This window comes from Arthrobacter sp. E44 (assembly GCF_041877125.1).
GTDB lineage: Bacteria > Actinomycetota > Actinomycetes > Actinomycetales > Micrococcaceae > Arthrobacter.
This window is the reverse complement of sequence record NZ_JBHDJA010000005.1, coordinates 1-114674: the sequence shown is the minus strand read 5'-3', so window position 1 is coordinate 114674 and position 114674 is coordinate 1. Positions and strand designations below refer to the sequence as shown.

Sequence of the window (114674 nt, the reverse complement as noted above, 5' to 3'; positions counted from 1 at the left end):
GGCTCTTGTCCTTGGTCTCGGGAACGTACTTCGCGGCGAAGGCAATGGCGGCGACGCCGAGGACTGCGAACACGAAGAACGTGTTGGAGATGCCGATCGCCGCCAGCAGCTGCGGGAAGCCGAACCCGATCAGGAAGTTCACGATCCACAACAGGAAGGCCGACGCCCCCACGCCCAGGCCACGGATCTTCAGCGGGAATATTTCCGAGAGCATCAGCCAGGTCACCGGTGAGATGGCGCCCTGCTGGAACGCCAGGAACGTGACGGTGAGCGCCAGGATGACGAAGCCGCGGGCTGTGCCTTCCGGCAGGATCAGGGAGAAGAGGCCAATCAGCAGCAGCGCCGTGGTGGTTCCCACCTGGCCCGTAATCAGCATCCTGCGCCGGCCCACCTTGCCCAGCAGCCAAATTCCCACGAACGTGGCAACCACTGAGATGACACCGTTGGCGATGTTGGCCGTCAGCGCCGCTTCACGGCCAAAACCGGACTGGGAGAGGATCTGGGTCCCGTAGTACATGATCGAGTTCACGCCGGTGATCTGCTGGATCACCGCCAGGCCAAGGCCCACGAAGAAAATCCGGCGAAGCCACGGGATGCCAAGGTCCTTCCAGGACCCCATCTTGGACTTGTAGTCCTCCACGGCCATGGCCTTGACTTCCTCGAACTCCCTCCGCGCCTCTGCCTGTGACCGGATGCGCTTCAGGACGCTGAGCGTCGCCTCGAAGCTGCCCATGGAAGCCAGCCAACGGGGGCTTTCGGGCATGTAATTCATCCCGATCCACAGCGCGACGGCCGGGAGGGTGGCGATGACCAGCATCCAGCGCCAGACGCCGTGGGACTCACCGAACGAGTTGCCGAGGTAGGCGTTGAAGATAAATGCCAGCAACTGCCCCGTAACGATCATGAGTTCGTTTTGGGTGACAATGCGTCCGCGCCGGTTGCTGGGCGATACCTCGGCCAGGTACACCGGAACAGTCACCGATGCCCCGCCCACGGCGAGCCCCAGGATGAACCGGGCGGCGATCATCACTTCCGTGCTGGGTGCAAAGGTGCAGCCCATAGTGCCCGCGAGGAAGATGAGAGCCAGCACCATGAGCATCCGACGGCGACCGTGACGGTCCGCCAGGCGGCCGCCGAACAGGGCGCCGAAGGCGGCACCAAACAACAGGGACGAGGTGACCAGGCCCTCGGTCAGTGGTGTCAGGCCCAGGTCCTCCTGCATATAAGGCAGCGCCCCGTTGATCACGCCGGTGTCGTAGCCGAAGAGCAGGCCGCCCAGGGTGGCGGTGACGGTGGCAGTCCGCAGTGCCCACTTGTGGTTCCCCGGCTCCCTTCCTGCCGTCCCACCGTGAAGCGAGGTCACGGGCGTCCTCATTGGACGCACCATTTTCCGGCCTCCGGCTGGTAGCGGAGGACCTTGGCTCTATTCTCGTTTTCGGCACAGACGCTGGACACCATCCCAGTATTCTGCCCGCCCGGGACGGCGATCTCGTTCCAGTTCCCAGGGAACGCGTCTGGAATCACATCCACGTCGCCGGGGACCGGGTGTCAGAGGATGGCCAACTCCTCCCCCTTTCCCGCAGCCTACTTATAGCGGCCTACTTGTAGAGGTCGGGCTTGGGGTTCAGCTTTACGGTGACCTTTTCGCCGTTCTTCTGCGCTTCGACGCCTGCTTCGCAGCACGCAGCGGTGGCGTACCCGTCCCAGGCGGAGGGGCCGCCGATGTCGCCCTTGACTGCCGCGTCCACCCATGCCTGGATTTCGACGTCGTACGCCGGGCCGAAACGTTCCTCGAAGCCCGGGGTGACGTTGCCGCCCCAACGGCCGGCGCTGCGGGTGTACGGGCCCTTGTCGCCGCCGATGCTCACGATGCCGTCCTCAAAGGAGGCCTGCGTGGCCACCTCGTAGCCAAACTTGGCGTTGACGTAGATTTCGACGTCGGCCAGGACACCCGACTCGGTTTCGATCAGCACGTGCTGGGGATCGTGCTGGCCGTTCGGGGCATTGCGGGTGGCCTTGCCCAGCCGGACCTGGACGCTGATGATTTCCTCGCCGGTGAAGTACCGGATCGCGTCAAACTCATGGACCACGGAGTCGTTAATGAGCATCTCGTTGGTAAAGCCCGGGGGCGTGTTGGGGTTGCGGTGCTGGTGGTGCAACATCAGCAACTCGCCCAGTTCATGGTTGCGGATGATCGAGCCTAACGTGGCGTATTCGGCGTCGAAACGGCGCATGAAGCCCACCTGGATGCGCTTGTGCCCCAGTGCCACCTCGGCTTCGACAATCTTCCAGGAGGATTCGGCGTCGGGCGTGAGGGGCTTTTCGCACAGGATCGGGATGTCCCTGGCTATTGCCTTCAACAGGATGTCCTGGTGCAGGAAGCCGGGGGTGGCAATCAGGACGGCATTGACGTCGCCATTGTCGAGGGCCTCTTCGGCGTCCGCCAGGGCCACTGCGCCCGGGATGCCTTCGACGGCGGCCTGGGCGCGGGCGAGGTCGACGTCGACGACGGCGGCAACTTCGGCTCCGTGGATGCGCTGGTTGAGGCGTTGGATGTGGTCTGCGCCCATACGGCCTGCGCCGATGACGGCAACGCGGAGGGTTTCAGTCATTGTTCTGGTCCTTTGGGTTCTGGGACGGTGCCGTGCTGGCTGTCAGTGCTGGTCCGTCAGCTGACGGTCGTGCGGGAGCCGCAGGACAGCAGGTAGTTGCGGGTGCGCTTGGCGATGGGCATGGGAACGTCGAAGGCCACGGGGTACATATCCTGCTCCACGATGCCGAAAATGGGCCGGTTCAGTGCTTCCACAGCTTCGATGACCGCGCGCAGGTCCGGCAGGCCGTTGGGCGGCTCGGTCATGACGCCGGCCAGGTTCGCGGCGGCCCACGTCATATTTTGCTCGTTGACTCGTCTGAGGATCTCCGGGTTGATCTGCTTCAGGTGCAGGTAGCCGATGCGGTCCGGGTAGTTCTTGATCAGGTCCAGGCTGGAGGCGCCGCAGTATTCGGCGTGTCCGGTGTCCAGGCAGAGGTTGAGGTACTGGGGGTCCGTGGCGCCCAGCAGCGTTTCGATGTCCTCCTGCGCGCCAACGTGGGAGTCGGCGTGGGAGTGGAACTGCTGCTTCAGGCCGAAGTCCTCCAGCAGGGTCTTGCCCAGGCGGTTGTGCCCGGCGAACAGGTCACTCCAGGCTTTGTCGGTCAGGGTCCCGCTCTCCACCGCTTCGCCGGTGACGTCGTCGCGCCACATGGCCGGAATGACAACCATGTGCTCGCCGCCCATGGCCGCGGTCAGTTCGGCCACCTTGCGGGCCGGCTCCCAGGCCTTTTCCCACTGGTCCAGGCCCCGGTGAAAGGCCGTGAACACGGTGCCGGCGGAGATCTGCAGGTCGCGCTGCTTAAGATCCTCGGCGAGGCGGGCTGGGTCCGTGGGAAGGTAGCCGTAGGGGCCCAGTTCGATCCACTTGTAGCCGGACTCGGCTACTTCATCCAGGAAGCGTTCCCACGGGGTCTGCTTTGGGTCGTCCGCGAACCAAACACCCCAGGAGTCCGGTGCCGTGCCGATGATCAGCTTGTTCTCAGTCATGACAGCGTTGTCTTTCTTCTGGGGATTAGTTGGAGGGGAAGTTGTAGGAGGCGCCGGAGGCGTGGTGGGTTTCGGGCCAGCGGGAGGTGACCACCTTGCCGCGGGTATAGAAGCTCACGCCTTCGGGGCCGTAGATGTGCTTGTCGCCGAAGAGGGAGGCCTTCCAGCCACCGAAGGAGTGGTAGGCCACCGGAACCGGGAGGGGCACGTTGATGCCGATCATGCCCACGGTGACGGAGCGCTGGAACTTGCGGGCGGCGGCGCCGGAGGAGGTGAAGATGGCGGTGCCGTTGCCGTAAGGGTTGGCGTTGATGAGCTCGATGCCGTCTTCGAGGGTATCGACGCGGACCACGACGAGGACGGGTCCGAAGATTTCCTCCTTGTAGGCGGTCATTTCGGTCTTGACGTGGTCGATCACGGTGGGGCCGACCCAGAAGCCGTTCTCGTGGCCCGGGACCACGAGGTCGCGGCCGTCCACGACCATGGCGGCGCCGGCGGTTTCGGCTTCGGTGACGATCCTGACGATGCGTTCCTTGGAGGCCGGGGTGATGACCGGGCCCATTTCGGCATCGGGCTCGGTGCCGTTGTTGACCTTGACAGCTTCGGCGCGTTCCTGGACTTTCGCGACCAGGGCGTCGGCGGCGTCGCCAACGGCCACGGCGACGGAGATGGCCATGCAGCGTTCGCCGGCGGAGCCGAACGCGGCGGCGGCGAGGTGGTCGGCGGCGTTGTCGAGGTCGGCGTCGGGCAGGATGATGGCGTGGTTTTTCGCCCCGCCCAGGGCCTGGACGCGCTTGCCGTGCCTGGTGGCGGTCTCGTGGACGTACTGGGCGATCGGGGTGGAGCCGACGAAGCTGATGCCGTCCACGTCGGGGTGGGTCAGCAGCCCGTCGACGGTTTCCTTGTCGCCGTGCAGGACTTGGAACACACCGTCCGGCAACCCGGCTTCCTTCCAGAGCTTGGCCAGCAGCAACGAGGCCGAGGGGTCACGCTCGGAGGGTTTGAGGATGAACGCGTTGCCGGTGGCGATGGCCATCGGGGCCATCCACAACGGCACCATGACGGGAAAGTTGAACGGCGTGATGCCGGCGACGACGCCGAGGGGCTCGCGGAAGGAGAAGACGTCGATGCCGGTGGAGACCTGGTCCGAGTAGTCACCCTTGAGCAGGGTGGGGATGCCGCAGGCGAACTCGACGACTTCCAGGCCTCGGCCGATCTCGCCCTTGGCGTCGGAGAGGACCTTGCCGTGCTCGGCGGTCACGAGCTGGGCGAGTTCGTCCACGTGCGCGGCGACGAGTTCACGGAATTTGAACAGTACCGCGGTGCGCTTGGCCAGGGCGATGTCGCCCCAGGTGTCGGCGGCCTTGCGGGCGGCGGCGACGGCGGTGTCCAGGTCGGCGCGGTTGGCCAGGCGCAGGGTGGCGGATACGGCACCGGTGGCCGGGTTGTACACGGGCGTGGTGCGGTCGCCTTCGCCGGCGGTTTCGGCGCCGTTGAGAAAGTGGTTGATGACGGTGGCCTGGGTGGTGGTGGCAGTCATGGGACTCTTCCTTGAGTAGTGAAAAGTGCGGTTAGCCGAGCAGTTTGCGCTGGCGTGACTTGTGGTCGGTGTAGGCCTGGAAGGCCTGCTTGGTGGATTCCAGTTCGGCCACCTGGGAGACGGGGACGTCCCACCAGGACTCGGAGGACGGCGCGTCCAGCAGCGGATCTGATTCGACGTGGATCAGGATGGGGCCCGAGCCTTCCGGGGCGGCCTTGGCGTCGCGGACGGCCTGTTCGAGTTCTGCGATGACCTTCTCGCCGGGTTCGATCCGGATGACCTTCACGCCCAGGGACTGGGCGTTCAGGGCCAGGTCCACGGGCAGGGTCTCGCCCTCATCAAAGCTGTGCGCCTCTTCGTTCAAGGCCCGGTACTTGGTTCCGAACCGCTGCGAGCCGATGGATTCGGAGAGCGAGCCGATGGAGGCGAAGCCGTGGTTCTGGATCAGGACCACGATCAGCTTGATGCGTTCTGCGACGGCGGTAACCAGTTCGGTATGCATCATCAGGTAGGAGCCGTCCCCCACCATGACGACGACGTCCCGCACCTGATCCCCTGACCCTCCGGCCGCCGTCGTACTTGCCGCTTCGGCGATCACGGCGCGCTTGACGCCCAGGCCGCCGGGGATCTCATAGCCCATGCAGGAATAGGCGTACTCAACGTGGTAACCGAACGGGTCCCGGACCCGCCACATCTTGTGCAGGTCACCGGGCAGGGAACCGGCGGCGGAGACCACCACGTCGCGGGCGTCCATGGCCCGGTTGGTAGCGCCGATGATTTCGTTCTGCGCCGGCAGCGGGGTGTAGCGGGTGTCGAAGGCCTCGTCCACGGTGGCGTTCCAGCGCTTCTTCTCGGCCTCGATCTTCTGCTCAAGGTCTGCGCCCACCCGGTACCCGCCAAGGGCTGCGTTGAGCTTGACCAGTGCCTTGCGGGCATCGGCGACGATCGGAAGCGTGGTGCCGTGCTTGTAGGCGTCGATGGGGGCGACGTTGATGTTCACGAACTTCACGTCCGGGTTCTGGAAGGCGGTCCGGGACGCCGTGGTGAAGTCCTCGTAGCGGGTGCCGATGCCGATGATCAGGTCCGCCCCGGCGGCGATGGCGTTCGCCGCCGTCGTGCCCGTGGACCCGATGGCGCCCAGGGAGTACTTGTGGTCCCAGGGCAGCACGCCGACGCCGGCCTGCGTGTTGCCCACCGGGATGCCGGTCAGCTCCACGAACTTCGCGAGCTCATCGTTTGCGTAGGCGTAGAGGACACCGCCGCCGGCAATGATCAGCGGGCGCTTGGCGGCCCGTATCGCCGCGGCGGCGCGGGCGATGTCGTCGTCCTCGGCGTCGGGGCGGCGGATCCGCCACTCCCGCTCGGCCAGGAACTCCTCGGGAACATCGAAGGCCTCGGCCTGGACGTCCTGCGGCAACGAAATCGTCACCGCTCCCGTCTCGGCCGGGTCGGTGAGGACACGCAGGCCGTGGTGGAACGCGGAGAACAACTGCTCCGGCCGGTTGACGCGGTCGAAGAACTTGGACAGCGGCCGGAACGCGTCATTGACCGTCAGGTCGTAAGCGTAGGGCTGTTCGAGCTGCTGCAGCACCGGGTCCGCGGCGCGGGTGGCAAAGGTGTCACTGGGCAGCAGCAGCACCGGCAGGCGGTTGGTGGTGGCCAGCGCGGCGCCGGTCAGCAGGTTGGAGGAGCCCGGGCCGATGGAGGTGCTGATCGCGTAGGTCTGGCGGCGGCGGGTGTGCCGGGCATACCCCACGGCCTGGTGGACCTGGGCCTGCTCGTTCCGGCCCTGGTAGTACGGCATGATGGCCGGATCCAGCTGCTGGTACTGCTTCAGCGCCTGGCCCACTCCGGCCACGTTGCCGTGCCCGAAAATCCCGAACGTCCCAGGAATGAGACGCTCACGGAACTCAACACCGCCCACCGAGTCAACGGTGTACTGCTTGGAAAGGTATTCGACGACGGCTTGCGCAACGGTCATCCTGCGCGTTCCTGCTGTGGATCCCATGGGAGTTACTCCGATGCTTCTGCGGTGTGGTGAAGGAGGGAAGCGGCCGTGGCGACGGCGCCCGCGACGTCCCCGTCGGCGGGGTAGAGCAGGGTCCGGCCAACCGTGAGGCCCTGCACGCCGGGCAGGGCAAGGGCTGCCTGCCAGGACGCAAAGACCTCGTCTTGGGACCCGTCCGGGTCTCCACCCAGCAGGACGGTGGGCATGGTGGTGGCGGCCATGACGCGTTCCATCTCAGCCACCACCGGAAGCTTCATCCAGGTATACGCGCTGGTGGAACCCAGGCCCTCTGCGATCGCGATGGACTTGATCACCGCATTGGTCGACAGGTCGTTGCGAACCCGGCCGTTCTCCCGGACGGACAGGAACGGTTCCACCATGGCAATCAGCTTCCGCTCGGCCAGGGAATCGATGGCCTTGGCGGTCGCCTCCAGGGTCACCACGGTGTCGGGGTCGCCCAGGCAGATGCGGGTGAGCATCTTCCCGCCGTCCGCGCCCAGGGCCTCAAGGGCGGCGGCGGTGTGCCCGGTGAACCGGTCATCGAACTCGTTGACCAGCCCGGCCAGGCCACCGCGGTTCATCGAACCGAACACCAGCTTGCCGTCCAGGGTACCCAGGAGCAGCAGGTCATCCATAATGTCCGGGGAGGCCAGGACACCATCGACGGCGGGGTTGGCCAGCGCCATCTGCAAACGGTCCAGCAACTGGCGGCGGTCAGCCATGGCCACCGGGTCGTTGCCGACCGCCAGGGCGCCGCGGGCAGGGTGGTCTGCGGCAACGATGAAGTTCTGCCGACCGGCCTTGAGGCCGGGGTGGCGGCGGCGGGACTTGGCAGCCCGGGCCACAGCATCCGGATCTTCCAGGCGGATGGTGCTTAGGTGCTCGTAGCGGCGCGGATCGTCGTTCAGGGCACTGTCAGGGGTTAGGGGCGTGAGCGTCACAGTGCTGCTCCTTCGGTGGCAAGCTGGGTAACAGTGCCCGGAGCAGTAGCAGGGACATCGCGGCCGCGTTCGGCCAGCAGCGAGGTGACTTCCTCCGGCGTCGGCATCGCATCAGCGCAGGACAACCGCGAGGCAACGATCGCCCCAGCGGCATTTGCGTAGTCCAGGACCTGGGCCAGCGGCCAGCCGGACAGCAGCCCGTGGACAAAGGCGCCGCCGAAGGAGTCGCCGGCACCCAGGCCGTTCAGCGTCTCCACCGGGACGGGGGCGGAGACCGCACGTTCGGTGCGGGTCTTGGCCATCACGCCTTCGGGGCCGAGCTTGACGACGGCGATCTCCACGCCGGCGGCCAGCAAACGGTCCGCCTGCTCATCAGGGGTTCCCTCACCCACGGCCACGGCGCATTCCTTGTCATTGCCGATGGCAACAGTCACGTGCGGCAGGACCTTAGCCACCTCGGCACGGGCCTCTTCCTCCGAGGCCCAGAACATCGGCCGGTAGTCCAGGTCCAGGATAGTGAACTGCCCCTCGGCCAGGCCGGTACGGGGACGGGCCTCATGGGCGGCAAGGTGCGCGCTGCGGCTGGGCTCCTGGCACAGACCCGTGACTGTGGACCAGAAAATCCCCGCCTGGCGGATGGCATCAAGGTCCAGCTCCTCGGCCCTGATCTGCAGGTCCGGAGCCGTGGGGAACCGGCCGTAGAAGTACAGCGGGAACTCGTCCGTTGCCGGTTTGATCGCGCAGAACGTCACGGCCGTGGGCCAGTCCTTGACGGGTGTGACAAAGGTGTCGTCGACGTTGAACTTGCGCAGCTCGCGGTGCAGGTATTCACCGAACGGGTCATCCCCGGTCCGGGTGATCACACCGGTCCGGCGGCCGTGGCGGGCGGCGGCAACAGCGACGTTCGACGGTGAACCGCCCAGGTACTTGCCGAAGGAATTGACATCCTCCAGGCCAACCCCGATGTCGTTCGGGTAGATATCAACGCTGATGCGCCCGATCGTAAGAAGCTCGTGGGTCACGGGAATCGTTGACCTTTCTGGTGTGGAACGTCGGCCCCTTGCGGGCGGGACTTCCGGGCTTGCCGGCGTGGTGTGGGCCACAGCCATTACTTTGCCCCAGATCTAATGTCCTGTCAAAAGTTTGTACTGACATACTTACGCGGCAGGCTCGCCAGGCTTTCCCCTCGACTCTTGCGCGGCTACTGCAGCGGACGTATCATTAATCAACCGATAGGTTGATAAACAATGAGGTTGATTACTCGAAAGGCTCGACATGATCTCCGACGACGTGGCTTTGGACACGGCTTTCCTGGCCCTGGCCGATCCCGTCCGGCGCAGCATCATTGCCCGGCTGAGCAGGGGTCCCGCCACCGTCAACGAACTGGCGGAACCGTTCGAGATTTCCAAACAGGCAGTCTCGAAGCACATCCAGGTACTCGAGCAGGCGCAGCTGGTGACCCGAAGCAGGGATGCCCAGCGCCGGCCCGTGCACCTGAACCCCGCGCGGCTTGAGGCGCTTACCGCGTGGATTGACCAGTACCGGTTGGTCCGCGAAGGGCAGTTCCGCAACCTCGACGCGGTGCTGAAAGAACACGCTGCGGCAAGCGGCGGCCAATCCTCCAAGGAGTCATGATGAGCAATTCCCTGAAACTCAGCGTTCCTGAGGGCGTCCCCTTCATCGATTACGAGCGCGAGTTCGATTTCCCGGTGGCGGATGTGTTCCGCGCGCACAAAGAGCCGGACCTGATTGTCCAGTGGCTGGGCCCGCGGGGCATGAAAATGGAGATCGACCATTACGATTTCCGCACCGGCGGGAGTTACCGATACATCCACACCGGCCCTGACGGGGTGCCCTACGAGTTCCGCGGCATCTTCCACACGGTCCGCGAAAACGAGTTTGCCCTGCAGACCTTCGAGTTCGGCGGGTACCCGGACGTGGTGAGCCTGGAGTTCATGACCTTCGAGGACCTGGGCAACGGACGCACGCGGTTGCGGGGGCACTCGGTGTACCCCAGCCAGGAGGCGCGCGACGGCATGGCCCAATCGGGCATGGAAGGCGGCCTCAGCGAGGGCTATGAGCGGCTTGAGGAATTACTGGCGGGGGCCCGGGTCTGAGCCGCGGCCTTAGTTGCGGGTCTTGGCAAGGGCGATGGCTTCGTCCAGGACGCGGCCCAGGTTGGCGGCGTCGTGGGCGAACCGGCCCAGGAAGAGTCCATCCGCGGCCGGCAGTTGGGGCAGCAGCCCGGGGCCGGCGCTGCCGCCGTAAATGAGGGGGCAGTCTGCGCCCAGCTCAGCACGGATCTGGGCCAGGACTGAGTTGACGTGCTGTGGCGGGGCAGGTTCCTGCGCGCCGATGGCCCACACCGGCTCGTAGGCCAGGACCAGTCGGCTGAGCAGCGCGGCATCTCCCGCGGTGGCGGAGCGGACCTGCGCCACGCAAAAGGCGGCGGCAGCCCCGGCGTCGAGCCTGTCCGGCTCACCGATGCAGAGCAGCGGGGTGAGGGAATGGCCGACGGCGGCACGCACCTTGCGTGCCACCACGGCGTCATCCTCGGCAAAGAGTTTGCGGCGTTCCGCGTGGCCAATTTCCACGAGCGAGACGCCGAGTTCGGCGAGCATCCCCGGGCTGACTTCCCCGGTCAACGGCCCGTCCCCCCAGGCGCAGTTCTGCGCCCCAAGCAGCACGGGCGAGCCGGCCAGGACCCGGCCTGCGGGTTCCAGGACCGGAAAGGACGGGATGACGAAGACCCGGACGGGCTGATTCCCAGCCAGTCCTGGTCTCTCGTCCACAATGGAGCGCACCTCCGACAGCCAGCGCAGGCTTGCCTGGTAGCCCAGGTACATTTTGGTGCTGACACCGATGTAGAGGGTGCCGCTGCCTGCGTTGCTGCCGGAGGTGCTCATGGATTCCTTGCGTGGATGGTGGGCCCGCTCAGTCGAGCAGGTCGTCGGCCTTGTTCTTGAAGCGCCGGGTGGCGAACATCATCGCCGCCGCGACGAATGGCAGGACACCCAGGGCATAGACGCCCATGGAGCCGGTGGGCGATTGGGTCGCCTCGTTGACGGCAGTCCGGAGGATCGGCGCCACGAAGCCGCCCAGGTTGCCCAGGGAGTTGATCAGGCCGATGCCGGCGGCAGCAGCTGAACCCGCGAGGAACGCGGTGGGATAGGACCAGACCACGGGACCCACGGCCAGGAAGCTGCAGACAGCCAGGGTTATGAAGATCATGCCCAGCACCGGCTGGTGGTTGGTCCCCGCCCAGGCCGACCCGAAGATGCACAGGCCGGTGGAGATGAAAAGGATGGTGCCGAACTTCCGGCGCTTGGCTACGGTATCCGCGGCCTTGCCGATGAAGTAGCAGGAGAAGATGCCGAAGAACCACGGAACGGCAATCAACAGGCCGACGGCGAGCCCCACCTTCTGCCCGGTGAGGGAAGACACCTGCTGGGGCAGGAAGAACGTCACGCCATACACGGCGACCTGCAGGCAGAAGTAGATCACGGTGAAGTACCAGACGCGGCCGTTGCGCATGGCAGCGAGGATGCCGCGCGGACCGTGCTCATCCTTGATGTTGTCCTCAAGGGCCATGACTTCCTTCAGCGCGTACTTCTCATCGCTGCTGAGGAACTTCGCCTTTTCCGGACCATTGATCAGGAAGAAGAAGGCTGCGATGCCTGCCAGGACGGCCAGCATGCCTTCAACGAAGAACATGACCTGCCAGCCGCGCAGGCCGGGCACCTGATCACCGATGTTGATCAGCCAGCCCGACAGCGGGTTGCCGATCATCTGCGAGAACGGCTGGGCCAGGTAGAAGATGGCGAACATCTGGACGCGCACCTTGTTGGGGAACCATTCGGCAAGGTACATGATCACGCCGGGGAACAGCCCGGCTTCGGTCACGCCCAGGAGGAAACGCAGGATCACGAAGGACGTCTCGCCCTGTACAAAGGCGAAGCAGGCCGAGACGATGCCCCAGGTGATGGCGATGCGGGCCAGCCAGATCTTGGCGCCGACCCTCTTGAGCAGCAGGTTGCTGGGAATCTCGAAGATCGCATAGCCAATGAAGAAGATGCCGGCGCCCAGGGCGAAGGCCGCGGCGGACACTCCCTTGTCAGCTCCCAGCGCCGCCTCGGCAAAGCCGACGTTGGTGCGGTCCAGGAACGAAACGACGTACAGGATGACCAGCATCGGCATGAGCCGGCGGGCCGCCTTGAAGATCGCGGACTTCAGGACCGGACGGGCCAGAAGCTCCTTGGATGTTGCGGTGGTTTCGGACACAACACTCTCCTTCGAGTGGTGATGTTGGTGGTACCAGGGGGCCGGCGGCCCGCTGGCTTAGTGGGTGGCGCCCGGCCTTTCAATTTGGCCGGGAAGGCGCGCCGTTAGTGCATGTAGAGTCCGCCGTCGACGTTCAGTGTCTGGCCGGAGATGTAGCCTGAGTCTTCGCCGATCAGGAAGGAGATGGCTGCCGCCACGTCGCGGGGGCTGCCCACCCGGTTCACCACCAGGTCCTTGACCAACTCATCCTTGCGTTCCTCACTGAGAGTGCCGCCCATGATGTCGGTGTCAATCGGGCCCGGTGAAATGGCGTTGACCGTGATGTCGTACTCCCCCAGTTCCCGGGCGGTGGCACGGGTCAGGCCGATGACGCCGGCCTTCGCCACCGAGTACGGGGTCTTGCTGAAGGTTCCGCCGCCGCGCTGGGCGGAGACCGAGGAGATGTTGACAATCCGTCCCAGCCGGTTCTTGACCATCGACTCGGCGGCCCGGCGGGTGGCGTAGTGGACACCGTTCAGGTTGATGTTGATGACGCGGTCCCACTCGGCGCCGTCGAGTTCGAGGTAGGGCACCGGGGAGCTGACGCCTGCGATGTTGGCCAGCGCCACCAGCTGCGGCAGTTCCGCTTCGATCTCGTCGATCGCGGCCCGGACCGATGCTTCGTCGGCAATGTTTGCGCCGGCGCCATGGGCTTTGACGCCGTGCTTTTCCGCCAGTTCCTTGGCCACCGCTTTGCAGGCCGCGTCATCGAGGTCGATCACGCCGATGTTCCAGCCGCGCTCGGCCAGGTAGTCGGCGGTGGCACGGCCGATGCCGCGCTCGGAGACGGCGCCGGTGACGATCACCGTGCGGTCTGCGGGAAATGCTGTCATGAAGTGTTCCTTCTAAAGGGGGTGGTTTTGGTCCCGGAAAGCGCTAGTCCGCAAAACTCAGGACAGCGGGGCCGGGCCCAGTTCCTCGATGAGCTTCTGCATGGCGACGTACGCCTTGTTCCGGTAGGCAACCAGGGCTGCGGTGCGGTCTGCGGGGACGTCAAGGAAGCCGGAGCCGGTCTTGGTGCCGAGCTGGCCGGCGTCGACCTTTTCCTGCAGGATCTTCGGGGTGGCGAACCGCTCCGGGAAGCCGGTCTGCAGCGACTTGTAGCAGAAGGCGTAGACATCCAGCCCTGCCATGTCGGCGATGGCGAAGGGGCCGAAGAAGGGCAGCCGGAAACCGAAGGTGGTACGAACCAGGGTGTCCACGTCCTCCGCGCTGGCGATGCCTTCCTCCACCACCTGCGCGGCCTCGTGGAAGAGGGCGTACTGGAGCCGGTTCAGCACGAAGCCGGTGACGTCCTTGACGGTGGCGGTTTCCTTGCCGGTCTCCCCCACGATGGTGCGCGCGGCCTGGACGGTGGCCTCGGAGGTTCCTTCGTGCGGGATGACTTCCACGCCGGGGATGAACGGTGCCGGGTTGGAGAAGTGGACGCCCAGGAACCGCTCCGGGTTTTCCACTACCTCGGCCAGTTTGGCGATGGAGATGGTGGAGGTGTTGGAACCGATGATCGCGTCGGGGCGCGCTGCGGCGCTGATCCGGCTCAGGGTGGCGTGCTTGATTTCGAGGACTTCGGGCACGGCCTCCTCGATGTACTCAGCGCCGGCCACTGCTTCCTCGATGTCCTTGGCGGCCCAGAGGTTTTCCTTGAGCAGGTCCGTGGCGTTGGCCGGGAAGAGGCCTGCGGCGACGAACTCGTCGGATTCCTTCAGCAGCCGCTCGTAGTTGCTCTGGGCGATCTCGGCGGAGACGTCGGCCAGCGCGACGCGGGCTCCTGCGAGTGCCAGGACCTGGGCGATACCGCCGCCCATGTAGCCTGAGCCAACGACGGCGATGTTACGGGTGCTCATTTGTCCTCAAGTCCTTCCGACGCGTCCTCGTAGGAGGAGATGGCGTCTACTTTTGCCGCGGATGCGGAGTTTTCGTCGAAGCGGTAGTCCAGCCACTCGCCCACAAGTTTCTTGGCGAGCTCCAAGCCGATGACGCGCTGGCCCATGGTCAGAACCTGGGCGTTGTTGGACAGTACGGAGCGTTCCACCGAGTAGCTGTCGTGGGCGGTGACCGCGCGGATGCCCGGTACTTTGTTGGCAGAAATAGCGACGCCCAGGCCGGTGCCGCAGATCAGGAGGGCGCGGTCCGCTTCGCCGGCGGCCACCTTGCGGGCGGCGGCGACGGCCAGGTGGGGGTACGCGGTGGCATCGTTGGATGCCACTCCCACATCCTCTACCGAGGCAACGCGGGGGTCCGCCTCCAGCAGTTCGCGCAGGGCGTTCTTGTATTCCACGCCGGCTTCGTCGTTGCCGACGACGATGCGCCAGCCTGGCTGGGTGTTCTCGGTCATGATGTTCTCCTTAGGAGCTTTCGATGGTGGCGGCGTAGTCGGCCACCCTGCGGGCGATGAGTCCGAAGGACACGGCTCCTGGGTCCGGGTGGCCCAGGCTCTTTTCCGCCAGCGGCCGGGCCCGGCCCTTTTTCGGGCTGAGCTCTGCAGTTGCGTCAGCGGCCTTTGCCGCCGCCTCCGCTGCTGTGCGAAGGCTGGCAGCCAGGCTGCCGCCGTCGTCAATTGCCTTGCTGAACGTTTCGGCGAACGGAAGCAGCGCGTCCACCATGGTCTTGTCCCCCGCTTCCGCCTTGCCCAGGGTGATGATGGCGTCGCGGAGGGCGTTGACGGCCGCCGCTGCGTCGGCGGCAGTGTAGGAGTCCTTGCTGCCAAGGGTCTTTCCGACGGCGGTGACGGCGGCGCCCCAGAGGGCCCCGGAGGTGCCTCCCGCGCGTTCTGCCCACTGCTCCCCCGCCGCCGCGAGGAGTTCCTCGAGCCCTGCGCCGGCAGCGTGGGACTTTTCGGCCGCGGCAACGGCGGCATCAACACCGCGGCGCATGCCAATGCCGTGGTCACCGTCCCCGGCGATGGCGTCCAGCTTGCCCAACGCCTCTTCGTGTTCGACGACGACGGCCTGGGCTTCCTTCAGCGCGTCCAGTGCCGTGGCGGCCAGGGCAGTTGACGCGGGGGTGGCAGCCAGCGTCGGCTCGGTTCCGGCCTCCTCAAGGGACTCCACGGACCGTGCACGCCGGGGAGCCAGGTTGCCCTTGCGGAAGGCGGGGGTGTCAGCCGGCGCGGACCAGAACTTTTCCAGTTCCCCGTCCAGCCAGAACAGCGTCAGGGACAGGCCGGACATGTCCAGGCTGGTCACCAGTTCACCGCATTCGGGCTCCACGATCTCCAGCCCGGCCTCGGTGAGCAGTGCCTCGATCTTGCCGAACAGCAGGAACAGTTCGTCGTACTTCACCGTGCCCAGGCCGTTGAGGATGGGCACCACACGGCGGCCCGCGGTTTCCGGCTTGTCCTTCAGCAGCCCGTCCACCAGCAGCTGCGCAAGCTCGCTGGCGCTGGGCAGGGGCTGCTCGGAGATCCCGGGTTCGCCGTGGATACCGAGCCCCACGGACATCATGCCCTCCGGCACCGTGAACAGGGGCTCACCTGCGCCGGGGAGGGTACAGCCAGCAAAGGCAACTCCCAGCGAACGGGTGTGGTGGTTGGCCTTGATGGCGAGCCGCTCCACCTCGTCCAGGTCCAGGCCGGCCTCCGCTGCCGCCCCGGCCACCTTGAAGACCGTGAGGTCGCCGGCGATGCCTCGGCGCTTGCCGATCTCTTCCAGCGGAGCGCTGGCGATATCATCGGTGACCAGGACGGTCCGGGTTTCGATGCCCTCGGCGTTCAGCTTGTCCTGCGCCTGCCCGAAGTGGAGCACATCGCCGGCGTAGTTGCCGTAGCTGAGCAGGACGCCGCCACCAGTCTGGGATGCCTTGGCAACGCGGTACACCTGCCCCGCTGAGGGGGAAGCGAACATGTTGCCGCAGGCACTCCCGGCAGCGAGCCCGGCGCCCACCAGACCGGCGAAGGCCGGGTAGTGGCCCGATCCGCCGCCGATGACCAGTGCCACCTGGCCATCGGGTGATTCGGTGGAGCGGACCACGCCGCCGTCAACGCGGGCCACGTACTGGCGGTTGGCGGCGACGAAACCGTCGAGGGCCTCGTCTGCGAACTGCGCTGGATCGTCAAATATCTTTGTCATGATTCCTCGTTGAACCGGTCGTCTCGGTTGGGATGCCTGCAGGCCTAGCGGGCAGGAACTGCCGCCGGGGTCTGGCGGCCCTGGGCCACCAGGCTGGTGCCCAGCTTGTAGCCCTCGCGCTTGGGCAGGACCTGGCGGCGCAGGTAGTCCTGGTTGGCCGCGGTGACGCTCAGGCCGTCGCCACCGTAGTGTTCGGTGCAAATGATGCCCTGGAAGCCGACGGAGATGGCGAACTGGAAGGCCTCGCGGTAGCTGATGAGGCCGGATTCCATGGGGGCAGGCATGGCCACGTACTGGTCCCGGGCCCGGTCCTCATCGCGGATGTAATTCTTGACGTGCCAGTAGTTGGAGTACGGCAGGGTCTTGTGCACCACTTCACGCCAGTCCTCGATGGGACGGTGAAGGCGGATCAGGTTGCCGAGGTCCGGGTTCAGGCCAACATTGGGCAGGTCGATGTCCTGAACCAACTGCACGGAGGAATCGGCCGTTCCCAGGTAGGTGTCCTCGTACATCTCCAGCGATACCAGGAGGCCGAGTTCTGCGGCGTGCTTGCCGACTTCGCGGATGCGGGTAACGGCGTTGTTCCACGTTTCCTTGTCCCCCACGGGGTCCTTGTGGCCTTCAACCGTCCAGAACCACAGCTGCTTCTGCTGTTCAGGGGTGATGGCCTGGTGCAGCCCGATCGAGACCACCTCGCAGCCGAGCTGCGCTGCGGCCTCCAGGGTGCGGTGGGTGTAGGCCAGGTTGTCTTCCCAGTTGGCCTCTTCGATCACGCTGCGGCGGATGGCGGAAATGGAAGGCAGTCCCAGGCCGGCTGCGGTGGCGGCGGACTTCAGCTCATCGAGGCGGGCGCTGGACAGGTCACCGGGGCGTACCCAGCTATCGGTGAGGTCGGCGTTGGTGAAGCCTGCGTCAGCGACTTCCTCGAAGACCTTCTGCCAGTCGCTGGCGGGCGCGTCCTGGACGGAGCTTCCATCGGGCTTGGTGCCCGGGAACTGCAGCAGGGCTGCGGCGATGGGCCAGTTTTCGGCGGTGTACGGCATTGTTCACTCCAGATTTAGAATCGCATTTCCTATAGGATCTACGTTACTTGTCCGCCCTGTCAAGGGGCGCTTTGTTATGCCTGCTCAAGCGCAGGTTTAGGGAAAAGGGGGCAGCGCAGCGGCTGGATACTGCTAGCTGCGCACTTCACTGTCATGCTGTGAGCGCTGTTTGACGCCCTCGATGTGTTCGATCATTTTCTGCCGCGCAAGTTCCGCGTCACCGGCCACAAAGGCTTTGAGGATCTCGGTGTGCTCCGCAATTGCGTAATCGGCGTCGGTCACGCCCAGGCCCCCGAAGAAGCGGAAACGCTGCACCTGACCACCCAATGCGTTATAGGCGGACAGCAGGAACTGGTTGTCAGCGAACTCGGCTATCAGGCGGTGGAAACGTTCGTCGGCTTCCCAGTAGGCCCGGAACTCGTTGAAGGACGGTCCCCGCGGGGCTGCCTTCAGGTCCTCGATGGCCTGTTCCAGCTGCTTGGTCAGTTGCGGATCCCCGTGCTTGCAGGCCATGAAGGCGTTCGCCGGCTCGATGACCAGCCGGGCGTCCATCAGGTCAGCCAGCTCTTCGGGGGAGAACAGCGGCGCCACGCGGTAACCGCGCAGGGCCATCCTCCGGACCATTCCCGTAGCTTCCAGGCGGGCCAGGGCTTCACGGACCGGCGTCGGGGAAACGTCCAGTTCCCTGGCCATCCCGTCAATGCTGACGGGAGTGCCAGCCTCCAGCCGCCCGTCCATCAGGGCAACGAGAAGCGCCTCATAAACGTGGTCGGCGAGGACCTGCCTGCTGACGCCGCCGGAGGCCTGGTTCTTGGTTGCCATGTAGAAATCCTATAGCCGCAGAACGCGCGGTAGCGCGAGTGTGAAGGGCGCTGCCGGACCCGCCATGGTGCCGTGCGGACGGTTGCCGCACGGCACCATGCTGGACAGAAGCGTGGTGTCAGGAAACCTGCAGGCCGCCGTTGATGTCGTAGGTGGCGGCCGTGATGTAGCCGGCGTCCTCGCCAAGCAGGAACGCGATAAGTGCGGCCACTTCCTCGCGTGTTCCCACACGGCCCATCATGATTCCCTCGGACATCTGGGCCTTGCGCTCGTCGGTCAGCGTGCCGCCCATGATGTCGGTGTCGATCGGACCCGGCGCGATGGCGTTCACGGTGATGTTGTGCTCGCCCATTTCACGGGCCAGTGCGCGGGTGAACCCGAGGATGCCGGCCTTGGAGGCGCTGTACGCCACCTTGGAGTAGGTGCCGCCGCCGCGCTGGGCGGAAATCGAGGAGATGCTGACGATCCTGCCCAGTTCCCGCTCGATCATGCCTTTGAGCACCCGCTGCGACACCACGAAGGTGCCGCGCATGTTGATGGCGAAGACCTTGTCCCATTCCGCCACCGTGGTTTCCATGAACGGAGTGGGTGAGCTGATGCCGGCGAGGTTGACCAGTCCAACGATCGGCGGAAGCGCCTGCTCAATCTCGGTGATGGCGCGGTCCACCGATGCTTCGTCCGAGACGTCCGCGCCCACGCCGATGGCCTTGACGGCCCGGTTGGCACCGATTTCCGCGGCGGCGGCCTGGGCGTCTTCGGCGTTGATGTCGAGGATGGCGATGGACCAGCCCTCGCTGGCCAGGCGGTCGGCGGTTGCACGGCCAATGCCGCGGGCGGATGCGGCGCCGGTGAGGACTGCGGTGCGTTCTGCGGGGAATGCGTGCTGAGTTGTCATTGGTATTTCCTAGTGGGTTTCGGCGGCAGGAAGGGTGGCACCGGGGGCGGAGACGCCTTCGGGCCGCTTGCGTGCGTAAAGGTAGGTGGCGGCTGCGGTTATGGCGAGGCAGGCGGCCAGGAAGACCAGGCCTGACTGGCTGTTCCCGGTGGCATCCTTGAGGATGCCCACAATGTAGGGCGCCACGAAGCCGCCCAGGTTGCCGAGCGAGTTGACCATGGCCAACCCTGCAGCAGCAGCGGCGCCGGTGAGGGCCGCGGACGGCATGGCCAGGAACGGGGCGATTGCCGAGTAGATGCCCATGGCCGCAAGGGTCAGGAACACCATGGCGAGCACCGCGTTGACCGGCAGCAGGAAGCCGGCACCCAGGAGGCCGACGGCGGCGAGCACCATGCTGATGCTGGCGTGCCAGACGCGGTTGCCGGTACGGTCCGAGCGCTTGCTCCAGAAGTAGACGAACACGGCTGCGATGGCATACGGGATGAAGACGATGAACCCGACCTGGGTTGAGTCGAAGGTTCCGAGGGCCTTGACGATAGTGGGCAGCCAGAGGCCCAGCCCGTAGATCCCGCAGACCAGACCGAAGTACAGCGCGGAGTAGGCGATGGTGCGGGGGTCTTTCAGGCCTGCAAGGAAGTTGTGGTTTCCTGCCTTCTGCTTGTGCGCCAGTTCCTCAGACATGGTGGTGGAAAGCCATTCGCGTTCCTCCGACTTGAGCCACTTGGCGTGTTCGGGCCGGTCCGTCATGACGAAGGGCGTGATGATGCCCAGGATGATGGCGGGGATGCCTTCAAGGATGTAGAGCCACTGCCAGCCGTGGAGTCCGGCGACGCCTTCAAGGTTCAGGAGCATGCCGGACACAGGAGCGCCCAGGGCGTTGGAGATGGGCTGGGCCAGGATGAAGATGCCCAGCACGGTGACGCGCTGTGCTGCCGGGAACCAGAGGGTCAGGTAGAAGAGGATGGCGGGGAAGAAGCCGGCTTCGGCGGCGCCAAGCAGGAAGCGGATGATGTAGAAGGTGGCTTCGCCGTTGACCAGGAACATGGCCGTGGCGAAGATGCCCCAGCTGATCAGGATGCGGGCAATCCATTTGCGGGCGCCGAAGCGGTACATGCCGCCGTTGCTCGGAATTTCCAGCAGGGCGTAGCCCAGGAAGAAGATGCCTGCACCCAGACCGTAGGCGGCCTCGGTCAAGCCGATGTCCCCTTGCATGCCGGGCTTGGCAAAGCCCACGTTGTTCCGGTCGAGGTAGGCAATGAAGTAGAGCAGGACGATCAGGGGCATGAGCCTCCGGCGAACCTTGCGGAGGGTGGTCTCGCCCAGTTCGCTGAGCGCGGGGGCGGCGGCACGGGAGGTCATCGCGTACCTCCCGCTTTTGTTTGGGGACCCTTGAAAAGGGAATGCGCGCGCATGAAGACTCCTTTGGCTGGCGGCATTTTGTGGGGGATGGTGATATCAGATGTCTGATGTCTGACTGAGATTGTAGTCACACGGGAACGCGACCGTCAACACAGGGTCTTTCCTGAGCGCCATCGGGCGGCTCATGCAACGCCGCTGCCCCTGGGCAGGTGCGGCCAGGGGGCTTTCAGCCGGCGGTGGCTCCAGTGCGGCTGGACATGGCAAGGAACTGCTCGTAGTCCTCGAAGGTCTGGGTGATGTGCGCGTCCATGGTGGAACGGGCAGTGGCAGGATCGCCGGCGGCAATGGCAGCCAGAACCATCTTGTGGTGGTGGATGGCGTGGCGCTGCACATCCGGGAAGGCCGAGGTCTCCCGCCGCATGGCATACAGCAGTGTGGACAACTGGCCCAGCAGGGCCGGCACGAAGGGGTTGCCGGAAGCGCGCAGGACTGTGTCGTGGAAGGCGATGTCCGCCACGGTGAGGGCATCCACGTCCCCAGTTTGGTGCGCCGCTTCCATCCGGTCCACGCTTTCCTGCAGGGCGGCGAGGTCGGCGGGCCTGTGCCGGGAGGCGGCCAGTTCAGCAGCTCCGGTCTCCACCATGCGGCGGACTTCCAGCAGCCGCAGTGCTACCTGGTCGGAGGCCACTCCCCTGGAGGCCGCCTGCATAATGGCGTCCATGCCGGTCCATCGTTCCGGAGGATTGACGAATGTGCCGAGCCCGCGTTTTACGTAGACCACGTTTTGGGCCTTCAGGACGTTCATGGCTTCACGCGCCGTCAGCCTGCTGACCCCGGAATCCTTGGCGATATCTGCCTCGGGCGGCAGGGCGTCTCCGGCCTTAATCTCTCCGCTGAGGATGTGCTCAAGGACTTTGTCCACGACGGCGTCGACCAGGGTGCGTCGCTTTTCTGCCATCGTCTTTCCCCTGCCTGGGCACGCACGGCGCCCCTGAATTTGCCTTCCTCAACATTACTCGACGCGCCCGTTCACCCGCCGCCCGCCGTCGTCGTTCCATGCGGACGCTTGTTAAACAGCAAACGCGGGGCCTCCCCGTGCCGGTCCCCGGGAGGGACCGGGCCTGGGATGGCCCCGCGCCGTGCGTACTGCTAGAGGGCTGAGTAGACCTCGCGGAGCAGCTTGGCGGTCTCGGAAGGCGTCTTGCCAACCTTCACGCCGGCAGCTTCGAGGGCTTCCTTCTTGGCCTGGGCGGTACCGGCCGAGCCGGAGACGATGGCGCCTGCGTGGCCCATGGTCTTGCCTTCCGGAGCGGTGAAGCCGGCCACATAGCCGACGACCGGCTTGGTGACGTTGGCCTTGATGAAGTCGGCCGCGCGCTCCTCAGCGTCGCCGCCGATCTCGCCGATCATGACGATGGCCTTGGTCTCGGGGTCAGCCTCGAACGCGGCCAGGGCGTCGATGTGGGTGGTGCCGATGATGGGGTCGCCGCCGATGCCGATGGCGGTGGAGAAGCCCAGGTCGCGCAGTTCGTACATCATCTGGTAGGTCAGGGTGCCGGACTTGGAGACCAGGCCGATGGGGCCCTTGCCGGTGATGTTGGCGGGGGTGATGCCAACCAGCGCTTCGCCGGGAGTGATGATGCCGGGGCAGTTCGGGCCGATGATGCGGGTGACCTGGTTGCCATCGGCGTCCACCTTGGACTGGGCCAGGGCCCAGAATTCGGCGGAGTCCTGGACGGGCACGCCTTCGGTGATGACCACGACCAGGCCGATGCCGGCCTCGATGGCTTCGACGACGGCGTTCTTGGTGAATGCCGGCGGCACGAAGACGATGGAGACGTCGGCGCCGGTTTCAGCCATGGCTTCCTTGACGGTGCCGTAGACGTTGATTTCCTTGTCACCGTGCAGGACCGTGGTACCGGCCTTGCGGGCGTTGACGCCGCCAACGATGTTGGTGCCGGCCTTGAGCATCAGGGCGGTGTGCTTGGTGCCTTCGCCGCCGGTGATGCCCTGGACGATGACCTTGGAGTCCTTGTTCAGATAAATAGACATGGTGCGTCCCTTTACTTCGCTGCGTTGGCGAGCTCGGCGGCCTTGTCGGCGCCCTCGTCCATGGTGGCGGCCAGGGTAACCAGCGGGTGGTTGGCCTCGGTGAGGATGCGGCGGCCTTCCTCGACGTTGTTGCCGTCGAGGCGGACTACCAGCGGCTTGTTGGCGGAGCTGCCCAGCTCGGCCAGTGCGCCGACGATGCCCTTGGCGACGGCGTCACAGGCGGTGATGCCGCCGAAGACGTTGACGAACACGGACTTGACCTGCTCGTCACCCAGGATGACGTCCAGGCCTGCGGCCATGACCTCTGCCGAGGCTCCGCCGCCGATGTCCAGGAAGTTGGCGGGCTTGACGTTGCCGTGGTTCTCGCCGGCGTAGGCGACGACGTCGAGGGTGGACATGACCAGGCCGGCGCCGTTGCCGATGATGCCTACTTCGCCGTCCAGCTTGACGTAGTTGAGGTCCTGCGCCTTTGCCTTGGCCTCAAGCGGGTCAGCTGCGTCCTTGTCCTCAAGCTGTGCGTGCTTGGGGTGGCGGAAATCAGCGTTCTCGTCCAGGGAGACCTTGCCGTCAAGGGCCAGGATGTCGCCGTTGCCGGTCTTGACCAGCGGGTTGACCTCTACCAGGGTGGCGTCTTCCTTCTTGAAGACGTCCCAGAGCTTGAGGATGACGCCGGCTACCTGGCCGCGCAGTTCCTCGGCGAAACCGGCAGCTGCGACGATTTCGTCGGCCTTGGCCTGGTCGATGCCCACGGCGGGGTCGATGGCGATCTTGGCCAGCGCTTCGGGGCGTTCGACGGCGAGCTGTTCGATTTCCATGCCGCCTTCAACCGAGCACATGGCCAGGTAGTTGCGGTTGGCCCGGTCCAGCAGGACGGAGAAGTAGTATTCCTCGGCGATGTCCGCACCCTGGGCAATCATCACCTTTTTGACGGTGTGGCCCTTGATGTCCATGCCCAGGATGTTGGAGGCGTGCTCAAATGCCTCGTCGGCGGACTTTGCGACCTTGACGCCGCCGGCCTTGCCGCGGCCGCCTACCTTGACCTGTGCCTTGACAACGGTAACGCCGCCGATCTTCTCGGCAGCTGCCTTTGCTTCTTCTGGGGTGTACGCCACGATGCCGGCAAGCACGGGTACACCGTGCGCCTCGAACATATCGCGCGCCTGGTATTCAAACAGGTCCACGGTTTAGTGTCCTTCTACGTCGAAGTAGTTTCGGTACAGTCGGACACCATCGAAAAGACGATGACCGCGCTGCGGATTGCACGCACCGGCGGCCTGTCTGGAAACGAGCCACGCGGCGTAATGCTCCATGGGGAACTCTAGTCCTTTGGAGGGACCGGGCCGTCCCAGACTACCTCTTATGTGAGTAAGCACACTATTCTATGGAACGTAGAAAAACCGCGGATTTACGGGGTTTTTGGGGCATCCGGCTGCGCGTCGGGACTGCTTTTGACCGGTCCCCGGATGAGTTCGTAACGTTCGGTTGAAACGAAGAATCCGACGCCGGCGGAGACGTTTCCGCATGCCACGCCCCCGTTGTAGGCGGAGCAGCGCAGCCCGTTGCGTTCGAGGTTCTGCCCGTCCGCGAGCACGGGCAGCTGCGCCAAGGGCCCGGCTTTGGTTCCCTTGGGTCCATAGGCTGCTTCCATGGATGTGACGCCGGACCGGCACTCCCCGTAGCGGGCACTGTCCGGGGTCACCAGCGCCACTCCGCCCAGGTAGCCAAGGTGGGTTCCGGCGCAGTCGTCCTTGATGTCGCCTGGTTGCGGTGCCGGGTAGGTGGCCAGCTCGCAGTGCGCCACGGGAACAATGGGCAGCTTGTTGTTGGCGGAGTCGGTGTAGCGGTTCTGCTCATAGGGCAGATTCAGGTGCTCCCCACGTGCAGAGGTGAGTGAGCAGGCGACGGTCCGGTCCGCAGTGATGAAGGACAGGACGTCGGTGCCGCTGGCGAACGCCTTCGCGTCAACCAGCGGCGCCTTCTCCAACTGTTCCACGGGCTTCAGCGGGGCCGGCGGGACGTAGCCGGGGTCCTTCGTGGTCACGCTGCAGCCTGTGGCAGTGATTAGGAAAAGGGCGGCGAGCATCCCCCATACAGTCCGTCGCATGGCCTCAATTATGCCCCGCCACCCCTCGACCGGAGGCGCCCCGGAGTCTTCCGTCGACCGCATTGCAGGGCTGGGGCTTCGCGTGCCTAGCCTCCTGGGGCTGCAGGCACGGGCGAAAGCAGGTTCCGGAAGCGCTGGGCGTGTGCCGCCAGTTCCGCGGGTGTCGCCCGGGAAGCCCCGTGCAAAATGAGGGGTTCGGCCATTTCGAGGCCACAAAGGTGCGCGGTCGCCTCCAAGGGACGCAGCAACTCCGACATGGTGAAACGGTTATGCCCCGTCGGCGCATAGGAGGATTCGGGCCCACCGGTTGAGGTGACCAACTGCAGTCGCTTGCCATGCAAGGCATCACCGCAGGCACCGTAGGCGAATCCATGCGTCAGCACTTGGTCCATCCACTCCTTTAGTAGGCCGGGAACGGAATACCAGTGCCAAGGGAACAGCAGCACGACGAGGTCGTGCTGCTGAAGGAGTTCCTGCTCCCGCCCGGCGTCCATGTGCCGGTCCGGATATGTGGATGCGAGGTCGCGGACAGTGACGCCGTCAAGATCTTTGATGGCGTCAGCGAGGTCGGCGGTGATGCGGGATCCTGCGAGGTCCGGATGTGCGACGACAACGAGAGTGCGGTAGGTGGTCATTGGAGGGCGGCGCTCCTCTCAGTGTTGGGTCAGCGGACGATCTTGAAGTTGAACGCGGGTGTTCCGAGGGCGCCCCAAAGGCGGAGCCAGACGGGCAGGAGCATTTCGGTGCCACGCGCCGTAGTGATGTCGCCGAGGTCGATGACATCCTGGTGGCCAAAGTTCTTCAGCAGGCCACTGACGATGGCCTTGGCCTCGGCATCGTTGCCGGATACGAAAACCGTGCCGGGATCGGCCAACTGTTCCGGCCGGGCCATGAGGTCCGCGTTCATGGTGTTGAGCGCCTTCACCACATGCGCTGCCGGAAAAGCGCGCTGGATCTGCTCACCCAACGAGTCAGTGTCCTTGACGAACAGGGTCGGGGGCATGCCGTTGCTGAAGTCGAGGGGGTTGGCGATGTCGAAGATGATTTTGCCGTCGAGATTTTCCCGCCCGGTTTGGCCGAGCACCTCGAGTGACGCGCCGCCGTTGGTGGCGTTGACGATGAGTTCCGCCCCCATGGCGGCGTCTGCGAAGCCGGCAACCCTGATGGCGGGACGCTGATTGGCCCAGGCGGCGAAGGGCGGCGTTCCCATCGCGTCGGCCTCGCTCCTGGCCAGCGTTGCCTCCGGATCGCGGGTGCCCATGGTTACGGCGTGACCGAGCTCAGCAAGGCGTGCGGCGATGGTCCGGCCGACCATGCCTGTTCCAAGTACTGCTGCCTTCATCATCTTCTCCTGCTTCTTGTCGGGTAGTGCCCAAATGAATGTGACGGATCGTTCTCAAGCTTGTGACGGATCGTTCCGTCAGTCAAACTGAAGCAAGTAGACATCCCGAAATCTGAAAGGAGTGGTTTCATGGCGCGCAGGACGGGCGAGGAGAACCGCCGCAACATTCTCGCCGTGGCTACGCGCCTGTTTTACACGCGGGGCATCAGGGCCGTGGGGATGGATACGGTCATTAAGGATTGCGGAGTTGGCAACGCGACTGTCTACCGCCAGTTCCCCACCAAGGACGCCCTCGCCACCGCCTACGTCGAAGGCCGCGCGGACGCCTGGTTTGAACGCATGCGCGGGGCTGCCGGAGAACACGCGGATCCACGTGCCAAGCTCATCGCCGTCTTCGAAGTACTCGCCACGGACTGCGCCGGCAGCAGCTACCGGGGATGCCCCATGCTGAATACCAACACTGAGTTTCCCGAAGGAGAGCACCCTGCCCACTTGGTGGCAGTGACCCACAAGCAACAGGTCCGCGACTGGTTCTGCTCCCTGGCCGTTGAAGGCGGGGCGGAGGACCCCGACCGGATCGCCGAAGAACTCCTCATCGTCCTCAACGGAGCCTACGCCACGGCAGCCGTCCTCGACGGTGGAACGTACGGAACGCGCGCCGTAGACATGGCCCGAAGGCTCATCGCCGACGCCTGCCCGGGTACATAGCGCGTGCCGGGCACGCCGCGTATGGGCGCGGCACGGGCAGGAATGTCTCCTAGGCGTCCAGCTTGGTCAGCGGCGCGTACCGGAGCAGCAGCCGCTTCTCGCCGACGTCGAACTTGACCTTGGCTACGGTCTTGTCCCCGGCCCCTTCAAGCGCCAGGACGGTCCCGTTGCCGAAGCTGGTGTGGTTGACCTTGTCCCCCACGCTGACGGCGATGATTTCCTTCTGCGGCTGCACCCGGTTCTTGGCGATGAAAGCCGGAACATCGGCGTTGAAGCCGGCCGATGAATCAGCCGCTGCGCCGCGGGCCGTTCCGGCTCCCCAGAAGGACCCGCTGTAACGGCCGGATCCGATGGAGCCACCGCCCCACCCGCCGGCCTGCCTGCTGGTTCCCTCGCGTTTCCATTCCAGGAGCTCGGCGGGGATTTCCTCCAGGAATTGGCTGGCCGGGTTGTACTGGCTCTGGCCCCACATGCTGCGGACCTCGGACCGGGTGACGTACAGCCGCTTGCGGGCACGCGTGAGGCCGACGTAGGCCAGCCGGCGCTCCTCCGCCAGTTCCTTGGGGTCCGTGGCGGAGCGCTGGTGCGGGAAGAGCCCGTGCTCCATGCCTGTGAGGAAGACCACCGGGAATTCCAGGCCCTTGGCGGTGTGCAGGGTCATGAGCGTCACCACGCCCAGGCGCTTGGCCTCGGCCACGGCTTCGTCAATGTCTGCGCCGGGGGCATCCGGGATCTGGTCGGCGTCCGCCACCAGGGAGACCTGCTCCAGGAACGCGGCCAGCGACCCTTCCGGGTTTTCCTGTTCGTACTCGCGCACCACGGCCACGAGTTCGGCCAGGTTCTCCACACGGGACTCGTCCTGTGGATCCGTGCTGGACCTGAGGGCGGCAAGGTAGCCGGTCTGTTCCAGGACGGCTTCGAGTGCTGCGGCAGCCCCGGACCCGGCGGCTACCTCGGCAAGGTCGTCCAGCATTTTCACGAAGCCCAGGACGGCGTTGACGGAACGGGTCGCCATGCCGGGCGCCTGGTCCGCACGGCGGGCGGCCGCCATGAAGGACGTGCGCTCCCGCTCTGCCAGGGCGGCGACGGCTCCTTCGGCGCGGTCGCCGATGCCGCGCTTTGGCTCGTTCAGCACCCGGCGGAGGTTGACGTCGTCGTCCGGGTTCACCAGGACCCGCAGGTAAGCAAGGGCGTCCTTGATTTCCTTGCGTTCGTAGAAGCGCGTGCCGCCCACCACCTTGTAGGGCAGACCCACGCGCACCAACACGTCCTCGATGGAGCGGGACTGGGCGTTGGTGCGGTAGAAGATGGCGACGTCACCGGGGCGGAGGTTCTCCTCGTCCTGGAGCCGGTCGATCTCCTTGGCAATGAACTGCGCTTCGTCATGCTCGTTCTCGCCGACGTACCCGATGATCTTGTGGCCTTCACCCTCGGCAGTCCACAACCGCTTTTCGGGCCGGTTGGGGTTGCGCGAGATCACGGAGTTGGCGGCGCTAAGGATGTTCTGGGTGGAGCGGTAGTTCTGCTCCAGCTTGATGGTGCGGGCTTCCGGGTAGTCCTTTTCGAACTCCACGATGTTGCGGATGTCCGCGCCGCGGAACGCGTAGATGGACTGGTCCGAGTCGCCCACCACGGTAAGTTCCGAAGCTCCGGGGCCCTCGCCCACGATCTCCCGCACAAGCGCGTACTGGGCGTGGTTGGTGTCCTGGTACTCGTCCACCAGGACGTGGCGGAACCGGCGGCGGTAAGACTCAGCCAGCGCCGGGAAGGCGCGGAACATGTAGACGGTCTCGGCGATGAGGTCGTCGAAGTCCATGGCATTGGCCTGTCGGAGGCGCTGGGTGTAGCCCTTGTAGACGTCTGCCACCGCGTGTTCGAAGGGGTCGTTGTAGTTGGCTGCCGAGGCAAAGGAATCAGCGTCGACCAGCTCGTTCTTCAGCGCGGAAATCTTGTGCTGGATGGCCTTGGGCGCGAACTTCTTGGGGTCCAGGTCCAGCCCCTTGGACACCTGGGTGACCAGCCGCAGCGAGTCGGCGGAGTCGTAGATGGAAAAGTTCGACTTCAACCCGACGTTGGCAGCTTCCTGCCGGAGGATCCGGACGCAGGACGAGTGGAACGTGGAGATCCACATGATCTTTGCGCGCCCGCCCACCAGGGCCTCGATGCGTTCCCGCATCTCCGCGGCGGCTTTGTTCGTAAACGTAATGGCCAGGATCTCGCCGTGATGGGCACGTCCCGTGGCGATCAGGTAAGCGATCCGGTTACTGAGGACACGTGTCTTGCCCGATCCGGCACCGGCGACGATCAGCAACGCCGAGCCGCCGTGCTTGACCGCTTCCTCCTGCTGTGGGTTCAGTCCCTCCAGCAACTGGGCGGCATCCAGGCGGCGGCCATGGTGGCCGCCGGCATCGTGCCGGTTCCCGCGGTCCTGGTTGGCCTGCTGCCAGCCGCCGGCCTGGTGCTGCCCATCCATGCCGGGAACCGGCATTCCGCCCGGTCCGGCCGCGGTGGCAACGCCCTCCGGCCCCGTCCTGGTGCGGGCGGTGGCGGCAGGAGCGGCCTTGAACGGTCCGTCAGAGTACGGGTCAAACAACATATCCATGGTGCCTACAAGTCTAGGCGGTGGGACCGACAACGCCTTCCAGCCTGTGGATTACAGCCTCTATCCACATAGGCAGAAAGGTAAGTGCCCATGTCAGACCCTGGTGGAAGACTCTTTATATGGGAGCGGTTTTGGGGACGGCGGCAGTGCTAGGGGCGGAGCCTAATGAACTCCTGGCTGCTGGTGCGCTTCAGTCCCCCGCAGTCGATCAAACTGCCAGGGAAGCCGATCCATTGCCGCCTGCTGCGCCTTCCATTGGTGATGTCCTCAGCCTGTTGGCCCGTGTTCCGTTGGCTACTGATGACGCGGGAATGATGGACCAGATGCGCCGTCTGGAGGACCTGAAGTGCGTGGCGGGTGCCCGGCAGGCGGGGCTTGCTGTGGCTTTCGACGCCGATCAGCGGCGTGGGCAGGCCGCGGGCGGGGTCCCGGCCGGTGAGCAGGGTGCCGGGGTGGCGGCGCAGATCGCGCTGGCCCGGCGCGAGTCCCCCGCGAAGGGCTCCCGGCTGCTGGGCATGGCCAAAACCCTCACCGGCATGCCGCACACCTCCGCCGCGTTCAGGAGTGGGCTCCTCAATGAGTGGCGGGCCACTCTGGTGGTGAAGGAAACCATTTGCCTCTCCCCCGAGGACCGGGCCGGGGTGGATGAGGAACTCGCCGCCGACACCGGCGCCCTCGACGGCATGGGCGACAAAGCCATCACCGCCGCCGTCCGCGCCGCCGCCTACCGGCGCGACCCCGCCTCGGTCGCGAAGCGTGCTGCACACGCGGTCACGGAACGCAGCGTGAGCCTGCGCCCGGCCCCGGACACCATGACGTACCTGACCGCCTTGCTCCCCGTCTCACAGGGGGTGGCCGCCTACGCGGCACTGGCCCGGGATGCCGACACAGCACGCTCAGGCGGGGATGAGAGGTCGCGGGGGCAGGTCATGGCAGACACCCTCGTCGAGAGGGTCACCGGGACCCCCGGCGGGATCAGCGGCGTGGAGGTCCAGCTCGTCATGACAGACCGCACCCCCCTCCAAGCCGATGCCGAACCCGCACGGCTGCCCGGTTATGGCATCATCCCGGCGGCATGGGCAAGGGAACTCGCCCTCGCTGGTTCGTCAATGCGAATGCCGGTAACAGCCCCCGGCCCCGGCAACCTTGGTTCTCCGGCCACCCCTGAAGCCGCTGGCGAGGCCAACGTGGACGCGTCCGGCCGTCACAACCTGAATCTCTGGATCCGCCGGCTCTACACCGCCCCCGGCACAGGTGAATTGGTGGCGATGGACTCCAAAGCCCGGTTGTTCCCGGCGGGGCTGAAGCGTTTCCTCCAGGTCCGGGACGACACCTGCCGGCCCCCGTACTGCGACGCTCCGATCAGGCACCACGACCACATCAGGCCTTGGCACAGCGGCGGCCCCACCACCACCGGCAACGGCCAGGGACTCTGCGAAGCCTGCAACCACGCCAAAGAAACACCCGGCTGGACCACCAAACCAGTCCCCGGCCCCCGCCACACCGTGGCAACCACCACCCCAACCGGCCACACCTACCACTCCACCGCACCACCACTCCCCGGCGCAGCCGGCGGCAGCGCGCTGGTGACGCCTAGGCCACCGAGCCTGACTCGAGGGCGGCACGCAACTCACGGACCGCCGTCGTTCCTCCTGCTATGAACCACTCGAGCCCGTTGACCCGGACGGTGTCCACGGCACCGCCGGCAGCAAGGACAATTGCCTTGCCGGGCAGCCAGTCCCACTCCGGGCAACTGTGCTGGAACCAGCACCCCAGCTGCCCGTCCGCCACCCGGCCCAGGTCGCAGGAGCCGGAGCCGAGCATTCGGAGGGACGCTGCGGAGGTGGCCGCAGCGTGCCACGGCATGGCACACATGGGGTCCATCAGCCAGGTGGGGTGGATGTAGGTGGCCGCACCGAGTTCGGCAACACCGGTGGTGTTGCGCTTGCCGCCGCCAGCGGAAAACGAGGTCAGTGCCTCGCCATTCAAGGTGGCAGGCCGGTCAAGTCCGCCCAGCCACAACTTGTCCTCCTCAGGCTGGAAAACCGCGCCCAGCAGCACGCCGCGGCGGTCCTTGAGGGCAAGGGCTGAACACCAGTACGTGGAGCCGTGCAGGAAGTTGTAAGTGCCGTCCACGGGGTCGATTACCCAGGTACGCCCGCTGGTGCCCTGGACGGAAGCCCCTTCCTCGCCAAGAATGCCGTCATCCGGCCGGCAGCGCCGCAACTGCTCCAGAACGTAGGCCTCGGCAGCATGGTCAGCCTCAGTGACCACGTCGGAGACGGACGTTTTTTGTTCCGACTCCAGTCCAGCCATGCGCATGAGGAGGGCCAGCTGTCCGGCTTCCCGGACCAGCGCTGCCGCCAATTCGTAGTCATCCAATGAGGGGTCAAGAACAGCTGCGCTGTGTCGGCCAGTGGTCATAGGTTCAGTTTATGGGGCGGGATAATGGTGCCATGGCCAAAACCCCTGCCCAGCGGATCAAGAAGCACGGCGCCAACGCTGCCGTCCCGCAGCATCACTTGCCACCGGTGGTCAATCCCACCACTTCGCGTACTCCGCAGAAAGCGCAAGGCAACAGCAACCTGATCGTCATTGCGGGTGTGGTGGCCAGCCTGTTCCTGTTTTGGTACCTGCACCTGCTGACCCTGAGCCAGATGACGCAGCTCTCCCAAGATATGGCCATGCCGGATTCACTGGTGGGCGGGTTCGACGCCGCCTACATCGGCCGGCTGCAGGGAGTCATGGACGGCGACGCCCTGGGCCAGCTGAGCTACGTCCACAAGACCGCGGGGACGCTCTTCCCGCTGATTTTCGGCTTCACGTGGCTGCTGCTCATCGGCACCAACGTGGTGAAGAAAGCCTTGCGGTGGGCCCTCTGGGCTCTCCCCATGCTGTTCGTCGTGGTCCGGTTGTGGGGCAACGTGGCCATTGACGCCATGATGGGCACGCCGGGTCCCGACGCCGGCCAGGTTGCCTTGGCGTCCGGCCTCACCGTTGCAGGCTGGGTGCTTTTAGTGCTGAGCCTCCTGGCCGGGGCCGCGGCCGTGTTTTTCAACAGCCGCGAACGGAAAGAGCGCTAAACAGCAGCCGCCTTTGCGGCCGCCGCCTCCCGCCGTTCCTTCCGGCGCCGGTGCACGCGCTGCGCAATGACCAACCCTGCGGCGGCCATGCCCACGGTTACCGGATAACCCATGAGCCGCTCCAGCGTTCCAGGTTCGGGCACGTCCATGTGCGTGAGGCCCCCGGTTGCTGTGGCCGCCAATGAGACGCCGCCGCACACCAAGAGAAACCATGCCATCGGGGTCTTGCCCAGCCAGAGGATTCCCAGCACCAGCAGGGCGGCTCCGCCGGTTATGAAATAGGCGACGGCACCGGTGTAGTGCCACGACGAGCCCACGTCCTCAGGGACCAGCCCCACCAGCACGGTTCCGGCCCCGGCGGCTCCGGTGAGCAGTCGGACCGCCGCCGCTGCAAGCCATGGCTTCCGGCGGCGCCAGTCCACCCCGGTACCGGGCCGGGCCGCCACGCGCAGCAGCCCCGAGGTCAGCAGCACCGCCCCGAGCAACAGCCCGAGGCCCTGGAGCACGAACGAGCCGTTCATCAGCCAGTTCAAGGGCGAGCAGACATCCCGGCCGGAATAGATGCCGCAGTGGAGCGCGCCCAGGTCGCTGATGTACCCGGTCCGCAGGTCGTACGGACGGGGCCCTGCCCAGGCCACAGCCACCACTGCCTCCGCAAGGAAATATTGCAGGACGCTCAAAACAGCCCACGCCCCGATGTAATGCCGGGTGGACGCAACGTTCGGGATGAATGCAACGGCAGGAGCGGCAGTTGGGGCTGGACTCATGCCTTGAGCGTAGTACGCCCCCGCACCTTGTATGCTTGTAACCGTGTCCGGACGGACCGGCCCTGCCGAATCACCGGATGCGCGCCCTCGTAGCTCAGTGGATAGAGCACGGCTCTCCTAAAGCCGGTGTCGTTGGTTCGATTCCAATCGAGGGCACTTGAACTCTCCTTCCCCGGAGCCCAGCCTCCGCGCCTACCTCCTGGGCAGCCAACAAACGCAGTATGGGCAGCCAGGCCGCTGGCAAGTGGAACGGGACCTGCTGGACAGGTCGGACGGCACCCGCGGAACCTTTTCCGGCGTCGTCCTTTTCACGCCAACGGACGACGGCGGCCTGCACCTTCATGAGGAAGGCACCATGCGCTGGCCTGCTTTCACCGGCCCCGCCTCGCGGGAGTACGTCCTGAGGCCCGGAGCCCGGGCGGACGCGCTGGACGTGTTCTTCCTCGACGGCCGGCCGTTCCACCGCATGAGCTTCACCCCTGACGCCAGCCTGGACTCGCACTGGTGCGACCCCGACACCTACCGGGTGTCCTACACCCGCCAGGGCCCCGACGCGTTCAGCTACAGCTGGGATGTCACGGGCCCACGCAAGGACCTGCTGCTGGTCTCCCACCTGGAAAGGATCCCCGGGTGAAGGACCGGATCGTGGTGTCCGCCGTTTGTGTCTTCGACGACGCCGGACGACTCCTGACCGTACGGAAACGGGGAACGGCCATGTTCATGCACCCCGGCGGCAAGCCGGAACCAGGTGAAACAGCCGTCCAGGCCGCCGCCCGCGAGCTCGCCGAAGAAGTGGGAATCGTCCTGCAGCCGCAGGAACTTGAGCTCATGGGGGTCTGGATCGCCGACGCCGCGAACGAGGCCGCCACCGACATCGAAGCCACCGTGTTCCTCGCCCCGGGGACCTGGCAGGCCACCCCCGCTGCCGAAATCGCGGAAATCCGCTGGCTGGATATCGCCTGCCCCGCCGAGGGCCCGGACTTCCCGCAGGACCTGGCGCCGCTGCTGACGGACCACATCCTGCCGCTGCTGGCGTCGAGGGCCGTCTAACAGGGCCGCCACAGGCCTAGAACTCCGGGACAGCCTCTTCCGCCACAGCGGTGGCCTCGGCAAACTGGGTTCGGTACAGCTCCGCGTAGCGGCCGCCGGCTGCCAACAGTTCCGTATGGGTACCGCGTTCCACGATTTGGCCGCCCTCCACCACCAGGATGGCGTCGGCCGCGCGGACCGTGGAGAGCCGGTGTGCAATCACGACGGCGGTCCGTCCTTCAAGCGCCGCGCCCAGGGCCGCCTGCACGGCGGCTTCGTTCGTGGAGTCCAGTGCCGCGGTGGCCTCATCAAGGATGACGACGCGGGGCTGGGCGATCAGGAGCCGTGCGATGGTCAGCCGCTGGCGTTCACCGCCGGAAAGCCGGTACCCGCGCTCCCCCACCACAGTTTCCAGCCCGTCCGGCAGGGACCTGATCATGGTCTCCAGCCGGGCCTGCCGCAGGACGTCCCACATGTCCTCATCGGTGGCGTCGGGCCGTGCCAGCCGGAGGTTGGAGGCGATGGTCTCGTGGAACAGGTGGCCGTCCTGGGTGACCATTCCAAGTGTGTCGCGCAGCGAATCGAAGGTGGCGTCCCGGACGTCCAGCCCGGTCCCGGGCACGGTGCCGCCAAGACGCACGGCGCCTGAGTCGACGTCGTACAGCCGCGACAACAGCTGGGCAATGGTGGACTTGCCGGCACCCGAGGAGCCCACCAGGGCCACCGTCTGTCCAGGTTCCACCCGGAAGCTGACGCCGTGCAGCACTTCCTCGCCGCCTCGGGTGTCCAGGGTGGAGACTTCCTCCAGCGAGGCCAGGGAGACCTTGTCCGCCGAAGGGTAGGCGAACCGGACGTTGTCGAACTCCACGGACACTGGCCCGGCCGGAACCGGCACAGCATCCGGCTTCTGCTGGATCAGCGGTTTCAGATCCAGGATCTCAAAGACCCGTTCGAAGCTGACCAGTGCACTCATGACTTCCACGCGGGCGTTGGACAGTGCCGTAAGCGGGGCGTAAAGCCTGGTCAGCAGCAGCGCCAGGACCACCACGTCCCCGGGTGCGAGCTGCCCGCCCAGTGCGAGCCAGCCGCCCAGGCCGTAGACCAGGGCCAGCGCGAGTGCGGACACCAGGGTCAGGGCGGTAACGAACGTGAACTGCAGCATGGCCATGCGGACGCCGATGTCACGGACGCGGCCAGCGCGGGCTGCGAACTCGCGGGATTCCTCGTCCGGCCGTCCGAACAGCTTGACCAGGGTGGCGCCCGGCGCGGAGAACCTTTCGGTCATCTGGGTGCCCATGGCGGCGTTGTGGGCTGCAGCTTCACGCCGCAGGTCGGCCAGCTTGGAGCCCATTCGCCGGGCGGGAATCAGGAAAATCGGCAGCAGCACCATGGCGAGCACTGTGACCAGCCAGGACTTGTTGAGCATCACGACCAGGGTCAGAATCAACGCCACGGAATTGCTCACGACGCCGGAGAGGGTTCCGGCGAACGCGGACTGCGCCCCGATGACGTCGTTGTTGAGGCGGCTGACCAGCGCTCCTGTCCGGGTCCGGGTGAAAAAGGCGATGGGCATGCGCTGCACGTGGTCGAACACCCGGGTGCGCAGGTCCACGATGACGCCTTCGCCGATGGTCGATGACAGCCAGCGGGTCAGCAGCCCCACTCCCGCTTCGCCCACGGCCACGATGGCGATCAGCACGGCCAGCCAGATCACCGTGCTGGCGGCGGCCTTATCGATGATGGCGTCCACCACCTGGCCGGCGAGCACCGGGGTGGCCACCGCCAGGAAGGCCGCTGCGATGGAGGAGAGCACGAAGGCGATGAGCTTGCCCTTGTGGGGAGCGGCGAAGGCCAGCACCCGCTTCAGGGTTTCCTTGGAGAACGGCTTGGAGCCGCTTTTGGCGGTGCTGATGTTGTAGAGCGAGCTCCAGGCCACGCGGTCCATGCTCATGGTTATTTCTCCTGGCTTGCAGTGTGGTGGAGCTCCTGGACCCTGCCGTTGTCCAGGTGCCACCGGTAGTCGAGTCGTACGTTTTCCAGCAGCCGGCGATCGTGGGTGACCAGCAGCAGGGCCCCGTCGTAGCTTTCGAGGGCCTCTTCCAGCTGTTCAATGGCCGGCAGGTCAAGGTGGTTTGTGGGTTCGTCCAGCACCAGCAAGTTCACGCCGCGCGCCTGCAGCAGCGCCAGTGCTGCCCGCGTCCGCTCCCCCGGCGACAGGGAATCGACGCTCCGCGCGGTGTGGTCCGCCTTGAGGCCGAACTTGGCCAGGAGCGTGCGGACATCGGCGCCCGTCCAGTCGGCCAGGACCGCTTCGACAGCGTCCCCCAGCGGCAGCCGGCCGTCAAGGAGTCCGCGGGCCTGGTCAATTTCGCCGACGGCGACGGAGGCACCCATGGAGGCGTCGCCGTCGTCCGGTGCCTGGGTTCCCAGCAGGAGGCGCAGGAGGGTGGACTTGCCGGCCCCGTTGGGACCGGTGATGCCCACGCGCTCACCGCCGTTGAGCTGAAGGTTGACCGGGCCCAGCGTGAAATCACCTTGGCGTGCCACTGCATTGCGGAGGGTGGCGACGACGGCGCTGGAGCGGGGTGCCTGGCCGATGCTGAACTGCAGCTGCCATTCCTTCCGGGGCTCCTCCACCACGTCCAGGCGGGCGATGCGCGACTCCATCTGCCGGACCTTCTGTGCCTGCTTCTCCGACGACTCGGTACTGGCAGCGCGCCGGATCTTGTCGTTGTCCGGGTTCTTCTTCATCGCGTTCCGGACGCCCTGCGAGCTCCACTCGCGCTGCGTCCGTGCACGGGACACCAGGTCGGCCTTGGTGGAGGCAAACTCCTCGTACTTCTCGCGGGCGTGCCGCCGCGTCACCGCGCGTTCCTCAAGGAAGGCGTCGTAGCCGCCGTCGTAAACTGCCACGGTATTTTGCGCCAGGTCCAGCTCCACCACGCGGGTGACGCAGCGGGCCAGGAACTCGCGGTCATGGCTGACCAGCACCACGCCCCCGCGCAGCCCAGTGACGAAGTTTTCCAGGGTGGCCAGGCCGGCGAGGTCAAGATCGTTGGTGGGCTCGTCCAGCAGCACCACATCGAAGCGGCTCAACAGGAGGGCGGCCAGGGCCACGCGTGCCGCCTGCCCGCCGGAAAGGCCCGTCATCAGCGCATCGGCGCCGGCATCCAGGCCCAGGTCCGCAAGCACCGCCGGGATGCGGTCGTCCAAATCCGCCGCCCCGGAGGCCATCCACCGGTCAAAGGCACGGGAATAGGCATCATCCGCTCCCGGAGCGCCTGAGCCCAAAGCTTCCGCCGTGGATTCCATCTCTACGGTCGCTTCGGAGCAGCCTGTCCGGCGGGCGATGTAGGCGGCCACCGTTTCGCCGGGGATCCGCTCATGTTCCTGTGGAAGCCAGCCAACAAACGCATCAGAGGGGGCAAGGCTCACGGAACCATCCTGTGGCTGGTCGACTCCCGCAAGGAGGCGCAGCAGCGTCGATTTTCCGGCACCGTTCGCGCCCACCACACCTACCACGTCGCCGGGGGCCACCGTCAGCGAGAGCCCGGAAAAGAGCACGCGGTGCCCATGGCCTCCCGAGACATCCTTGGCAACAAGGGTTGCAGTCATCGATTCGTCCTTTCGCCGCTGCCCGGACAGCCATTGACGGCCGGCAGAGGCGGCGAAAGCAGGGCCGCGGCGCCTCTGGGGCTGCTGGACATAGAAGAACCCGCTGGTCCGGACTTGGGGGGTGTACGGACCAACGGGCTCGACCATCAACTATAGACGAATCCGGACCCTGGGCAAAATCGGCCATACGGCGCCTGGCGATGCCGGCAGGACGTTTGCCCGGGGCGGCACGGTAAAATCGTCCAGACCACCCATTCTGCAGAGAGTCCTCCATGACCCTTTCCGCCAAGGCGTTCCAGCGCTGGCTGCAAAGCATCGCACCCGATGCCAGCACCGCTGACGTCTGCCGGGTCTCGGGGATCAAACGCACCACCCTCGCCCAGCAGCTGGTCCGGGGCAAGGTCTCCGTGAGCACCGTGGTCAGCGTCAGCCGCGCCTACAACATCAACCCTGTTGCGGCGCTGGCCGGTTTCGACGCTTACAGCGTCCTTTCCGGCCCGCCGCGCCCACCCACGCGCAGCGAACTGGTAAGCCAGATTTCCACCGCAGACCTCATGCGCGCGCTCCTGGAACGGCCGGCCATGGAGCCCGCACGGGGAGCGTCCACCCCCGCCCTGGGTCCCACTCCGCACCCTACCTCGGTGAAGAACTGGGTTGATGCAATTGACGACGGCGAGGTCCGGCACCGCGTTTCGGCTTCCACCGGGGTGGCCCCGCAAAACTACTCTGCCCAGTTGACGGCAAACCGACTGTCGCCTGAGCTCGCCGTGGCCACGGCACTGGCGGCCGGGGTAGGACCGGCCGGCGGCCTGGTGGCCACGGGGATCATCACCGAAGAGGAGGCGGGCTGGCCGCCCGGGGCGCGGCAGGCAGCCCTGGACAGCCTCACCGACGGGGAGCTCACCGCGCTGGCCGGGGAACGGCTTCAGGCATTAGGGAAAGTGCTGCGCCGGCAGGAGCAGGACCAAGCACAGACAGAAAAGATATGGGAGAACCTGGGATGATCGAGACGCTTCAGTGGACCACGCTGGCGGTTTGCGCCCTCGTCTCGGTGGCCCGCATCCCCAGCACCCTCCGCGGCGAGAACCGCTCTCTGTTCGGCATCTTCGCGTCGATGACGCTGGCCATCCTGCTAAGCATCAAGGGCCCTTACCTCGTGATCGACCAAGCACTGGGTGGCATCAACCTGGCCAACCTGCTGCTGCGGTTCGTGATCTTCGGCGTCATCTTCTTCATGGGCATCCGCATTTCCAGGGGGTTCAGCGCCGACAGCGCCCACCGGCACATCACAGGAAAGACCGGCATGCTGGTCCTGCTTGTTGTCTCTGTGGTCATGGTCGCACTGTTTTTCTCCATGGACACCGCCGGCTCCTCGGCGGGCCTCCAGGCCATCTCTGCCAAGGACGACCGCAACTTTGCGCTTGTTGAGTATTACGGCGCGGCAGGCCGGGCCTACCCGGCGTACGTCGCCCTGGCGCTGCTGCCGGCTCTGGTGCGCGCGGCACAGGACCGACTTCCGGTACTGGTCCGCATCGCCGCAGGACTGTTGGCGCTGGGTGGAGTAGCGGTTGCCCTCACGCTGCTCTTCCCGGTGATTCCGCCCGAACTCGGCCAGATCGAGTTCGTGATCAACTACACGGCCATCCTGTGTTTCGTCGTTGGGCTGGCCCTGATCTGGGCTGCACGCGTGGTCAACGGGCGCGGAGCGGGACGCCAAAAGACATCTACCGAAACGTAACCTTCGCTGGCTTTCACAAAATCATTAGAATGTGAAACAATCATGAATGTGTGAAGGCGGGGCTGCTTGGCGTTTACGAACGGGGATAAATTCTGAAATGCCGGCCGCCCCGGGGGCCTTTACACACATTGGGGGGATGAGTGGTGGCGGATCGTTGGGGACCGCCCCCACTCAGCCTGTTTAACGGCTCTTTAGCGGAAGCTTACCGGCCCTCGGCTCCTAGAGCTTTCGGGCAGGTACAAGGACTTCCCTGCTGCTGAAATCCCCGCACCTACGCAAAGGCCTTCCGGGGCCGCTACTTCCGGGCAAACCGCAATGTCACCAACTGGAACGGCCGCAGCTTGAGCTCCGCCCCGCTGTCCCATGGTGCCACCCCGGGAGCTTCAGTGCCGCGTTCCAGGAGGTCCGTTGCAAGAACGTTCCGCACCGGGAAGTTCGCCGTGATGCTCCCCGCCGAGCGCTGTCCCAACGACTCGTAGAGGCGGACCACTACGTCCCCCGAACCGTCCTGCGCCAGCTTCACGGCCTCGATCACCAAAGCGGGATTGCTGACGGTGAAGAGCGGCTCCACCGGGGAGGCGCCGGTGACCAGCCGCGGCGCCAGATTGGTCCGGTAACCTTCCTGGACTGCGTCCGCGATATCGGCACCCGGCCGGATGGACACCGTCAGCTCGTGGTGGCCACGGTCAGCACCCGGGTCGGGAAACTTCGGCGCCCGCAGCAGGGAGAGGCGAACCGTAGTGGTGGTGCCGCCGTCGGATTCCCTGACACTCCTGCCTACGTCGTGGCCGTACGTGGATGAGTTGGAGACCGCCACGCCATAGCCGGGTTCGCCCACGTGGATCCACCGGTGGGCGCAGATCTCGAACTTCGCCGCCTCCCAGGACGTGTTGGTATGGGTGGGCCGGAAGACGTGGCCGAACTGCGTTTCGGCAGCGGACCGGTCCGCACGCACATCCAGGGCGAAACCAAGTTTCAGCAGCTTCTCGCGCTCCTGCCAGTCCACGGTCGTGGTGATTTCCAGTGATGGACTGCCCGGCGCCAGCGTGATGCGCTGGGTCAGCTTCGAGGTGCCGGCCGTCCGCTCCACGACCACCACCGCACTGCCGCCTTCGCTGGCAAGGCGGACCGACTCTGCCTGGACCAGTGGCGTGACGTTGCGCCGATAGAACTCGTCGATGTCCCAGGCATCCCACTCGTTGGGCGTGTCCCGGTGCAGTTCCAGCAGATTGCCGCGCTGGCCGGGAGCGATCGCTTCGCGGCCGCTGCCATGGTCCCGCAGGGAGGACAGAAGCCCATCGGAATCCACCACCGCCCGGATGATCCCGTTGTCCAGGATGAAGCCGCCGTCCTCCGGCATGGCCTGTGCCGGTACCTGGGGAGCCGCGGGTTCAGCTGCGGCCAGCGCGGGAACCCCATCCCTCGCATGCGGGGCTGCGTTGAGCAGGAATTGCCGGTCCCCGGAACCCAGCACCGCGGCAGCAGCCTGGCCGATCAGTGCCTCGAGGGCAGTTTCAATGGCTTGATAATTCCGCTCCGCGTCCTGGTGGACCCAGGCGATGGCACTCCCGGGAAGGATGTCGTGGAACTGCTGCAGCAGCACCAGCTGCCACAGCCGCTTAAGCTCAGCGGCCGGGTAGTCGTAAGAACCCGCGCCCCGGACAGCGGCCGTGGCGCACCACAGTTCCGCTTCCCGCAGCAGGTGCTCGCTGCGCCGGTTGCCCTTCTTTGTGCGGGCCTGGCTGGTGTAGGTACCGCGATGCAGTTCCAGGTACATCTCCCCCACCCACACGGGCAGCGCCTGGTACTCTGCCTCGGCCTGCCGGAAGAAACTCTCGGCGGAGCCAATCCTGACCTTGGGTGATCCCTCCAAGTCCGCGGTACGGGCGGCAGCGGCGAGCATCTCCCGGGTGGGGCCGCCGCCGCCGTCGCCGTAACCGAACGGCACCAACGACACGGAGCCGCGGCCGTGGTCCCGGTAGTTGCGCTCGGCGTGCGCCAGGTCGCGGCCGCTGAGGTCCGAGTTGTAGGTGTCTACGGGCGGGAAGTGGGTGAACAGCCGGGTGCCGTCGATCCCCTCCCAGTTGAAGGTGTGGTGCGGCATCCTGTTGGTCTGGTTCCAGGAGATTTTTTGGGTCAGGAACCAGCTGCTGCCGGCAGCCTTGACGATCTGGGGCAGCGCAGCGCTGTATCCGAACGAGTCCGGCAGCCACGCTTCCCGGCACTCGACGCCGAACTCAGCCAGGAAGAAGCCCTTGCCCTCCACGAACTGCCGCGCCATCGCTTCGCCGCCAGGCATGTTGGTGTCCGACTCGACCCACATGCCGCCCACCGGGACGAACTGTCCGGCCCGCACTTTTTCCCGGATCCGGCTGAACAGCTCCGGGTACAGCTCCTTGATCCAGGCCAGCTGCTGGGCGGACGAACAGGAGAAGACAAAGTTAGGGTCTTCGTCCATCAGGGCCACCACGTTAGAGAATGTCCTGGCACATTTGCGGATGGTTTCCCGGACCGGCCACAGCCATGCGGAGTCAATGTGGGCATGGCCCGTGGCAACCAACTGGTGAGCCGACGCGTAAGCCGGCCTGCCGAGGACTCCAGCGAGCGCCTGACGTCCCGCCGCAGCGGTGCCGGCAACATCATCGGGGTCCATCACGTCCATCATGTGTTCGAGGGCCCGGAGGATTTCATGGCGCCGGGGAAGCTCCAGCGGGAGCTGTTCCATAAGCCCGGACAGCGTCCAAATGTCCTGCTGGAGTTCCCACACGCATTGGTTGAGCTCAGCGATGGCGATGCTCCCGAGCCTGTACTGCGGCGCTCCCCCGGCGGTTGCCTTGTCGCCCAGCGGGGTGGCGGCGAAGGTCCAGCCCTGTGCCATGTCCGGGTTCGCGGCCGCTTCCACGTAGAAGTCCACCGCCATTCCGCTGCCCAGCAGCTTCAGGGGGATGTACTGGTTGCGGGGAGAGATGGCCTTGATGATGGTGCCGTCGGGCCGCCACGCTATGCCTTCGCACTGGAAGCCGGGCGCTTCGGTGGTGAACCCCAGGTCCACCACCACCTCCACTGCGGTGTCCGGGCCGCCGCCCCAGGAATCAGGCACCTCGCCTTGCAGCCGCAGCCAGGTGGTACCCCACGGCCGGCCCCAGGCGGCGCCGTGCTCCTGCGGATGGAACTCCTGCCGCATCGCGTCGAGCGCGGGGACCGGTTCGTCCGGAACTTCCCAGCTGCTCAGGGCAAGCGGAACCGACCTGCTGTAGACGGCGGGGGCAATGCGCTCGCGCACGAACCTTGCCAGGCGGACTTCCGTGATCCTGCGGTCGTCATGCAAAATATGTCCTCTTTAGGCTTGAGACTGGATCATCGCGTCCATTCGATGGACAAAATCTACCCGCTGGCGGCACTGCAACCAACCCCTTGTGCAGTTATCCGCCGGCTGCTCGGGCGCCGCAGGCGGCCCCGCGCGCCAGGCCGCTATGCGCCGGACCCCTATGCACCGGGCCCCTGTGCAACAGGCAAGGCCGGTTCGGGCCGCAGGATCCGCGCGTCCCCGGCGTAGACGTTGAAGCTGGTACCCCGGCTGAACCCGGCCACGGTCAGTCCGTTGGCCTCGGCCAGTTCCACAGCCAGGCTCGAAGGGGCGCTGACGGCGGACAGGACGGGGATCCCCGCAAGGGCAGCTTTCTGCACCAGTTCGAAGGATGCCCGTCCGGACACCTGGAGGACCGTCCCGGTCAGCGGCAGGAGGCCTTCGCGCAATGCCCAGCCCACCACTTTGTCCACTGCGTTGTGCCGCCCAACGTCTTCGCGGAGGCACAGAAGCCGCGGCCCGCCGTCGTCCTCAATCTTGAACAGGCCCGCCGCGTGCACGCCCCCGGTATCGTCAAAGACGCGCTGGGATTTCCGCAGCAGCGCGGGCAGGGACGCCAGGACGTTTGCGTCCACCATCAGCGGGTCCGCCTGCGGGCTGAAGTGGGACGATTTCCGCACTGCTTCGATGGAATCCGTGCCGCAGATGCCGCAGGAGCTTGAGGTGTAGACCTTGCGCCCGGTATCGGGAAGCGGGACGTCCGGCCTCAGCTGGGCCTCCACCACATTGAACGTCTGGACCCCGTTTTCATCCTCACCGGCGCAGAAACGCAGTGATACCAACTGTTCGGGCGCCCAGATGACCCCCTCGGACACCAGGAAGCCTGCCACCAGGTCAAAGTCGTCCCCTGGCGTGCGCATGGTGACCGAGTAGGAGAGCCTGCCCAACCGGATTTCGAGCGGTTCCTCGACGGCCAGGACGTCTTCGCGGTGTCGGACCGGGTACTCCAGGGCGGCCGGCGAACCGTCCAGGACATACTTGTGCACCTTGCGGCGCTGGGTTACGCGTCCCATGTTCCACCCTGCCTGTTCATTACTCCATCATGGCACCATCGCGGCCCGCCCCAATCCAAGACCCACAGTCCAGAAGCCCACAGTCCAGAGGCCGGCAGTCTATAGGCCACGATCCAACGGCCCAGCGCACGAACGCGGGCATTGGGGTTCCGGCCCTCTAGTTTCAGCCCAGGAGCGCGCTCCAGTCCACGGGCCCGTTGGATGCCGGTTTACCCTTGGCCTGGCTGCCCCGTGCATTGCTTCTCGGCTTGGCTTTGGCCGCCCCTTCCTTGGGCGGCGGAATGGGTGGCCCCCAAGGCAGCGCGAAAGCGGGCACCGCCTCGCCCAGCTGCACGCCGTGCGGCGGCACCACCAGCACGCCGTCGGCGGCTGCCAGGCCGCGCATCATGCCGGGGCCTGTGTGCTGCGCAGGGGAAGCCATCCCATACAGCAGCCGGAACGGCATCAGGCGGGTGCGTCCGGGATCGGCGTCGATCATGGTGCCGCACGGTACTTCCTGCACGGCGGGCATAGCGCGGTGCCCCAAGGCGGCGAACAATGGTGCGCCGACGGTGGACAGGGCCATCATGGCCGCGAGCGGGTTGCCGGGAAGTCCAAGGACAAAGCGTCCGTCCGGCAGTTCGGCCAGGACGGCAGGGTGGCCGGGCCGCATTGCCACGCCGTCGATGATGAGCCGCCCGCCGAGTTCGGCAACGGCCCGCCGAAGGTGGTCCGTGCCTGAGCGCCCAGTGCCCCCGGTGGTAATGACGACGTCGGCCGGCAGGTCGGGCGCGTCCGGCACCTCCGGCAGCACGTCTTCGAGCGCCGCAAGCCATTCGGCGTACGAGTCGCCGATCCGCTGCTGTCCTGCGTGGATACCTCCGAGCATGGCGACGACGGCCGGCAGTTGCGGGCCGAACGTGTCGCGAACCTGGCCGGGAGCCGGGGTACCACGTTCCACCACCTCGGATCCGGTCAGCACCAGCCGCACCACCGGCTTTCCCTGGACCTGCACTTCGTCGTAGCCTGCCAGTGCCGCCAGGGCCAGGTGTGCCGGGTTGAGTTCCACCCCGGCCTTGACCAGGACGTCCCCTTCAAGGGCTTCCTCCCCGGCCTTCCTGATGTGTTCGCCCGCGCGGGGTTCGCCCGGCCTGGCCTTGCCTCCGACCATCACCACCGGGCCCTCATCGTCCCGGCCGAGGACTGCACTCTCGGTACGTAGGACCGCCTTGGCACCCGCGGGAATCAGGCCGCCGGTGGCAATGGGACTGGCTTGGTGCGGCGCCAGCCGGGTGCCCGGCTCCACCGGGATCCATGGACCGCTTCCGTTGACCGCCCAGCCGTCCATGGCCGAGGACGCATAGTGCGGCATGTTTTGGAGGGCCACGATGTCCTGGTCAAGTTTCCGGCCCAAGGCGATCTGCAGGGCCACGGGGCTGGGAGGAATCGGGGTGGCCGCATCGTAGGCGGCCTGCCTGGCCTCTTCCCACGTGTGTGCCAGGTGATGGTGGTGGGCATGCCCTGGTTCGGTTTCGCCCGGCTCCGTGTCGCCGGATTCAGCCCCAGCCGTACCACTTTCTTCCGCGGCGGCTTCTGCCGGTCCGGCATTCTCCGGCCCGGAACCGGGCGGTGCCATCGGATCGCTCTGGGCTTCTGCTGTCATTCGCCGGGAGTCCCGGCGGCTTCAGCCTCGTAGTCAGCTGCCAGGGTGCGGGCAACGGCCAGCGCCGCGTCCATGGAGGCTGCGTCCAGCTCCCTGCCGGGAGCGGCAGCCAGGCCTGCGGCGAAGCCGGCAATGAAGGTGGTAAGCGGTGCGGCCGGCCGGACAACGGCATGGGCGGCAACGCCGGCGAGTGCCAGCACCGCGTTGATGTCTACCTGGACGTCCTCGAGCTTGTACGCCTGGAGGAGGGCCCTGCACCATTCCTCCAGCGTTTCGTCCTGGCTTTTCACGACTTGCCTCCCACGTTAGTTCCGCCCGCGCTCCGGTCCTTGCATTCACGCTGGCTCCTGGCGGCAACCCCCAGCGCGGCAGCATCGTCCCAGGTATCCACGTCGGAGGTGGACCCGGCGGGGACTGTGACAAGCTGCACGTCCAGACTAGCAAGGAGAGCCCGGACGGAGCCGTTGACCAACGCGTCGCGTGCGGCCAACTCCGCGCAGGCTTGTTTTAACCCGGGCGTGCTGTAAAAGGCCGCCAGCGGCTGGACCTTCCCGTCGCCGGCCAGGGCCATCACGCCGCCTCCTCCGCCTCCCCCGGGGCGTGCTGCAGATGCGGCAAGAGCCCTCCACAACACGGCCACCGCTTCGGAGGCCAACGGCATATCGCAGGCCAGCACCAGGGTGAAGGGCGCCGCTCCGCCATTTTCGCCCAAGGTGTTCAAACCAGCCGCGATGGCAGCGGCAGGCCCTGCGAACGGCGGCTCTTCCCGACAGGTGAGGACGTCGGCCGGCCAGGCTGCCGGGGATACAGGGCGGGGTGTTGTGCTTTGGGATGGCAGGAAGGCGCTGTCGCCGACGACGACAGTGCGGCGGGCGCCGGCTGCGGCGTCCAGGGCCCGTTCCAAGAGCGTTTGGCCTTGGAAGACAAGGGACTGTTTGGGTACCCCGCCCAGCCGCGAGGACCGGCCCCCGGCCAAAATCAGGGCATCAAAAACCAGGCTGTTCTCTTGCACTCCCCCAGCCTAGCCATCAGGCGGGGCAGCGATCACTCCCGTCGAAAGCGGAGGTCAGGCGGCGCGTTCGGGCAGGAGGAACGGATCCCACGCGGGCGTGGGCTTTTCCAGTTCCTTGATCTGCCAGATGGTGCCGCGCGGAGGCTCCGGCACAAAGCGCAGGCTCCAGCCCATCTCGGTCGGGGTGTGGTCGCCCTTGACGTTGTTGCAGCGAAGGCAGGCTGCCACCAGGTTCTCCCACGAGTCAGCCCCGCCCCGGGACTTGGGGTGCACATGGTCGATGGTATGCGCTGCCTTGCCGCAGTATGCGCATTTATGGCCGTCGCGTCTGAGTACGCCCCTGCGGCTGACAGCCGTGGAGTGGTTGTATCGGGGCCGGATGTACCGGTTGAGGAGGATCACGGACGGGCGGCCCAGGACGTCCGTGGGTCCCACGACAGGGTCATCCCCTTCGGCCACGACGCTCGCCTTGCCCGTGAGCACAAGCACCAGCGCCCGGCGGAAAGTAATGACCGCCAGCGGTTCATATCCAGCATTCAGAACGAGAGTGCGCATGCACTTACCTCTTCACGGCCGCACCCGTCAGGGGCACGAGGGCCGGCTGCCCTCGGCATGTCCGGGCTATGGATCGACATCACAAGAGTAAACAGAGAAGTGCAAAATCAGGTAATCGCCGCCCGGATTCCCTGCGGGGAACGTTCCCCAGCAGGGCAGGCATCAGTCCCCTGCGGGGAACTTCTTAAACGCCAAGGACCCCCGCTGCGAGGGCGGGGGTCCTTGGACAAGCACTGGCTGTTGCCAGTGCCGGACATGCGGTGCTTACCTGACGTGGATGAAAACCGGCCCGGAGCCCACGTTTGCGCTGAAGACCACGGTGTCGTTGCCGTTGAAGCCGCCATGCACGGCCATGCCGTTTCCGGCGTAAACAGCGATGTGTGCCATTCCTCCGCCACCATCGGCGTAGTAGATCAGGTCGCCGGGCTGTGCCTGGGAAGCAGGCACCGTGTCCCCCAGGGACAGGTAGCCGGCGGGCCAGTCGTGGAAGTGGATGCCGACGGCGGCCAGGGCGTTGGTCACCAGCATGGTGCAGTCCTGGTGGACGCCAAGCTGGGCGTAGGCGGCGGAGAGGATTGCAGCACCCTTGCCGCTGGCAGAAGCCTGGGCTGCGGGAGCGGCCGGGGCAGCGGCGGTGGCGACCTTGGCGGTGACCTTGGGAGCGGCAACGGGCTGGGCGGCGGGAGCAGGGGCAGCTTCCTCCACCTGAACCTGGGGCTCGGGCTCGACGACGGGGGCCGGCGTGGTGGTCACAGCTGGCTTCTCGAAGCTGATCGCAATGGTGGAAGCGGCGGAAATCGGGGCGTCGACGGCGGATTCAACTTCCAGCGCGGAGGCGGGAGCAGAGTCGCGTTTGACGTTGGCATCGGCGGCGTTGGCCGCAATGCCGCTGGTCAGGACCAGGCCGGAAGCGGCGGCGATGACCGCAGCCTGGCGGCCCATGCCGCCGGCGTTGTCGCTGACAGCCTTGGCAATGACAGCGATCGAGTTGGTCTTGGTGACCTCGGCGCGGTGCCGTGCGGTAGCACGAGTCGTCATCAGTTCTCTCTTTCGTTTTCCTTGCAACCGCAGGTAGGCAGGCAAAGTGTGTTGGACGCGCCGGCATCTTGGGGGTACGCCGGCGCGTCCCGAACGGGGATGTGGTTTCTAGCGAAGAAGCTTTGGGCAAAGAAATAGCCCTTGGAGCACGGAGCCCAAGAACTATTTGTTGAGGTGGTAGTACGACGAGGTACCGGTGGCTGCAGGCGAGTGGAGCAGCGTGCCCTGTGAGGGGTTGAGTGCGCTGATCATCATGCCGTTGCCGACGTAGATGCCAACGTGGGCGCCGCCGTTCTGGACAACCAGGTCACCCGGCTGCGGCGCAGAGGTGGGGGTCATGATGCTCCACGCGTTGGTGCGGGGAATGCTGATGCCTGCCTGGGCGTAAACCCACTGCACGAACCCGGAGCAGTCCCAGCCGGTGACGGGGCTGGTGCCGCCCCACACGTACGAGTGGCCGATGCCGGTGTAGGCGATGGCTGCGATGCCCGAGGTCGCCGCCGAGGAGACGGTCTGGGCGGTCTTGGCGGCCGGCGCGGCGTCCTGGCCGGCAGCAGCAGCAGCGTTGGCCGTGTCGGTGGACTGGGTACGCACCGGCTGCACCTTGGGAGCAGCGGTGGTTTTGACCACGGGACGTTCAAAGGAAACCGTGGCGGTGGGGGCAGCGGTGACGGCGAGGGCCGTTTGGGCCGAACCGGACTCAGTGGAAGCTGAGACACCGGCAGTGGTATCAGCAGCAGTGGCCGGCAGGCCCATGCTCAGGATCAGGCCCGAGGCGGCTGCCACAACGGCAGCCTGGCGGCCTACGGTCCCGGCATTTGCACTCACGGCCTTGGAAACGGCATCCAAGGGGTTGGTGCGAACCGTTTGCGCACGGTGGCGCGCAGAATTATGGCGTGAAGACACGAAGGTAGCCTCTCCCAATGCCTGCGAGGTGAGCTGTCGGATTCGGATGGGAGTCACCCGGCCACGCTGCTTCCTGGGAAGCTTGTGACTTAACCCCAAGGCCTTCTGGATGAAGGCCGAAATTGGTTCCCCCGCCCCTGCCAGACGATGAAATGCGAACGGACCTTGAGCGGTGGCAGAGTTAGGCAATCCACTCAAGAGCGTCAACTTCGGAAAAGTTGACGCGAGTTAGACGGTACAGCAGTTTTGTTTCAATGTCACATTCAGGTCACGGCTAGTCACGGCGATCTGAGAGTGCGCAATCATTCGGTTACAACCAGCCCATGGGATCGACCACTTCGCCATTGACCTGGACTTCGAAGTGCAGGTGGCAGCCGGTGGATGCACCAGTGGTGCCGCTCAGCGCCACCACGTCCCCGCGGGAGACGGTCTGGCCCACCTTCACATTGAAGGACGACAGGTGGTTGTACGTGGTTTCCAGCCCGTTTCCGTGGTCGATGACCACTCGGTTTCCGCCGCCGAACTGATGCCAGCCCGCGAAGGTCACGGTACCCGTGGCGGCCGCCAGGACGGATGTCCCACACTGCGCCACGAAGTCCTGGCCCCGGTGGAAGTCGCCCGAGCCTCCAGTAATCGGGCTGACCCGGTAACCGAAGGGGGAAGCGGTGGCAAGGGATGCCAGCGGTGCGGCCAGGGTGCCGGCTGACGCGGCACGCGTCACGGACCCGGCCGACTGGGCACTCAGCAGTTGCTTTAGCTTCCCGTCCGGGTCGGCCTGGGTCACCACGGCGGACCGGCTGAAGTCGATCTGGGCACCGATGTCGGCCGAGATCTCGGGCTGCGGCGTGACAGAGGAGGCTGCAAGCGGGGCGCTGCCGGCGGCATCAGTGGCCATAACGGGACTTGTGGCGGGCACGGTCACGGTCAGCACCAGGCCGGTGGCCGCCAGAGCAATGCCGGCCTTCTGGCCGATGCCGCTGGCGGCGGCAAACTCCGTCATCTGGCGGAACGGACCCCGGCGGCGGCGGGCGTCGCGATGGAGGTCGCGGGGGCGCTCCGCTGCGACAACTTCGACAACCCGCGGCGCCGAAGGGGGGCCGGCAGCACGGCGGCGTCCCCGGGGGGTTTGCATGGTCAAGAAGGGTTCCTCTCTGGAAAAGCCTGCGGAGTTAGCTGTCGGATTCGGGTCAGAGAGATCAAAGACCCGGCCCGCCAAGGGCAAGCTTCTGCGCAGGGGTATTCCCGGAAGAATCCTTCACTGGAGAGGCTTGCTGCTGACGGACTTCACCCCAAGGCAGTCCCCCGCTGCCGCTTGTGGTTCCCCCGCCTCTGCCAGTAACGACTCGTGCACCCGATCCGCTGGCAGAGCTCGGCTCCGGATCAGGTAACGCTTAAGTTTCAAACGACTGGTTCTACTATAGGGGCTTAAGACCCTAGGTAACAATTCCGTTATCTTTGGCTGGAAGGGCAGGTCCGGGGTATGGAAGCTTCGCTTCAGCCCTGCTTGACGGCCACAAAGACGTGTGCGGCAACCTCCGGCGGAAGCTCCAGCGCTCCTTCAATCCCGGCCACCCGCACCGAGATGTAGTCGCCCACGCGTTCCAGGGCCACTGCAGCGCCGGGCCGGATTCCGCCTTCGTCCAACTGCGACAGCAGCTCCGGCTCCACCTGGATCGGCTCCGCGAGGCGGCTGATGGTCACGCCGGAAGCAGGCACGTAGCTCTTCATCGCCTCCACCAGGCTGATGGCGCCGTCACCGAAGCCGGGGGCCGGCCGGCCGCCCAGCGCGGCAAGGCCCGGGATTGGGTTGCCGTACGGGGATTCGGTGGGGTGGTCCAGCATCTCGTAGATGCGGCGCTCCACCCGCTCACTCATCACATGTTCCCAGCGGCAGGCTTCATCGTGGACGTAGGCCCAGTCCAGCCCGATGACGTCCGCCAGCAGGCGTTCGGCCAGCCGGTGCTTGCGCATCACCTCCGTGGCGCGCTTGCGCCCGGTGTCAGTGAGCTCCAAATGCCTGTCACCAGAGACAACAACGAGTCCATCGCGCTCCATCCTGCCGATGGTCTGGGAGACGGTGGGGCCGGAGTGGCGCAAGCGCTCGGCAATACGGGCCCGGAGGGCAACGATGTTTTCTTCCTCAAGCTCCAGGATGGTCCTGAGGTACATCTCCGTAGTGTCGATCAGATCCGTCATCCAGCTCAGCTCCTCGAGCGCAGTACCTTGCGTTGTCCCACCGTATCGCCTCTTCCCGCGAGGTAGTCCGGGGGAAAGCTTAGCCTATTTTGACTTTGTCCGAATAGCTGCGGCCCCAAGGGGAGCCGCAACAGGTGCACGCGGAAGGGTTGCACAGGCGGGACACTTGCACGCCCGCCGCGTTGTCTCAGTGTCTGGACTTTGCCGCTGCCGGTTGCCGCCCACCGCCGCTGTTCAGGCAGAATGGGAAAGGCCTATGGCACAGCCGCCGCCCGGCTGCCGGCCACCACAACCCGCCCGTGCGGACCAAAGCGTTCGTCCCCGCCGAAATTGGAGCACCTGTGAGCGACACCAGCATCACGATTCCCGCCGACCTCCTGCCCAAGGACGGACGGTTCGGTGCCGGTCCGTCAAAGGTCCGGCAGGAACAGATCGATGCCCTCGCCGCAGCGTCCAAAACCATCCTCGGCACCTCTCACCGCCAAGCCCCGGTCAAGAACCTGGTGGGGTCCGTCCGTGAAGGGCTGAGCCAGTTCTTCCGCGCCCCGGAAGGCTACGAGGTTGTCCTTGGCGTTGGCGGCTCCACTGCTTTCTGGGATATCGCGAGCTTCGGCCTGGTGGAGAAGAAGGCCCAGCACCTCTCCTTTGGCGAGTTCGGGTCCAAGTTCGCTGCGGCCACCAACAAGGCACCTTTCCTGGAAGCCTCCTCGATCATCAAGTCCGAGCCCGGCACCCGACCAATGGCACAGGCCGAGGCCGGGGTGGACGTTTATGCCTGGCCGCAGAATGAGACCTCCACCGGTGTGGCAGCCCCGGTCCAGCGGGTTTCCGGAGTCGACGAGGGATCGCTTGTCCTGGTGGACGCCACCTCGGCTGCCGGCGGCCTGGATGTGGATGTTGCCCAGAGCGACGTCTACTACTTCGCGCCCCAGAAGAACTTCGCCTCTGACGGCGGCCTCTGGCTTGGCCTGTTCTCCCCCGCCGCTCTTGACCGGGCCGCCCGCATCAAGGACAGCGGCCGCTGGATCCCGGACTTCCTGGACCTCCAGACTGCCATTGACAACTCGCGCCTGAACCAGACCTACAACACGCCCTCGCTGTCCACGCTGGTGACCCTGGATGCCCAGGTGCAGTGGCTGAATTCCAACGGTGGCCTGGATTTCGCGGCTGCACGCACCGCCGATTCAGCCGGACGCATCTACAGCTGGGCCGAGGCTTCCGATTTCGCCACCCCGTTCGTTGCCAAGCCGGAGGAACGCTCCAACGTCATCGCCACCATCGACTTCGACGAGTCGGTGGACGCCGCCGCAGTGGCCAAGATCCTGCGCGCCAACGGCATCGTGGACACCGAGCCCTACCGGAAGCTGGGCCGCAACCAGCTGCGCATCGCCACCTTCGTGGCCATCGAGCCCAGCGACGTCTCGGCCCTGCTTGCCAGCATTGACTACGTGGTGGGCGAGCTGCGCAAGTAGGCACAGTGGACCATCAGGCCCTGTCCATACGCTGGCACGCTTAACGTACGACGGCGCCGCCCGGGTTTATCCCGGACGGCGCCGTTTTCGTTGTGCCTGGCAAAGGGCGGGGCCAGCCTCGCGGTAAAGGTGCGGCTAGGCTCCTGCCTGCGCTCCGTCGTCGTCCGCCGACTCCCCTGCCGGCCCTGAGTCCCCTTCCGCAGCGTGGCCGGCGCCAGCCTCGGCAGGTTCCGCCGTCAAGGGACCACCGTTCTCCTGGCCGTCTGTTTCCTGGGCCTCTGCTTCGTGGCCACCCGCTTCAGGCTCCTGCGGCTGTTCATCCTCGGGACGCACCCGCTCGGCCCACGGCACCCACTCCGGGGCGAGGATGGAATCCTCGGACGGCAGCAGGCCCAGTTCGTTGACCGTGACCACCTTGGAGCGCGAGTTCCGGGTCAGCACCGCGTACCACTGCCAGCCTGCGTAGCCGGGCAGCCGGGACTCGAACAGGTGCGTCACGAGCCGGTCGCCCTCGCTCTTGGCCGCAAGGTGCGCGCCGATGGTGGCGGCCGGCGTGATGCTTTCCACTGCGGTCCGGGCCGCATCAACAGCCGCGGCCAGGAAAGCGTCAGGCTTGCCCGTACGCCACACGGGCACGCCTGCCTTGCGCTTGGGCGGGGTCTTGGCAGCCTGCTCCTGCACTGGCGCGCCCGGCTGTTCAGATTGGGGATTCATGGGCGCCTAAACGTCCAGCTCGTCGGCAACCTTGCGCAGGGCTGCAGCAATGGCCTTGCCCTTGTTGCCGTCCGGGTACTTGCCCTTGGAGAGGGTGCCGGACAGATTGTCCAGCACGGTCACCAGGTCCTGCACCAGCGGGGCGAGGTCCTTGGCGCTGGGACGCTTCGCCTTGGCAATGGACGGGGTCTTGTCCAGCACCCGCAGGCCCAGTGCCTGCGCTCCCTTGCGGCCGTCCGCCACACCGAACTCCACCCGGGTGCCCGCTTTCAGCTCCGTTACCCCTTCGGGCAGCGACGACTTGGGCAGGAAGACCTCCTGGCCATCTTCGCCCGCGAGGAACCCAAAGCCCTTGTCCTTGTCATACCACTTGACCTTGCCGGTAGGCACGTAATCAACCTTCTTCGTTCTGCTGTCATAAGACACGGCCGCCTGCCACCGCATCCGCATTGTTGTGCGGGTTCAAGGTATGGCAAGCGCAAACCGTGTTGGTCTGTATCCATCAAGGTTATCCTGCCGGATGCCCTCATTACGCTTTCCCCAGCACTGTTCCGCCGCAGGCGCAAGGGCGCCGGGAGTGTTTAACCCCACCAATGCAGCCGCTGTAGCGTTACGTCCATGACTCCATCGCGTTACCGGCGGCCGCTGATGGTCCTCGCCGCTGTTATTGCCGTGCTGTCCCTCATAGCCGTAGGGATGGTCATGGCGCTTGCCTTCACCGGGTCGGTGGCCCCCACGTGGGTCACCTACTCCGCGCTGTACGGCCTCCCGGTGGCCTTCATCCTGATGCTGGTAGTGGTCCTGGACGGCGTCGCCGCCCGTCGGCGGGCGGGAAAGGCTGAGCGGCGGTAACGTTGGACTGATGTCCCTTATTCGCGCGCTCGGCATGGAACTGGAGGCACGCAGCGACGATTCGCTGCGGGCGTTGTTCGCCGCGCGGCCGGACCTCATCTCCCCCTCCGTTCCGGATTTCGCGGCGTTGGCGGCGCGCGCCACTTCCCGCGTCAGCGTCCAGCGCGCCCTCGAGCGGCTCAACCGCCCGCAGATGCAGGTCCTGGAGACCCTGCACCTCTGCACCAACACGGACACCGGGCACAGCGCCTCGGCGGAAGGCCTGCACCAGCTGATCCGTGGTTCCTCGCCGGCAGTCGTTGAGCAGATCATCGGCACCCTGCAGGAGCTTGCCCTGGTGCACCCCGCCGCTCCCCCGCACGGCACCCCTGCCGCGGCCGGCCAGCAATTCTTCCTGCCGGTGGGCTCGCTCAAGGACGTGGTGGGCATCTACCCGGCAGGGCTGGGCCGGAGCTACACGGAGCTGGTCCGCCTTCAGCCGGCCTTCGCGCAACGGGCGGTGCAGCTGGTCGCCGAGCTGCACCGCAGCGGTTTCGCGATCCACGGCGCCACCACGCCGATGGAGGCGGCCCTGGCGCTTCAGCACTGGACATCGTCCCCCGAAGCCCTGCAGGACATCCTGGCCAAGGCCCCGGAGCGGACGACGGCGCTGCTTGCCAAGTTCCGGAACTGGGCCATGGGTGCCGTCCCCCAGGCGCAACGGAAAGCCTCGGTCGCCACGGAGGGGGCCGACGTCGGGCCCGTGGACTGGCTCCTTGCACGCGGGCTGCTGGTGCCGCTGGACGCGGCGCACGTTGAGCTGCCGCACAGCGTGGGACTGGCACTGCGCGGCGGCGCAATCATCAATGACTTCACCCTTTCACCGCCGGTTGCCGAACTTGGCCGCACCACCGCGGCGCTGCGCAGGAATGCGGCCCTGAGTGCTATTTCCGAAACCCTTCGGCTGGTCTCCGAACTGTTGCATGCGGTTAAGACGCAGCCGCTGGCCACCCTGCGAAGCGGGGGCGTGGGCGTCCGCGAGCTGCGGCGGCTGTCCGACCAGCTGCGCATTGACCAGGGCGCGGTGGGCCGGCTGCTGGAGCTGTGCGGCCTGGCCGGCCTGATCCGCCTCGACGTCGATTCGTCATCGTGGGTGCAGCCGCCGGAGCTGGAGTGGCTGGTCCTGCCCCGGCAGGAACAATGGCTGTGGCTGGTGAACGCCTGGCTGGCCAGCGAGCGCGTGCCCTCCATGGTGGGCCAACCCGTCAATTCAGCGCCTGGAGCGGCGGCCGCCCGTTCGGCCTCCGGCACCACGATCGCCGCCTTGTCCGCGGGGGCCCAGCGCCCGGATGCCCCGATTGTCCGCAAACGCATCCTGGAAATCCTGCTTGAGCTGACGCGGGAAGCCGAGGACGGCGCCGGTGGCGCGCCCGTCCTTGATGCCGCCGCGGTGCTGCAGCGCGCCGAATGGTCCCAGCCGCGGATGGCCCGGCGGTTCAGTTCCCTGATCCGGGGCGTCCTTGCCGAGGCTGAAATGCTGGGCCTGGTGGGCTCCGGGGCCCTGAGCCAGCTGGGGAGCGCCTTCGCGGAGGACGACCCCGATGCCGCCCTTGCCATTCTGGGCGAACATCTGCCCGCCGCCCTGAACCACGTGCTGCTGCAGGCTGACCTGACCGCTGTTGCTCCCGGTTACCTCTCCCCTGCACTGACGGAACAGCTCCAGGGGATGGCCGACGCCGAGGGGCAGGGTCCTGCCACCATTTACCGGTTCTCCGCGGAGTCGATCAAACGCGCACTGGACGGCGGCTACGACGCCGCCGGCCTGCTGGCGTTCCTCCGGGAGCACTCGGCCACGGCGGTTCCCCAGCCGCTGCAGTACCTGGTGGAGGACACCGCTTCGCGGCATGGCAGACTGCACGTGGGCCAGGCTGCGAGCTTCATCCACAGCGAGGATGAAACCGCGCTCACGGACCTGCTGGCGGGACCGAAGGCTGCCCAGTTGGGCCTTGTCAGGCTGGCCCCCACGGTTGTCGCGTCCTCCGCGCCGCCCCGCGAGCTTGCCGCCGTGCTCCGCAGCCTGGGCCTCTCGCCGTCGGTGGACGGCGCCGAACCCGCAGCGCACCTCCGCCGGTCCGCTGCACCCCAGGAGAGCCTGCGCCCGGTGTACACCGCCCCGCGGATGGCGCCCGCGGCTGAGGAAGTGGAAGCGCAGCTGGACGTGCTGCGGCAAGCCGGCACCGCCGTCGGGCACCACCCCGGAGCAGCGAGCGGCAGCGAGGTCGCCACCCAGCTGGGACTTGAGGCGCTGCAAAGGGCCATCCGGCTCAAGCAGCGGATCAACATGAACGTGGTGGACAACCTGGGGAATGCCAGCCTGGAAGTTGTTGTTCCGCTATCAGTAAGCGGGGGCAGGGTCCGCGTGTTCGATCCGGCCAAGGACACCGAACGGGTCCTGTCCGTCCACCGCATCATCGACATCGAGGCCGCAGAGGAACTGCGCCAGTAAAGGATTCCCCCGCGTGACCGACGGACCCCTGATCGTCCAAAGCGACAAGACCATCCTCCTCGAGGTGGACCACGAGCTGGCCACCGAAGCCCGGCACGCCATTGCGCCCTTCGCCGAGCTGGAACGTGCGCCCGAGCACATGCACAGCTACCGGCTTACCCCGCTGGGCCTGTGGAACGCCCGTGCCGCCGGGCTGGACGCCGAAAAGGTACTGGACGCGCTGCTGAAATACTCCCGCTTCCCTGTGCCGCATTCACTGCTGATCGATGTCGAAGAAACCATGTCCCGGTACGGCCGGCTGCGCCTGGAAAAGGACCCCCGCCACGGGCTGGTCATGCGGACCGATGACTATCCCGTCCTGGAGGAAGTGATCCGGGCCAAGAAGATCGCCCCGCTGCTGGGACCCAGGATCGACGGCGAGACGGTGGTGGTGCACGCCTCGCAGCGGGGGCAGCTCAAGCAGCTGCTGCTGAAGCTCGGCTGGCCCGCGGAGGACTTGGCCGGTTATGTGGACGGCACCCCGCACCTGATTTCGCTCAATGAAGACGGGTGGCAGCTTCGGCCGTATCAGCGCCTGGCCAGCGAGAACTTCTGGGCGGGCGGCAGCGGAGTAGTGGTGCTGCCCTGTGGCGCCGGCAAAACCCTGGTGGGCGCCGCGGCTATGGCCACCGGTTCCACCACAACTCTGATCCTGGTCACCAACACCGTCGCCGCCCGGCAGTGGAAGGACGAACTGCTCCGGCGCACCTCCCTTACCGAGGAAGAGGTGGGTGAATACTCCGGCGCCCTCAAGGAGGTGCGGCCGGTAACCATCGCCACCTACCAGGTGCTCACCACCAAGCGGGGCGGCATCTATCCCCATCTGGAACTGGTGGACGGCCATGACTGGGGACTGATCATCTATGACGAGGTCCACCTCCTTCCGGCACCGATCTTCCGGATGACCGCAGACCTGCAGGCGCGCCGGCGGCTTGGGCTGACTGCCACCCTGGTCCGGGAGGACGGCCGCGAAGGCGAGGTTTTCAGCCTGATCGGTCCCAAACGGTACGACGCGCCCTGGAAGGACATCGAGTCCCAGGGCTACATCGCGCCCGCGGACTGCGTTGAGGTCCGGGTGGACCTGCCCAAGGACGAACGCGTCGCCTACGCCATGGCCGATGACGCTGACAAGTACCGGCTCTGCGCCACCTCCGAATCCAAGACCCGGGTGGTGGAGGAACTGGTGGCCCGGCACGCCGGTGAACAGCTGCTGGTGATCGGTCAGTACATCGACCAGCTGGATGAGCTCGGCGAGCGCCTGGAGGCACCCGTCATCAAGGGCGACACGTCCGTCAAGGTACGGCAGAAGCTCTTTGATTTGTTCCGCGCGGGAGAACTGCAAACCCTGGTGGTGTCCAAGGTGGCCAACTTCTCCATCGACCTGCCTGAGGCTTCGGTGGCCATCCAGGTCTCGGGCTCCTTTGGATCCCGGCAGGAGGAGGCCCAACGGCTGGGCCGGCTGCTGCGGCCCAAGAAGGACGGCCGGGCGGCGCGCTTCTACTCCCTCGTGGCACGCGACACCCTGGACCAGGACTTCGCCGCCAAGCGCCAGAGGTTCCTGGCAGAGCAGGGGTATGCGTACCGGATCATGGACGCCAAGGACGTTGCCGCAGCCGACTGATCCGCCGCGGGCGCCCTCCTAGCGGATGTATTCCGAGCTGTCCCGCTCCATGGTTCCTGTCCGCGGGTCCAGCTGGGGGCGTTCGTAGGCAAGTTCCCCGCCGCTGCGCCCGCCAAAGGGACGTCCGTGGTCAGCGAATTCCTCCCGGAAAAATGCCAGACACCACTGCCCCATTTGCATCCTGGCACCTGTCCGCAGCACGGAGGGCCCGTTGCGGCGGACACTGCCGCTGACGTCCGCATGCGGTACCAGCACGTATTCGTCCTGGTCGTCGTGCACAATTTCGGCGTGGAGTGCCTCCAAACCCTCCAGCTGGACATCGGATCCATCGCCGCTGCCGATGGTCGTGACATCTCCCGTGAGGGCTACCTCCCGCGGAATCTGCCCCGTCCACGTGGCGGCGTCCTGGACGAAGATCAGGCGCGGCCGTCCACCACCCCTGGCGTAATGGGTGGTGGTAATGCGGCGGACAATGTTCCGCTGGACCGTGGGGACCAATGGCAAAGGTGTGGACGGCGGCAGCAGCGGTACCCCCTTGGACCCACGCCTGCCCTGCCTGACCAGCGGGAGCAGGGAGCCGAGTTTGCCCAGCTTGATGTGGGGTGAGCGCGTCACCAGCCGTTGCGAAGCAGGGCTGTCCACCTTGCCCAGGCTGACAATGTTGCCGTCGGGGCCGGCCAGGGTGACGGTCAGCCCCTTGCGGGCGAGCATCTCAGCCAGCGGCTTGACCTCATCCAGCGACGGCAGGCCGCTGCCGGTCAACGGCCCCAGCCCCTCAAGGGACACCGTCACTTCCGTTCCCGCTGCCCTGGCCCTGCCCGATGTGACCGCACCGGATTCGTCGGTGTACGAAAAGTCCAGATCAACGTCCAGACGGTTCTCCGCCATTTTGGTCAGCCGCGGTTCGCGTCCGGCCCGGAAACTTCCCGGTCGCTGGTGGTGACCCGCAGGCTGCCATTGAGCTTCCAGGTGGCACGCGGCGCGTCGGGGCCAATATCCCGCGGAACTTCGACGGTCATGTCGATGAACTGGTAATTGATGGCTGCACCCTTGCCAGTGAGATAGGACCACATCTCCTCGGCAAGGTCTGCCCAGTCCCGGATCGTGCGGTCGCCTGCGGCTGCGTTTTCGGTGGCGCTCAAGTCAGTCATGATGATCTATCCCCTTCATTGGGTCAGGAACTATCCAATAACTACCGGTGTTGGCGCGGCTCCCGCCGGCGGATGCATGCACTCCGGGGGGAACCGTTGGAACGCTGGTGCGCCGGGCGCAGGTGCCCGGCAAGCATCACTGTATTCCGGCGCCACAGGCTGCGGAAGACGGCAGGGGCTGAACGTTCTTTCCACGAATTGGGTTCCCTGATGCACAAAGGGGCTGCTGGACTCAGACTGTAAGTATGACTACAAGAATCGTTCGTGCCACCCCCGGCCCTGGGCAGGAATCGGTGTGGGACTACCCCCGCCCGCCCCGGATCGAAGCCAGCAGCGAGCGCATCCGCATTGTCCTGGGCGGGGAGCTGATCCTCGACACCACGGATTCACTGCGGGTCCTGGAGACCAGCCACCCGCCCGTGTACTACGTCCTTGAGTCGGCATTTGCCGCCGGCGCGCTGGAGCCGTCCTCGGGCAGCAGCTTCTGCGAGTTCAAGGGCGCTGCGAAGTACCTGACCGTCTGCGGCGGCGGGAAGGAAGCGGACAGCGCCGCGTGGTCCTACCCCGAGCCGGCGCCAGGTTTTGAGGCGCTGGCCGGCAGGGTCGCCGTCTACCCGGGCCGGATGGACTACTGCGAGGTGGACGGTGAGCGGGTCACTGCACAGCCGGGCCGCTTCTACGGCGGCTGGATCACCAGCCGGGTTGTGGGCCCGTTCAAGGGGGAACCGGGAACCATGGGCTGGTAAGGCCAAGCCCATCATGCTCACAACGAATATCCAGACAACTCCCAGAGACTGGGAGCATGATGGGAGCATGAACAAGAACGGTCCAGAAGCCAGGCTGCTCGTCGTTGATGATGAACCCAACATCCGCGAGCTCCTTTCCACGTCACTGCGGTTCGCCGGCTTTGAAGTGGTCTCCGCAGCAAACGGGCGCGATGCCCTGGCCGCGGCCGACACCCACGCCCCTGACCTGGCCGTGCTTGACGTCATGCTCCCCGACATGGACGGATTTACTGTCACCCGCCGGCTCCGCGCCTCCGGGAAGCACTTTCCCGTCCTCTTCCTGACGGCAAAGGACGACACCGAGGACAAAGTCACCGGACTGACCGTGGGCGGGGACGATTACGTCACCAAGCCCTTCAGCCTGGATGAAGTGGTGGCGCGCATCCGGGCGGTGCTCCGCCGGACCCAGCCCCTGCTGGACGACGACGCCGTGATCCGCGTGGACGACCTGGAACTCGACGACGACGCCCACGAAGTACGGCGCGGCGGCACGGTCATCGAGCTCTCCCCCACGGAGTTCAAGCTGCTGCGCTACCTCATGCTCAATCCCAACCGGGTGCTGTCCAAGTCGCAGATCCTGGACCACGTCTGGGAGTACAACTTCAATGGCGATGCGTCCATTGTTGAGTCCTACATCTCCTACCTGCGGCGGAAGGTGGACATCGACCCCGACGCACCGGCCCTGATCCAGACCAAGCGCGGCGTGGGCTACGTGCTGCGGACGGCCGAAAAGCGCTGACCTTGCTCAAACGGTGGAAGTCGGCCTCGCTCAGGTCGCAGCTGGTGGCCATGATCATGGCCCTCCTGATCGTGGCCCTGACGGTGACCGGAGCCGTGACGCTGACCCTCCTCCACACCTACCTCCAGGGCCAGGTGGACGACAAACTCAACGCCGCCGTCGACTCTGCCCGGAAACAACGCTCGTTCACCCAGCTGCAGGCACCCAGCCCAATCCCCACTGACTACTCCCTGATGCTTTTCACCCCGGGTGAGCAGCCGTACACCTTCGGCGGGGACCCGGACGACCATCCGGACATCAGCAACATTTCGGTGGAACAGGCCCAGGCGCTCCAGCTGGCTCCCTTCCAGGTCCGCGGGACGGACGGCGAAAACTGGCGGGTGGTGGCGGTGACCGTCCAGAACGGACCCACCACGTCCGTGGTGGTGATCGGGCTGCCCCTGGAGAGCGTCGACGACGTCCTCAAGCATGCCACCCTGGTGGTTACCGGCGTCGGCCTGCTGACCCTGCTGCTCGCCTCGCTCATAGCCAGCTGGACCGTCTCGCGCGCCTTCCGGCCGCTGGCCAGGGTGGAGAAGACAGCCGCCGCCATTGCCGCCGGCGACCTCTCCCGGCGTGTGGAAGTCGAAAACCCTGCCACCGAGCTGGGCCGGCTGAGCAGTTCCCTGAACGCCATGCTGGCACACATCGAGACCGCCTTCGCGGCGCGGACCGCATCGGAGGCCAGGATGCGCCGCTTTGCCGCTGACGCGTCCCACGAGCTGCGCACTCCCCTGGTGACCATCCGTGGATTCTCCGAGCTGTACCGCCACGGTGCCCTGGCGACGGACGAGGACGTGGCCACGGCCATGGGCCGCATCGAAAGCGAAGCCAAGCGCATGGGTTCCATGGTCGAGGACCTGCTGCTGCTGGCCCGCCTGGATGAGCAGCGGCCGCTGCAGCAAAAGCCGGTGGACCTGCAGCTGATTGCCCATGACGCGGTGGTGGACACCCAGGCCAGCGACCGTTCCAGGGCGATTTCGCTCACGGGGCTCGACGGCGGAGCAGCGGCCCCGGCACCGGTCCTTGGTGATGAGGCCAAGCTGCGCCAAGTGGTGGGAAACCTCGTAGGCAATGCCTTGCGCTACACCCCGGAGGGCAGCCCCATCGAACTGGCCGTCGGGGTCCGCCAAACCGACGGCGGAGAACAGTCCATCATCGAAGTACGGGACCACGGGCCGGGCATTTCGGAAGAAGACGCGGCCAAGGTCTTTGAACGCTTCTACCGGGCGGACACTTCCCGGACCAGGGAGACGGGCGGCAGCGGACTGGGCCTTGCCATCGTGGCAGCCATCGTGGGATCCCACGGGGGCACGGTGCGGGTGGAAAAGACCGACGGCGGGGGCGCAACCCTGGTGGTAAGCCTTCCGCGGCGTGCCGACACACCAGGCAGTGACAGCGACGGCGGGCAGGACGCCGCTGACGACAGTGCCGCCCGGGCCGCGGGCAGCGACGGATCGGTTATCCACATATAAGCCGTGACCATGGCTCCCGCCTGGCGCTGCTGCGTAGGCTCGTCACAGCAGCCCGGACCCGCCGGGCGCGGGACCCCTTGGGGACCCGCCGCAGCGAAAGGCACAGCCATGAGCATTATTTCCGTCGACACCGAACTACTGCAGCTGAAGTCGGCCAACGTCCAGGCCACCGTGGACCGGATCAGCGCTGACGTGCAGACCATGAAGCGGGGCCTGGATGAGCTGCAGGGCTCATGGCGGGGTTCCGCGGCCACCAACTTCCAGGCACTCGTCACCGAATGGACCATCACGCAGGGCCGCGTGGAAGCGTCGCTGGCGTCCATCAATGCCGCCCTTGCCTCTGCGGCCGCCACCTACGCGCAGGCGGAGCTGGGGAACACGCAGCGGTTCAGCTGATGCGGCGTCTCACGTGAGGGCGCGGCCCCTCCGCCAGCACAGCCCCCTGCTGGTACTCCGGTTCTAGGCCTCCGGGGTTCCCTGGTGGAACCTCAGCCGCCACCGGCCGCTGTCCAGGACCCACAGCGAGCTGCGGAGCGTCGTGCCGGACCGGGCGAAGCTTCGGTACGTCAGCAGGACCGCGCTGGTGCCGATGCGGTCTGCACCCAGGATTTCAATGTCGGTCCGCTCGCCGGGGTCCTCCTCGAGGGCCATCATCATGGCGTCCCGGGTCCAGACCCTTCCCGAGCTGCCGATCTCCATGAAGTCCGGGTGCAGAAGGACCGCGGTCCGGCCAATGTCCCCCCGCACCAGCGGCCCCAGGAGTTCGCGTTCGAGTTCCTCCACCAGCGCCTCGGGCGGGATGGAGCCGGCCCGCTGCGTTGCCTCGGCCACTTCAAGGGCTTCATCGTCCAGTTCGCTGAACAGGTCCAGTTCATCGAAGGCCGGCACGGGCTCGGGGACGGATCTGCGCTGGTTGGCCCCACCTGCGGGTACACCCGTGCTGGGTGCTGCCGGGCGTGCCGCTGCCCCGCCTGCTGCACCCGGGCGCGCTGATTCCCGGGGTACTGCCGGCGTTTGGGCGGGGGCAGTACCCGGGATGTCCAGGGTGGCCGGCGGGAGGCCCACACCGGAGGGGGCCTGCGCGTGCAGGGCAGGCTCGCGGCCGTTCTGGCCGCGTGAAAGGTCGTGCTGTGCACCCGGGTGGTGTCCGCCGGGGAACCCCGGGCCGGAACGTGCGGCCACGCCCTGCTGGTAAGCCGTGGCCGCGGCCCTGGCCCGCTCGTCGGCGGCCTCATTGAGGTCGTGCCCGGCGTGGCCCTTGACCCACTCGAAGGTGTAGGTACGGCCGGCCAGTTCGCGATCGAGTTCCTTCAGCAGTTCCATGTTCAGGACAGGCTTTCCGTCAGCCTTGCGCCAGCCCTTCCGCTTCCATCCCGGCATCCACTTGGTGATGGAGTTGATGACGTACTGGCTGTCACACAAGATGCGCAGGTCCTCCCCGGGGAGGTGCGCAGTGGCGCGCAAAAGGTCAAGGACAGCCATCAGCTCCCCCTGGTTGTTGGTCCCGTGCGGCCAGCCACCGGCCCGCCAGCAATCGTCATTCACATACCAGGCCCATCCCGCCGGGCCAGGGTTTCCCAAGGCCGAACCGTCAGCCGCTGCAGTAATCGTCACCAACCCATCCTGCCAGAAGCAGCCGGCAATGGGTTGCGGCCGCCTTACTGCAGCCCATTTTGCTGGGGCTGCCGCGGCCTCGGGCTGCGCGTCCCACGCCGGCAGCCTTACGCGCGCAATTTTCGGAAAACGCTTACCGAAAAGCCTTGACGGGGATGTAGACCACGCGAAAGAATCGCACCATAACTCGAGAAAACGGTTTCTGAGGCGCAGCTTCTTCAGCTCGCAAAGCTGCCAGAGCGTGACGGAACCAACCGAAAGGAACATCAATGACGATTCCAGTCGTAAGCCGCCGGAGGTTTCAGCTTGGCGCTGCGGCCGTGGCTCTGTCCATCCTGGCCACGGGCTGCGGTGCCGCCGGCGGCTCGGGCGGTTCAGGCGACAACGGTCAGGTGACCCTGCGGTTCGCCTGGTGGGGCAACGAGTACCTGAACGGACAGACAAACAAGGTCATCGCCGCGTTCGAAGCGTCCCACCCAAACATCAAGATCAAGGCCGAGCCGGGCGAATGGTCCAGCTACTGGGACAAGCTGGCAACCAAGACCGCCGCCAACGATGCGCCCGATGTCATCCAGATGGACCAGAAGTACATTGCCGAATACGGGGGCCGCGGGGCGCTGCTGGACCTGTCCAAGCAGAAAGGCATCGACACGTCCAAGCTGGACAAGGAGGCACTCGCCTCAGGCCAGTACGATGGCGCGCAGTACGGACTGAGCACCGGCCAGAACGCCTACGTCATCATGGCCAACACCAAGGTATTCCAGGCGGCAGGCGTTCCGGTTCCCGACGACAAGACGTGGACGTGGAAGGACTTCATGGACACTGCGGCGAAGATCAGCGCCGCAGGCGACGGAAAGAGCTATGGAGCCGCGTACGGCAGCAACGAGGCCGACCTGATCATCTGGCTCCGCCAGCACGGCGAGAACCTGTACTCGGAGGACGGCAAGCTCGACTTCGAGACCGCCACGGCTGCCTCCTTCTGGGAGCGGCTCAAGGAGCAGCGCGATTCAAAGGCCAGCCCGCCGGCAAACGTAGCGACGGAAGACGCAGGAGCGAGCCTTGAGCAGAGCCTCTTCGGCACCAACCGGGTAGGCATGGCCTGGTGGTGGACCAACCAACTGGGTTCGCTGGAAGCCACCACCGGCAGCAACATCAAGATGCTGCGTGCCCCGAGCGTTGACGGCGCCTCGGCCGAAAACGGCATGTACTACAAGCCCACCATGTTCTGGTCCGCTTCCTCCCGCTCCAAGCATGCCCAGCAGGCAGCCGAATTCATCAACTACCTCACCAACAGCCCCGAAGCCGGCGCCATCCTCATGACGGACAGGGGCGTGCCCACCAACAGCGAAATCGTCGCCGGCATTACGCCCTCACTGAAGCCGGCCGACACCACGGTGGTCAACTTCCTGAAGGACATCGCTCCGGATATCAAGGATGCGCCCCCGGTTCCACCAGTGGGTGCGGGCAGCGTCCAGAACGTCATCAAGCGCTACACGGATGAAGTGTTGTATGACCGCCTCACCCCGCAGGCTGCCGCGGAGGCCTTCAAGAAGGAAGTCCAGGGGATGCTGGATTCGGCCCGGAAGTAGAGCCCCGGACGGGCGCTTCCCCAGGCACAAAAAATGCGGCCCCCTCACCAGGAGGGCGCCGCATTTTTTGTTGGCGGGAGGGGTTCCCCGGCCGGGAGGCTTAGAAGCCGCCCATGCCGCCCATACCGCCCATGTCGTCGCCGCCGGCAGGGGCAGCAGCCTTCTCCGGCTTGTCAGCAACCACTGCTTCGGTGGTCAGGAACAGGCCGGCGATGGAAGCTGCGTTCTGCAGGGCAGAGCGGGTCACCTTGACGGGGTCGTTGACGCCGGCAGCCAGCAGGTCGGTGTACTCACCGGTTGCGGCGTTGAGGCCGTGGCCGGCGGGCAGGCCGCGGACCTTGTCGACAACCACACCCGGCTCCATGCCGGCGTTGAAGGCGATCTGCTTCAGCGGCGCGTCGATGGCAACGCGGACGATGTTGGCGCCGGTTGCTTCGTCACCGGACAGCTGAAGGTTGGCGAATGCCTTGGCACCGGCCTGGATCAGGGCCACGCCGCCACCGGCGACGATGCCTTCCTCAACTGCAGCCTTGGCGTTGCGGACTGCGTCCTCGATGCGGTGCTTGCGCTCCTTGAGTTCAACCTCGGTGGCGGCACCGGCCTTGATGACTGCAACGCCGCCGGCCAGCTTGGCCAGGCGCTCCTGCAGCTTCTCGCGGTCGTAGTCGGAGTCGGAGTTCTCGATCTCGGCGCGGATCTGGGACACGCGGCCTGCGATCTGGTCGGCGTCGCCGGCACCTTCGACGATGGTGGTCTCGTCCTTGGTGACGACAACCTTGCGGGCCTGGCCCAGGAGCTCCAGGCCGGCGTTCTCCAGCTTGAGGCCAACCTCTTCGGAGATGACCTGGCCGCCGGTGAGGACGGCGATATCGGCCAGCTGGGCCTTACGGCGGTCACCGAAGCCCGGGGCCTTGACGGCGACGGACTTGAAGGTGCCGCGGATCTTGTTGACGATCAGGGTGGCCAGTGCCTCGCCCTCGATGTCCTCGGCGATGATCAGCAGCGGCTTGTTGGACTGCATGACCTTTTCCAGGACAGCAACCAGTTCCTTGACGTTGGAGATCTTGGAGTTGACGATCAGGATGTACGGGTCCTCAAGGACCGTTTCCTGGCGCTCTGCGTCGGTGACGAAGTAGGCGGAAATGTAGCCCTTGTCGAAGCGCATGCCTTCGGTGAGCTCGAGCTCCAGGCCGAAGGTGTTGGACTCCTCGACCGTGATGACGCCTTCCTTGCCCACCTTGTCCAGGGCTTCGGCGATGAGGGCACCGATCTCGTCGTCACCGGCGGAGATGGAGGCGGTGGCCGCGATCTCTTCCTTGGTTTCGATTTCCTTGGCGGAGTTCAGCAGTTCGGCGGTGACGGCGTCAACGGCCTTCTCGATGCCGCGCTTGAGGGACAGCGGGTCGGCGCCGGCGGCAACGTTGCGCAGGCCTTCCTTGACCAGTGCCTGGGCCAGGACGGTTGCCGTGGTGGTGCCGTCGCCGGCAACATCGTCAGTCTTCTTGGCAACTTCCTTGACCAGCTCTGCGCCGATCTTCTCGTAGGGATCGTCCAGCTCGATCTCCTTGGCGATGGAAACACCATCGTTGGTGATCGTGGGGGCGCCCCACTTCTTTTCGAGGACGACGTTGCGTCCACGCGGGCCGAGGGTGACCTTAACGGCGTCGGCGAGGGTGTTCAGGCCACGCTCAAGGCCGCGGCGTGCCTCTTCATCAAATGCAATGATCTTGGCCATAACGGCAGTAGTCCTTTCGGGACAGTCGTTAAGAATGAACCTTCGCTGCAGTGCCCGCGACGGACGATCCTTTAACGGCGGCCTCTGTATGCCTCCGCGCAGGGATCTCACTGAAGTGAGGTGTTTCTTTCGCTCCTCGGCCGATGCAGGGCGCCGCCGGCCGGAACCAGGCTTTGCTTTAGCAGTCGGTACGTCAGAGTGCTAACTCAATAATTAGCACTCCCCAGGTTAGAGTGCAAGCGATAAGACGCGCGGACAAGGCGCTGGCCGCAGTGGCTTCGCCCAGGGCGATCAGCCGGAGTGTCCGGCTGTTTCATGCCCGGTGGGGCTGGGGTTGTTGTCCGCCCCATAGGTGAAGACCGAGAAGGCAGCTGTGGTGATGTCCCCGTTGGTGTCGAAGGCAACCGGGCCGGATTCGCCGTCGTAGTTTATGTCCGGGCCGGCGGCGAGGCCGCCAAGGCACTCCTTGTAACTCCGGCAAGGAGCCTGCGGCGTACCCGCCCCGGGGGCAGTTCCGCCCGAGACCGCGATGAGGTTCGCGGCGATGGACCGCCCCGCGTCATCCTGCGCCCGGGCCGCAGCGAGTGCCGCCAACGTCACGGCGTCATAGGTTTCGGCAGCGTAGGAGACGTCCTTCAGGGAGGCGTCCACCGCCAGCAGTTTCCCTTGGAAGGCTGCCGTGGGGAGCTGGCCGGGGACGACGGCGCGGGCGCCTTCGAGGGCCCGCGCCGGCAGACCGGATCCGTAGCGGGCGAAGGCGCCGTCACTGAGGATGAACTTCGAACCGCTGAGGCCGGCGTCGTGGAGCTCTGCCAATGCGCCCTGCGCACCATCCCTGGCCACCAGGACGACGGCGTCCGGAGTGGCTTTCGCAACGGAGCGTGCGGCTTCGGCGGCATCCCCCGGTTTGAAGCCCACCCCGGGCAGGACCTTAAGCCCGGACTGTTGGGCAGCTTCGGTGACCGCGGCGGAGAGGTCCTTGCCGTAGGAACCCTCCTGGTAGAGCACGCTGATGCTGGCGGCCCCGGCGTCCTTTGCGAGCTTGGCCAGCACGGGCCCTTGTGCGACGTCGGCTGCGGCGGTTCGGAAATAGTAGCCTCCGCTGGCGCTCGTCGAGAGGCCGGCAGCAGTGTTGGCCGGGGAGATAAGCGGCACGTGGGCCCGGGACAGGATGTCCACGGCGGCGGTTGCATGGCTGGAGTCCGTGGGCCCGATGGCTATGTCCGCCTTGGCAGCCGCCAGATCCTTGGCCTGGGCTGCAGTGTCCTGGTCCGGGTGCACCGGCAGCAGCTCCACGGGCCGGCCTTTGTGTCCGCCGGCGGCGTTGATGTCCTGGATGGCCGCTTTGGCTGCGGCCAGCTGGGGTGCGTTGAGGAAGGCGTTGTCGCCGGTGTTGTCAAGGATCAAGCCCACCCGCAGAACGCCGTCGCCGGAGGCCTCCGCGGATTCTGTCCTGGCGTTGCCGCCGGTGCCGGCGCAGGCCGTCATGGAAAGGAGGCCTGCCAGGGAAAGGGCGAGTCCTGCCAAGGCACGCGCTGGGGAATGGTGGGGCATCGTCACTGCGCGGGCCGTACGTTTTCCGCCTGGGGGCCCTTTTCGCCCTCGCCGACCTCCAGCTGCACCCGCTGCCCCTCGGCCAGGGCCCGGTAACCCTCCCCCTGGATCGCGGACCAGTGGACAAAAACGTCGTCACCGGAGCCGTCAACGGTGATGAAGCCGTAGCCCTTTTCAGCGTTGAACCATTTCACGGTTCCCAGTGCCATGATGGACAACTCTTTCCGTTGGGGCCCGGCCTCGGGGGCGGGCCGGAGTAGATGGAGGGCTTGCGGCTACCGGTAACCCGGGCCGAGCACCACCACGAGCGGTACCTGGAATTCGGTGCTGTTCACCACAGTGGGGATGTTCAACAGTCCGGCAAGCTCCTGCGCGCTGGCCAGCTGCTGCGGGCCGGCATAGAAGATCACGGAGGACTTCTGCGGGGCGCCGGACCAGTTGCCTACCTGGCCGAGCCGCCAACCGTCAGCCTGGACCGTTCCGCCCACACGGCTGGCCAGTCCTGCGGTGCCGGCAGCGTTGTAAACCGCCACTGCCTGGGTCTTGTCGACGACGGCCTGCTGGGTGGCGGAAGCAGTGGGCTCAGGCTCGCTGCCCTGGGTTGGTACGGCCGAGGCGGACGGCGCCGGGACTGACGCCGGCGCAGACGATGCCTGGGTGGGCGAAGGGGTGGATCCGGTTCCGGCCAGCGGGGCTGATTCAACGGTTGCCGACGCCTGGCTGGCGGTGGTGTTGAAGCCGAGCTTGGGAAGGATCAGGAAGGAGACCAGTCCAATGGCCAGGGCGGCCACGCCCACCGCCAAGATGGGCCACAGCCGTACGCGGGACGGGGCCGAGGCCGTCCGGTGGACACCTTGTCGCGACGCGGTCTCCGGGACCTTGTCGAATTCATCGCGGGCGTATCTGGTCATGGTGGAAGGACATCCTTGTTGATTGCGGCTGTTGTCCCGGCCTGGGGCGTCTAAGCGTCGGATCCCAGGCGCCGGGCAGTGCGTGCACGGTGGCGCGACGTACGTAGTCTACGCAATCTCTTCACCAGCATGGGATCGTGGGCCAGGGCATCCTCGCGGTCGATCAGTGCGTTGAGGAGTTGGTAGTAATGCGTCGCGGAGAGATCGAAGAGTTCGCGGATGGCCTGTTCCTTGGCCCCCGCATACTTCCACCACTGCCGTTCCAGGGCCAGCATCTGCTGTTCGCGCTCGGTAAGCGAGGACTCGCGGAGGGTGAAATCCGCCAGGAGGGACTTCCCTGGATCCTGCTCCGGCAGGTGTTCCCGGGCCGGTTCCGCCACGGCGCACTCCTTCGCTGGTTAGGGTCAATGTCTTACCCCTATGCTACCGGCCGAATAACACGAGTGTCATTTGCGGTGCCTGCAACAATGGAACGATGTTTGAATCGGATGCGCTGTTCGAGCTGCAGCAGGACCCGGCGGAGGCCATCAGCTTTGCGGACCTGGCCCAATTCCCGCTGGCAGAGCTCATGGCTCCGGACTGGGCCGCGGCCCTCCACAGCGTGGAAGGCCAACTCCGGAAGGTGCTCGCATTTTTGGCAGGCGAAGAGGCTTCCGGGCACCAAATCCTCCCACCGCCGTCGAACGTCCTGCGCGCCTTCCGCCAGCCCCTCGCGGGCGTGAAGGTGCTCATCGTCGGGCAGGACCCCTACCCCACGCCGGGACACGCCGTCGGGCTGTCATTCTCCGTTGAGCCGCACGTCCGGCCCCTTCCCCGCAGCCTGGTGAACATCTACCGCGAGCTGGAATCTGACCTGGGCATTCCGCCGCGCGTCCACGGTGACTTGTCGGCATGGACGGAACAGGGCGTGCTGCTCCTGAACCGGGTACTCACGGTCCGGGCTGGGGCGGCGGGTTCCCACCGCGGCAAGGGCTGGGAGGAGATCACGACGGCGGCAGTCACCGCGCTGGCCAACCGCAAGGCTGCGGACGGGTCCAGGATGCCGCTGGTGGCAGTGCTGTGGGGCAAGGAGGCCGAGGGCGTTCGGCCGCTCCTGGCCGGAGCCCCCGCCGTCAGCAGCGCCCACCCCAGTCCGTTGTCTGCCTCGCGCGGGTTCTTTGGCTCCCGGCCGTTCAGCCGCGTCAACCAACTGCTCCGGGAACAGGGTGCGCTGGACGTAACCTGGGAACTGCCGCCGTCGCCCTAGCTTAGGCTTGCCTTATGAGCACTGTCCCTGCCGCCACCAGCGCCACCAAGAAGAGCCGCCCACAGGTCAACCTGAAGGTGCTGCGCAAGGAGCAGCTGTCGCCGCACATGGTCCGGATCGTGGCCGGCGGCGAGGGCTTCAGCGACTTCACCAACAACGGGTTCGTGGACCGGTACGTGAAAATCGTCTTTCCGCAGCCCGGCGTCCAGTACCCCTCTCCCCTTGATCTCTGGGCCATCCGGGAGACCATGCCGCGGGAACAGTGGCCCTTCACGCGCACCTACACGCTGCGCTGGGTTGACCCGGAGGCCCGGGAGCTCGCCATCGACTTTGTAGTCCACGGCGACGAAGGACTGGCAGGTCCTTGGGCGGCCGGGGCCCAGGCCGGTGACCCGCTCACCTTCACCGGTCCCGGCGGCGCCTACAACCCCAACCCGGACGCGGACTGGTACCTGTTTGCCGGTGACGAAGCAGCCCTGCCAGCCATCGCCGCCTGCATTGAGTCACTGCCGGCAGCGGCAACCGGCCTGGCCTTCCTGGAGGTCGGTTCCGAGGCCGACATCCAGTCCATCTCCGCCCCTGCCGGCCTGGCGATCACCTGGCTGCCGCGCAACGGCGTTCCGGCAGGGTCCAGCGATCTGCTGGTGAGGGCCGTGGCCGGGGCCGAGTGGCCGGCAGGCACTGTGGATGTCTTTGCCCACGGCGAGCGCGGGTACATGAAGGCACTGCGCGAGGTGCTCTTCAAGCAGCGGGGCCTGGAGCGCCGGCAGGTGTCCCTTTCGGGGTACTGGGCGCAGGGCCGGGTGGAGGATGTGTTCCAGGCCGAGAAGAAGCTGCCGGTCGGGCAGATTCTGTAGGCCGGATCCAGCCGCGGTGCCGCGTGGGTTAGTGGCGGCACCACCGCGGCTAGCGGCGGCGTGCCCGGCGCCGCTCGTTGCTGGCCAGGCTCCGGGTGAGCGGGCGTGCCAGGACGTCGCCCAGGACGATGCCGCCGGCTGTGCCCAGCACAATGGCACCGGCACTGAGCATGCCTCCGGCGCCGGCCAGGATCTCGGCTTCTTCAACGGTGAGCACGTACATGGAGCGGAAGATCGTGAGGCCCGGCAGCAGGATCAGTGCTGCGGGTACGGCGACCACCAGCTGCGGCGCGCCCATCCGCAGGGCCACCACCCTGGCCAGGAGGCCAATGACGACGGCGGCAATGGCCGGTGAGAACCGGTCGCCAATCCCCAGCAGACCGCAGCCGAGCAGCACCAGGTAACCGGCCACGCCAACGGCCGCCGTGGGCAGCAGCAGCTTCCACGTGGTCTGTTCCGTGACGCCGATGGCCATCACCGCCGCGGCAACGAAGACAACGAGGACCCAGAGATCGTAGGCAGGCGGGAACGTCTGCGTGACGTCGATGCGTTGCAGCCCGGTCAGCTCCCCCACCACGAAGGCAACGGCAATTCCTGCCACGATGGCGCCAAAGGTCAGCAGCGTGGACAGGAACCGTCCTGCCGCCGTCACGGGGAAGCCGTTGATGGCGTCCTGCACAGAGGACACGAGGCGCCCGGTGGGCAGGAGCAGCAGGATGCCGCCCACCACCACGATGGACGGCGATGCGGTTAGCCCGAACTGCCACAGCAGGAGGGCCAGGATGGTGACCACGGAGGAGCAACTGGCGGTGATGAAGAAGTCAGGGACCCGCCAGCGGCCCAGCTGCCTGGCCAGCAGGCTGATGCCGATGTTGGCCACAAACGCGATGATCGAGGACACCGGGCCCCCGCCCAGCACCCCCACGAACACCGCAGCGAAAACACCGAACGCGGCAGTGACCATCCAGCGCGGGTACGGCTTGGGGCTGGTGATGGCCTCGTTGAGCCTGCGGATCGCTTCGTCGCGGCCCACACCGCCGGCCACGATGTCCGTGACCAACTGGTGCACCTTGGCCAGGCCGGCGTAGTTGTTGGTCCAGGAGCGCACCACGCGCAACAGCGCGATGGGGGTCTGGTCCTTGGGCGCGTAGTTGATGCCGACGGACTGGTTGGTGATGTCCACCTCGATGTTCTTCAGCCCCAGGGCGGCCGTAACAGCGATGATGCTGGTTTCCACCTCCAGCGCCCCGGCACCGTAGCGGAACATGGTCTCTGCCAGGTGCAGCGCAAAGTCGAGGGTTTTGCGCGCGGACTGGTCTACGCCGCCCACCTGGATGGTGGGGTTGGCATACGGGCTGCCGGCCAGGCGGTCAACGATGCTCAAGGGGGCCGTAGGCGGATTCTCGCCCTGCACCAAGCGTCGGATCATTCGCCTGGCGGCGGCATCCTGGCGGAGCTGCGCAGGGGTCAGCGGTTGGGTTTTGGGCAGGCCGTCAGTACTAGGCCGGTACCCTGGCTGTTCGGGCCGGTCGTTCATGCCCGCTTCCTCCCTGTGCGCATTGGTTAGTAATGCGCGGTCGCTTGATGATGCGCTGTTTGATAGTGCGCGGTTGGTTGATGGTCAGGCTGCGCGCTTCAGCGGCAGCTTGCCCAGCACGGTGCGGGCAGCTGCAACCGCGGACCGGGCCAGCCGATTGGCGTGGAAGACGGCAGGACGCACCGGCAGGACGAAGTCACCCACCAACTGGACCACTTCCCCACCGAATCCCTTCTTGAATTCGTACCCGCCGTGGCCTTCCTCGTCCTGCCCGGAAATGCCGAAGGTGCCGTAGAAGTTGTAGCGCGGGTATCCCTTCTCCAGCGCGTGCAGCATCATGCCCCAGTAAAGGGAGGTTGCACCGTTGAAGTAGATGTAGTCCTGCACGGTGCCGCCGATGACGCACACTACCTCGTCGCCGTAGCAGACAAAGTGGATGGCGGCCACGGTGGCGGTCCCCACGGAGTCGGGGAACCGTTCGATGTCCTTCAGGCTCCGCTCGTAGCTGTCCACCAGGTCCTGGACCACCTTGAGCCGGTTGGCTTTCTTCTTGCTGCCGGTTTCCTCCACCTCGCGGCGGAGCTCCGCTGCGGTGGCCGATTCCTTGGCCAGGCGCTCTGTGATGGATTTGCGGTAGGCCGGGATGTCGATCTTGGCCATCATCAGCTTGGTGAATTCAGGCGACGTGGTGCGGAGCAGGTGCTCGTAGTAGGCACGTTCACGGTAGACGAAGCCCTTTTCGTCACCGGCGCGGCTCAGGGCGCCGTAGAAATCGTCCAGGGTTTCCAGGGTGGCCTGCTCCAGGAAGACGCCGTTCTTTTCGGCTTTCCGGATGGCTTTCCGGGTCCGGTAGCTGGTGCCCATAATCAGTTCCTCGGCGTCCTGGATGCCCACGAGGTTCTTGATGAACATCCAGTTGACGTTGACGAAGTTCATGTCCAGGCCCTGGTGCTGGAATCCGAGCCGCTCCAGGTCCGCCACCAGCGGGCGGTTGTCCTCGATCTCGGGGTGCTCGGCGCCGTCGGCGTCCCGGGCGATGTACCTGATGTTGGGCGAGATCCGCAGTTCGGCAGCTTTGCGCCCTGCCGCCTGCTTGCGGAGAAGTTCGACGACGGCACCGACCAGGGCCCGGTCTGTGTAGTCCATGAGGGGCCCCTTGGCGCATTCACAGACGGTGTAACCCAGGCGGGTGGTGGTGTAGTTCAGCTTTCCGGCGGCCACAAGCTCGCCGTCGCGCCGGACCCCGAAGAGTTCCACCTTCTGGCCGCGGGCGCGCTGGAAGCGGGCAAAGTCGATCGACTGCAGGAAGCTGTTCTGGGGATGCTTCAGGGCGAAGGCCTCGAAGTCGGCGTCGCTGAGGTTGGCGTATTCAAGCCCGGTAGCGGCGGAAACTGTATTCAAGGGGTGACCTTCTTCTCGACTCTTCGCGGCCTCAATCGGCACGCACTGTATGGAGGGTTTTTAGGCGGAGGAATCTTCAGGCGGATTTTAGTCGCGGCAGGGCGGCCCTGCGGCCGGCAGGGGCGCGCTGGCCGCAGCCCTGGTGGATGCAGCTCAGTAGAACTGCTGCCCGGTGCGCGCGGTTTCGATCCTGCGGAACACCTTTTCGCCGCCACTGACCCAGAACCGGTGCCGGAGCGGGGACAGCACGTAGTCATGGCAGCCCACAAAGTCGGTGACCGTCTTGGTGAAGCTGGTCTTGAACATCCCCATACCGTAGAGGTTGTGGGTCTTGTCCTTGATCCGTGCAGCCGGCGGCGTCCCGCAGAAGTCGTATTCGGTGCAGCCGAGCTCCTGCATCCGCTTGATCGCAGTCCACTGGACCAGGTGCGAGTCCCCGTACTGCTTGCGGTTCTGGATGGAACCACCGTCCTTGTAGGTGGCCTTGGCACCGTAGTTGATGACGAACGCGCCGACGCTGGGCTTCCCGTCCTCATAGGTGAAGAAGAAGTTGCCCTGGCCGCGGTTGCAGAACTCGTCCCAGAACCGTGCGTAGTAGTCGTAGCTGCGGAGGGGCATGGAGCCCTTGGCGTTGACGGTGTTGGCCATCAGGTCGTACAGCGCCCGGTAGGTTTCGGGTCCCTGCTCCTGCCGGACCACCTGGCAGCCCTCCCGCTCGGCACGCCGCACTGCATTCCTGGCACGGGAGGAGATGGCTTTGAACACTTCCTCCTCCGTGCCGGAGATGTCCAGCAGGGCGGTGGAGTCGTTGGACTGGATGTTGGGGGCCTTGACCAGGTTGGCTGCCTGCAGTTCCTGCTGCGCGTCCGTGGAGTCGATGATGTCCGGCTCCACCTTGATGGCGAAGACGTTCAGTTTGCTGCTGCGGACGAAGGCCGCGCACGCTTCGAGGGCGGGCCGCAGGTCAGCCGCGTCCGCCAGGTCGGGACCCTTGATGAGGTACCAAAGCCGTCCCAGGACCGGGAAGCGCTTTTCCAGCACCAGGTTGTAGCTGGGATTTCCGCCGCCTTCCATCACCAGGAAGCGGACTTTCCAGCCACTGCCATTCTTGACTGATGCGTAGGCGGCCGACTGCAGCATGTTGCCGCCGTTCGGGTTGGCCGTGACGTGCTTGTCCCAGTTCTCAATTTCCTCGGCTGTGGCAAAACGTGCGGTGAATTCTCGCAAGGGGGCCGTGTCCAATCGGGTTTGTGCGCGGTTTCGGTACTTCTGGATGCGTGCGGACATGCAGCCTCAAGTCTAAAGCCTGATGCGCTCCCGGCCTTTCCCCGGCCCGCCCGGCACTGCGCCCTGCCGCTTGCCTCCGCTGGCTTGACGGGGCTTGGGGCGTTCAACAAGGGTTGGGGTATGAGGCCGGATGGGGAAGAGACAGCCGCGCCTGCGGGTACCGGCAGGCAGCCGTACAGCGCCGGGGTGCAGGTTGCCGCGCTTGCAGGGTTCCTGGTGGCGTCCCTGGTCGTGGCGGCGCTGGGCGGGCTTGCGTCGGCGGCCAATGTCACCGGCTGGTATGCCACGGCGGACAAGGCTCCCTGGTCCCCGCCGAACGGCGTGTTCGGTCCGGTCTGGACTTTCCTGTACACGGCGATGGCGGTCGCGGCATGGCTGGTATGGCGGAAACGGACCAACCGGACCCGCCCGGCCATGTTCGTGTACGCCCTCCAACTGGTCCTCAACCTCGCCTGGACCCCAGCATTTTTTGCCCTGTACCCCACCCTCGGCACGGCAGCCCTGTGGCTGGGGCTGGTGGTCATCCTTGCCCTGATCGCCGCCGTCGCTGTGACGGTTTTGTACTTCGGTCCGATCAGCCGGACTGCCGGGCTGCTCCTGCTCCCCTACATCTCATGGCTGGTGTTCGCCGCAAGCCTGAACTGGTGGGCGGCAGCGCACAACTAGGAGGTCGCTGTCAGCATTCGACGACGTTGACGGCGAGGCCGCCCATGGCGGTTTCCTTGTATTTGGAGGACATGTCTTTGCCGGTTTCGCGCATGGTGATGATGACTTCGTCGAGGGAGACCCGGTGGGTGCCGTCGCCCCAGAGGGCCATTTTCGCGGCGTTGATCGCTTTGGCGGCGGCGATCGCGTTCCGTTCGATGCAGGGGACCTGGACCAGCCCGCCGATCGGGTCACAGGTCAGGCCCAGGTTGTGTTCCATCGCGATCTCGGCCGCGTTTTCCACCTGCGCGGGGGTGCCGCCCATGACCTCGGCCAAACCGGCCGCGGCCATCGAGGACGCGGACCCGACCTCGCCCTGGCAGCCGACCTCGGCCCCGGAGATCGAGGCCTGTTCCTTGTAGAGGACCCCGACGGCGCCGGCGGCGAGCAGGAACCGCACCACCACGCCCTCCCGGTCTTCCTTCGTGGCCTTATCCATGCCGGGGGCGAAGTGGAGCGCGTAGTACAGCACCGCGGGGATGATCCCGGCCGCCCCGTTCGTGGGCGCGGTAACCACCCGGCCGCCCGAGGCGTTCTCCTCGTTCACCGCCAACGCCACCAAGTTAACCCACTCCTGCCAATACCGTGAGTCGTGGAAGTCCCAGTCCTGGAAATCCAGGTCCTGGTTGTCCTCGCCGGGGCGTGCGCATTCCTTCTTCAGCCGGTCGTACCAGTCCGGGGCGCGGCGGCGGACCTTCAACCCGCCCGGCAGCACCCCCTCCCGCTTCAGCGAGGTCTGGACACAGTCGGCCATGACGGACCAGATGTGCAGCAAACCAGCCCGGATCTCTTCCTCGGACCGGGCGGCCTTTTCGTTGACCAGCATCACGTCCGCGATGCCCAGCCCGGTGTTCCGGCAGTGTTCCAGCAGTTCCGCGGCGGTCCGGAACGGCAACGGCAACTCCTGTTTGGACGCGTCCAGTTCCTGCTGCGCGGCGTCCTCCTCGCCCTCGCGGACGATGAACCCGCCACCGACCGAGAAGAACGTCGCCGCGTGCAGCACCTCCCCGCCAGCATCCGTCACCGTGAAGGTCATCCCGTTCGTGTGCCGCGGCAGCACCGTCAACGGCCGCAGCACCATATCCTCCACCCCGTACGGCAGCGGCACGGCACCGGCCAGGTTCAGGGTCCGGGTCTCCGCGATCGAGGCCAGCCGCTCCTCCACTTCCACGGGCAGGATCAACTCAGGATGGAACCCCTCCAACCCCAACAACACCGCGGTCATCGTCCCGTGCCCATGCCCCGTCGCCGCCAGCGAACCATACAAATCCACCCGCAAAGACGCCACGTCAGCCAGGACCCCAAGGCTTTTGAGTTCCTCCGCGAACACAGCAGCAGCCCGCATCGGCCCCACCGTATGAGACGACGACGGACCAATCCCGATCGAAAACAAATCAAAAACGCCAACAGCCATGTGCGTGGTTCCTAACTAAAACTATGATCCGGTGATGGTTGCCGGGCTGGAGCGGGCAGGACATCCTCTGCGTGCTCGGTCGCGAAGACGCCCGCTGAGCGGACGTGACGCTCCCTTAGACGCACGCTGCCGGATGCCCCACCCACTCCGAGCGGACACGGCACCAAAGCGCCCGGCTCCAGTAGGCAACGATCGGGCCGACAACGCTCGCGAGTGCCGGGGAAAGAGAAACACACACGTAGTCCGGTCCCTCCCACACTCTCTCGCCCGGAACGAATAACCCGCACGTAGTCCGCGCCCGCCCGGAAGCTGTGCGACGTCCCTTTGTCCGCCTTTTGCAACTCCCCCGGTCGCAACGTACGCACGAGGGGGCTGCGGAGCCGGACTTTTCGAAAGCCTGCGTCAAAGCGACGAAGGAGCAGCAGGCGTGAAAATGTCCGGTCCGCCGGTCCCGAAGTCGACCACGGCCACCGACGGGCCAAGGCGACCACGGAGAGGCACCTTACTTGACGCGGCGGTAGAACGGGAGGTCGACGACTTCGAAAGGCTCTGCCTTGCCGCGGAGATCAACGTCCAGGGCAGTGCCGGGTGCCGAGTGTTCGACGTCGACATAGGCCATGGCGATGGGGTACCCGAGGGTGGGCGAGGGCTGGCCAGAGGTAACTTCGCCGACGACTGCGCCATCCTTGAGGACAGGGTAGTGCGCGCGGCCGGCGCGGCGGCCCTGGCCCTTGAGGCCTACGAGGCGGCGGCCGGAGGCGCTGCCGGCGCCGGCTTCCTTTTTGGCTGCCAGCGCAGCCTTCCCCACGAAGTCGCCTTCCTTGGAGAGGGCGACGACGGCGCCCAGTCCGGCGGCGAATGGATCGCCCTGCAGCGACAGTTCGTTGCCGTACAGCGGCATGCCGGCTTCGAGGCGGAGGGAGTCGCGGGAGGCGAGCCCGGCGGGGATGAGTTCCCCTTCGTCGGCGATGGCGATCAACGCCTGCCACAGGGCGGGGGCATCGTCGTTGTCCAGGAAGATCTCGAACCCGTCCTCACCGGTGTATCCGGTGCGCGCAAGGAGGAGTTCCTTTCCTGCGCCGCTCACCAGGAAGGAAACCTCGACGGCGGCGTAGTACTTCAACTCCGTCACCAGCGAGTGCTGCGTGGCCGGGACCAGGCGCAGCAGCAGTTCCTGGGCCTTGGGCCCCTGCACCGCGATCAGGGATGTGCGGGCCGACGCATCGTCCACCACAACGTCGAAGTCGGCTGCCCGCTCGGCAAGGGCTGCAGCCACCACGACGGCATTGCCGGCATTGGGCACCACCAGGAAGACGTCGGTACCGTCCTGTGCAGCTGGACGGCGGTAGATGATGAGGTCGTCGATAATCCCGCCGTCCTCATTGCAGATCAGCGAGTACTTCGCTTTTCCCACGGCCATGGCGGAAATCTTGCCCACTAGCGCGTAGTCCAGGAAGGCGGCCGCGTCCGGGCCGGTCACCCAGACCTCACCCATGTGGGAGAGGTCGAACAGGCCCGCAGCTTTACGGACGGCGTGATGTTCGGCCAGTTCCGAGCTGTACTTGAGCGGCATCTGCCAGCCGCCGAAGTCGGTGAAGGATGCGTCCAGCTTCTTGTGTTCGTCGTACAGCGACGTGTAGTTCCCAGTCATGGTCGGCGGGCCTCAGTTCTCGAACTCGGAGAGCGGCGGGCAGGAGCAGATCAGGTTCCGGTCCCCGGCTGCGCCGTCGATGCGGCCCACCGGCGGGAAGTACTTGTCCTGCTTGTTGTGGGCTGGGAAGGCGGCCTGCTCGCGCGGGTAGGCGCGGTCCCAGTCGGAGCTGACGACGGCGGCTGCCGTGTGGGGTGCGCGGCGCAGGGGTGAATCCGCAACGGCAAAGTCGCCGTTGGCCACCTGGTCGATTTCCTTGCGGATGCTGATCATGGCCTCGATGAAGCGGTCGATCTCCGCCAGGTCCTCGGACTCGGTGGGCTCAACCATCAGCGTGCCCGCCACGGGGAAGGACAGGGTGGGGGCGTGGAAGCCGAAGTCGATCAGCCGCTTGGCAACATCCTCCGCCGTGACGCCGGTCCTGGCCGTGAGTTCGCGCAGGTCGAGGATGCACTCGTGGGCAACGAGGCCGCCTTCGCCGGTGTAGAGGACCGGGAAGTACTCGTTGAGCCGGGAGGCGACGTAGTTGGCAGCCAGCAGCGCGGACTTGGTGGCCTCGGTCAGCCCCTCCCCGCCCATCAGTTTCACGTAGGCCCAGGAAATGGGCAGCACGCCGGCCGAACCGAATCGGGAGGCGGAAATCGGCACGTCGGTGGCGCCGGAACCTGCGTTCCAGGTGGTCGCGTCACCGGGCATGAACGGTGCAAGGTGTGCCTTGGCTGCGACGGGGCCGACGCCGGGTCCGCCGCCGCCGTGCGGGATGCAGAAGGTCTTGTGCAGGTTCAAGTGGGACACATCGCCGCCGAACTTGCCCGGCTGGGCGAGCCCAACGAGCGCGTTCAGGTTGGCGCCGTCGATGTAGACCTGGCCGCCGGCGGCGTGCACGGCGTCGCAGACCTCACGGACGTCGCCGTCATAGACGCCGTGGGTGGACGGGTAGGTGATCATGATGCAGGACAGGGCGTCCTTGTTCGCTTCGATCTTGGCCGTCAGGTCGCCGTGGTCGATGGTGCCGTCAGCGGCGGTGGCCACGACGACGACCTTCATGCCGGCCAGCACGGCGGAGGCGGCGTTGGTGCCGTGCGCCGAGGCCGGGATCAGGCAGATGTTGCGCTGCTGGTCGCCGCGGGAGTGGTGGTAGCCGCGGATCGCCAGCAGACCGGCGAGTTCACCCTGCGAGCCGGCATTGGGCTGGATGGACACCTGGTCGTAGCCCGTGATGGCGGTCAGGTCCGCTTCAAGGTCGGCGATCAGTTCACGCCAGCCGGCCGTCTGGGAGTCCGGCGCGAACGGGTGGATGGAGGCGAACTCCGGCCAGGAAATGGCTTCCATCTCGGCCGTGGCGTTCAGCTTCATGGTGCATGAGCCCAGCGGAATCATGGTGCGGTCCAGGGCCAGGTCACGGTCCGAGAGCTTACGGATGTAGCGCAGCAGCTGCGTCTCAGACCGGTGGGTGTTGAACACCGGGTGCTGCAGGTAGTCGGAGGAACGCTCGACGGCGGCCTCCAGCCCGAAGCCCTCGCCGCCGCCAACGGAACTCCCGGAAACGGTGGCGCCAAAGATGTCGCCCACCTGGGCGACGATGGCCGGCGTCGTGGTTTCATCAAGGGCGATGCCCACGGTGTCGGCGTCGATGCTGCGCAGGTTAATGCCCCGGGCCTCGGCGTCGGCGATGACGGCGGCAGCGCGGCCGGGGACGCGGACCGTCAGGGTGTCGAAGAAGCTCGCGTGCAGGACCTCAACACCGGCAGCCGTAAGCGAGGCCGCCAGGGTACGGGCGTGGCTGTGCGCCGTTACGGCAATTGCCTTGAGGCCGTCCGGGCCGTGGTAGACGGCGTACATGGACGCGACGATGGCCAGCAGCGCCTGGGCTGTGCAGATGTTGGACGTGGCCTTCTCGCGGCGGATGTGCTGCTCACGGGTCTGCAGCGCCAGGCGATAGGCGGGAACACCGGCGTCGTCCTTGGAGACACCCACCAGGCGGCCGGGCAGCGAACGCTCCAGGCCCTTGCGGACGGCCATGTAGGCGGCGTGCGGGCCGCCGAAGAACAGCGGCACACCAAAACGCTGGGCGGAACCCACGGCGATGTCGGCGCCCTGCTCGCCCGGAGGAGTGATCAGGGTCAGTGCCAGCAGGTCCGCTGCCACCGTGACCAGGGCGCCGCGCTCCTTGGCGGCACTGATGACTGCGGACTGGTCCCAGACGCGTCCGGAAACGCCGGGCTGCTGCAGCACGATGCCGTTGATGTCGCCTTCGGGCAGGCCCTGGGACAGGTCGGCGACCTCCACCTCGAAGCCCAGCGCCTCGGCGCGGCCCTTCACGATGGCAATGGTCTGGGGCAGGACGTCGGCGTCCAGCACGGTCTTGCCGTCGGCGGCGGGCTTGGCCTTGTTCGCGCGGCGCATCAGGAGCACGGCCTCGGCCACGGCGGTGGCTTCATCCAGCAGCGAGGCGTTGGCGATGGGCAGGCCCACCAGGTCCTGCACCATGGTCTGGAAGTTCAGCAGGGCCTCGAGCCGGCCCTGGGAGATCTCCGGCTGGTAAGGGGTGTAAGCGGTGTACCAGGCCGGGGACTCAAGGATGTTGCGGCGGATCACCGGCGGAGTGACGGTATCGAAGTACCCCTGGCCGATCAGCTGCACGGCCGTCTTGTTCTTCCCGGCAAGCTTCCGAAGCTCCGTGAGGACCTCGACCTCGCTGAGGGCGTCCTGGAGGCGGAGGGCGGTTTCCTGGCGGATGACCTTGGGAACGGCCGTGTCAACCAGGGAATCGACCGTGTCGTAGCCCACGGCTTTGAGCATGGTGTCGACGTCGGCCTGGCGGCGGGCGCCGATATGGCGGTCTACGAAGGTGGTGGAGGCTGGGGTAACCGACACGAAGGAACTCCATTTACTCAGGCGGCGCAGGGTACGCCACAGCTATTCGGGTTCCTCCCCGCTCTGTATTGGACCTGAGAGTTTCCGCGGAGCCTGCCCGGCAGGACCCGCTTGCACCGTCGGTGAGCACGGCAGTTCTTTCGCTCCCCAAGGGAAGAAGGACAACTGCCTGCTGCTTTCCAGAGGCGCCTCGCCGCGGCGGTACAGGGGCCTGCGAGATTCCTGGGGAGGATTTGCTCCTACGGCGCCTGCCTGTACTTCCGGCAGAACTCTCCCGCCGCAGATCAAAGGCTATTCACTTGTTGGCCGTGACGGCCGGTGGCGGCCCTCACAACTCTCCATTGTCCTACGCACCCACCCCTCCCGGCAAATGGCAAATCCTACCTGCGGAGCCGCTCCAGGGCGGCGAGGAGTTCCTCCACGTCAGCGGCGGCTCCCCCCGCCGGCGCGGGGGCCACCGACAGCATTGCGTTGAAGTAGAGGCCATCACCCATATAGAGAACTGCCTTCGCCAAGCCCGGACCGACATCCGCCGCAATCTCGTCCAACCAGCGCTGCTGGATGGCCGCGAACCGGCGCCGTGTCTCCTGATGCGCCACCTCGGCAAGCCTGGTGGCGGCGACGATGGCCCTGTCCAGCGGCGTGTCCGCCCATACCGAGGAACGGATGAAGTACGCCGCCGCGCCTTCATCGGCCGAGGCCATGGCATCGGCGTCTTCCCGGGCAAGGCCCTCCAGTCGGTCCAGCAGCACGGCAATGAGCGCTTCCTTGTTGGGAAAGTGGTAGAGCAGGCCGCCCTTCGACACGCCGGCCTTCCGGGCTACGGCGTCAAGGGTGGCAGCGCGCTCCCCCACCTCGATCAACAGGGACTCGAAGGCATCAAGGACCGCGTCGCGGGCTACAGGCTTTCGGGGCATGCTTCCCATCATGCCCTTCCCCGGGCGGGAAGACGGAACCGGCAGCCATTTCAAACTATACCGTCCGGACGGTATAGTTATTTCATGACGACTTTCACCAGCCCTGCGCCCACAGGCGCGGACAAGAACGCCCCGCGGCAGCCGTGGCGTGACTGGCTGGCGCTGGCCCTGCTGATGTTTCCCGTGCTCCTGGTCGCCGTGGACAACACCGCGCTGACCTTCGCACTGCCGGCCATTGCGCGCGCCCTGGAACCCACCGGGGTGCAGCTGCTCTGGATCGTGGACGCCTATCCCCTGGTACTGGCCGGCCTGCTGGTATCCATGGGGAGCCTCGGCGACCGGATCGGGCGCCGGAGGCTCCTGGTCATGGGCAGCCTCGGCTTCGCCGCGATCTCTGCCGCCACGGCCTTTGCCCCCACACCGGAGTGGCTGATCGCCGGCCGTGCAACCCTGGGCTTCTTCGGGGCCATGCTGATGCCGTCCACGCTGTCGCTGATCCGCAACATCTTTCCCGAGCCCAACCGCCGGCGGCTTGCCGTCGCCATCTGGGCTGCGGGATTCTCCGGCGGCGCGGCCCTGGGACCCATTTTCGGCGGCTGGCTGGTGGAGCACTTTTGGTGGGGTGCGGTCTTCCTTGTAGCGGTCCCCCTCATGATTCCCCTGCTGGTGCTGGCGCCGGCACTGGTCCCGGAGTCGAAGGATCCCGCGCCGGGGAAGGTGGACATCCCGAGCATCCTGCTGTCCATGCTGGTCATGGTGCCCGTGGTGTACGGCATCAAGGCAGTTGCCACGGAAGGGCCGGGCGCAGCAGGTCTGGGGGCGATTGCCTTTGGCCTGGCGATGGGGGCGGTGTTCGTGCAGCGGCAGCGGCGCCTGGAGCACCCGCTGCTGGACATGTCCCTGTTCCGCAACAGGGTATTCAGCATGGCCATTGCCGCCAACATCCTGGCCCTGTTTTCCTTCAACGGGTTCATCCTGTTCCTTGCCCAGCACCTGCAGCTCCTCGAAGGAATGAGCCCCTCCGCGGCAGGAGTTGCCATGGTCCCCGCGCTGGCGGCCACGGTGGTGGCAGGCCTGGTGGTGGTGCCGCTGGTCCGCAAGGTCCGGCCCGGGTACGTGGTGGCTGCGGGGCTGGCGTTCAGCGCTGCAGGCTACAGCATGGTGACGTTCGGAAACCACGACGGCGGCCCGTCGCTGCTGCTGGCAGCCCTCCTGGTCCTGGCGCTGGGCGTGGGCACGGCGGAGACCATCTCCAACGACCTCATCCTGGGTGCCGCCCCGCCGGCAAAGTCAGGGGCCGCCGCGGCGATTTCCGAAACGGGCTACGAGGTGGGCTCACTGCTGGGGACAGCTGTCCTGGGATCCATCCTGACAGCCTCCTACCAGCAAAACCTTCGGCTGCCGGCAGGCCTGGAGGGCACACTGCCCGGGCCTGTCCTGCACAACGCCGGAGAAACACTGGCGGGCGCGGTGGAGGCGGCCAACCTCCTGCCCGCATCGCTCGCTGGAGCGGTCCTGGACGCTGCCGCCGCGGCGTTCGATTCCGGGGTGCACGTGACTGCGGCGATTGGGCTGGTACTGATGGCGGCGGCGGCAGTCCTCGCCGCCGTCGTGCTTCGCAAAGCGCCAAAGGCGGTCTAGTGCCGCCGGGCCGCCTGGAACGGTCCGGGCAACAGAAAGTGCCCGGGGCCGAGGAGGAATCCCCTCGGCACCGGGCGCCCCGTGAAGTGCCCGCTACTTCGAGTCGGCAGCCGTGACCTTGGCGGTTGGCTTCATGTTTTCGGCCTGCACCATCCAGGCGAACTGCTCCAGCCGGGCGATGAACTCATGCAGGAGGTCCGCCGAGGTGGGGTCCTCCTCGTCCACTTCGTCATGGACCTTGCGCATGGTGCCCACGGCCGCCTCCATGGCGGCGACGATCCGCTCGATGGCATCCTCGGTGCTGATCAGCCCTTCAGGGAACTGGGCCAGGCTGGTGGTTTCGGCAACGGTGGAGCTGCGTCCGTCCGGAAGCGCATGCAGGGCCCGCATCCGCTCGGCGGTGTCGTCGGCAAACTGGCGGGCGGCGTCCACGATCTCGTCCAGCTGGAGGTGAAGGTCGCGGAAGTTGGTGCCCACGATGTTCCAGTGCGCCTGCTTTCCCTGGACATGGAGCTCAATCAGGTCTGCAAGGACAGCCTGCAGGTTGTTGGTCAGTGTGGGTGAAGCTTTCATGCATCCTCCTCAAAGTGGTCCAATATGCCAGACGCTACCAGCCGCGGACCCCGCGGCGGCAGCACTTCCGACAATTCATCAGCGAGCTTACTAATTCCGCAAACGAGTCACAAACGAATGTGATTCATATTGCGTCTTGCATCACACGCCGGGCACCCCCATACTAAATGAACGCCATTCATATAGTGACGACCGTCTCACAGCCTTTTCAGAAAGTGGTGCCATGACAGAGACAATCCGCACCAGCACTTCCAAGTCCGGTCCGCATGTCCATGCGCCGGCCGCGGACGGCTTCAGCGACAAGGGCCTCAAGGGCGGGCAGCTCGGGCTCCTCGCCGTCGTCGTCCTGGGCATTTCGACCATTGCCCCCGCCTACACCCTCACCAGCGCGCTGGGCCCCACCGTCAACGAAGCCGGCCTCCAGCTGCCAGTCATCTTCCTGATCGGGTTCATCCCCATGATCCTGGTTTCGCTCTCCTACCGGGAACTCAACGCCGATTCCCCGGACAGCGGCACCACCTTCACCTGGGTGACCAAGGCCTTCGGGCCATGGATCGGGTGGATGGGCGGCTGGGGCCTGCTGGCGGCCAACATCATCGTGCTGTCCAACCTCGCCGGCGTCGCCGTCGACTTCTTCTACCTTTTCCTGTCCCAGCTCACCGGCTCCCCCGAGCTCGCAGACCTGGCGGACAACAAAGCCCTGAACGTGCTCACCTGCTTCGTCTTCGTGGCGCTGGCCGTCTGGGTCAGCTACCGCGGGATGCACACCACCAAGCTGGTGCAGTACAGCCTGGTGGGCTTCCAACTGCTGGTCCTGGGCCTGTTCGTGGGCTTGGCCTTTGCCAACTGGTCCACCTCTGAAACGGCCATCCCGTTCAGCTGGGACTGGTTCGACGTGACCAAGATCGAGACCTTCGGCCAGGTTGCCGCGGGCATCTCCCTGTCGATCTTCGTCTACTGGGGCTGGGACGTCTGCCTCACCGTCAACGAGGAGACGGCCAACGGTAAGAAGACCGCCGGCGTGGCAGGAACGCTGACGGCTGTCATCGTCCTTGCCATCTACCTCCTGGTCAGCATCGCCACCATGATGTTCGCAGGCGTTGGCGATACCGGCAACGGCCTGAACAACGCCGAGAACCACGAGAACATCTTCACCGCACTGGCCTCCCCCATCATGGGTCCCTTCGCCATCCTGATGTCCCTCGCCGTACTCTCCAGCTCCGCTGCATCCCTGCAGTCCACGTTCATGTCACCGTCCCGGAGCCTGCTGGCCATGGCGCACTACGGTGCGCTGCCGGAGCCCTTCAGCCGGATCAGCAGGAAGTTCGCGACGCCGGGCTTCGCCACCATCGCGGCCGGCATCATCTCCGCGGGCTTCTACGCCGTGATGCACGTGGTCAGCGAGAACGTCCTGAACGACACCATCCTGGCCCTGGGCCTGATGATCTGCTTCTACTACGGCCTCACAGCGCTTGCCTGCACCTGGTACTTCCGCCACAGCCTGTTCAACAGCGCACGCCACTTCCTGTTCCGGCTGGTGTGCCCGGTGGTGGGCGGCGTGGGCCTGTTCGTGGTGTTCTTCCAGACCGCCGTGGACAGCCTGGCCCCGGAATTCGGCAGCGGTTCGGAGGTCTTCGGCGTGGGCTTGGTGTTCATCCTGGGCATCGGCATCCTGGCCCTGGGCGGCGTCGTCATGCTGGTCATGTCCCGCACCCACCCCGGCTTCTTCCGCGGTGAAACCCTGAAGCGCGATACTCCCGCCCTCGTGGTTCCGGAGTAAGGACAGCGCAGAAAAGGTGCCGTGCCCCGTCAGGGGCGCGGCACCTTTTTGGTTTTACGACGACGGATCGGTCACCAATAGTGCGCCACGTCGATCACCACGCGGGAGCCGGAACCCGGACCGTCAAGGGTGAAGACCCGGAACGGAAGGCGGGCGCGGACGCCCAGGCCCAGGCTGGTGTACCCTTCGAAGCTTCCTGCAGAGACGACCTGGCGGAAGGTCTGGTAGCCGGAAACGTTGCTGAGTTCGTTCCTGTCCGCGGGGTTGTAGGTGGCGTTGCCGTTCTCGTCGTAGGAGGGCGCCTTGATGCTGATGTGCAGGCGCGCACCACCCCGCACCGGAATGGGAAGCCCCGAGCCCTCCTGCTCAATCCGCGGCACGTACTGAACGGTGTAGGCGACGGCAGGGCCGTTGAGGTCAACCACCAGCCGGTCGAAGCAGTAGTGCCGCCCCGTGCGGACATTGGTGACGGATGCGGTACCGGTGTCCTGCCCGGATTTCGCCAGCGAGCCCCAGGTGAGCCCGCAGTAGGGAGCCGCCGAGGCAGGTCCCTGGACTACGATTCCCAGCCCTACAGCCAGCATGAGGGCTGCGAGCCAGATGGAGAACTTTTTCATTGCTGTGCCATCCAGGATTCAAAGCCATTGGATGCTTCCAGCGTAGGAGTGTTCCTCCCCGGAGACGAGGGGTCATTTTGATAACGACGGCGGCCGCAGATCAACGGCTCCAAAAAGAAACTCAGGACAAGAAAGCACCGGCCACCCCAGGGGCGGCCGGTGCAGGAAAAACCAGGAAAAAGTCTTAGCCTTCGCAGTCGCGGCAGTACTTCAGGCCGTTCTTTTCACGTGCAACCTGTGACCGGTGGCGGACCAGGAAGCACGACGAGCAGGTGAACTCGTCGGACTGCTCGGGAACCACAATAACGGTCAGTTCCTCGTTGGACAGGTCGGCGCCGGGCAGGTCGATACCTTCAGCGGTGTCGTTTTCGTCAACATCGATAACCGCCGTCTGCGCGTTGCCGCTCCGTGACGCCTGGAGGGCCTCGAGAGAGTCAGCGGGCGACTCTTCTTCCTGCTTGCGTGGAGCATCGTAATCGGTAGCCATAGCGTGTTCACTTTCGTTGCTGCGCAGCGCCATTTCAGGCACCTCAGTGAAGCAGTTTAGGGCATTACAACGCTAGTGGCGCAATAGTGTGCTCAACCAGACATAGCGCTGGTTTCGGCCCCTGCTGCCGCATGCTCGGAGCGGGCGTGATCCGCTCCCGCGGACACCCCGCTCAGTGCCGGCAGCCAGCCCCAGCGGGTGGCGTCAGCCATAGCGCCTGTGGCCTGGGACTCGGATTCATACGTGAACGTGTCCAGCAGCCAGTCGCGGAGCCGGATAAGCAGGGTTGCCGTCATGCCTGCCAACGTACGCAGCGATTGTTGTGGCCACGTTTCGTGTAAGTCTCCCCCGGATTAAATCGGCTGCCGGAAGCTCAGGAGGGCGGAGCGGTGCTGCTGCGCAGGACGAGTTCGGGCTCCACCACCAGGGTCTGCAGCCCGTCCATACCGTCCAGTGCCTTGAGCATCATGTCCATGCACCGCCGGCCCAGTTCTTCGAAGTCCTGCCGGACCACCGTCAGCGGCGGGCTGAAATAGCCGGCTTCGGGCTGGTCGTCGAAGCCCACCACGGATATGTCCTCCGGTACCTTGATGCCCGCCTCATTCAAGGCACGCAGGACCCCCAGCGCCATCTGGTCGTTGCCCACAAACAGCGCAGTGGCACGTCGGGTGGCTGCCACTTGCCGGCCAATGGCATAACCGCTCCCGGCGCTCCAGTCCCCCTCGATCATGAGATCGGCCTCGAGACCGGCCGCGTCCAGGGTGCACCGCCAGCCGTCCGCGCGCGCCACCGCATCAATCCAGTCCTGGGGCCCGGCCACGTGTCCGATGCGGACATGGCCCTGCCCGATGAGGTGCCGCACGGCCAGTTCGGCCCCCCGGCGCTGGTCCACCTTGACCCCGCCAACAGCGTCGTTTCCTGTGGTCCCCACGGCCACCACAGGCACTCCAAGGGGCAGTTCCGCGAGGGCGGCGGGCATCTCAAGGTGCGGAACAATCACCACGATGCCTTCCACCGACTGGTCCAGGAAATGCCGGACGGCAGCCAGGATCGCATCGCGGTTGACCTCCCGCAGGGCAGCGACGCTGACGAAGTACCCGGCGTCCCGTGCGGCGCGTTCCACCCCCAGCAAAGTGTTGGCAGGCCCGTACTGCGAGAGTTCGCTGGCCAGCACCCCGATGGTCTGCGAGCGCCGGGTGACCAGGCTCCGGGCAGCGGAGTTGCGGCGGTAGCCCAGCTGGGCAATCGCCGCCTCCACCCTCTCACGGGTCCCCGCGCTCACATTCGGGTGGCAGTTGACTACCCGGGACACTGTCTGGTGCGAGACGCCGGCCAGCTCCGCCACGTCCTCAAGCCTCGGCCGCCGCACCATGCGTGGTCAGATCCCCCCGGCCAGCTTGTAGTAGGCGGCGTTCCAGTTCAGGTCTTTCTTGAACTGGCGGATGGTGGTGCCTTCGTCGATGGTGAGCAGTTCGGTCCTGGCGATTTCCGCGAAGTCCTCGAACACATCCATCCCCACCTGGGTGGAGAGGACGGTGTGGTGCGCGGCGCCGGCGGTGAGCCAGGCGGCGGCGGAGGTGGCGAAGTCCGGCTTGGGCTGCCACAGGGCACGGGCCACGGGCAGGTTGGGCAGCGGCTGGTCAAGGGGAACGACGTCGACGGCGTTGGCCACCAGGCGGAATCGGTCCCGCATGTCCGACAGGGCGACGACGACGCCCGGGGAGGCGTCAGCGTCGAACACCAGGCGAACGGGGTCTTCCTTTCCGCCGATGCCCAGCGGGTGGATTTCCAGGTGCGGTTTCTGCGCGGTCAGGGAGGGGCAGACCTCCAGCATGTGGGCGCCCAGGATCTTCTCGGAGCCCGGTTCCAGGTGGTAGGTGTAGTCCTCCATCAGGGAGGCACCGCCGGGCAGGCCGGCACCCATCACCTTGGCGGCGCGGACCAGGATGGCGGTCTTCCAGTCGCCTTCGGCGCCGAAGCCGTAACCGGCGGCCATGAGCCGCTGCACCGCCAGTCCGGGCAGCTGGCGGAGCGCACCCAGGTCCTCGAAGGACGTGGTGAATGCCGCGGACCCGTTGCCCTCCAGGAAGCTGCGCAATCCCAGTTCAATCCGGGCGCCGTACCGCAGCGATTCGTGCCGGGCCGCGCCTGCGCGGAGCTCCGGCACCACGTCATAAAGGTCCTCGTATTCCGCCACCAGGGCGTCGACGTCGGACTCTGCAGCGCCGTGCACGGCGTCGGCGAGTTCGTTCACGGACCAGGTGTTTACCGCGACGCCGAACCGCAGCTCGGCCTCCGTCTTGTCGCCCTCGGTGACGGCCACGTTGCGCATGTTGTCCCCGAAGCGCGTCAGCCGCAGGGTCCGGACGGCAGCCCAGCCGGCGGCGGCGCGCTGCCAGGAACCGACCTGGCGGGCGACCTCGGGGTTGGAGACGTGCCCGACGACCGTCTTCCGGGCAATGCCCAGGCGTGACTGGATGTAGCCGAACTCGCGGTCGCCATGCGCGGCCTGGTTCAGGTTCATGAAGTCGAAGTCGATGTCCGCCCAGGGCAGGTCGCGGTTGGCCTGCGTATGCAGGTGCAGCAGGGGCTTGCGCAGCAGGTCCAGGCCCTGGATCCACATTTTGGCGGGGCTGAAGGTGTGCATCCAGGCAGTCACGCCGATCACGGAATCGTCCGAGTTCGCTTCCAGCGCGGTGCGGCGGATGGCGTCCGAATCGGTGAGGACCGGCTTCCACACGATCCGCACCGGCACCGCGGAGGATGCGTTGAGCTGGTTGGCAATCTCCTGTGACTGGGCAGCTACCTGCTTGAGGACCTCCTCGCCGTAGAGGTGCTGGCTGCCGGTGAGGAACCAGACCTCGTAGCCGTCGAGGGAGGTGTTTGCTGCGGTGCTCATGGATTCTCCTGGAAAGTCGGTTCTTGGCCTACTGGCCGTACACGTTCTGGTAGCGGGCGTAGAGGGAGTCGATGTGGTCCTGCTTGATGGGCAGCGGTTCACCGAGTTGCCGGGAAATATGCACGGTCCGCGCAACTTCCTCGCACATGACGGCTGCCTTCACGGCGGACCGGGCATCCTTGCCGATGGTGAACGGGCCGTGGTTCTGCATCAGGACCGCGGGCGAGTTGGAGTTCTTCAGCGTCTCCACGATCCCCTGGCCGATCGAGTCATCGCCGATCAGCGCGAACGGTCCCACCGGAATCTCACCGCCGAACTCGTCACCCATCATGGTCAGCACGCACGGGATGGCTTCTCCCCTGGCGGACCAGGCGGTGGCGTAGGTGGAGTGGGTGTGCACCACCCCGCCCACGTCGGGCATGTGCCGGTACACGTAGGCATGGGCGGCCGTGTCCGAGGACGGCGACAGCGGCGGGTTGCCCCAATCCACGGTCCCGCCACCACCGACGTTGGTGCCCCGAACCGGGGTGCCGTGCAGGTCGGTCACAATCATCTGCTCCGGGGTCAGCTCCTGGTAGGAGACGCCGGAGGGCTTGATGACCATGAGGTCTGTTCCCGGTACACGGGCCGAAACGTTGCCTGCGGTCCACACCACCAGTTCATACCTGGTGAGCTCGGCGTGCAGGGCGCAGACTTCCTCCCGGATCCGGGCGATGGTTTGCAGGATCGCCGAAGTTACACCGGTACCGGCGGTCATGCGGACACCTCCACAGCGGTAGCTGACAGGTTGCCAGTCCCCGGCAGCCCAGTCCGCGCCGCCTTGCGCTGGATGGCTTTGAGCCGGTGCATGACGTCATTGCTGCCGCGGCCGAAGTAGTCGTGCAGCGTCCTGTACTCCTGGAACAGTTCGTCGTACGCGGCGACGTTCTCCGGGATGGGGGTGTACACCTCCCCGGGTTCGGCGCCCATGGCGTCGGCGGCTTCGCGGATGTCCGCATACACGCCCGCGGCCACGGCAGCGTGGATGGCCGAGCCCAGCGCAGGTCCCTGCTCCGAGCCGATGGTGGACAGCTGCAGGCCGGTGGCGTCCGCGTAGATCTGCATCAGGAGTCTGTTCTTGAGCAGGCCGCCGGCCACGATGAATTCCTTGACCGGGACACCGGCGTCGCGGAAGGCGTCCACGATGGTGCGGGTCCCGAAAGCAGTGGCTTCAAGCAGCGCCCGGTACGTGTCCTCCGGCCTGGTAGCCAGCGTCTGGCCCACCACGATCCCGGAGAGCTCATGATCCACCAGGACCGAACGGTTGCCCGAGTGCCAGTCGAGGGCGATCAGGCCGTGCTCCCCGATGGCCTGCCGCGAGGCGAGTTCGGTGAGGTACTCGTGGATGCCCAGGCCCGCATCCTTGGCAGCCTGGTGGTATTCGGGCGGGACGCCGTACTTGGTGAACCAGCCAAAGATGTCCCCCACGCCGGACTGGCCGGCCTCATAGCCCCAGAGGCCGGGCACGATCCCGCCGTCCACTGCCCCGCACATCCCGGGCACTTCGCGGAGTTCGGTGCCGTTCATGACGTGGCAGGTGGAGGTGCCCATGATGGCCACCAGCTGGCCGGAGTCCACGGCCTTGGCAGCCGGGGCCGTGACGTGCGCGTCAACGTTTCCCACGGCCACGGCGATGCCCTCCGGCAGTCCGGTCCAGGCAGCAGCCTCGGCGGTAAGGGTGCCCGCGGCATCCCCCAGCCGACCGATGGTGTGCTCCAGCTTGGAGCTGACAAAGTCCTTGAAGTCCGGGTTCAGGGCCGCCAGGAAGTCCTCGGACGGATACCGGCCATCCTGGTAGATGCCCTTGTAGCCGGCAGTGCAGGCATTGCGGACGTACCGGCTGCACAGCTGCCATACGATCCAGTCGGCCGCCTCCACCCAGTGGTCCATGGCGGCGTAGGCTTCCGGGTCCTCTTCCAGCAGCTGCAGGCCCTTGGCGAACTCCCATTCGGAGGAGATCAGTCCCCCGTAGCGTGGAAGCCAGTCCTCGCCCCGGTCGGCAGCGAGCCGGTTGATCCGGTCAGCCTGCCCCTGCGCTGCGTGGTGGCGCCAGAGCTTCACATAGGCGTGCGGCCGGTTGGCGAAGCCGGGCAGTTCGTTCAGGGGGGTGCCGTCAGCCTTGACCGGCACCATGGTGCACGCGGTGAAGTCTGTGGCGATGCCGACGACGGCGGCAGGGTCGATCCCCGCGTCCGCCACTGCGGCGGGGACCGCCTTGCGCAGGACTTCCCGGTAGTCATTGGGCACCTGAAGTGCCCATTCACCGGGAAGCCTTGCGGGACGTCCGCCGGATTCGGCGCCCGCCGTGTCTTCGGGCAGTGAATCGGTGACCACCGCGTGCGGGTACTCGTGGACGGCGCTGCCGAGTTCCCTGCCGTCGCGGACCCGCACCACCACGGCACGGCCCGAAAGGGTGCCGTAGTCCACCCCGATGACGTAGTGGTCTTGGCGGGAGTCGGAGCTGGAAGTGAACAACGTTTCTGGCATGGGTGGCCTCCGTCCGGGAGGCGGGAGGCCTCATTACCGGGTTTGTAGGGGTCGGGGTCAAGCTAGGTGCTGCAGCAAGTGTGAACGCTAACAAGAAAGAAGTCAATGGAACCGAAAAAGTTGCGAAATTTCGATGGCTTGCTCTTGTTAGCGTTCACAAAGCGGTCTATATTGAACCGACACATCAACAATGTGACCAGGACCAGGAAGCGTCGGTGCTGCCTGTCCAACAACACTTCGCGGCAATGCTGCCGCGGAAGGAGAAAATGGTGAGAATCAAAAAACTCATGGGCGCGGTGGCCCTTGTCCTCGCCCTGACGGTGGGCGCCACCGGCTGTGGCTCCCGGGGCGGAGCCGCCACCGAATCCGGCGGTGCCGCCAAGCCCGGCGATTCACTGGTCGGGATCTCGATGCCCACCCAGACCTCCGAACGGTGGATTGCCGATGGCGCCAACGTCGAGAAGTCGCTGAAGGACCTCGGCTACAAGACAGACCTTCAGTTCGCCAATGACGACATCCCCACGCAGGTGTCGCAGATCGAAAACATGCTGACCAAGGGCGCCAAGGCCCTGATCATCGCCGCGATTGACGGCACCACCCTGACCGACGTCCTGGCCAAGGCCAAGGACCAGAACGTCAAGGTCATCGCGTACGACCGCCTGATCAACGGCACCCCGAACGTGGACTACTACACCACGTTCGACAACTACACCGTGGGTGTGCAGCAGGCCACCTCACTGCTGACGGGCCTGGGCCTCCTGGACGCCAGCGGCAAGAAGGTTGACGGCAAGGGGCCGTTCAACATCGAGCTTTTCGCCGGCAGCCCCGACGATAACAACGCCAACTTCTTCTGGAGCGGCGCCATGGACACCCTGAAGCCGTACATGGACGCCGGCACCCTGAAGGTCCCCAGTGGCCAGACCAAGTTTGAGCAGGCCGCGATCCTTCGCTGGCAGGCACCGGTGGCGCAGAAGCGCATGGAGGACATCATCACCTCCGCCTACAGCTCGGGCACCAAGCTGAACGGCGTCCTCTCCCCGTACGACGGCCTGTCCATCGGCATCCTCTCCGCCCTCACCAGCACCGGCGGCTACGCCAAGGGCAGCCTGCCCGTGGTCACCGGCCAGGACGCCGAAAAGGGTTCCGTCAAGTCCATCATCGCCGGCGAGCAGTACTCCACCATCTTCAAGGACACCCGCCAGCTCGGCGCGCAGGCCGTCAAGATGGTCGATTCGGTCCTCAAGGGCCAGGAGCCGGAAACCAACGACACCAAGACCTACAACAACAAGGTCAAGGTTGTCCCGGCGTTCCTGCTGAAGTCCGTGATCATCACCAAGGACAACTACAAGAAGGAACTGATCGACTCGGGTTACTACACCGACGCCGACGTCAAGTAGTCAGCGTCAGGGGGCTGTGGCCTGGGTATCCGTCCCGGGCCACAGCCCCACCCGCAGCCTCCTGCAGCAGCAGGAAGGCAAGCTCCGAACAGTCAGTGGGAATTGACGATGAACACACCCATTCTTCAAATGCGAGGAATCACCAAGACGTTCCCCGGCGTGAAAGCGCTGCAGGACGTCACCCTCGATGTGAACCGTGGCGAGGTCCACGCCATCTGCGGGGAAAACGGAGCCGGCAAGTCAACGCTCATGAAAGTGTTGTCCGGCGTCTATCCACACAACACCTTCGAGGGGGAAATCCTCTTCGAAAACGAGCCCTGCCACTTTTCCAGCATCTCGGACAGCGAAAAGCGCGGAATCGTCATCATCCACCAGGAACTGGCCCTCAGCCCGTACCTGTCCATTGCCGAGAACATCTACCTTGGCAATGAACAAGCCACCAACGGGTGGGTGGACTGGCGCAAGACCAACCTGGAGGCAGCAAAGCTGCTGGCCCGCGTCGGCCTCGACGAAAACCCTGTCACCCCCGTGCAGCACATCAGCGTGGGCAAGCAGCAACTCGTGGAAATCGCCAAGGCGCTGTCCAAGGAAGTGAAGCTGCTCATCCTGGACGAGCCCACTGCCGCCCTTAACGACGAGGATTCCGGCCACCTGCTGGACCTGATCCTCCACCTGAAGGGCCAGGGCGTCACCAGCATCATCATCAGCCACAAGCTCAATGAGATCCGCAAGGTGGCTGATGCAGTCACCATCATCCGGGACGGCAAAACCATTGAGACGCTTCGGCTGGACGAAGGCCAGATCACGCAGGAACGGATCATCCGCGGCATGGTGGGCCGGGACCTGGAGAGCCTGTACCCGGACCGCGAGCCGCACATCGGCGAGGAAGTCCTGCGGATCGAGGACTGGTCAGTGCGCCATCCCCAGGACCACACGCGCATGGTGGTCAACAACGCCAACCTGTACGTCCGGAAGGGCGAAGTGGTAGGACTGGCCGGGCTCATGGGCGCTGGGCGCACCGAGCTTGCCATGAGCGTCTTCGGACGCACGTACGGAACCGCCACGTCAGGCAAGGTCTACAAGTACGGCGAGGAAATTAACACTGCCACGGTGTCCGACGCCATCAGGAACGGCATCGCCTATGCCACGGAAGACCGCAAGCACTACGGCCTGAACCTCATCGAGGACATCAAGCGGAACATCTCCCTGGCGGCCCTGCGCAAGCTCGCCAAACGCGGCTTCGTGGACAAGAACCAGGAAACCGTGGTGGCCAACGGCTACCGGAAGAGCATGAACATCAAGGCTCCGTCGGTGGCGGCCATTACCGGAAAGCTCTCCGGTGGCAACCAGCAGAAGGTGGTGCTGAGCAAGTGGATGTTCTCCGATCCGGACGTGCTCATCCTCGATGAACCCACACGGGGAATCGACGTTGGCGCCAAATACGAGATCTACACGATTATCGGGAAACTCGCGGCCGAAGGAAAAGCTGTCATCGTCATCTCCTCGGAACTGCCTGAACTGCTGGGCATCTGCGACCGCATCTACACGCTGGCCGCCGGCCACATCACAGGTGAAGTTCCCATTGCCGAGGCCACCCAGGAAACCCTGATGCACTACATGACCAAAGAGAAGGAATAGCGAAATGTCCGCCCTCAGAGAATCGCTCGGATTCCTCACAAGCCAACTGCGCCAGGTGGGCATCTTCGTTGCCCTGATCCTGATTGTCCTGCTGTTTCAGGGACTGACCGGCGGGATCCTGCTGGAACCACAAAACGTCACCAACCTGGTGGTCCAGAACAGCTACATCCTGATCCTGGCCATCGGCATGGTCATGGTGATCATCGCCGGGCACATCGACCTTTCCGTCGGCTCGGTGGCCGGGTTCATCGGCGCCGTGGCCGGCGTCATGATCGTGCACTGGGGCTGGCCATGGTGGGCCGCCATCCCCGCCTGCCTGCTGGTCGGCGCCCTGGTGGGCGCCTGGCAGGGCTACTGGATCGCCTACGTGGGGATTCCAGCTTTCATCGTCACACTGGCGGGCATGCTGATCTTCCGGGGCCTGACCCTCATCACCCTGAAGAACCAGCAGATCACCCCCTTCCCGGCCGAACTGCGGGCCCTCGGCGGCGGTTTCCTTCCCGACCTCACCGGCGGCACCTCCGTACTGGAGTGGCTCACGGTCATCCTGGGCGTCGGGGCCACGGCCGCGCTGTTGATCCAAGCGCTCAAGGAACGCCGGATCCGCCGGAAGTTCGACCTCGAAAGCGAGCCCCTGGTGTGGTTCGTCATCAAGACCGCCTTCACGGCGCTGCTCATGCTCATCATCACGTTCCTGCTGGCGTCCTACCGCGGCACCCCGATTGTCCTGGTGGTCCTGGCCGCCCTGGTGATCGCGTACACGGCCCTCATGAACAACAGTGTCTTCGGCCGGCACACGTACGCCATCGGCGGCAACCTGCATGCGGCTGAACTGTCCGGCATCAAAACCAAGGCCGTAACGTTCCGGCTCTTCGTAAACATGGGCGTGCTGGCCGCGTTGGCGGGCCTCGTCTTCACCGCCCGGCTCAACTCGGCGCAGCCGGCCGGTGGAACCGGCTTCGAACTGGATTCCATCGCCGCGGCCTTCATCGGCGGCGCCGCGGTCACCGGCGGTATCGGAACCGTCGCCGGAGCCATGATCGGCGGACTCATCATGGGCGTGCTCAACAACGGCATGTCCATCCTGGGCCTTGGCACCGACTACCAGCAGCTCATCAAGGGCCTGGTGCTCCTTGTCGCCGTGGGCTTCGACATCTTCAACAAGAACCGCAGCGGTGGCGGCGGCGACATTGGGAAACGCTTCAAGCTGAAGACCTCCCCTCCGCCCGCACAGGAGAAGCCGGCTCCGGCCAGCGAAGCAGTGGAAGCAGGCGTCAAGTAGGACGGATCTCCACCTGCGCTCGTGGTGGCCCCCGTTGCCCGGACCCAGTCCCGGCAACGGGGGCCTTCCCTGTTCCCGGCTCCAGCGCTTTCCGCCCCTATCAGGGTGCGGCGGCCAGGCCCGCGGCGAAGTCGGCCGGCGCGCGCCGGCGCCGGCTCAGCAGCATGAAGGGTGCCGCCAGCAACTGCACCGCGCCGCCCAATGCCAGCGATGCAGGGTAGCCATAGAGGTCGGCGGCCCGGCCGAGCACGGGTTGCACCACCACTCCCCCACTGGAGCCCATAAGCGAGGCGAAGCTAAGGACCGTGGCCCGCTGCTTCGAGGCGATCATGTCGTTGAGGTAGGCCTGGCGCACCGGGGTGCCTGCGGAGGCCACCACGGCCCACAGGGCCAGGAGCACCAGCGCCAGCCAGAAGACCTTCGTGGCCAGGAGCACCACCAGGACCACCGAACTGGCGACCGTGGAAGCGATCAGCACGGTGGTGCGGCGGCGGACCAGTTTCCGGACCAGGGGCGCCAGCCAGCCGCCGACGATGTCTGCTCCCGCCACGATGGCCGCTGCCAGGCCTGCGATGGCATAAGCCTTGGGATCGCCAAAAAGCTGCAACAGGTAGGGCTGGAGGGCATAGAAGACGTAGAACCCAACGCCTTCGGTGAACGGGGCAGCGAGCATCATGAACCGCACCGGCGGATTCCTCAGCCCGCCGTCCACGGACGCCTTCAGGACTGCGCGTGTGGCCTGCAGGGGGTGGGCCGAGCGCTCTGGTGTGAAGCCGACGTCGTGCATCAGCAGGAAAGCCACCACGAACATTGCCACCAGGACGACGACGCGCAGCAGGAACGGCACGCCCAGGTTGGTGGCCTGGGCAATGACCCCGCCAGCTACTGACCCTGCCAGCATGGCGATGCCGGAAACGATCTGGCCGCGGCCCAGGACGGTTTCCAGGCCGCCGTCGTAGCCGGAAAAGTGCAGCGCGTCCACCAGCCAGGCTTCCACTGCCCCGGAGAAGAACGTGAACCCAAGGCCAAGGAGGGCCGACACGGCGGCCCACCACCAGAACGGCGCGGACAACTGCCACAGCAGGTAGTAGAGGTAGGTGGACCCGGCCAGGGTCACCGTGCCCAGCAGGAAGGAGGTGCGGCGCCCCCAGCTGTCCGCCACCACCCCTGTGGGCACCTCAAACAGGACCATCCCGGCCGTGAAGAATGCATTCGCGGCGAACGCCTCCAGGTTGCTCAGCCCGGCATCGAGCAGGAACAACGTATTGATTCCCCAAATGAACGACGCCGCAAGGGTGTTCCCCAACGTCAGCGTCAGGTAGACGGTCTGGATCTTACGAGCTGCAGCATTCACTGGGCGGCGCCCCGCATCATTCTTCCTGTCCGGACCGGATCAGGATGGGCTGAAGTTCGGCGGTACCGGCTCGTGCCGCAGGTACTGCCGGCGGAACCGACCGGTGCCGGCGGTCAGGGCCCGCAGTTCCACGGCATACCGCAGGAGTTCCTGGTCCGGAACCTCCGCGCTGATCTCCGTGAGCCCCTCCCCCGACGAGGTGGTGCCGGTAAGGCGCCCCCGACGGCCGGACAGATCGCTCATCACGGAGCCGACGTGTTCGTCGGCAACCGTGATGGACACGGAGGACACGGGTTCCAGCAGCTGGACCTTACCCGCGGCCGCCGCCTCCCGGAGCGCAAGGGCCCCCGCCGCCTGGAACGCCGCATCGGATGAATCCACGCTGTGGGCCTTGCCGCCCGTGAGGGTCACGCGCACGTCCACCACAGGAAATCCCGCAGAGACCCCCTTCTCCATTTGCGCCCGCACCCCCTTCTCAATGGATGGGATGAACGTTCCCGGGATGACTCCACCCACCGTCTTGTCCACGAACTCGAACCCGCCGCCGCGATCCAGCGGCTCCACCTCGATGTCGCACACGGCGTACTGGCCGTGGCCGCCGGACTGTTTGACATGCCGGCCATGGCCGGCGGCGGCGGCTGCGAAGGTCTCCCGCAGCGGCGTCACCACGGCCACGGTATGCAGCTTCACGCCCTGTTCGCGCAGCCGGTCAAGGACCACTTCGGCGTGCGCCTCGCCCATGCACCACAGCACCAGCTGGTGCGTTTCGGTGTTCCGGTCCACACGGAGGGTTGGGTCTCCCGCCGCGATCCTGCCCAGGCTGCGGGCCAGGGCGTCCTCGTCGCTGCGGGAGTCGGCCTCCACCGCGACCGGCAGCAGCGGCTCCGGCATCTCCCAGGTGGCCAGCAGGAGCGGGTTTTCCCGACTGGAGATGGTGTCCCCGGTTTCGGCGCTGCCGAGTTTCGCCAACGCGCACATGTCCCCCGCCACGCAGTAGGGAACGGGCCGCAGGGTGGCTCCCAGCGGGGAGTAGATATGGGTGACGCGTTCATCGGTGTCGTGGTCCTGGTGGCCACGGTCAGCCAGACCGTGGCCACCTACATGGACGGGCGAGTCCTCGCGCAGCGTCCCTGAGAAGACCCGCACCAGGCAGATACGGCCCAGGAAGGGGTCGTTGGAGGTGCGCACCACTTCGGCGGCGAGCGGACCGGAAGGATCGCAGGCCAGGCGTCCGGCCGCTTGGCCGGACAGGTCGGCGGCGTCCGGCAGGCTGCGTTCCACCGGAGGCGGGAAGGCGCGGACCAGCAGGTCCAGCAGTTCCGCGGTGCCAAGGCCGGTGACGGCAGACGTGGGCAGCACGGGAAAGAACGAGCCGCGGGCCACGGCGGTTTCCAGGTCGGCGGCCAGCACCGCGGTGTCCATGTCCTCGCCTTCCAGGTAGCGGTCCATCAGCGACTCATCTTCGCTTTCGGCAATGATGCCCTCGATGAGCGTGCCCCTGGCAGCCCCGGCCTCCGCGCGTTCATCGGCCGCTGCCGGACGGGCTTCAGGTGCTGCCTCTTCGGCGGAGTAGTCCGTCACCTGCTGCGACAGCAGGCCCAACAGGCCGGTAATCCCGCCTCCTGACCGCACCGGGACGTACAGCGGGAGGACGCCCTCGCCGAACGCCCTCTGGCAGGCGGCAAGGGCGGCGTCGTAATTTGCGCGCGGATGGTCCACCCGGGTGATGACGACGGCGCGTGGCAGCCCCATGTGCGCGCACTCGCCCCACAGGGCGGTGGTGGTTGCGTCGATTCCGTCGACGGCGGAGACCACGAAGAGTGCGGCATCCGAAGCCCGGAGGCCCGCCCGCAGCTCACCGATGAAGTCCGGGTAGCCCGGAGTGTCCAGGAGGTTCACCTTGACGTCATCCAGCATCAGCGGCACCAGGGACAGCGTGACGGACCGCTGCTGGTGCACTGCCGCGGGGTCCGAGTCGCTGACTGTCGACCCGTCCGCGATGGAGCCTTTGCGGGTGATCATGCCGTTGGCTGCGAGCAGGGCCTCGATCAACATGGTCTTCCCTGCGCCGGAGTGTCCCACCAGCGCCACGTTCCGGATGCGGGCCGGGTCCTGCGCCGCGATGCCGCCGGCCTGGTCGGCACGCCTGGCATCAGGCCCGTTCCTGCCGCCTGCCGCCCGCGCTGACTCCTTGGTGCTCTTCACCGACATTGGAACCTCCTGGCATCATTGCCGACCGGACCGAACGTGTCCTTCGATTCGACACCTTGGACGGCGGGACGGCAAGAGCGAAGGCTATTTACTGCGGGCTTTGCGGGTGGCTGCGTCGTTGGCCTTCTGGAGTGCCTTCACCAACTCGTCCTTGTCCATCTTCGAACGGCCCTTGACATCCAATTCCTTGGCCAGCTTGTAGAGGTGATCCTTCGAAGCGTTGGCGTCCACGCCGCCGGCGGTGGGTTCCGACGAACGGATGCCCTGTTCCGCGCGCTTGTCCGACGGGCCGCGTTTTTCCTTGGGCTCCCAGTGGTCGCCCACTTTCTCGTAGCTGTGCTTCAGCGAGGCATACGCTGCACGCGCGGCCCGTTGTTCGTCCTGGTCATAGGACTCAAGGGCGGAATCGTAGGTCTTGGCGAAGGTGTCCTGGGCCTTTTGGTCAGAACGCTGCAGGGTCGAGGGGAGCTCTTCCTTGCGGGCATGGTCGTTCTTGCCGGTCTTGGGCATGTCACCCATCCTCCTTTAGTCAGCACGCTGATCATTTGGATGGATCCAGCTTAGACCCGGAGGTTGCATTGAGCCCCCTGTCGGATTCGAACCGACGACCCCCGCTTTACAAGAGCGGTGCTCTGGCCAACTGAGCTAAGGAGGCGCGCCCCTGGGGGCATGCGCCAGAAGGCGCTAGATAAGGTTAGCCCAACTCCCGCCGGGCGTAAAAACGCTGCTGCAGGTGTTGCCCGAAAGCAGGGGCCCGCCCCGGAAACGTTCCGGAACGGGCCCCTGCCAGCGCTGTTGATTCCTAGCCCTTGGCGGCGATGGCGGCCTGCAGGAAGTCGGGGAACGGCGTCTGGGCGCTGTCTCCCTTGCCCCACTGCTTGCCGTCCACGAAGACGGTGGGCGTACCGGTAACGCCGATGGCGGACGCTTCCTTCGTCGTGAACTTCACGAACGGGCGGTAGGTCTTGTCATCCACGCAGGAGTTGATGTTCACGCCCATGTCAGACGCCATCTTCTTCAGGTCGTTGTCGGACAGGCCGGCGCTGCCCTCTGCGGGCTGCTGGGCGAACAGGGCGTTGAAGTAGTCGGAGTACTTTTCCGGGGCCGTGTTGGCCACACAGGCTGCAGCGTTAGCGGCACGGGACGAGTAGTTGGTGGTGGACCGGCTGTCCAGGAATCCAAGCGCGCGGTACTCGACGGTGATCTTGCCATCGTTTCGCAGCGTGGTGAGCTGGTCGTTGTACTGCGTTTCGAAGTTCTTGCAGACCGGGCAGATGAAGTCGATGTACAGGACCACCTTGACCGGTTTTCCGGCCTCAGCCTCTGCACCGGGGGCCACCACCTGGGCGGGCGGAGTCTTCGGAGCATCACCCAGGGAACTGGCGTCAACGGTGGCCGGCTCCGTCTTGGCTACCTCATTATTGGCCAGCAGCGTCACGCCGCCGTGGGCGTTGGCGTTGGCAGGAGTGGGTCCCTGGTCCGCGATCGGGGCATTCCGCTGGATGTTGCCGGCAACCACCAGGCCCACGACCACCAGGATGGCCACCACCGCCGCCACGATGCCCCAGCCGATCAGCAGCTTGTTGCGCTTGTCCTTCTTTGCCTGGGCTTCCCGGATCAGGCGCGCTTTTTCGCGCGCCTCCGCCGTTCGCTCAGCCTTGGACTTACGTACTTCGTTTGCGGGGCTCATGAGTTCCTTGGGTCGGTCGACGTAGGGGACCACTTCGTGGCACCCCAACATTTTAGGGGAGAAAGCTGATGGCTTGCGGGTTCAACTATTCCTTCGGCTTGACCAACGGACGAATAGCCCCGATGATTCCGTCCGGCTAGGGTGGCTTAGAGGCACAAGCAACCCCAGGGGGCCGCAATGCAAACACCCGTCCAGGAAAAACCCGCCCGCACAGCAACGGCCGGCGGATCCGGTTCCAGCCACGCCGGCCATACGAAGTACGACTTCATGGTGGTCTCCAACAGACTGCCTGTGGACCGCGTGGCGCCGGGCGACGACAGCGACGACGGCTCCGGTTGGCGCCGGTCCCCCGGCGGCCTGGTGACCGCGCTGGCGCCCATGATGACCAAGACCGACGGCGCGTGGGTCGGCTGGCATGGAGCACCGGACGAAACCGTGAAGCCGTTCAGCCACGGCGGCATGGACCTGGTCCCGGTCCAGCTCAGCACCGACGACGTGGAGCTGTACTACGAAGGCTTCTCCAACGCCACCCTCTGGCCGCTGTACCACGACGTCATCGCCCCACCGGAGTTCCACCGCACCTGGTGGGACGCCTACCGCAAGGTCAACCGCAGGTTCGCCGACGCCGTCGTCCGCCACGCCGACCAGGGCGCCACTATCTGGGTCCAGGACTACCAGCTGCAGCTGGTTCCCCGGATGCTCCGCGAGGCCCGGCCAGATCTGCGCATCGGATTCTTCAACCACATCCCGTTCCCGCCGCCGGAAATCTTCGCCCAGCTCCCGTGGCGCCAGGCCATCATCGACGGCCTGCTCGGCGCCGACCTGGTGGGCTTCCAGCGCGTCAGCGATGCCGGCAACTTCATGCGCTCCGCCCGCCGCTTCCTGGGTGCCAGCGTCAAGCAGCAGCAGGTGCACGTCAAGGACCACAACGGCCAACTGACGCACATTGCCCGCGCACAGGCCTTCCCCATCTCCATCGACGTCAAGCAGATCAGCGAGCTGGCCGCCAGGCCCGACATCATCGAACGTGCCCGGCAGATCCGGCAGGACATGGGCAACCCCAAGACCATCCTGCTCGGGGTGGACCGGCTGGACTACACCAAGGGCATCCGGCACCGGCTGAAGGCCTTCGAGGAACTCCTGGCGGACGGCCGCCTCACCGTGGGCGATGCGACCCTGATCCAGGTGGCCTCCCCCAGCCGCGAGCGCGTGGAACAGTACCGTCTCCTCCGTGAGGAGGTCGAGGGCACTGTGGGCCATATCAACGGCACCTACGACACAATCGAAAACACGGCGGTCCGCTACCTGCACCACAGCTACCCGGTGGAGGAGATGGTGGCGCTGTACCTGGCGGCTGACGTCATGCTGGTCACCGCCCTGCGGGACGGGATGAACCTCGTCGCCAAGGAATACGTCACCGCCCGCAACAACAACGACGGCGCCCTGGTGCTGAGCGAATTCGCCGGCGCAGCAGACCAGCTCAAGCAGGCCCTGCTGATCAACCCGCACGATATCGCCGGCCTCAAGAACACCATCATGACCGCCGTCGAACTCAGCCCCCGCGAAGCCGCCCGGCGTATGCGGTCCATGCGCCGGCAGATCCTGGACCACGACGTTGACCACTGGTCCGCCGATTTCCTGAACGCGCTGAACGAAAAGGTGGTCCGCGATGACTCCTGACGGCCGCGGCACCAGGGCACCCCTGGCGCTCACTCCCGAACTCCGGGAAGCCCTGCGCCGGATCGCCCGGACGGAGCACCTGCTGGTGGCCATGGATTTTGACGGCACCATGGCGCCGATCGTGGACCGTGCACCGGATGCCCGGCCGCTTCCGCGTTCAGCCGCAGCGTTTGCGGGCCTCGCCGTGCTTCCACGCACGACGACGGCACTCATCTCGGGCCGCGCCCTCGCCAGCCTGCGGGAGGTTGCGTCCCCGCCGGTGGACACGCTGCTGATCGGCAGCCACGGCGCCGAAGCGTGGCTGGGCCCAGGCTCCACGGAACTTTCTTTGGAAGAGGACCAAAAAGCGCTCCTGGAAGAAGTGCGGGCCGAGTTGGCGGACATCGTGGCCCACGCTCCCGGCACCTCCCTGGAGTACAAGCCTGCCGGCGTCGTCCTGCACACCCGCCAAGCCCCGGACGACGTGGCGGAGGACGCAGTGTCAGCTGCCAAGTCGGTTCTGCAGGACCGCAGGGGCGTGTTTTTGAAAGAGGGCAAGCGCGTCCTGGAGACCTCGGTGGTTCACGCCTCCAAGGGCGAAGGCGTTGCTTTCCTGAGGCAGGCAACGGGGGCCACCGCTGTGCTGTTCGCAGGCGATGACGTCACGGACGAGGACGCCTTTGGCAGGCTCGAACCCAGCGATGTCGGGGTCAAGGTCGGCCTCGATTTCACCCAGGCCCAGTACCGGGTGGAGGCTCCTCTCCACGTGGCAGAGCTGCTGGAAGCACTGCTCCAGGAGCGGAGCATCGCCGTGGCTGAAGAAGACCCCCAGGCGGCCTCCGGTTAAGGGACGGTCAGCAAGAGTTGTGACGTTCGTAACATTTACGCTAAAAAGAGCAACCTCTGGCATACTCTTTGTGTGATGTGGCGCACAACAAGCGTGCGGCGTCACTCGATGCTCCGCGGAAGCCGCGGAGCATTTTGCAGGAACAAAACTGAATAAAAATGAACCATTCACAACGGATCGTCCGGCACGTACCTGCCGGTGAAGGGATTGATAACTGTGGCTACAGTTACTTTTGACAACGCTACGCGTCTGTACCCGGGCACCGAAAAGCCCGCCGTCGATAAGCTCAACATCGACATCGCCGATGGCGAATTCCTGGTCCTCGTTGGACCCTCCGGTTGCGGCAAGTCCACCTCCCTGCGCATGTTGGCAGGCCTCGAGGACGTCAACGCAGGCCGCATCCTGATCGGCGACCGCGATGTCACCGATGTTCCCCCGAAGGACCGCGACATCGCGATGGTTTTCCAGAACTACGCGTTGTACCCGCACATGACTGTGGCCGACAACATGGGCTTCGCCCTCAAGATCGCCGGCGTCTCCAAGGAAGAGCGCGCCGAGCGCGTCCGCGAAGCCGCAAAGCTCCTTGACCTCGAGCAGTACCTGGACCGCAAGCCGAAGGCACTCTCCGGCGGCCAGCGCCAGCGTGTTGCCATGGGCCGCGCAATCGTCCGTAACCCGCAGGTCTTCCTCATGGATGAGCCGCTGTCCAACCTTGACGCCAAGCTCCGCGTCCAGACCCGCACCCAGATCGCATCCCTGACCCGCCGCCTGGGCGTTACCACCGTTTATGTGACGCACGACCAGGTGGAGGCCATGACCATGGGCGACCGCGTCGCCGTGCTGAAGGACGGCCTGCTGCAGCAGGTTGACACCCCGCGCAACCTCTACGACCGCCCCAAGAACGTCTTCGTTGCCGGCTTCATCGGCTCCCCCGCCATGAACCTGCTGGAACTCCCCGTAGTCGACGGCGGCGTGCAGTTCGGCGGCACCGTCTACCCCGTGCCGCGGGACGTCCTCGAAGAGGCCCACGGCTCCACGGTCACCCTGGGCAGCCGTCCCGAGGACCTGGAAACCGCTCCGCACGGTGAAGGCCTGAAGGTGGAGGTCGACGTCGTCGAAGAACTCGGCGCCGACGCCTACGTCTACGGCCACACCACCCTTGATGGTAAGGACCACGACATCGTGGCCCGCGTCGATGGCCGCCGTCCTCCGATGAAGGGCGAGGTCATCTACGTCCGTCCGCAGTCGGGCCACGTGCACCTGTTCGACACCAAGACCGGCCTGCGCCTCGGCGACTAGTCCTCCCCACCGTTCCCTAGCCTGCGTGGGCCCATCCCACGCACGCAACTGACGGCGGCCCTCCTTACTGGCGGGCCGCCGTCGGCCTTTAACCCATGCCTGCATGGGATTTAGCCGCCCTGCCCCGAGTACGGAAGAATTGAGCCATGACCGAGGAATACAGCGCCCAGTGGCACGACGAACCCACCGACTACGCGCAGATCGGCAAGCTGCCCCGGTTCGTGGCAGCCAGCGCCGATGACAACAAGGCGGCCTCGGTAGCTTCATCGCTGAACATCACGGCCGCGGCGGCTGATCCCGAACTGCTGGACCTGCCATGGCATATCGCCTTGGAGGAGTGGCCGGCAGAGTACCTGGCTGCACTGCCCCGCGGCATCTCCCGGCACATCGTGCGGTTCGCGCACCTGGGCGGCTCCGTGATCGCCATCAAGGAAACCTCCGAGCACGTGGCCCGCCACGAATACCACATGCTCCGCAAACTCGCCCGTCTGGACGTCCCGTGCGTGGAGCCGGTGGCAGTGATCACGGGGCGCACTACCCCCGACGGGCGCCCACTCAACCCGGTGCTCGTGACCCGCCACCTGAAGTTCTCCATGCCCTACCGCGCGCTCTTTTCCCAGATGCTTCGCAAGGACACCCTCACCCGTCTCATCGACGCGCAGGCACTGCTCATGGTGCGGTTGCACCTCATCGGCTTCTACTGGGGCGACGTCTCGTTGTCCAACACCCTGTTCCGCCGCGATGCCGGTGCTTTCGCCGCGTACCTGGTGGACGCTGAAACCGGTGAGCTCTACCCGGACCTCTCCACCGGCCAGCGTGAATACGACCTGGAGATTGCCCGCGTGAACATCGCGGGCGAGCTGATGGACCTGCTGGACGGCGGGCTTATCGAGGAAAAGGTGGACCCGGTGGCCACCAGCGAGCTGATCATGGACAGCTACCGGCGGCTGTGGGCTGAGCTGACCGAGAAGGAATCCTTTGAGCTCGGCGAGCGTTGGCGCGTGGGCGCCCGCATCCGGCGGCTGAACGAACTCGGCTTCGACGTCGAGGAGTACGCCATCAAGACCACCCAGAACGGCTCCACCATCCAGCTGCAGCCCAAGGTGGTGGACGCGGGACACCACCAGCGGCGGCTCCTGCGGCTCACGGGCCTGGATGCGCAGGAGAACCAGGCCCGCCGCCTCCTCAATGACATGGACTCGTTCCGGGCCGACAACAACCCGGAGATGGACGAGGAATACAGCGCCCACCTTTGGGTGAGCCAGATCTTCGAGCCGATCGTGCGCTCCATCCCGAGGGACCTCTCCGGCAAGCTCGAGCACGCCGAGGTGGTGCATGAGGTCCTGGAGCACCGGTGGTACATGTCGGAGAAGCAGGAGCGCCACATTCCGCTGGCAGAGGCCGTGCAGTCCTACATCGACTCGATCCTGCGGCACCGGCGGGACGAGGCCGCCATCATGCTCAACCCGGACACCGAGCTGCTGAAGATCCTCGAGGTGGAAAACGAGGAGTCCCGCTACGGGGCCGACGAATCCGCGGACGAATACCCGGACTCGGACGACTGACTAACTGCGGATGACCGGGTCCTAGATGGCCTTTCCGGGGTTGAGGATCCCGGCGGGATCGAACAGGTCCTTGATCCTGCGCTGGAGTTCCCGGATAGGTTCCGGCTGCTCCTGGCCCAGCCACCGGAGCTTGTACTGGCCTACACCGTGCTCCCCGGTGATAGTGCCGCCCATGGCCAGGGCCGCAGTGATCGACTCGTCCAGCGCCGCCTGCAGCCGCTGCATGGCGCCCGCGTCCACGGTTGCCCCCTGCCGGTCGATCCAGAACGTGGGGTGGAGGTTGCCGTCGCCGGCGTGTGCCACCACTTTGAGGTGCACCTGCTGTTCCGCAGCCATGGCTTCAAGGGCTGCCACATAGTCCACCAGCCGGGACCGGGGAACAGCCACGTCTTCACCGACGCGGTACTCATCGTCCACCTCGGTGCCCCTGCTGTGCCTCCGGAGCTCCACCAGCCGCTCAGCCTCGGAGCTTGCCTCGGTGGTTACGGTAGCACCGCCATCGCGCAGGACTTGGCGCACCACGTCGGCCTCCGCGGCAGCTCCGAACCCGTCCGTCTGGATCAGCAGCAGGGATTTTCCACGGGTGCTGAGGTCAGAGCCGTGGATCTCATCGAGCTGGGCCAGCGTCCCGCCGTCGAGCAGCTCCATGATGGCGGGCTGGACGCGTGCCCTGCCTACGGCCAGGACTCCCGCAGCAGCCATCCGGAAGTCCGGGTAGAAGGCCGCCACGGTGTGGACTTCCCCGGGCAGGTACTTCAGCCGCACGGTGATGCCGACGACGATGCCCAGGGTTCCTTCGGACCCGACGAACAGGCTCGTGAGATCATAGCCCGCCACGCCTTTGAAGGTTTGGTGGCCGGTATGGATGAGCGACCCGTCAGAAAGGACGACATCCAGCGCCAGGACGGAGTCCCTTGTGACGCCGTACTTGGCGCAACGCAGGCCACCTGCGTTGGTGGCCACATTGCCGCCAATGGTGGAGCTGCGGAAACTGGCCGGATCCGGAGCATACATGAGGCCGTGCCCTGCGGCCGCCTCGTTGAGGACGGCGTTGACTACGCCGGGCTCGACGACGGCTGTTTCGTCGTCGGGGTTCAGCGCAAGGATACGGTCCATCCGCTCCAACGACAGGATGATGCAGTTATTCGTGGCGTGGGCGCCGCCGGACACCCCGGTACCGGCGCCGCGGGGCACGATGGGCACCCCGCTGCCGGCGCACACCTTCACCGCAGCTTGGACATCGGCCACCGATTCCGGGAACACCACGGCCAGGGGAAGCTGGAAGTCAATGACCGGCGCCTGGTCGATCGCATACCGGCGGAGCGACACCTCGCTCACATCCAGCTGCCCCGGAGCCAGGACCGCTTCCAGTTCGTCAACGATGCTTCCCACAAAGCCTCCATCCGTCGTCGGACATATCTTCCCAGTCTAGGACGCGGTTTTGGCATGACTCCGAACTACCCTGTACCGCAACCGCTTCCAGTTCCTTTCCGTGAATGGTGGAGAAGACGGTCACGCGTTGCAAGGAAACAAAGATGGAAGCGTTTTCATTAAATCACCGCACGTGGTTATGCTGACTTCCATGTCAGTCGAAACTGTGAGCCACGACACTTCCACCTCCGCTGGCCCACTCACCCTCATCCACGCCGCCGATCCGGCTCCGGGCTGGTGGCGCTCCGCCGTGATCTACCAGGTCTACCCTCGGTCGTTTCGGGACCTGAACGGCGACGGCGTGGGCGACCTGGCCGGTATTACTGAGGAACTGCCGCATCTTGCGGACCTGGGCGTCGACGCCGTCTGGCTGTCCCCCTTCTTCCGTTCCCCACAGCGCGATGCCGGTTACGACGTCAGTGACTACTGCGACGTGGACCCCATCTTTGGCACGCTCGGCGATTTCGACGTCATGATGGCTGAATCGCACCGGCTGGGCCTGCGGGTGATCGTGGATCTGGTGCCAAACCACTGTTCGGACCAGCATCCTGCATTCCAAGCGGCCCTTGCAGCACCGGCCGAAAGCCCGGAGCGGGACATGTTCATCTTCCGGGACGGAACCGGGCCGGACGGACAGGAACCGCCGAATAACTGGCAGTCACACTTTGGCGGGCCCGCCTGGACGCGAGTGCTGGGGCCCGACGGCCAACCCGGTCAGTGGTACCTGCACCTCTTTGATTCCTCCCAGCCGGACTTCAACTGGGACAACCCCGGCGTCCATGCGGAGTTCGAGCGGGTGCTCCGCTTCTGGCTGGACCGCGGCGTCTCTGGTTTCCGGGTGGACGTGGCCCACGCCCTGGTCAAAGCGCCGGGCCTCCCGGAATGGGGGGGACGCGCTGACGGCGGCAGCAGCGATGGGTACCCCGGCCACGAGGCACCGATGTTCGGGCAGCCCGGCGTCCACGACATTTACCGGAAGTGGCGGCTGGTCCTGGACGAATACGGGCCGGACCGGATTCTCTGCGCCGAGGCAAGTGTCGACCTGCAGCGGCTGGCACACTGGGTTCGGCCCGACGAGATGCACCAGGCGTTCAACTTCCCTTATCTCCACGCGGGCCTGGACGTGTACCGGCTGCGTTCTGTCATCACCGACTCGCTGACGGTCCTGGACGGTGTTGGTGCCCCGAGCACCTGGGTGCTTTCCAACCACGATGTTGTCCGCCATGCCACCCGTTTTGGCTACAACGGCCAGGGTCCACGGGACGGGGACGGCATTGGTTCCGCAGACCCCCAGCCGGACGAAGCACTGGGCCGTCGCCGCGCTGCCGCCGCCTCACTGTTCATGCTTGGGCTGCCGGGTGCCGCATACCTGTACCAGGGGGAAGAGCTGGGCTTGCCGGACGGCATCGACATCCCGGGCCACCTCCGCCAGGATCCGACATTCGGCCGGACCGCCGGACAGCGGCTTGGGCGCGACGGCTGCCGGGTGCCCTTGCCATGGCGCGCTGGTGACCGGCACCTCGGCTTTGGTTCGGGTGAAGATCCGTGGCTGCCCATTCCAGCCTCCTTCGGGTCACTGGCGCGGGATCTGCAGGCAAAATCACCGTCGTCCCACCTCTCCCTGTACCGTGATGCCCTGGAGCACCGCCGGCAGCTGGACCTGGGCAGGGGCTCATTGTCCTGGGCGGAAGACTGGTGCACGGGGTCCTCCCTGGGCTACCTGAACGGCACTACGCTGGTCCTCATGAACCTGAACCATGAGCCGCTGCAGATGCCGGCAGGCCACGTGCTGATCCGCAGCCTCCCCACGGAGACCGCCCATGCCCTTGCCTCCGGCGAGACCGCATGGATACAGCTTGGACCGGACTTCACCATCGCAGATTGACCATGGCAGGTATCAAAGAGGTTGCCAGCCGGGCTGGCCTGTCAGTGGCAACAGTCTCGAGGGCACTGAGCGGCAAGACGAACGTCTCGGCAAAGAGCCGCCGGCTTGCACAGGAGGCGGCCCGGGAACTCAGCTTCGTCCCTTCCTACCACGCGTCCAGCCTGGCGTCCGGGCGCAACCACAATATCGGGCTGGTGGTGCCCAACGTGCAGCGCTGGTACTTCTCCTCCGTGCTGGAAGGCGTTTCGGAGACCCTGCTGGACGCGGGCTACGACTTGACCCTGTACAACGTGGGCGAGCAGCCCGAGCGACGCAGCAGCATCCTGAACGACTTCCTGCTCAGAAAACGCCTGGACGCCGTCATTGCCGTGGCGCTGGTACTCAGCGAGGACGAGATCCAACAGCTGCTGGCAGTGCACCGCCCCATCGTGGGCATCGGCGGTGCGCTGCGGGGAGCGTCAACGATCAGGATTGACGACGAGGGGCTGGCTGCCCTCGCCACCCGCCATCTGATTGGGCTGGGCCACAGCAGGATCGCCCACATTACTGGATACGGGGAGTTGAACCGCGACTTCAAGCTCCCGCAGCTGCGCCAGAAGGGTTTCGCCTCCGCCATGGCTGCAGCCGGGCTGACGATAAGGCCCGAGTGGAACGCGACCGCCGACTTCACCATCCAGGGTGCGTATGCGGCGGGCCGCCGGCTGCTGGGCACCAGCTCCGAACGCCCTACCGCAGTTTTCGCTGCCTCAGACGAGATGGCCGTGGGCATCATGCTTGCCGCCCGCGACTTTGGACTGCAGGTTCCGCAGGACCTCTCCGTCGTCGGGATCGACGGGCACGAACTCGCCGAAACTTTTGGACTCACCACCGTCAACCAGGATCCGCGGGGGCAGGGCCGATTGGCGGCCGCGACTGCCTTGGCTTTGCTCGAAAAGCCGGGCGGGGACTCCGACGGCGGCACGGCAGCGGCCGCAGCACAGGACCAGGAGTTCCCCACGGAGTTCGTTATCCGGACCAGTACAGCTGTCCCGCCAGAGGCTGCCAGACAGCGCGCTTAGGCAGGAAGTTCAGGCTGCGCTGCCCATGAACCGGGCAAACCTCTCGAGGATGAGCGGCCAAGCTTCCTCATATTTCCGCCGCGCTGCTGCGGGGTCCTCAGCGCCCTCCCAGCCCTCGTGGAAGACGCGGACCTCCGTACCCGTTTCCACCGCGCGGAACACTACCAGGAGCTCGGTGGACCAAAGGGCTGTGGTGCCGGGGTGCCAGGTGGCATGGAATGACAGGGGCGGCTGCCAGTCATCAAGGGTTCCCCAGATGGTGGTGCGGCCGTCGTCAGCTGTCTCGAGAATCAGGTTTTCTTCGAACTCCACGTAAGAAGCGGCGCCATACACCCCGTGCTGTTCCAAGGGCCACCACAGGTGGGCGTGGTCGGTAAAGCCGGCGAAGGCGCGGGCGACTGGCCCTGGAACAACCACTGTGTTCACCACAGGTTCCAGGGGGTCAACTGCTGGCCGTCCTGCTTCTTCGAAAGGATCCTGGGCGTGGCTGAAGATGCTGCTCATGAGGGACCATCCTACCCGCGACGCCCCCATCAGCTCCTGCCGTTCTCCCCGGCGCCGGCTCACATCTGGCAGGTTTTCCCCCGACGCCCGCTCACGTTTGGCAGGGTTTCGCTGAAGGCCCGCTCTCAAGGCATCGTTACCAGGTGAGCGGGGGTCGATGGTTTACCCGCCAGAAGTGAGCGGGGGTTGATCGTTTACCGGCTCTTCGCGGTTCGTGGGGAAATGGATCCCTGGAATGAGCGTCATGCCGCCGTCCTGACGGCACTTCTCAAGAGAATAACCGATTTGTAGTTGGCGGCGTTGCGGTACCCGCGGGCGGT

Annotated in this window: 101 protein-coding genes, 2 tRNA genes and 3 riboswitches (1 of these 106 running past the window's edge); of the genes, 33 read left to right on the top strand and 70 right to left on the bottom strand. The window is 65.9% G+C overall.

All coding sequences use genetic code 11. The annotated features are described in order from the left end of the window. From ACETK3_RS06585 to iolC, 7 genes are all read right to left on the bottom strand, one after another. Window positions 1–1363, bottom strand: the 5' portion of a protein-coding gene (locus ACETK3_RS06585) for a sugar porter family MFS transporter (protein ID WP_373462188.1). The gene continues 74 nt to the left of window position 1, outside the view; the window shows 1363 of its 1437 coding nt (coding positions 1–1363); the start codon lies at window positions 1361–1363; its stop codon lies beyond the left edge, outside the window. Between the two features lie 235 nt (window positions 1364–1598). Then, a complete protein-coding gene (locus ACETK3_RS06580; protein ID WP_237429906.1) occupies window positions 1599–2612 on the bottom strand; it encodes a Gfo/Idh/MocA family protein in 1014 nt (337 codons plus the stop codon). A 56-nt stretch (window positions 2613–2668) separates the two neighbouring features. Next, window positions 2669–3580: a sugar phosphate isomerase/epimerase gene (locus tag ACETK3_RS06575; RefSeq protein WP_237429905.1), complete on the bottom strand. Its 912-nt coding sequence runs from the start codon at window positions 3578–3580 to the stop codon at window positions 2669–2671. A gap of 25 nt (window positions 3581–3605) precedes the next feature. Beyond that, complete coding sequence (locus ACETK3_RS06570; RefSeq protein ID WP_237429904.1) at window positions 3606–5120, bottom strand: CoA-acylating methylmalonate-semialdehyde dehydrogenase; 1515 nt, start codon at window positions 5118–5120, stop codon at window positions 3606–3608. A 31-nt stretch (window positions 5121–5151) separates the two neighbouring features. Further along, window positions 5152–7101: a 3D-(3,5/4)-trihydroxycyclohexane-1,2-dione acylhydrolase (decyclizing) gene (gene iolD / locus ACETK3_RS06565; protein WP_237429903.1), complete on the bottom strand. Its 1950-nt coding sequence runs from the start codon at window positions 7099–7101 to the stop codon at window positions 5152–5154. Between the two features lie 32 nt (window positions 7102–7133). Further along, on the bottom strand, window positions 7134–8069 hold the full coding sequence (locus ACETK3_RS06560) for a deoxyribose-phosphate aldolase (protein WP_237429902.1): 936 nt from the start codon (window positions 8067–8069) through the stop codon (window positions 7134–7136). After that, window positions 8066–9091, bottom strand: coding sequence for a 5-dehydro-2-deoxygluconokinase (gene iolC, locus ACETK3_RS06555; RefSeq protein WP_236801214.1), 1026 nt, complete (start codon window positions 9089–9091; stop codon window positions 8066–8068). Before iolC ends, ACETK3_RS06560 begins: the two co-directional genes overlap by 4 nt. Window positions 9092–9344: 253 nt before the next feature. On the opposite strand from iolC, the gene ACETK3_RS06550 reads away from it, so the two are divergent. Both ACETK3_RS06550 and ACETK3_RS06545 read left to right on the top strand, forming a co-directional pair. After that, window positions 9345–9704: a helix-turn-helix transcriptional regulator gene (locus ACETK3_RS06550; RefSeq protein ID WP_237429901.1), complete on the top strand. Its 360-nt coding sequence runs from the start codon at window positions 9345–9347 to the stop codon at window positions 9702–9704. Then, window positions 9704–10186, top strand: a complete 483-nt coding sequence (locus ACETK3_RS06545) for an SRPBCC family protein (protein WP_236821344.1) — start codon at window positions 9704–9706, stop codon at window positions 10184–10186. Before ACETK3_RS06550 ends, ACETK3_RS06545 begins: the two co-directional genes overlap by 1 nt. 9 nt (window positions 10187–10195) lie before the next feature. Here ACETK3_RS06545 and ACETK3_RS06540 read toward each other — a convergent pair whose 3' ends face one another. The 16 genes from ACETK3_RS06540 to ACETK3_RS06465 all read right to left on the bottom strand — a co-directional run bounded on the left by ACETK3_RS06540 (window position 10196) and on the right by ACETK3_RS06465 (window position 26073). Then, on the bottom strand, window positions 10196–10975 hold the full coding sequence (locus ACETK3_RS06540; protein WP_237429900.1) for a triose-phosphate isomerase: 780 nt from the start codon (window positions 10973–10975) through the stop codon (window positions 10196–10198). Window positions 10976–11003: 28 nt separating this feature from the next. Next, entirely contained in the window at window positions 11004–12350 is a 1347-nt protein-coding gene (locus ACETK3_RS06535; protein ID WP_236801211.1) for an MFS transporter, read from the bottom strand. Window positions 12351–12454: 104 nt separating this feature from the next. Next, a complete protein-coding gene (locus ACETK3_RS06530; protein WP_237429899.1) occupies window positions 12455–13222 on the bottom strand; it encodes an SDR family NAD(P)-dependent oxidoreductase in 768 nt (255 codons plus the stop codon). Between the two features lie 57 nt (window positions 13223–13279). Then, entirely contained in the window at window positions 13280–14233 is a 954-nt protein-coding gene (locus ACETK3_RS06525) for a 3-hydroxyacyl-CoA dehydrogenase family protein (protein WP_236801209.1), read from the bottom strand. Then, window positions 14230–14724, bottom strand: a complete 495-nt coding sequence (locus ACETK3_RS06520; RefSeq protein WP_236801208.1) for a ribose-5-phosphate isomerase — start codon at window positions 14722–14724, stop codon at window positions 14230–14232. Before ACETK3_RS06520 ends, ACETK3_RS06525 begins: the two co-directional genes overlap by 4 nt. A gap of 10 nt (window positions 14725–14734) precedes the next feature. Further along, window positions 14735–16456 carry a dihydroxyacetone kinase subunit DhaL gene (gene dhaL / locus ACETK3_RS06515; protein WP_236801207.1) on the bottom strand — a complete coding sequence of 574 codons (1722 nt, stop codon included), beginning with the start codon at window positions 16454–16456 and terminating at the stop codon, window positions 14735–14737. A 44-nt stretch (window positions 16457–16500) separates the two neighbouring features. After that, window positions 16501–17499 carry a sugar phosphate isomerase/epimerase gene (locus ACETK3_RS06510; protein ID WP_237429898.1) on the bottom strand — a complete coding sequence of 333 codons (999 nt, stop codon included), beginning with the start codon at window positions 17497–17499 and terminating at the stop codon, window positions 16501–16503. A 132-nt stretch (window positions 17500–17631) separates the two neighbouring features. Beyond that, window positions 17632–18321 carry a GntR family transcriptional regulator gene (locus ACETK3_RS06505; RefSeq protein ID WP_236821340.1) on the bottom strand — a complete coding sequence of 230 codons (690 nt, stop codon included), beginning with the start codon at window positions 18319–18321 and terminating at the stop codon, window positions 17632–17634. Between the two features lie 118 nt (window positions 18322–18439). Further along, on the bottom strand, window positions 18440–19216 hold the full coding sequence (locus ACETK3_RS06500) for an SDR family NAD(P)-dependent oxidoreductase (protein ID WP_236801203.1): 777 nt from the start codon (window positions 19214–19216) through the stop codon (window positions 18440–18442). 9 nt (window positions 19217–19225) lie between these two features. Next, on the bottom strand, window positions 19226–20575 hold the full coding sequence (locus ACETK3_RS06495) for an MFS transporter (RefSeq protein ID WP_373992680.1): 1350 nt from the start codon (window positions 20573–20575) through the stop codon (window positions 19226–19228). A gap of 226 nt (window positions 20576–20801) precedes the next feature. Continuing rightward, complete coding sequence (locus ACETK3_RS06490) at window positions 20802–21533, bottom strand: FadR/GntR family transcriptional regulator (RefSeq protein WP_237429896.1); 732 nt, start codon at window positions 21531–21533, stop codon at window positions 20802–20804. A gap of 191 nt (window positions 21534–21724) precedes the next feature. After that, on the bottom strand, window positions 21725–22627 hold the full coding sequence (gene sucD / locus ACETK3_RS06485) for a succinate--CoA ligase subunit alpha (protein ID WP_236801197.1): 903 nt from the start codon (window positions 22625–22627) through the stop codon (window positions 21725–21727). Window positions 22628–22638: 11 nt separating this feature from the next. Beyond that, a complete protein-coding gene (sucC, locus tag ACETK3_RS06480; RefSeq protein ID WP_236801196.1) occupies window positions 22639–23808 on the bottom strand; it encodes an ADP-forming succinate--CoA ligase subunit beta in 1170 nt (389 codons plus the stop codon). Between the two features lie 224 nt (window positions 23809–24032). Then, on the bottom strand, window positions 24033–24710 hold the full coding sequence (locus ACETK3_RS06475) for a hypothetical protein (protein ID WP_237430473.1): 678 nt from the start codon (window positions 24708–24710) through the stop codon (window positions 24033–24035). Between the two features lie 107 nt (window positions 24711–24817). Beyond that, window positions 24818–25366 carry an NAD(P)H-dependent oxidoreductase gene (locus ACETK3_RS06470; protein WP_237429895.1) on the bottom strand — a complete coding sequence of 183 codons (549 nt, stop codon included), beginning with the start codon at window positions 25364–25366 and terminating at the stop codon, window positions 24818–24820. Between the two features lie 29 nt (window positions 25367–25395). Continuing rightward, window positions 25396–26073: an NADPH-dependent F420 reductase gene (locus tag ACETK3_RS06465; RefSeq protein ID WP_237430472.1), complete on the bottom strand. Its 678-nt coding sequence runs from the start codon at window positions 26071–26073 to the stop codon at window positions 25396–25398. A gap of 129 nt (window positions 26074–26202) precedes the next feature. Here ACETK3_RS06465 and ACETK3_RS06460 point away from each other — a divergent pair, with 129 nt between their 5' ends. Further along, on the top strand, window positions 26203–26781 hold the full coding sequence (locus ACETK3_RS06460; RefSeq protein ID WP_236801194.1) for a TetR/AcrR family transcriptional regulator: 579 nt from the start codon (window positions 26203–26205) through the stop codon (window positions 26779–26781). Between the two features lie 49 nt (window positions 26782–26830). Here ACETK3_RS06460 and pcrA read toward each other — a convergent pair whose 3' ends face one another. Continuing rightward, window positions 26831–29377: a DNA helicase PcrA gene (gene pcrA, locus ACETK3_RS06455; protein WP_373462194.1), complete on the bottom strand. Its 2547-nt coding sequence runs from the start codon at window positions 29375–29377 to the stop codon at window positions 26831–26833. Between the two features lie 317 nt (window positions 29378–29694). Here pcrA and ACETK3_RS06450 point away from each other — a divergent pair, with 317 nt between their 5' ends. Next, window positions 29695–31044 (top strand): HNH endonuclease, encoded by a 1350-nt coding sequence (locus ACETK3_RS06450; RefSeq protein WP_373462189.1) that lies wholly within the window; start codon window positions 29695–29697, stop codon window positions 31042–31044. Here the strand turns inward: ACETK3_RS06450 and ACETK3_RS06445 are convergent. Beyond that, window positions 30977–31807 carry an inositol monophosphatase family protein gene (locus tag ACETK3_RS06445; protein WP_237429893.1) on the bottom strand — a complete coding sequence of 277 codons (831 nt, stop codon included), beginning with the start codon at window positions 31805–31807 and terminating at the stop codon, window positions 30977–30979. The two genes, ACETK3_RS06450 and ACETK3_RS06445, sit on opposite strands and share 68 nt — an antisense overlap. A gap of 32 nt (window positions 31808–31839) precedes the next feature. Between ACETK3_RS06445 and ACETK3_RS06440 the strand changes: the two genes are divergently transcribed. Beyond that, complete coding sequence (locus ACETK3_RS06440) at window positions 31840–32466, top strand: hypothetical protein (RefSeq protein WP_237429892.1); 627 nt, start codon at window positions 31840–31842, stop codon at window positions 32464–32466. On the opposite strand, the gene ACETK3_RS06435 is transcribed toward ACETK3_RS06440, so the two are convergent. After that, window positions 32463–33233, bottom strand: a complete 771-nt coding sequence (locus tag ACETK3_RS06435) for a DUF998 domain-containing protein (RefSeq protein ID WP_237429891.1) — start codon at window positions 33231–33233, stop codon at window positions 32463–32465. The genes ACETK3_RS06440 and ACETK3_RS06435 overlap by 4 nt on opposite strands. Window positions 33234–33316: 83 nt before the next feature. Between ACETK3_RS06435 and ACETK3_RS06430 the strand changes: the two genes are divergently transcribed. The 3 genes from ACETK3_RS06430 to ACETK3_RS06420 all read left to right on the top strand — a co-directional run bounded on the left by ACETK3_RS06430 (window position 33317) and on the right by ACETK3_RS06420 (window position 34283). Further along, window positions 33317–33389: transfer RNA gene (locus tag ACETK3_RS06430), tRNA-Arg, on the top strand. Window position 33390: 1 nt separating this feature from the next. Then, window positions 33391–33867: a DUF6314 family protein gene (locus ACETK3_RS06425; RefSeq protein ID WP_373462190.1), complete on the top strand. Its 477-nt coding sequence runs from the start codon at window positions 33391–33393 to the stop codon at window positions 33865–33867. Then, window positions 33864–34283 (top strand): NUDIX domain-containing protein, encoded by a 420-nt coding sequence (locus ACETK3_RS06420; protein ID WP_237429890.1) that lies wholly within the window; start codon window positions 33864–33866, stop codon window positions 34281–34283. Before ACETK3_RS06425 ends, ACETK3_RS06420 begins: the two co-directional genes overlap by 4 nt. Before the next feature lie 16 nt (window positions 34284–34299). Here ACETK3_RS06420 and ACETK3_RS06415 read toward each other — a convergent pair whose 3' ends face one another. Then, window positions 34300–36213: an ABC transporter ATP-binding protein gene (locus ACETK3_RS06415; RefSeq protein ID WP_237429889.1), complete on the bottom strand. Its 1914-nt coding sequence runs from the start codon at window positions 36211–36213 to the stop codon at window positions 34300–34302. A gap of 2 nt (window positions 36214–36215) precedes the next feature. Next, window positions 36216–37877, bottom strand: a complete 1662-nt coding sequence (locus ACETK3_RS06410; RefSeq protein WP_237429888.1) for an ABC-F family ATP-binding cassette domain-containing protein — start codon at window positions 37875–37877, stop codon at window positions 36216–36218. 272 nt (window positions 37878–38149) lie between these two features. On the opposite strand from ACETK3_RS06410, the gene ACETK3_RS06405 reads away from it, so the two are divergent. Further along, the gene (locus ACETK3_RS06405) at window positions 38150–38881 is read left to right on the top strand and encodes a hypothetical protein (protein ID WP_236801186.1); all 732 of its coding nucleotides are present in this window, start codon (window positions 38150–38152) and stop codon (window positions 38879–38881) included. Then, window positions 38878–39615 (top strand): hypothetical protein, encoded by a 738-nt coding sequence (locus tag ACETK3_RS06400; protein WP_236801185.1) that lies wholly within the window; start codon window positions 38878–38880, stop codon window positions 39613–39615. The genes ACETK3_RS06405 and ACETK3_RS06400 overlap by 4 nt, the downstream gene beginning before the upstream one ends. Before the next feature lie 295 nt (window positions 39616–39910). On the opposite strand, the gene ACETK3_RS06395 is transcribed toward ACETK3_RS06400, so the two are convergent. The 10 genes from ACETK3_RS06395 to ACETK3_RS06350 all read right to left on the bottom strand — a co-directional run bounded on the left by ACETK3_RS06395 (window position 39911) and on the right by ACETK3_RS06350 (window position 51344). Next, a complete protein-coding gene (locus tag ACETK3_RS06395) occupies window positions 39911–42943 on the bottom strand; it encodes a glycoside hydrolase family 38 C-terminal domain-containing protein (protein WP_237429887.1) in 3033 nt (1010 codons plus the stop codon). Between the two features lie 158 nt (window positions 42944–43101). Beyond that, the gene (gene fdhD / locus ACETK3_RS06390; RefSeq protein ID WP_306970338.1) at window positions 43102–43995 is read right to left on the bottom strand and encodes a formate dehydrogenase accessory sulfurtransferase FdhD; all 894 of its coding nucleotides are present in this window, start codon (window positions 43993–43995) and stop codon (window positions 43102–43104) included. 163 nt (window positions 43996–44158) lie between these two features. After that, window positions 44159–45637 (bottom strand): molybdopterin molybdotransferase MoeA, encoded by a 1479-nt coding sequence (locus ACETK3_RS06385; protein ID WP_237429885.1) that lies wholly within the window; start codon window positions 45635–45637, stop codon window positions 44159–44161. Continuing rightward, on the bottom strand, window positions 45634–45927 hold the full coding sequence (locus ACETK3_RS06380; RefSeq protein WP_236801181.1) for a DUF6457 domain-containing protein: 294 nt from the start codon (window positions 45925–45927) through the stop codon (window positions 45634–45636). The genes ACETK3_RS06385 and ACETK3_RS06380 overlap by 4 nt, the downstream gene beginning before the upstream one ends. Continuing rightward, entirely contained in the window at window positions 45924–46649 is a 726-nt protein-coding gene (locus tag ACETK3_RS06375; RefSeq protein WP_373992679.1) for a molybdenum cofactor guanylyltransferase, read from the bottom strand. Before ACETK3_RS06375 ends, ACETK3_RS06380 begins: the two co-directional genes overlap by 4 nt. Before the next feature lie 54 nt (window positions 46650–46703). Continuing rightward, window positions 46704–47204: an HNH endonuclease gene (locus ACETK3_RS06370; RefSeq protein WP_236801179.1), complete on the bottom strand. Its 501-nt coding sequence runs from the start codon at window positions 47202–47204 to the stop codon at window positions 46704–46706. A gap of 264 nt (window positions 47205–47468) precedes the next feature. Further along, window positions 47469–48242, bottom strand: coding sequence for an NlpC/P60 family protein (locus ACETK3_RS06365; protein WP_236801178.1), 774 nt, complete (start codon window positions 48240–48242; stop codon window positions 47469–47471). A gap of 162 nt (window positions 48243–48404) precedes the next feature. Next, window positions 48405–49028, bottom strand: coding sequence for a C40 family peptidase (locus tag ACETK3_RS06360; RefSeq protein WP_373992678.1), 624 nt, complete (start codon window positions 49026–49028; stop codon window positions 48405–48407). A gap of 124 nt (window positions 49029–49152) precedes the next feature. Beyond that, window positions 49153–49346, bottom strand: a riboswitch (cyclic di-AMP (ydaO/yuaA leader). Between the two features lie 112 nt (window positions 49347–49458). Continuing rightward, window positions 49459–50280, bottom strand: a complete 822-nt coding sequence (locus ACETK3_RS06355; protein ID WP_236802787.1) for a M23 family metallopeptidase — start codon at window positions 50278–50280, stop codon at window positions 49459–49461. Window positions 50281–50290: 10 nt separating this feature from the next. Continuing rightward, window positions 50291–50533: riboswitch (cyclic di-AMP (ydaO/yuaA leader) on the bottom strand. Between the two features lie 109 nt (window positions 50534–50642). Further along, entirely contained in the window at window positions 50643–51344 is a 702-nt protein-coding gene (locus ACETK3_RS06350) for a metal-dependent transcriptional regulator (RefSeq protein WP_236821327.1), read from the bottom strand. Between the two features lie 341 nt (window positions 51345–51685). Here ACETK3_RS06350 and serC point away from each other — a divergent pair, with 341 nt between their 5' ends. Continuing rightward, window positions 51686–52816, top strand: a complete 1131-nt coding sequence (gene serC / locus ACETK3_RS06345) for a phosphoserine transaminase (protein ID WP_373992677.1) — start codon at window positions 51686–51688, stop codon at window positions 52814–52816. A gap of 135 nt (window positions 52817–52951) precedes the next feature. Here the strand turns inward: serC and ACETK3_RS06340 are convergent, their stop codons facing one another. Together ACETK3_RS06340 and ACETK3_RS06335 are read right to left on the bottom strand one after the other, a co-directional pair. Then, window positions 52952–53530: a DUF3027 domain-containing protein gene (locus ACETK3_RS06340; RefSeq protein WP_373992676.1), complete on the bottom strand. Its 579-nt coding sequence runs from the start codon at window positions 53528–53530 to the stop codon at window positions 52952–52954. Window positions 53531–53536: 6 nt separating this feature from the next. Further along, window positions 53537–53920, bottom strand: a complete 384-nt coding sequence (locus ACETK3_RS06335; RefSeq protein ID WP_018762148.1) for a cold-shock protein — start codon at window positions 53918–53920, stop codon at window positions 53537–53539. Between the two features lie 228 nt (window positions 53921–54148). On the opposite strand from ACETK3_RS06335, the gene ACETK3_RS06330 reads away from it, so the two are divergent. Genes ACETK3_RS06330 through ACETK3_RS06320 form a run of 3 tightly spaced genes read left to right on the top strand, consistent with a single transcriptional unit; the run spans window position 54149 to window position 58527 of the window. Further along, window positions 54149–54382 (top strand): hypothetical protein, encoded by a 234-nt coding sequence (locus ACETK3_RS06330; protein WP_236801173.1) that lies wholly within the window; start codon window positions 54149–54151, stop codon window positions 54380–54382. Window positions 54383–54392: 10 nt separating this feature from the next. Then, entirely contained in the window at window positions 54393–56867 is a 2475-nt protein-coding gene (locus tag ACETK3_RS06325) for a helicase-associated domain-containing protein (RefSeq protein WP_373992675.1), read from the top strand. 13 nt (window positions 56868–56880) lie between these two features. Continuing rightward, the gene (locus ACETK3_RS06320) at window positions 56881–58527 is read left to right on the top strand and encodes a DNA repair helicase XPB (protein ID WP_373992674.1); all 1647 of its coding nucleotides are present in this window, start codon (window positions 56881–56883) and stop codon (window positions 58525–58527) included. Between the two features lie 18 nt (window positions 58528–58545). Here ACETK3_RS06320 and ACETK3_RS06315 read toward each other — a convergent pair whose 3' ends face one another. Continuing rightward, on the bottom strand, window positions 58546–59415 hold the full coding sequence (locus ACETK3_RS06315; protein WP_236801170.1) for an FHA domain-containing protein: 870 nt from the start codon (window positions 59413–59415) through the stop codon (window positions 58546–58548). A gap of 5 nt (window positions 59416–59420) precedes the next feature. Beyond that, on the bottom strand, window positions 59421–59678 hold the full coding sequence (locus ACETK3_RS06310; protein ID WP_373992673.1) for a hypothetical protein: 258 nt from the start codon (window positions 59676–59678) through the stop codon (window positions 59421–59423). Window positions 59679–59923: 245 nt separating this feature from the next. On the opposite strand from ACETK3_RS06310, the gene ACETK3_RS06305 reads away from it, so the two are divergent. From ACETK3_RS06305 to ACETK3_RS06290, 4 genes are all read left to right on the top strand, one after another. Continuing rightward, window positions 59924–60424 (top strand): DUF427 domain-containing protein, encoded by a 501-nt coding sequence (locus tag ACETK3_RS06305; protein WP_236801166.1) that lies wholly within the window; start codon window positions 59924–59926, stop codon window positions 60422–60424. 67 nt (window positions 60425–60491) lie between these two features. Further along, window positions 60492–61202, top strand: coding sequence for a response regulator transcription factor (locus ACETK3_RS06300; protein ID WP_142131055.1), 711 nt, complete (start codon window positions 60492–60494; stop codon window positions 61200–61202). Between the two features lie 2 nt (window positions 61203–61204). Beyond that, window positions 61205–62716 (top strand): cell wall metabolism sensor histidine kinase WalK, encoded by a 1512-nt coding sequence (locus tag ACETK3_RS06295; RefSeq protein ID WP_237429878.1) that lies wholly within the window; start codon window positions 61205–61207, stop codon window positions 62714–62716. Between the two features lie 108 nt (window positions 62717–62824). Beyond that, window positions 62825–63112 carry a WXG100 family type VII secretion target gene (locus ACETK3_RS06290; protein ID WP_236801164.1) on the top strand — a complete coding sequence of 96 codons (288 nt, stop codon included), beginning with the start codon at window positions 62825–62827 and terminating at the stop codon, window positions 63110–63112. A gap of 63 nt (window positions 63113–63175) precedes the next feature. Here the strand turns inward: ACETK3_RS06290 and ACETK3_RS06285 are convergent, their stop codons facing one another. Beyond that, window positions 63176–64330 carry a ribonuclease HI family protein gene (locus ACETK3_RS06285; protein ID WP_237429877.1) on the bottom strand — a complete coding sequence of 385 codons (1155 nt, stop codon included), beginning with the start codon at window positions 64328–64330 and terminating at the stop codon, window positions 63176–63178. Between the two features lie 269 nt (window positions 64331–64599). Here ACETK3_RS06285 and ACETK3_RS06280 point away from each other — a divergent pair, with 269 nt between their 5' ends. Beyond that, window positions 64600–65919, top strand: coding sequence for an ABC transporter substrate-binding protein (locus tag ACETK3_RS06280; protein WP_237429876.1), 1320 nt, complete (start codon window positions 64600–64602; stop codon window positions 65917–65919). A gap of 100 nt (window positions 65920–66019) precedes the next feature. Here ACETK3_RS06280 and groL read toward each other — a convergent pair whose 3' ends face one another. The 5 genes from groL to ACETK3_RS06255 form a co-directional block, all read right to left on the bottom strand. Next, window positions 66020–67654: a chaperonin GroEL gene (gene groL / locus ACETK3_RS06275; RefSeq protein ID WP_142131065.1), complete on the bottom strand. Its 1635-nt coding sequence runs from the start codon at window positions 67652–67654 to the stop codon at window positions 66020–66022. Between the two features lie 291 nt (window positions 67655–67945). Continuing rightward, window positions 67946–69208 (bottom strand): ABC transporter substrate-binding protein, encoded by a 1263-nt coding sequence (locus tag ACETK3_RS06270; RefSeq protein ID WP_236801161.1) that lies wholly within the window; start codon window positions 69206–69208, stop codon window positions 67946–67948. A gap of 2 nt (window positions 69209–69210) precedes the next feature. After that, entirely contained in the window at window positions 69211–69417 is a 207-nt protein-coding gene (locus tag ACETK3_RS06265; RefSeq protein WP_237429875.1) for a cold-shock protein, read from the bottom strand. Window positions 69418–69483: 66 nt separating this feature from the next. After that, complete coding sequence (locus ACETK3_RS06260; protein WP_237429874.1) at window positions 69484–70119, bottom strand: LytR C-terminal domain-containing protein; 636 nt, start codon at window positions 70117–70119, stop codon at window positions 69484–69486. Between the two features lie 50 nt (window positions 70120–70169). Next, on the bottom strand, window positions 70170–70499 hold the full coding sequence (locus tag ACETK3_RS06255; protein WP_237429873.1) for a DUF3263 domain-containing protein: 330 nt from the start codon (window positions 70497–70499) through the stop codon (window positions 70170–70172). Window positions 70500–70594: 95 nt separating this feature from the next. Here ACETK3_RS06255 and ACETK3_RS06250 point away from each other — a divergent pair, with 95 nt between their 5' ends. Beyond that, window positions 70595–71365, top strand: coding sequence for a uracil-DNA glycosylase (locus tag ACETK3_RS06250; protein ID WP_236801156.1), 771 nt, complete (start codon window positions 70595–70597; stop codon window positions 71363–71365). A gap of 14 nt (window positions 71366–71379) precedes the next feature. Then, on the top strand, window positions 71380–72222 hold the full coding sequence (locus ACETK3_RS06245; protein ID WP_236801155.1) for a siderophore-interacting protein: 843 nt from the start codon (window positions 71380–71382) through the stop codon (window positions 72220–72222). A gap of 49 nt (window positions 72223–72271) precedes the next feature. Here ACETK3_RS06245 and ACETK3_RS06240 read toward each other — a convergent pair whose 3' ends face one another. From ACETK3_RS06240 to ACETK3_RS06230, 3 genes are all read right to left on the bottom strand, one after another. Next, window positions 72272–73759: a threonine/serine exporter ThrE family protein gene (locus tag ACETK3_RS06240; RefSeq protein ID WP_237429872.1), complete on the bottom strand. Its 1488-nt coding sequence runs from the start codon at window positions 73757–73759 to the stop codon at window positions 72272–72274. An 84-nt stretch (window positions 73760–73843) separates the two neighbouring features. After that, window positions 73844–75160: a peptidoglycan bridge formation glycyltransferase FemA/FemB family protein gene (locus tag ACETK3_RS06235; protein ID WP_237429871.1), complete on the bottom strand. Its 1317-nt coding sequence runs from the start codon at window positions 75158–75160 to the stop codon at window positions 73844–73846. Window positions 75161–75313: 153 nt separating this feature from the next. After that, window positions 75314–76447: a peptidoglycan bridge formation glycyltransferase FemA/FemB family protein gene (locus ACETK3_RS06230; protein ID WP_237429870.1), complete on the bottom strand. Its 1134-nt coding sequence runs from the start codon at window positions 76445–76447 to the stop codon at window positions 75314–75316. A 120-nt stretch (window positions 76448–76567) separates the two neighbouring features. On the opposite strand from ACETK3_RS06230, the gene ACETK3_RS06225 reads away from it, so the two are divergent. Beyond that, the gene (locus ACETK3_RS06225) at window positions 76568–77113 is read left to right on the top strand and encodes a TspO/MBR family protein (protein ID WP_237429869.1); all 546 of its coding nucleotides are present in this window, start codon (window positions 76568–76570) and stop codon (window positions 77111–77113) included. Between the two features lie 10 nt (window positions 77114–77123). Here ACETK3_RS06225 and ACETK3_RS06220 read toward each other — a convergent pair whose 3' ends face one another. The 4 genes from ACETK3_RS06220 to ACETK3_RS06205 form a co-directional block, all read right to left on the bottom strand. Continuing rightward, window positions 77124–78566, bottom strand: a complete 1443-nt coding sequence (locus ACETK3_RS06220) for an L-serine ammonia-lyase (protein WP_237429680.1) — start codon at window positions 78564–78566, stop codon at window positions 77124–77126. Window positions 78567–79068: 502 nt separating this feature from the next. Next, window positions 79069–80217 (bottom strand): glycine cleavage system aminomethyltransferase GcvT, encoded by a 1149-nt coding sequence (gene gcvT / locus ACETK3_RS06215; RefSeq protein ID WP_237429868.1) that lies wholly within the window; start codon window positions 80215–80217, stop codon window positions 79069–79071. 12 nt (window positions 80218–80229) lie between these two features. Beyond that, window positions 80230–83094 (bottom strand): aminomethyl-transferring glycine dehydrogenase, encoded by a 2865-nt coding sequence (gcvP, locus tag ACETK3_RS06210; protein ID WP_237429867.1) that lies wholly within the window; start codon window positions 83092–83094, stop codon window positions 80230–80232. A 189-nt stretch (window positions 83095–83283) separates the two neighbouring features. Continuing rightward, window positions 83284–83381, bottom strand: a riboswitch (glycine riboswitch). A gap of 93 nt (window positions 83382–83474) precedes the next feature. Further along, the gene (locus ACETK3_RS06205; protein WP_237429866.1) at window positions 83475–84011 is read right to left on the bottom strand and encodes a TetR/AcrR family transcriptional regulator; all 537 of its coding nucleotides are present in this window, start codon (window positions 84009–84011) and stop codon (window positions 83475–83477) included. An 84-nt stretch (window positions 84012–84095) separates the two neighbouring features. Between ACETK3_RS06205 and ACETK3_RS06200 the strand changes: the two genes are divergently transcribed. Continuing rightward, complete coding sequence (locus ACETK3_RS06200) at window positions 84096–85652, top strand: MFS transporter (protein WP_236801144.1); 1557 nt, start codon at window positions 84096–84098, stop codon at window positions 85650–85652. 93 nt (window positions 85653–85745) lie between these two features. Here ACETK3_RS06200 and ACETK3_RS06195 read toward each other — a convergent pair whose 3' ends face one another. After that, window positions 85746–86225: a Dps family protein gene (locus tag ACETK3_RS06195; protein ID WP_142131093.1), complete on the bottom strand. Its 480-nt coding sequence runs from the start codon at window positions 86223–86225 to the stop codon at window positions 85746–85748. A 223-nt stretch (window positions 86226–86448) separates the two neighbouring features. On the opposite strand from ACETK3_RS06195, the gene ACETK3_RS06190 reads away from it, so the two are divergent. After that, window positions 86449–88005 carry an APC family permease gene (locus ACETK3_RS06190; RefSeq protein ID WP_236801142.1) on the top strand — a complete coding sequence of 519 codons (1557 nt, stop codon included), beginning with the start codon at window positions 86449–86451 and terminating at the stop codon, window positions 88003–88005. 71 nt (window positions 88006–88076) lie between these two features. On the opposite strand, the gene ACETK3_RS06185 is transcribed toward ACETK3_RS06190, so the two are convergent. From ACETK3_RS06185 to araB, 7 genes are all read right to left on the bottom strand, one after another. Further along, complete coding sequence (locus tag ACETK3_RS06185) at window positions 88077–88622, bottom strand: hypothetical protein (protein ID WP_236821317.1); 546 nt, start codon at window positions 88620–88622, stop codon at window positions 88077–88079. A 184-nt stretch (window positions 88623–88806) separates the two neighbouring features. Further along, window positions 88807–89109, bottom strand: a complete 303-nt coding sequence (locus tag ACETK3_RS06180) for a DUF4193 domain-containing protein (protein WP_142131097.1) — start codon at window positions 89107–89109, stop codon at window positions 88807–88809. Between the two features lie 92 nt (window positions 89110–89201). Next, entirely contained in the window at window positions 89202–89405 is a 204-nt protein-coding gene (locus tag ACETK3_RS06175) for a hypothetical protein (protein WP_237429865.1), read from the bottom strand. Window positions 89406–89482: 77 nt separating this feature from the next. Next, a complete protein-coding gene (locus ACETK3_RS06170) occupies window positions 89483–90481 on the bottom strand; it encodes a LacI family DNA-binding transcriptional regulator (RefSeq protein ID WP_237429864.1) in 999 nt (332 codons plus the stop codon). A 6-nt stretch (window positions 90482–90487) separates the two neighbouring features. Next, window positions 90488–92008: an L-arabinose isomerase gene (araA, locus tag ACETK3_RS06165; RefSeq protein ID WP_237429863.1), complete on the bottom strand. Its 1521-nt coding sequence runs from the start codon at window positions 92006–92008 to the stop codon at window positions 90488–90490. A 28-nt stretch (window positions 92009–92036) separates the two neighbouring features. Continuing rightward, on the bottom strand, window positions 92037–92765 hold the full coding sequence (locus tag ACETK3_RS06160; RefSeq protein WP_306970371.1) for an L-ribulose-5-phosphate 4-epimerase: 729 nt from the start codon (window positions 92763–92765) through the stop codon (window positions 92037–92039). Beyond that, window positions 92762–94534, bottom strand: a complete 1773-nt coding sequence (araB, locus tag ACETK3_RS06155; protein ID WP_237429861.1) for a ribulokinase — start codon at window positions 94532–94534, stop codon at window positions 92762–92764. Before araB ends, ACETK3_RS06160 begins: the two co-directional genes overlap by 4 nt. Window positions 94535–94800: 266 nt before the next feature. Here araB and chvE point away from each other — a divergent pair, with 266 nt between their 5' ends. From chvE to mmsB, 3 genes are all read left to right on the top strand, one after another. Continuing rightward, on the top strand, window positions 94801–95931 hold the full coding sequence (chvE, locus tag ACETK3_RS06150) for a multiple monosaccharide ABC transporter substrate-binding protein (RefSeq protein WP_373462192.1): 1131 nt from the start codon (window positions 94801–94803) through the stop codon (window positions 95929–95931). Between the two features lie 108 nt (window positions 95932–96039). Next, on the top strand, window positions 96040–97569 hold the full coding sequence (gene mmsA, locus ACETK3_RS06145) for a multiple monosaccharide ABC transporter ATP-binding protein (protein ID WP_236821315.1): 1530 nt from the start codon (window positions 96040–96042) through the stop codon (window positions 97567–97569). A 4-nt stretch (window positions 97570–97573) separates the two neighbouring features. Continuing rightward, complete coding sequence (mmsB, locus tag ACETK3_RS06140; RefSeq protein ID WP_236821314.1) at window positions 97574–98851, top strand: multiple monosaccharide ABC transporter permease; 1278 nt, start codon at window positions 97574–97576, stop codon at window positions 98849–98851. Window positions 98852–98951: 100 nt separating this feature from the next. Here mmsB and ACETK3_RS06135 read toward each other — a convergent pair whose 3' ends face one another. The 5 genes from ACETK3_RS06135 to ACETK3_RS06115 form a co-directional block, all read right to left on the bottom strand. Further along, on the bottom strand, window positions 98952–100205 hold the full coding sequence (locus tag ACETK3_RS06135) for an MFS transporter (RefSeq protein ID WP_237429860.1): 1254 nt from the start codon (window positions 100203–100205) through the stop codon (window positions 98952–98954). A gap of 39 nt (window positions 100206–100244) precedes the next feature. Next, entirely contained in the window at window positions 100245–102416 is a 2172-nt protein-coding gene (locus ACETK3_RS06130) for an elongation factor G-like protein EF-G2 (RefSeq protein ID WP_237429859.1), read from the bottom strand. A gap of 84 nt (window positions 102417–102500) precedes the next feature. After that, window positions 102501–102926: a ChaB family protein gene (locus ACETK3_RS06125; protein ID WP_236801126.1), complete on the bottom strand. Its 426-nt coding sequence runs from the start codon at window positions 102924–102926 to the stop codon at window positions 102501–102503. Window positions 102927–102997: 71 nt separating this feature from the next. After that, a tRNA-Thr gene (locus ACETK3_RS06120) sits at window positions 102998–103071 on the bottom strand. A gap of 147 nt (window positions 103072–103218) precedes the next feature. Continuing rightward, window positions 103219–104106, bottom strand: a complete 888-nt coding sequence (locus ACETK3_RS06115) for a thioredoxin domain-containing protein (RefSeq protein ID WP_236801125.1) — start codon at window positions 104104–104106, stop codon at window positions 103219–103221. A gap of 177 nt (window positions 104107–104283) precedes the next feature. Between ACETK3_RS06115 and ACETK3_RS06110 the strand changes: the two genes are divergently transcribed. The 4 genes from ACETK3_RS06110 to ACETK3_RS06095 all read left to right on the top strand — a co-directional run bounded on the left by ACETK3_RS06110 (window position 104284) and on the right by ACETK3_RS06095 (window position 109476). Continuing rightward, window positions 104284–105786, top strand: coding sequence for a trehalose-6-phosphate synthase (locus ACETK3_RS06110; RefSeq protein WP_236801124.1), 1503 nt, complete (start codon window positions 104284–104286; stop codon window positions 105784–105786). Beyond that, the gene (gene otsB, locus ACETK3_RS06105) at window positions 105776–106612 is read left to right on the top strand and encodes a trehalose-phosphatase (RefSeq protein WP_236801123.1); all 837 of its coding nucleotides are present in this window, start codon (window positions 105776–105778) and stop codon (window positions 106610–106612) included. Before ACETK3_RS06110 ends, otsB begins: the two co-directional genes overlap by 11 nt. Window positions 106613–106828: 216 nt before the next feature. After that, window positions 106829–107911: an ABC transporter ATP-binding protein gene (locus tag ACETK3_RS06100; protein ID WP_236801122.1), complete on the top strand. Its 1083-nt coding sequence runs from the start codon at window positions 106829–106831 to the stop codon at window positions 107909–107911. Window positions 107912–108057: 146 nt separating this feature from the next. Beyond that, complete coding sequence (locus ACETK3_RS06095; protein WP_236801121.1) at window positions 108058–109476, top strand: DUF4032 domain-containing protein; 1419 nt, start codon at window positions 108058–108060, stop codon at window positions 109474–109476. Window positions 109477–109497: 21 nt separating this feature from the next. On the opposite strand, the gene ACETK3_RS06090 is transcribed toward ACETK3_RS06095, so the two are convergent. Further along, a complete protein-coding gene (locus tag ACETK3_RS06090) occupies window positions 109498–110868 on the bottom strand; it encodes an FAD-binding oxidoreductase (protein WP_236801120.1) in 1371 nt (456 codons plus the stop codon). A 178-nt stretch (window positions 110869–111046) separates the two neighbouring features. On the opposite strand from ACETK3_RS06090, the gene ACETK3_RS06085 reads away from it, so the two are divergent. Next, window positions 111047–112792 carry a glycoside hydrolase family 13 protein gene (locus tag ACETK3_RS06085; protein ID WP_373462195.1) on the top strand — a complete coding sequence of 582 codons (1746 nt, stop codon included), beginning with the start codon at window positions 111047–111049 and terminating at the stop codon, window positions 112790–112792. Between the two features lie 2 nt (window positions 112793–112794). After that, window positions 112795–113850, top strand: a complete 1056-nt coding sequence (locus tag ACETK3_RS06080) for a LacI family DNA-binding transcriptional regulator (protein WP_237429858.1) — start codon at window positions 112795–112797, stop codon at window positions 113848–113850. Between the two features lie 9 nt (window positions 113851–113859). Here the strand turns inward: ACETK3_RS06080 and ACETK3_RS06075 are convergent, their stop codons facing one another. Continuing rightward, entirely contained in the window at window positions 113860–114354 is a 495-nt protein-coding gene (locus ACETK3_RS06075) for a hypothetical protein (RefSeq protein ID WP_237429857.1), read from the bottom strand. Window positions 114355–114674 lie beyond the last annotated feature (320 nt).

Coding starts and splice junctions, on each gene's coding strand:
- ACETK3_RS06520 (WP_236801208.1), bottom strand. CDS start 14,724: ATGACCGAGAACACCCAGCCAGGCTGGCGCATCGTCGTCGGCAACGAC.
- ACETK3_RS06260 (WP_237429874.1), bottom strand. CDS start 70,119: ATGACCAGATACGCCCGCGATGAATTCGACAAGGTCCCGGAGACCGCG.
- ACETK3_RS06125 (WP_236801126.1), bottom strand. CDS start 102,926: ATGCCCAAGACCGGCAAGAACGACCATGCCCGCAAGGAAGAGCTCCCC.
- ACETK3_RS06300 (WP_142131055.1), top strand. CDS start 60,492: ATGAACAAGAACGGTCCAGAAGCCAGGCTGCTCGTCGTTGATGATGAA.
- ACETK3_RS06355 (WP_236802787.1), bottom strand. CDS start 50,280: ATGCAAACCCCCCGGGGACGCCGCCGTGCTGCCGGCCCCCCTTCGGCG.
- ACETK3_RS06460 (WP_236801194.1), top strand. CDS start 26,203: ATGGCGCGCAGGACGGGCGAGGAGAACCGCCGCAACATTCTCGCCGTG.
- ACETK3_RS06075 (WP_237429857.1), bottom strand. CDS start 114,354: ATGAGCAGCATCTTCAGCCACGCCCAGGATCCTTTCGAAGAAGCAGGA.
- ACETK3_RS06530 (WP_237429899.1), bottom strand. CDS start 13,222: ATGACAGCATTTCCCGCAGACCGCACGGTGATCGTCACCGGCGCCGTC.
- ACETK3_RS06500 (WP_236801203.1), bottom strand. CDS start 19,216: ATGACAACTCAGCACGCATTCCCCGCAGAACGCACCGCAGTCCTCACC.
- ACETK3_RS06270 (WP_236801161.1), bottom strand. CDS start 69,208: ATGCCCCACCATTCCCCAGCGCGTGCCTTGGCAGGACTCGCCCTTTCC.
- ACETK3_RS06110 (WP_236801124.1), top strand. CDS start 104,284: ATGCAAACACCCGTCCAGGAAAAACCCGCCCGCACAGCAACGGCCGGC.
- chvE (WP_373462192.1), top strand. CDS start 94,801: ATGGTGAGAATCAAAAAACTCATGGGCGCGGTGGCCCTTGTCCTCGCC.
- ACETK3_RS06470 (WP_237429895.1), bottom strand. CDS start 25,366: ATGACCACCTACCGCACTCTCGTTGTCGTCGCACATCCGGACCTCGCA.
- ACETK3_RS06525 (WP_236801209.1), bottom strand. CDS start 14,233: ATGAGCACCCGTAACATCGCCGTCGTTGGCTCAGGCTACATGGGCGGC.
- ACETK3_RS06550 (WP_237429901.1), top strand. CDS start 9,345: ATGATCTCCGACGACGTGGCTTTGGACACGGCTTTCCTGGCCCTGGCC.
- ACETK3_RS06330 (WP_236801173.1), top strand. CDS start 54,149: ATGACTCCATCGCGTTACCGGCGGCCGCTGATGGTCCTCGCCGCTGTT.
- sucD (WP_236801197.1), bottom strand. CDS start 22,627: ATGTCTATTTATCTGAACAAGGACTCCAAGGTCATCGTCCAGGGCATC.
- ACETK3_RS06495 (WP_373992680.1), bottom strand. CDS start 20,575: ATGACCTCCCGTGCCGCCGCCCCCGCGCTCAGCGAACTGGGCGAGACC.
- ACETK3_RS06400 (WP_236801185.1), top strand. CDS start 38,878: ATGATCGAGACGCTTCAGTGGACCACGCTGGCGGTTTGCGCCCTCGTC.
- mmsB (WP_236821314.1), top strand. CDS start 97,574: ATGTCCGCCCTCAGAGAATCGCTCGGATTCCTCACAAGCCAACTGCGC.
- ACETK3_RS06240 (WP_237429872.1), bottom strand. CDS start 73,759: ATGAACGACCGGCCCGAACAGCCAGGGTACCGGCCTAGTACTGACGGC.
- ACETK3_RS06370 (WP_236801179.1), bottom strand. CDS start 47,204: ATGCGCACTCTCGTTCTGAATGCTGGATATGAACCGCTGGCGGTCATT.
- ACETK3_RS06325 (WP_373992675.1), top strand. CDS start 54,393: ATGTCCCTTATTCGCGCGCTCGGCATGGAACTGGAGGCACGCAGCGAC.
- ACETK3_RS06225 (WP_237429869.1), top strand. CDS start 76,568: ATGAGGCCGGATGGGGAAGAGACAGCCGCGCCTGCGGGTACCGGCAGG.
- ACETK3_RS06465 (WP_237430472.1), bottom strand. CDS start 26,073: ATGAAGGCAGCAGTACTTGGAACAGGCATGGTCGGCCGGACCATCGCC.
- mmsA (WP_236821315.1), top strand. CDS start 96,040: ATGAACACACCCATTCTTCAAATGCGAGGAATCACCAAGACGTTCCCC.
- ACETK3_RS06170 (WP_237429864.1), bottom strand. CDS start 90,481: ATGGTGCGGCGGCCGAGGCTTGAGGACGTGGCGGAGCTGGCCGGCGTC.
- ACETK3_RS06085 (WP_373462195.1), top strand. CDS start 111,047: ATGCTGACTTCCATGTCAGTCGAAACTGTGAGCCACGACACTTCCACC.
- otsB (WP_236801123.1), top strand. CDS start 105,776: ATGACTCCTGACGGCCGCGGCACCAGGGCACCCCTGGCGCTCACTCCC.
- ACETK3_RS06315 (WP_236801170.1), bottom strand. CDS start 59,415: ATGGCGGAGAACCGTCTGGACGTTGATCTGGACTTTTCGTACACCGAC.
- ACETK3_RS06510 (WP_237429898.1), bottom strand. CDS start 17,499: ATGCCGTACACCGCCGAAAACTGGCCCATCGCCGCAGCCCTGCTGCAG.
- ACETK3_RS06115 (WP_236801125.1), bottom strand. CDS start 104,106: ATGAGCCCCGCAAACGAAGTACGTAAGTCCAAGGCTGAGCGAACGGCG.
- ACETK3_RS06350 (WP_236821327.1), bottom strand. CDS start 51,344: ATGACGGATCTGATCGACACTACGGAGATGTACCTCAGGACCATCCTG.
- ACETK3_RS06205 (WP_237429866.1), bottom strand. CDS start 84,011: ATGCCCCGAAAGCCTGTAGCCCGCGACGCGGTCCTTGATGCCTTCGAG.
- ACETK3_RS06405 (WP_236801186.1), top strand. CDS start 38,150: ATGACCCTTTCCGCCAAGGCGTTCCAGCGCTGGCTGCAAAGCATCGCA.
- ACETK3_RS06200 (WP_236801144.1), top strand. CDS start 84,096: ATGACGACTTTCACCAGCCCTGCGCCCACAGGCGCGGACAAGAACGCC.
- pcrA (WP_373462194.1), bottom strand. CDS start 29,377: ATGTTGTTTGACCCGTACTCTGACGGACCGTTCAAGGCCGCTCCTGCC.
- ACETK3_RS06130 (WP_237429859.1), bottom strand. CDS start 102,416: ATGTCGGTGAAGAGCACCAAGGAGTCAGCGCGGGCGGCAGGCGGCAGG.
- ACETK3_RS06580 (WP_237429906.1), bottom strand. CDS start 2,612: ATGACTGAAACCCTCCGCGTTGCCGTCATCGGCGCAGGCCGTATGGGC.
- groL (WP_142131065.1), bottom strand. CDS start 67,654: ATGGCCAAGATCATTGCATTTGATGAAGAGGCACGCCGCGGCCTTGAG.
- gcvT (WP_237429868.1), bottom strand. CDS start 80,217: ATGACTGGGAACTACACGTCGCTGTACGACGAACACAAGAAGCTGGAC.
- ACETK3_RS06475 (WP_237430473.1), bottom strand. CDS start 24,710: ATGCTCGCCGCCCTTTTCCTAATCACTGCCACAGGCTGCAGCGTGACC.
- ACETK3_RS06450 (WP_373462189.1), top strand. CDS start 29,695: ATGATGGACCAGATGCGCCGTCTGGAGGACCTGAAGTGCGTGGCGGGT.
- fdhD (WP_306970338.1), bottom strand. CDS start 43,995: ATGGGACGCGTAACCCAGCGCCGCAAGGTGCACAAGTATGTCCTGGAC.
- ACETK3_RS06445 (WP_237429893.1), bottom strand. CDS start 31,807: ATGACCACTGGCCGACACAGCGCAGCTGTTCTTGACCCCTCATTGGAT.
- iolD (WP_237429903.1), bottom strand. CDS start 7,101: ATGACCGTTGCGCAAGCCGTCGTCGAATACCTTTCCAAGCAGTACACC.
- ACETK3_RS06180 (WP_142131097.1), bottom strand. CDS start 89,109: ATGGCTACCGATTACGATGCTCCACGCAAGCAGGAAGAAGAGTCGCCC.
- ACETK3_RS06570 (WP_237429904.1), bottom strand. CDS start 5,120: ATGACTGCCACCACCACCCAGGCCACCGTCATCAACCACTTTCTCAAC.
- ACETK3_RS06540 (WP_237429900.1), bottom strand. CDS start 10,975: ATGAGCACCTCCGGCAGCAACGCAGGCAGCGGCACCCTCTACATCGGT.
- ACETK3_RS06385 (WP_237429885.1), bottom strand. CDS start 45,637: ATGACAGCAGAAGCCCAGAGCGATCCGATGGCACCGCCCGGTTCCGGG.
- ACETK3_RS06280 (WP_237429876.1), top strand. CDS start 64,600: ATGACGATTCCAGTCGTAAGCCGCCGGAGGTTTCAGCTTGGCGCTGCG.
- ACETK3_RS06490 (WP_237429896.1), bottom strand. CDS start 21,533: ATGGCAGAAAAGCGACGCACCCTGGTCGACGCCGTCGTGGACAAAGTC.
- ACETK3_RS06545 (WP_236821344.1), top strand. CDS start 9,704: ATGAGCAATTCCCTGAAACTCAGCGTTCCTGAGGGCGTCCCCTTCATC.
- ACETK3_RS06095 (WP_236801121.1), top strand. CDS start 108,058: ATGACCGAGGAATACAGCGCCCAGTGGCACGACGAACCCACCGACTAC.
- araA (WP_237429863.1), bottom strand. CDS start 92,008: ATGAGCACCGCAGCAAACACCTCCCTCGACGGCTACGAGGTCTGGTTC.
- ACETK3_RS06230 (WP_237429870.1), bottom strand. CDS start 76,447: ATGTCCGCACGCATCCAGAAGTACCGAAACCGCGCACAAACCCGATTG.
- ACETK3_RS06185 (WP_236821317.1), bottom strand. CDS start 88,622: ATGAAAAAGTTCTCCATCTGGCTCGCAGCCCTCATGCTGGCTGTAGGG.
- dhaL (WP_236801207.1), bottom strand. CDS start 16,456: ATGACAAAGATATTTGACGATCCAGCGCAGTTCGCAGACGAGGCCCTC.
- ACETK3_RS06415 (WP_237429889.1), bottom strand. CDS start 36,213: ATGAGCATGGACCGCGTGGCCTGGAGCTCGCTCTACAACATCAGCACC.
- ACETK3_RS06160 (WP_306970371.1), bottom strand. CDS start 92,765: ATGACCGCCGGTACCGGTGTAACTTCGGCGATCCTGCAAACCATCGCC.
- ACETK3_RS06310 (WP_373992673.1), bottom strand. CDS start 59,678: ATGACTGACTTGAGCGCCACCGAAAACGCAGCCGCAGGCGACCGCACG.
- araB (WP_237429861.1), bottom strand. CDS start 94,534: ATGCCAGAAACGTTGTTCACTTCCAGCTCCGACTCCCGCCAAGACCAC.
- ACETK3_RS06290 (WP_236801164.1), top strand. CDS start 62,825: ATGAGCATTATTTCCGTCGACACCGAACTACTGCAGCTGAAGTCGGCC.
- ACETK3_RS06195 (WP_142131093.1), bottom strand. CDS start 86,225: ATGAAAGCTTCACCCACACTGACCAACAACCTGCAGGCTGTCCTTGCA.
- ACETK3_RS06575 (WP_237429905.1), bottom strand. CDS start 3,580: ATGACTGAGAACAAGCTGATCATCGGCACGGCACCGGACTCCTGGGGT.
- ACETK3_RS06080 (WP_237429858.1), top strand. CDS start 112,795: ATGGCAGGTATCAAAGAGGTTGCCAGCCGGGCTGGCCTGTCAGTGGCA.
- ACETK3_RS06250 (WP_236801156.1), top strand. CDS start 70,595: ATGTTTGAATCGGATGCGCTGTTCGAGCTGCAGCAGGACCCGGCGGAG.
- ACETK3_RS06340 (WP_373992676.1), bottom strand. CDS start 53,530: ATGAATCCCCAATCTGAACAGCCGGGCGCGCCAGTGCAGGAGCAGGCT.
- ACETK3_RS06190 (WP_236801142.1), top strand. CDS start 86,449: ATGACAGAGACAATCCGCACCAGCACTTCCAAGTCCGGTCCGCATGTC.
- ACETK3_RS06435 (WP_237429891.1), bottom strand. CDS start 33,233: ATGAGTCCAGCCCCAACTGCCGCTCCTGCCGTTGCATTCATCCCGAAC.
- ACETK3_RS06505 (WP_236821340.1), bottom strand. CDS start 18,321: ATGGCAACCAAGAACCAGGCCTCCGGCGGCGTCAGCAGGCAGGTCCTC.
- ACETK3_RS06440 (WP_237429892.1), top strand. CDS start 31,840: ATGGCCAAAACCCCTGCCCAGCGGATCAAGAAGCACGGCGCCAACGCT.
- ACETK3_RS06410 (WP_237429888.1), bottom strand. CDS start 37,877: ATGACTGCAACCCTTGTTGCCAAGGATGTCTCGGGAGGCCATGGGCAC.
- ACETK3_RS06245 (WP_236801155.1), top strand. CDS start 71,380: ATGAGCACTGTCCCTGCCGCCACCAGCGCCACCAAGAAGAGCCGCCCA.
- ACETK3_RS06220 (WP_237429680.1), bottom strand. CDS start 78,566: ATGGCTGTTGGCGTTTTTGATTTGTTTTCGATCGGGATTGGTCCGTCG.
- ACETK3_RS06305 (WP_236801166.1), top strand. CDS start 59,924: ATGACTACAAGAATCGTTCGTGCCACCCCCGGCCCTGGGCAGGAATCG.
- ACETK3_RS06175 (WP_237429865.1), bottom strand. CDS start 89,405: ATGACGGCAACCCTGCTTATCCGGCTCCGCGACTGGCTGCTGGACACG.
- ACETK3_RS06365 (WP_236801178.1), bottom strand. CDS start 48,242: ATGACGACTCGTGCTACCGCACGGCACCGCGCCGAGGTCACCAAGACC.
- ACETK3_RS06265 (WP_237429875.1), bottom strand. CDS start 69,417: ATGGCACTGGGAACCGTGAAATGGTTCAACGCTGAAAAGGGCTACGGC.